The organism is Streptomyces sp. NPDC060002 (assembly GCF_042737245.1).
Taxonomy (GTDB): Bacteria; Actinomycetota; Actinomycetes; order Streptomycetales; family Streptomycetaceae; genus Streptomyces.
Window position 1 is genome coordinate 1 of the sequence record NZ_JBHWUW010000002.1, and the last position, 111,157, is coordinate 111,157.

The window sequence follows — 111,157 nt, forward strand, 5'->3', positions numbered from 1 at the left end:
TGGTCGGGGCAGGGGCAGCCCGCCGAGCGAGCTGCCCCTGCCCCCTCCTCGTCAGTCGCCTACGGTCTCTTCGATCTGCTCGGATCCGGCCACCGCGCCCGCCCACAGCCGAACGTCCGCGACACGGCCGGGCAGGTAGTGCCCCCATGCGTTGCCGGCGAAGTCCTTGCCGACCGCGAAGTCACCCGAGCCGATCTTGGCCGTGAACGCCTCGTCGTCGCCGTTCTGGACGGCCCCCAGGTAGAGACCGATCGTGCCGTCCTGGGCGTTGAAGACACCGGTCATCCTGACCATGCCGTCCACCATGGCGGCCTCGTCGGACGCGACCGCGCTGAACGTGCCGTTGGCGTTGAGCCGGCCGAAGCGCCAGAAGCCCACCGGAACGGTCTTCTCCTCCAGGGTCTCCTCGTCCAGCACGGTCTGCTTGTCCGTCAGTTCGTACCAGAAGCCCCAGGCCGACCCGTCGGCCGTCCGCTGTCCCACCACCTGGCCGGTGTAGCCGACGCTCTTGCCGACCAGCGCGGTGGCGTCCAGGGACGCCAGCGTCGTGACCGTGAACGACCCCGTGTCGTCCACCACAGGACCGGCCGTGGTGGCCGCGTCGTCCACCCCGTCCAGGACGATCGACTCACCGTTCAGCGAGGCCCCGCCGCCGAGGGTCAGCGACCGGCCGTAACCCGAGGTCGTGTCGGCGATCGTGGTGTCGACACCCCGGTCGGCCGACCAGTCGGCCACCAGTTCCACCCCGGCGTACCCCTGCGACGTCAGCGTCCGCGCGTCGTCCTCGATCTCCTCCGCGGACAGGGCCCGCTGCCACGCCGTGGGCTCGTCGATGCTGCCCTTGAAGTAGTCCACGTAGTTGTCCGCGTACAGCAGGCGGCCGATCTGGAACGCGCCGTCCGCGTGCCAGGCGGGCCCCGCGTCGACCGAGGCCTGCAGCTTGCCGTTCACATAGAGGTGGACCTTCTTGGCGACGGCGTCATGGACACCGGCCACATACGTCCACACTCCCTTGGGCGACGTGTTCGGCGCCGCCGCCTCGTGGAAGGCGCCGTCCGTGCCCAGCACGCGCATGCTCCACCGGCCGCCGTAGGAGATGATGAACGGGCTGTACTTCGCGGTGAACGGGCTCGTCGTCGCCGTGGACTGGCTGAGGACCGTGACGGTCTTCGTGGAGGCCGGGTCGACCCGTACCCAGGCGGCGACCGTGTACGACCCCGCCGTGTCCAGCACCGTGCCGGCCGTGACCGCATAACCGGTGCTGCCGTCGAGGGCCAGTCCCTTGTCCGTCACCGGCGTCGCCAGCGGCACGCCGGCGGCGTCACGCGTGATCAGCCCGCGACGGCCACGGTCGTCGCGGACCGCACCGCCGCTGAGGGTCGCGTTGTCCGCGCCGTCCCAGGTCGCGGAGTCCACCGCCGCTCCGTCGGCCTCGGCGAACTGCCACTGGCCGACCGGCTTCTCACCGTCGGCGACCACGAAGTCGACGACGGACTGCGCACCGTAGCGGCCGACGTTGTCCTTGGCCCGCACGTACAGGCGGTACGTGCCCGCCTTCGAGGGGGTGATGCCGACCGACACCGAAGCTCCCTTCTGGTCCGGCGACCACGCGGCCGTCGAGGAGAGCTTGTACTGGTAGGCGACGTTGGTGTCGCCGGTGGCGGCCGCGAACTTGAACGTGCCCTTCACCGCGGGCCCGCCGTGAGCGGTGCAGTCGTTGGCCGTGCACGCCGTGTAGGGGCTGCCGACGGTGATGCCGGGCGCCTTGGGCGCGCTGGAGTCCACCTTGAAGTAGCACCAGCCGGTGGTGGTGGCGTTCGACGGGCCGGCCAGATTGCTGGCACCGCCGTTGTAGTACGACCGCACCCAGGCCCGGTACCGGTAGAGCGTGCCGTCCGTGAGGGTGGACCAGGTCAGCGTCACCTTGGTGTTGTCGCCGACGTAGCCCGTCGACGGACGGACGTCGCCGTTGCCCGGCGTGGTGTCCACCCAGGTGCTGCCGCTCTTGCTGTCGAGGTCGTAGGCGATCCGCAGCTGGGCGTCCTTCTCGCCACCGGCCTTGGTCTGCGCGGTCGCGGCCAGCGCCGGGGTGGGGTCGGAGACGACCGCCGGGTCGCTCTCGGCGGTCTCGCAGACCGTGCCGGAACCGGTGACGATGCCGACGGCGCTCGGCTTGTCGGGCAGGCCGACGAAGTTCACGGCGAGCACGGCGTCGTTCTTGAACCGCTTCCACGCGGCGGTGTCCGACTCGTCGTGCGCCTTGATCTCCAGCGTCAGCCGGGAGAACTTGCCCGCCGCGAAGTTCGCCATCGTCGAGGTGAGGTTCTCGTTCGTCTCCTCCGCGTTGTCGTTGAACTCGATCGGCGCGTCCGGAGAGTCCGGGTCGCACAGCGAGCCACGCCCGGCCGAGACGTTCCGGTCCACCATCAGGTCCAGCTCCGCCGGCCGCGAGGACCACGTGGTCGCGGACGAGATGTTGTTCGTACGGACGAGGTCCACCCAGCGCGGGTCGCACTGGAACGCCCAGGGCTCGGTCACCCGGAACGTCGCGTCCAAAACCTTCTTGCCCTTCAGGCTCGCCGGCGAGAACTCGAAGTACAGCTTCTGCACATACCCAGGGCCGCAGTAATAGCCGTTCCAGGTACCGCACTTCCCGGCACCCTTGCCCTGGTCGTCATCGCCGTTGCCCCAGCCGTACGACTCGTAGCCGTCACTGCGCAACAACGTCCGCTCCGACTCACCCCAGGTCACCGTCGGGTCGATGAAGAGCGGGAACGCCGAGGCGTCGGTCTTCGTGAGCATCGCCGCGTCCGGCACGACCGACAGGGAGTCCTTGGTGACGGCCACGTCCATCCTGGCGACCTTGTCGCCCTGGCCAGGCTCCAGACCCGAACCGGACGGCGCCACCTCAGCAGGGTCGGCGGGCTCCACCGACTCCTCGGCGAGCGCCTGCGCCCGCACCGACTGAGGCTGAGCCCCGGCGGTCTCTGACGCCCCGGCGGTCTCTGCAGCCACGGCGGTCTCTGAAGCCTCCGGCGTCACGGCCGCCTTCGACGTCTCTGGCGTCTCTGGTGTCTCGGCCGCCTCTGGCGTCTCTGGCGTCTCTGACGTCGCGGCAGTCTCGCCGGCCGAGTCCCACATCCGCGCCGGCGGGGCCTTGAACACCGTGCGTCCACTGCCGTCGACGGCCACGAGATTGCCCGCCGCACCCTCGCGAACGTCCAGCCCCTGAGCCCTCAGCCCGAAGGTGAGCTTCTTCAACTCCTCGTTCGCCGCCGCCTCGGGCGTCTTCACCACGAACACCGGCTGGAAACTCTCCGGTGTGGCCGTCACCTGCAGGTCGACACCCGGCAGCACATCCGCGTACACGGCGCTCGGACCATCCAACCGCGGGGCCGGAAGCCTGCCCGGCCACTCCAGTTCCAGCGAGTTGCCCTGGTCCTCGATCCGCGCCAGCGGCGCCTTTTCGCCCCCCGCGGAGAACGCGATCGACACAGCGGCGGCCTTCGGCCCCACCGAACCATCGGAACGTCTCTCCAGAGTCGCGTCCGGCACCTGCCAGCCACCGCCCGCCCTGGCCACGCGCACAGGAACCACCGACTGCTCCAGCGTGAACGTGAACCCGTCGGGGTTGGCGTAGACCGTGGTCCGGTCCGTACGCTCCCCCGTCACCTCCACCCGCTGGCCGGACTCCTCGGCCTTTGCCAGCGCCTGCTGCCCCTCCGTCAGGGGCGCGGAATCCGCCTCCGGAGAAGCTGCCACAGCCTCCTGCGCGGGCAACGCCAGCATTCCCAGCAACACGGCCAACGCGGCCGTCGTCGCTCCCGTCCCCCTGCGTCTGCCGCGTCTACGACGTCCGAACGCGCCTGAACCACCCCGTGCCGAAAGCACTGAACTCCGCCCCCCAGAGTCAGAAGATCTCGAAAAAGTAAGCGAATTCAAACCCCTCTCTCACTCAGCGTCAAGGAACTATCGCTGTACGCAATGCCCACTTGACGCACTAAAGCCGGTCAACTGCCTCTTGGGAAATACGCCCTCGACGGATCGACGTCCGCGCAGAGCGTGAAATGAAAGGAGGATGAAAGAAAGAGGAAAGGGAACGACAGCCTCTAGCCGTTAACGGCCATCACCACGTAGAGGCCCGCGATGACCGCGAGCACGCAGACGACGGCCAGGACGATCAGCACGAGGCCGATCAGGCCAGTCGCGCCGACGATCGCCATCCACCCGGCGCGTTCCGCGCGTTCGGCCTGCTGGACCGCGTCGCGGTAACCGCTGTCGTCGTTCCAGTCGCGATCCGTCATGATCCCCCCGTGTCCACCCGCTGATTGTCCCACTGCGCCGGTCAAGCCTGGGCCCGAAGAGTGATCATCTCGGTGCCGGGTCCCTCTCAGGCACCGCGGGCTCGGCGGCCCTCGTCACCGCCGTCGCCGTGGCGAACCGCGCCCGCGGGCCCATGAGCAGGTACGACAGGCCGAAGCCGCCGCCCACCACGAGCGCGCCGCCGGCCGCGTCCAGCACCCAGTGGTTGCCGGTCGCCACGATCGCCGACACCGTGAAGAACGGGTGCAGCAGGCCCAGCGCCTTCATCCACCACTTCGGGGCGACGATCGCGATGACCAGCCCGCACCACAGGGACCAGCCGAAGTGCAGGGACGGCATCGCCGCGTACTGGTTCGTCAGCGCGGTCAGCGTCCCGTAGTCCGGCTCGGAGAAGTCCTGGACGCCGTGGACCGTGTCGATGACGCCCAGGTTCGGCATCAGGCGGGGCGGGGCCAGCGGGTAGAGCCAGAAGCCGACCAGGGCCAGCAGGGTCGCGAAGCCCAGCGAGGAGCGGGCCCAGCGGTAGTCGACCGGGCGGCGCCAGTACAGGAGGGCGAGGACCGACAGCGGCACCACGAAGTGGAAGGACTCGTAGTAGAAGTCGAAGAAGTCCCGCAGCCAACCGACCTTCACCACCGCTTGGTTGGCCCAGTGCTCGATGTCGATGTGCAGGAACCGCTCGATGTCGAGGATCTGCCGGCCGTGGTCCTCCGCGCGGGCCCGTCCGCCGGTGTTCGTGCCGCCGGTCGCCCCCAGCCGGACCTGCTGGTACGCCGCGTACGTCACGCGGATCAGCAGCAGCTCGAGAAGGAGGTTCGGGCGGGTCAGCACCCGCTTCGGGAAGGGAAGCAGCGGTACGTGCTTCCAGCGCGTGGGGACCGGCCGCGCGTACTCCGTCGGAATGGGCGTGCGGTAGTACGGGGACGTACGCGCCAGGAACGGGACGACCGTGGCCGCCGCGACCGCCGCGAGCAGCACCGCGTTGTCGCGCAGGGGGTACAGGGCCGCCATGTTCGGCAGCATCATCTTCGCCGGGAGGGTCATCACCAGGATCACCGCCACCGGCCACACATAGCGGTCGGAGGCGCGCTTGCCGACCTGCCCCACCACGGCCAGGAGGACCCACAGCAGCTGGTGCTGCCAGGTCGTGGGCGAGACGACGATCGCCGCGCAGCCCGTGAGGGCGACCGCCAGCAGCAGCTGACCGTCGCGGGCGTAGCGGACCGACCGGCGGACGCCCAGGGCGGCGACGGCCGCGCCGAGCGACAGGAACAGGCCGATTTCCAGCGGGCCGGAGAAGCCGAGGCGGAGCAGGGCGCCGTGCAGGGACTGGTTGGCGAGCGCGTCGGCCTCGCCGCCGAGACCGACGCCCGCCATGTGGTGCACCCAGTAGGTGTACGAGTCGTGCGGCATCGCCGCCCAGGCGAGCGCGGTGACCGCGGTGAACGAGGCGCCGGTGGCGGCCGCGGCGCGACGGCGGCCGGTGAACCACAGCAGCGCGGCGAAGAGCAGGACCGTGGGCTGGAGGGCCGCCGCCAGGCCGATCAGGGCGCCGGCCACCCGCCAGTCCCGTACGACGAAGCAGCCGAGCAGGACCAGCAGCACCGGGATGATGCTGGTCTGGCCGAGCCAGAGTGTGTTGCGCACCGGCAGCGACAGCATCAGCAGACTGATCGCGACGGGCGCGGCCAGCAGCGCCGTCCGTCTGCTGACCGGCTGGGGCAGCGCACGCGCCACGACCAGGCCCAGGGCGGCTACCAGCAGCAGCGTGCCGAAGGTCCAGCCCCAGCCCAGGGCCTGTTCGGCCGCCCGGGTGAGGGGTTTGAGGACGAGCCCGCCGAAGGGGGTGCCCGTGAAGCGCGTGGAGTCGTAGAGCGAGCCGTTGACGTGCAGCACGCCGTTCGGTCCGACCCAGGTCTCCAGGTCCGTCAGCCGTTCTCCGCGCGGGGTGCCGAGGACGACGGCCACCTGGCGCACGGCGAGTACCGCCGCCACCAGCCAGAGGCCGAGGCGGGCCACGCGCAGCCGCGTCCTCGCCGTGTCGGCCGCCGTAGACCCGAAGGCCTCCGCCGGCCGCCCGCTGTGCTCCGCATTCGCCACGCCTCGCCGGCCTCCCGCCGCGTCGTCCCACGCGTCCCGTGCACGAAGTGTCCTACCGAACCCTACGAGGCTCGAACCGCCCCCGGACAGAGACGCAGGCCACCCCCGCTTCACCTGACGTCCGCTCTCCTTTTGTCCGGAAGACGATAGTGGTCCCGGGGCCCGGCCGTTTCCACGCCGCTGGCATGCGAGACGGATACGGGACGGTCAGGGGGCGGGCGGGGGGCGGGATTTGGATCAGGCCGCGAACGGAACGGGGGCTTCAGCCGTACCGTCGTTGCCACCACAATGCGCGCTGGCGGGTACGGAGAGTGCTGGAGGGGATACGAGGCATGGTCGGTTTCCTGCGGGGACGGCAGGCGCGGCGGAAACGGATACGCGGGCGGATCACGGCCGTGCTGCTCGCTCTGCTGGCGATCCAGCTCGGTTCGCTCGTCGCACCGGCCTACGCCTGCGGCTGCGGCGCGCTGCTCCCGGCGGACCAGCGGCAGATCGTGGTCGGCCGGGAGGTCTCCGTCGTGCGCTGGGACGGCGCGCAGGAACAGATCGTGATGCGGCTGACGGTCGACGGGGACGCCGACCGGGCCGCCTGGATCATGCCCGTGCCGCACCGGGCGACGGTCGGACTCGGCGACCCGGAGCTGTTCGGCCAACTGGCCGCGGCCACGGCACCCGTGCACCGCACACGCCACCACTTCTGGCCGCAGGACGGCGACTGGCCGCTGACCACCGGCGGCGACACGGCGGGCCCACCGCTGCCCGGGGCGGGACCCGGCGTCGGCGTGATCGGACGCGAGCGGCTCGGCCCGTTCGACGTGGCCCGGCTCACCGCCACCGATCCGGGTGACCTAGACGAGTGGCTGCGCGCCAACGACTTCACCCTCCCGGGTCCCCTCGAGACCGCGCTACGGCCGTACGTCGACCGGCGCTGGGAGTACGTGGCGGTCCGGCTGACCCCCGAGAGCACGGGGACCGCGCTGCGCGGCGAGCTCGAGCCGCTGCACCTCACCTTCGCCGCCGACAGCCTCGTCTACCCGATGCGGCTGTCCCGGCTGGCGGCCACCCCGCAGTCGCTCGGCCTGTACGTCCTCGCCGCCCACCGCATGGAACCGGCCTCGCCGATCGGCGGCGAGCGGCCCCGGGTGACGTTCGCCGGGCCGCTCGGCAGGGCGAAGGGGCCACTGGCCGAGCTTGCGGAGGGCGCCCCGTTCCTGACGGCCGTCGCCCAGGAGTTCCCGCGGCCCTCGGAGATCTCCGGGGACATCGAGCTGCGCCGGGCGGCGACGGACACCGCGTACCGGCAGGTGATCTACGAGGACCGGCTGCTCGCGCTGGCCGGGATCCCGGTGTGGCTGCTGACGGTCGTCGGCGGACTGGCCGTCCTGAACACGGTCGCGGTCGTGGTGGGCATCCGCTGGGGCCGGGCCCGCCGGGCAACCCTGCCCCGCCCCCGACACGCGTCGGGCTTCCAGCCGACCCCCACCCCCGAAACCTGGGCGGCGCCGACGCCCGCGAGGCCAGGGGCGGCACCCGCGATGCCGGGCTCGGCCGTACGGGGGCCGGGGAAGCTGCCGGGGCCGGCGGCGGCGCCGAGAGCGGCAGGGGCGGAGGCAGCGCCAGGGGCGAAGGCGGTGGCAGCGCCAGGGGCGGCGCCGGCACCGGGGACGGGTGTCGCCGGCCTCACGGCATCGTCCGCGTCTGCCGGTGTGTCCTCGGCGCCCCCCGTGCCCCCACGGCCGCCGTCCCTCCCCCGCACTCCCCCTCGGCCCGCGCGGCCGCCCGTCACCGCTCCTCCCTCTCCTCGCACCCCTCCCCCTCCCGCCCACGCCCCCGCCCCCGCCTCCGCCCACGCCCCTGCTCCCGTGCCGCCGAAGCCGCCCGCGCCGCCCCGGACGCCGCCCGTGCCCTCCGCGCGCCCCACTCCGCCCGCTTCGCCCACTCCGCCCACGCCCCGTACCGCGCCTTCCGTGTCCTTCGCGCCTCCCGCCGCGCCCCCTGCGCCGAACGGCTGAAAGCCCCGGCCGGGGATCCGGGGAGCTCGACTTAGCATTCGGGACGAGACATACCGCCGGATATGTCAGGTACACGAGAGGCAGAGCGCATGAGCGAGTCGCAGGCCTGGGACGCCGTCGACGCCTACTTCACCGACCATCTCGCCCCGGACGACGAGGTGACGGCGGCCGCGCTGCGCGACAGCGAGGCCGCCGAACTGCCGCACGTCAACGTCACGGCGAACCAGGGCAAGCTGCTCCAGCTGCTCGCCGAGATCCAGGGGGCCCGGACGGTCCTGGAGATCGGCACGCTCGGCGGCTACAGCACGATCTGGCTGGCCCGCGCGCTCCCGGCCGACGGCCGGCTGATCTCGCTGGAGTACGACCCCCGGCACGCGGAGGTCGCCACCCGCAACATCGCCCGCGCGGGCCTCGACAAGCTGGTCGAGGTGCGGGTCGGGCCGGCCCTGGAGTCACTGCCGCTGCTGGCCGACGAGAACCCGCCGCCGTTCGACCTCGTCTTCATCGACGCCGACAAGGTCAACAACGCCCACTACCTGGAGTGGGCGCTGAGGCTCACGAGTGTGGGCAGTCTGATCGTCGTCGACAACGTCGTACGGGGCGGCCGGGTCGTGGAAGCGGACAGCGACGCGGGGGACGTGGTCGGCACCCGCGCCGCGATCGAACTGATCGGCTCGCACCCGAGGCTGAGCGGCACGGCCATCCAGACGGTGGGGGCGAAGGGCTACGACGGCTTCGCGCTGGCGCGCGTGCTGGCCTAGCCGCCCAGCCCTCCCCCGCTCCCCCGGAAGCTGTCACGCCTCGTGATAGAAGCCCACGTTGACGCTGCGCGGCCCGGTGCGATCGAGGACGATGATCTCGCCGGAGCCGCCGCGCGCCAGCGGCATGGTCCCGCCGTAGGCGAGCGGCTGCGCGTACTGGCCGCTCACCAGCCGCACCTCGGAGGACGGCTCGTCCTGCGAGCCGCGCAGCCACGAGACCTGCCAGGTGCCCTCGGGGCCGCACAGGAACTCCAGGTGCACCCGGGAGACGAACAGCCAGTCGTCAGGGGTCGCGAGGCGGCACACGGACTTGTCCCGGCCCACCCGGAGCACGGCACCCGGGTCGCTGGGCGAGTCGGCCATCAGCATGCCGGCCGTGGCGCCCTCTTCCGTCCCGGAGACGGTGGCCATGGTGAGTTCGAGCACGTGCGCTCCCCTTGAGGTGTCTTTGACATGCCTGTCGGCGTCCTGGGTCCTAAGTGTGCTTGTACAGCGGCCGCATGATAAATCGCCCGGCCCCACCGCGTCCGGCACAATGGACGCATGACCGAGCGAAAGCCACCGGGTGTCCCGTTCGAGTCCTGGGTCGACAGGCAGATCCGTGAGGCGGAGCGGCGCGGCGAGTTCGCCCAACTTCCGGGCGCGGGAAAGCCGTTGCCGGCGGGTGCGGACACCACGTACGACGAACTCTGGTGGATCAAGCGCAAGATGGCCCGCGAGGGCCTCTCGGTCCTGCCACCGACGCTCGCCCTGCGCAAGGAGGCGGAGGACGCGCTCGCGGCGGCCTACGCGGCGCCTTCGGAACGCCTCGTCCGGAAGATCATCACGGACGTCAACGTCAGACTGCGCGACATGATGTTCAAGCCGCCGCCCGGCCCCCCGCTGGGCATGAAGCCGTACGACGTCGAAGCGGTCGTACGGGAGTGGCGGGAGCGCCGGGCGACGGCAGGTGGGTCGGCCGCGAGGACCGAAGGGGCCGAGGGCTCAGAGGTGTAGCAGCCGCTCGGTCAGTTCGCGGTAGTCCCGCAGGGCCAGCCGGAGCTGTTCGGTGTCGGTGGCCGTCGCGGCCGTCTCGGAGCGGTCCTTGCCGCCCTCCGCCGACTGCCAGGACCCGCGCAGGGTACGGCGTCGCCGGTCCACGGCGTCCGTGAAGCGCGCGGCGAGGTCCTCCAGCACCTGGTCGGCCTCCGCGACCGCGTCGCGCGGGCCGTCGACGAACCCGACGACCGCGTGCCGCATGCGCGAGGCGATCCGGTCGCACTCGTCGTCCGGCAGGAGAGACTCGCCGTGACCGGCGTGACTGCCGTGCTCGGCGGCGGCCGTCGTCGGTTCGCGGCCCGTGACGGTGTCCACCGCGCCCGCGTCCCGGTGCCGGGGCGTCGCCCCTTCGCCGGAGGCGCTGAGCGGGCCCGCGTCCCGGCCTGCGCCGGCCGCGCGACCGCGGGCCGCTCCGCCCGCGCCGAGGTCGGAGCCGAACGGTGTCGGCTCGGCCACGGCTGCCGTCCCGCGCGGCTCCGCGGACGTCCGTCCCCTCTCCCCCGGCAGGACGGTCTCGCCCGGCAGAGCGGCCTCACCCGGCGGGACGGCCTCACCCCGCGGGACGGCCTCGCCGGTGCGCGCGCTCTCGCCGGTGCGTACGGCCTCACCGGGCCGTACGGTTTCGCCGGTGCGTGCCGCCTCGCCGGTGCGCGCGGCCTCGCCGGTGCGCGCGGCCTCGCCGGTGCGCGCGGCTTCCGCGAGCCTTACGGTCTCGGCGGCCCGTGCGGTGTCGCCGGACTTCTCCGCTCGGGCTCGGTCGGCAGCCGGCCGGCGGTTCTCCGGGTTCACGCCCGGGATCGCGTCCGGGTTCACACCCGTGTCCCGCGTCGTCTCACGCGTCGTGTTCGGTGTCGTGTTCGGTGTCAGGTCGGGCATGTCGGTCAGCTCTCCTTCGCCTGGTGCCGGTGGAAGCCCCGCGGCAGGTGGTGGGCGGAGCTGGAGCCGCCCTGGCTCACGCTCTCCTGCGTCCGACGGCGGCCGGCGTCATGGGGGGCGTCGCCGAGCAGGTCGTCGAAGAGGTCACGGGCCTCGACCATGGCGGCCCGCAGGTCCTCCGTGCCGGGTGCGCCCGACGTGCCGGTCGTGCCGGTCGTGCTCGCGTCGTGCGTGCCGACGCCGTTGGCGCGTACACGTGCGACACGGTGGACCCGTCGATAGCCGTGGACATGGTGCGCGTGGTGGACGGAGAGTGCGGCGAGCTGCTCCTCGTACTGGTCGCCGTCCGGGAAACCCCGGGCGCCGGCCACTTCGGCGAGCAGACGGTCGGCCTCGGTGACCGCCTGCTGGGGCGAGTCGACGAACCGCTCCTGCGCGGCCGCCCAGCGGGCCTCGAACCTCTCGCGCTCCGCGGGCTCCAGCGGGCGCTCGCGCAGCCCGCCGTGCCGCTCCACCAGGGCGTCGAGCTCGCGCTCGGCGGCCTTGACGTCCCCGTCGTGCCGGGCCACGGCACGGTCGTACTCGGGCCCGAAGCGACGCTTCAGACCGTGTCCGCCGTGCGAGCCGCGGGCCCGCACGGCCAGGACGGCCGCGACGACGACGATGGCCGCCACGATCACGATCAGAGCGATGATCACTCCTGTGGACATGCCTTGCCTTCCGATGTGTCGGCCCCACGGGCCGGTTCACAGGTCGGGTTGCCCGGACCGCCCCTCCCAAACGGCCTCCGCACCGCCCCTCCCGAACGGCCTCCGCACCGCCCCTCCCGAACGGCCCCGGGAAAATCCCGGGACGAGGTTGCCGGCGCATATTCGGTTGCCGGCCCGCCGGGTCGCCTTCGGACAATGTCGGTATGACGACGTCGCAGACCTGGACCATCACCGCCGAAGCCTTCGACGCCCCGGCCGCCCGCGCCCTCTGGCGGGCGTACTACACCGAGGTCAGCGACCGCTACTACCTGCTGCACGAAGGGCGCAGGACCGACCCGGTCGAGCTGGAGCGGGAGATCGCCGCCCACCCCGGCGCCGAACTCGCCCCGCCCGACGGGCGGTTGCTCGTGGGGCGGTACGGCGGTGAGCCGGCCGGCACCGCGGGCGTACGGCTACGGGGCGGCGGCACCGCCGAGCTCACCCGGGTGTTCGTCCGGGCGGAGCTGCGCGGCCGGGGCGGCGCGGCGCTCCTCGTCCGGGGCGCCGAGGACGCCGCCCGCGCGCTCGGCGCCACCCGGATGATCCTCGACACCCGCGGGGACCTCGTCGAGGCCCGTGCCCTGTACGCCCGGCTGGGCTACGCGGAGACCGAGCCGCACAACGCGGACCCGTACGCCGACCACTGGTTCGGCAAGTCGCTCGGCCAGGACCTCAGGTGAGCCGGTGGTCGGGCACCACCCGCCCGCCGTACGGCTGTTCCCGGTCCGAGCCGCACAGCTCGCTGTTCAGTTCCCTGACCAGCTGGACCAGGTCGGTGGGCCGGTCCGGGCCCCACCAGTCGCCGAGCAGCTCGGCAAGGGACTCCTCGCGGACCTCGGCGAGCCGGTCGGCGACCACGCGGCCCTCGTCGGTCAGCACCATGTCGAGGCCCTCGCGCACCGCGAGCCCGCCCCCCTCGACCTGACGGACGGCCTCGATGATCGTCGGCAGCGGGACGGTCGTGCGGTCGGCCAGCATCGCCGGTTCGACGCTGCCGCAGCGTTTGATCCGCAGCAGCAGCCAGCTCGATGCCGGAAGGAGGTCCTGGCCGGCCCGGGCGGTGATCTTCCGGTAGATCTCTCGGCGGCCCTCCCGGGTGCCGAGGACGGACAGCGCACGGCACACCTCGTCGTACGAGGACCGTTCCACCGGGTTGCTGGCGAGGGTCTCCGTCACGTCGGGCGCGGTGACCGAGCCGCGCAGCGGGTCCTCCTTGAGGAACCAGGCCAGGACGAAGCCGACGAGGGCGACGGGGGCGGCGTACAGGAAGACGTCGGTGATGGCGGACGCGTAGGCGTCCAGGGCCTGCGGCCGCAGAGTCGACGGCAGCTCGGCGATGCCGCGCGGGTCGGACTCGAGTCCGTCCACCGAGATCCCGGACGGGAGTTGCCCGCCCCGGAAGGCGTCCGTGAGCTTGTCGCCGAGGCGGCCGGAGAAGATCGTGCCGAAGATCGCGACGCCGAAGGAGGCGCCGATCGAGCGGAAGAAGGTCGCGCCGGAGGTGGCGACGCCGAGATCCTCGTACGCGACGGCGTTCTGCACGATCAGCACCAGCACCTGCATGACCAGGCCGAGGCCGAGACCGAACACGAAGAAGCAGGCGCTCATCGCTCCCGTGGAGCTGTGCTCGTCGAGCCGGTGCAGCAGGAGCAGGCCGAGCGTGGTGACGCCGGTTCCGGCGACCGGGAACACCTTCCAGCGGCCGGTGCGGCTGACGATCTGCCCGGAGGCGGTGGACGCCAGCAGCAGGCCCGCCACCATCGGCAGCATGTGCACGCCGGACAGGGTCGGCGAGACGCCCTGCACCACCTGGAGGAACGTCGGCAGGTAGGTCATCGCGCCGAACATCGCGAACCCGACGATGAAGCTGATCACCGCGGAGAGGGTGAAGGTGCGGATGCGGAACAGTTTCAGGGGGAGCACCGGTTCGGCCGCCCGCCGTTCCGCGGCCACGAACGCCACGATCAGGAGCACGCCCAGCACCGTCAGGCCGACGATCTGCGGCGAGGCCCAGTCCCAGGTGGTGCCGCCGAGCGACGCCACCAGGACCAGGCAGGTGGCGACCGCGGCGATGAGGAAGGTGCCGAGGTAGTCGATGACGTGCTTCGTCGACTTGCGCGGGATGTGCAGGACGGCCGCGATGACGGCGAGGGCGACGACGCCGACCGGCAGGTTGACGTAGAACACCCAACGCCAGCTCAGATGTTCGGTGAACAGGCCGCCCAGCAGCGGGCCGAGAACGCTCGTGGCGCCGAACACCGCGCCGAACAGACCCTGGTAGCGGCCGCGGTCGCGCGGCGGGACGAGGTCGCCGACGATCGCCATCGACAGCACCATCAGGCCGCCGCCGCCCAGTCCCTGGAGCCCGCGGAAGGCGATCAGCTGCGGCATGTTTTGCGCCATTCCGCACAGCGCCGAACCGATCAGGAAGATGACGATCGCGATCTGGAACAGCCTCTTGCGCCCGTACTGGTCACCGAGTTTGCCCCACAGCGGGGTCGCGGCCGTCGACGCCAGCAGATACGCGGTGACCACCCATGACAGGTGCTCCATACCACCGAGCTCGCTGACGATCGTGGGGAGGGCGGTCGACACGATCGTCTGGTCCAGGGCGGCGAGCAGCATGCCGAGCAGGAGGGCGCCGATGGAGACGAGAACGTTTCCGGACACGTGTTCCTCGCGCGGATCCGCCGCCCTGCTGTGCGCGTCCAAGACCATGGATGCCTCCCGAGGCTCTGGTGACCCTCTCCATCGTGATCGGTGTGACCCGTTATGGCCTCTTGAGTCCTCTTGCGTCCTGACGGAATACGACATTCCGGGGGTCGCGGGCGGCGGGGCGTGTGGAGGATCTGCATAATCTCTGGAGTTTGAATGGGGAGGGACGAACACGTGATCGATCCGACGGGGCACCAGGGGCGCTCGGGGCAGCAAGGGCTGCCGTGCCCGGAGTGCGGAGTGCTCCGCGCGCTCGACAACACCCCGTCCTGCGCCTGCGCCCGGCGCGCCTCCGATGCCCAGCGCGACACGCGCACGACGGAGGCGGCCGCCGCCGAGGACTTCGATCCGCTGCGAATACGGCCCTACGTCGAGCTGGGCACCGAGGCCGGGGGCGAGCCCGCAGGCACGTTCGGGGACGAGCCGGGGGCCACGTTCGGGGCCAGGGCCGCGGGCAACTTCGGGGCCGGGGCCGCAGGCAACTTCGGGGCCGGGGCCGCAGGCAACTTCGGGGCCGGGGCCGCAGGCAACTTCGGGGCCGGGGCCGCAGGCACCTTCGAGGCCCCGGCCGCAGGCACCTTCGAGGGCGAGCCCGGGGCCACCTTCGGGGCCAGGGCCGCGGGCAACTTCGGGGCCGGGGCCGCAGGCACCTTCGGGGGCGAGCCCGAGGCCACGTTCGGGGCCGGGGCCGCAGGCACCTTCGGGAGCGAGCCCGGGGCCACCTTCGAGGCCGGGGCCGCAGGCAACTTCGGGGCCGGGGCGAGCGGCTCCGCCGACGCGGCCGACGTGACCATGCCGCTGCCGACCGTGCCAGCCGCTCCCGCCGCTTCGGCCGTTCCGGCTGTTCCGGCCGACGCGACGATGCCCCTGCGCACCGTGCACCCCACGGGCCCGGCGCCGGACATGACGGCGGCGCTGCCCACTCCCCTGGCGTCGTCCGCCTCCGAGCCGAGCACGACCGATCTGAGCCTGTTCGAGGCGGCGGTCGTCGGCGTCGCACACCCCGACGACGAGGAACCGCACCGCCCGCGCCGTCGCCGCACGCTGCTGATCGCGACGACCGCGGCCGTCGTGGCCGTGGTGGCGGCGGCCGGGTTCGCCTCCGGACTGTTCACCTACGAGAAACCCACGCGGGACGGGGCCACTCCCGAGGATGTGCGGGCGGCCGTGCCGGACGCCTCGACCAGCGCCGCCTCGGCATCGGCGTCGCCGAGTCGCTCCGCGTCCCCGTCGGCCTCCGAGGCCTCGCCCTCGCCTTCCGAGAGCGAGAGTCCGTCGCCCTCCCCGTCGGAGTCGAGCGCCTCGCCCTCGGCGTCCCCGTCGGCCGAGGCCGGCCAGGCCACGCCGACCGCCCGCGCGACCGGCTCCCTGGCGCCCGGGAACGGGGCCGACAACGAGGACGACCCCACCGACGCGGTCGTCCTGCGGCGCGGCGACACGGGTGCCGAGGTGACCGAACTCCAGCTGCGGCTGCGCCAGCTGTTCCTCTACAACGGCGAGGCCGACGGCACGTTCACCGCCGAGGTCGAGGACGCCCTGCGCAACTACCAGTGGTCCCGGGGCACGACGGAGGACGGCATGGGTGTCTACGGGTCACTGACCCGCGCCCGCCTGGAATCGGAGACGACGGAACCGTAGCCCCCGCGGAACCCCAGCCCCAGCGCGCCGCACATAACGAGGATCCGCACCCCGGAGCCCCGGAGCCACCGCCCCCACCGCGCCCCACGCCAAGTGGATCCGCAGCCCCCACCGCGCCCCACGCCAAGTGGATCCGCAGCCCCCACCGCGCCTCACGCGCAGTGGATCCTTACCCCGGAGCCCCGGAGCCACCGCCCCCACCGCGCCCCACGCCAAGCGGATCCGCAGCCCCCACCGCGCCTCACGCGCAGTGGATCCGCACTCCGGGCTCGTCCGATTCCACCCGCACCTGTCGCAGATCGCGGACCAGCACGTCGGGTCCGTGCGCGGCCGCTCGCGGTCCCACTCCCACGACCCGCATCCCGGCGGCCCGGCCGGCGGCGATGCCCGCCCCGGAGTCCTCGAACACCACGCAGTCGGCCGGGGCGATCCCCAGCTCGGCCGCGCCCTTCAGAAAGCCCTCGGGGTCCGGCTTGCTCGCGCCCACCGACTCCGCGGTGACGCGCACGTCCGGGAGTGCCAGTCCGGCCGCGGCCATCCGGGCCGTCGACAGCGGGACGTCCGCCGAGGTGACCAGCGCGTGCGGGACGCCCGACAGGGAGGCGAGGAACTCCGGCGCGCCGGGCACCGGCACGACGCCGTCCATGTCGGCGGTCTCCTCCGCCAGCATCCGCGCGTTGTCCGCGTGGTTCAGGTGCACCGGCCGGCTGGGCAGCAGTACGGCCATCGAGGCGTACCCCTGCCGGCCGTGGACGACCTTCATGACCTCGTCGCCGTCGAGCCCGTGCGCGTCTGCCCAGCGCCGCCAGACCCGCTCCACGACGGCGTCGGAGTTCACGAGGGTGCCGTCCATGTCGAGCAGGAGGGCGCGGGCGGTCAGGACCGGCATCAGCAGCTCCAGGTGGGAAGAGACAAGGCGGCCCCGCCCGCCGGTCAGGGAAAACGGACGGGAGCCACTTTGTTTCCCTACGGTACAAAACATTCCGGGTCCACCGCCACCCCGGCCACGAAGTGCCGCAGAGGGTTCACCCGCCGTTCAGCTCAGCCGGTGATCGCCTCCCACAGGCTCCACACCCCGAGCGCCAGCATCAGCAGTGCCGCGATCTGCGTGATCAGCTTCAGCGGCACCCGCTTCATCAGCGCCTTTCCGCCGACGATGCCGAGTCCGGCCACCGACCACAGTGCCAGCACCGCACCCAGTCCGACGGAGAGCGGATCGTCATAGCGGGCGGCGAGGTTCGCCGTCATGATCTGGGTGAGATCGCCGAACTCGGCGACGAGGATCAGCATGAAGCCCGCGCCCGCGACCTTCCAGAAGGACTGGTTCTCCGGCCGCCGGACCTCTTCCTCGCCCTCGTCCTTCTTCAGCAGCAGCACCGCCGCGCCGCCCAGGAACAGCACACCGGTCAGCGCGTGCACGAGCTGCTGCGGGAGCAGGGTCAGCACACTGCCCGCCGCGACGGCCAGCACGACATGCAGCGTGAAGGCGGCGGCGACTCCGGCGAAGACGTAGGAGGCGCGGTAGCGGGTGCCGAGGACGAGACCGGCGAGCGCGGTCTTGTCCGGTAGTTCCGCCAGGAAGACGACGCCGAAGACGAGCGCCGTCACGGTGATGCTGATCAAGGTTCCTCAATCGGTCGGGGGCCGCCCCGCCGAGAGTCCTGAGCGTTCAGGAAAGAAGACACCTCGGCACGGCAGCACACATGTCATCCGTGCCGTGGGGCACGGATGTGCACTGCTTGCCGAAGGTCTCGCTGGCCGACCCTGTGACGGGTCCGCCTCCGGGCGCCGGCTCAGACGAGCTGAGCAGTATGTCGACGGTCCGGCGAAGAGCTACTCCCCTTCTGCGTTCCCCATTGTACGAGATCGTTCTGCCATAAACCTTGTCGTGTCATGTACGTGTCACTAGCTTCTAACCGGACGCACATCTCCCCGCAATGTGCGGCCGCGAGCATTCCCTCGCTCGCGCTCCAACACCCCGCCTCCCCCATGGAGTTCGCATGTCGAAGTTCTACGCGCGTGGACGGCTGAGCATAGTCGCCGCCCTCACCGGCCTCATAGCCTCGGTCGGGCTTCTCAACTCCCCGACCGCCTCCGCCGCGCTCCCCACCCCGGTGAGCGCCGCCACCGCCCGCACCTACCTCGCCTCGCTCACCGTGAAGACCGAGAGCCGCACCGGCTACGACCGCGACCTGTTCCCCACCTGGATCACCATCAGCGGCACGTGCAACACCCGTGAGTACATCCTCAAGCGGGACGGTACGAACGTCGTCACCAACTCCGCCTGCACCGCCACCAGCGGCAGCTGGTACTCCCCGTACGACGGCGCCACCTGGACCGCCGCCTCCGACCTCGACATCGACCACATGGTGCCGCTCGCCGAGGCCTGGGACTCCGGGGCCAGCGCCTGGACCACCGCCCAGCGCCAGGCCTTCGCCAACGACGTCACCCGCCCGCAGCTGATCGCCGTCACGGACAACGTGAACCAGTCCAAGAGCGACCAGGACCCCGCCGAGTGGATGCCGTCGGTCACCTCGTACCGCTGCACCTACGTCCGCGCCTGGGTGCAGGTGAAGTACTACTACAACCTCGCGGTCGACTCCGCCGAGAAGAGCGCGCTCACCAGCTACCTCGCGAGCTGCTGATCGACTCGTGACCGCAGGGATCTCGCCACTCCCCTCCGTCGTTCCGTACCGTACGGGGCGACGGAGGAGGGTGATCGCGTGGCCGAACTGCGGCTGGGACCACTACTGAGATACGCCGACGGCTCGACGGCGACCGTATGGGTCGAGGCGAGCCGCCCGTGCACCACCGAGGTGCGCTGCGCGGACGGCGCGGGCGGCACCGCCCACACCTTCCAGGTGGCGGGCCACCACTACGCCCTCGTCCAGGTGACGGGCCTGACGGCGGGCACGGCCACGGCGTACGAGGTGCTCCTCGACGGCGCCCGCGTGTGGCCGCTGCCCGACTCCGGCTTCCCGCCCTCGGAGATCCGCACCCCCGCCGCGGTCGGCGCCGACGCCGACGGCGACGGGGTCCGGGTGGCGTTCGGCTCCTGCCGCTGGGCGGCGCCCCCGGCCGGCGGGCACGACCCCGTGGGTCCCGACGCCCTCGACAGCCTGGCCGCGCGCCTCGCCGCCGATCCGGCGGCCGAACGGCCCGACGTACTGCTGCTCCTCGGCGACCAGGTGTACGCCGACGAGGTCTCCGACGCGACCAAGGAGCGCATCTCCGCCCGGCGCGGCCTCACCGACGCGCCGGGCGCCGAGGTCGCGGACTTCGAGGAGTACACCTGGCTCTACTACGAGTCCTGGCTCGACCCCGAGGTGCGCTGGCTGCTGTCCACCGTGCCCAGCTGCATGGTCTTCGACGACCATGACGTCATCGACGACTGGAACACCTCCGCCTCCTGGCTGGCCGACATGCGGGCCACCCCCTGGTGGCGCGAGCGGCTGCTGAGCGGCCTGATGTCGTACTGGGTGCACCAGCATCTCGGGAACCTCTCCCCGGCCGAGCTGGCCGCCGACCCGCTCTACGCCGCCGTCCGCGAGGCCTCCGACGGCACCGACGCGCTGCGCGCCTTCGCCTGCCGCGCCGACGCGGACCCGGCGTCCGTGCGGTGGAGCTACCGGCGCGACTTCGGGCGCGTGCGGCTGCTGATGGTCGACAGCAGGGCGGCGCGGGTCCTCGACGAGGACGGGCGCTCGATGCTCCACCCGGGCGAGTGGACCTGGCTGCGCGAGCAGACCCTCGACGGTCCCGGCTCCTACGACCACCTCCTGATCGGCACCTCGCTGCCCTGGCTGCTGCCGCATCTGGTGCACGACGCCGAGGAGTGGGACGCGGCGCTGTGCCGGGGCGAGCGCGGGGCGCGCTGGGCCCGTATCGGGGAGAAGGTGCGGCGGGGGGCGGATCTGGAGCACTGGGCGGCCTTCCCGCAGTCCTTCGCCGCGCTGGCGGAGCTGATCGCCGAGACGGGAACGGGGACGGGGGCGCCGGCGAGCGTGCTCGTGCTCTCCGGGGACGTGCACCACGCGTACGTGGCCGAGCCGTACTGGCACGAGGGCGACGGCCCCGACGCGCGGGTGCTCCAGCTCACCTGCTCCCCCGTGCACAACTCGGTCCCCCTGTCGATCCGGGTGGGCTTCCGCTTCGGCTGGAGCGCCGTCGCCCGGGCGCTCGGCCGGCGGCTGCGTCGGCACGGCCGCTGCCCCCGGTCACCCGTCGGCTGGCGCAAGAAGGGCGGGCCGTGGTTCGGCAACCAGCTCATGTTCCTCACCCTGCGCGGGCGTTCGGCCCGGCTGCGGCTGGAGCAGGCGCAGGGTGACGGGTCGTTGAGGACGGTGCGGGAGTCCGACCTGACTCCCTGAGGCGGAACAACCGGGGTGCCCGGGGTCCGCGTTGGCTTCCGTGACGGCCGACGGCATGATGAGGCGGACCGTCCGCTTCCACCGCGGTCTGGTGGACGGTCCGCTCCATAGCGCCCCACACGCCCGGGAGTCACCCTCTTGCCCCCCTCAGTGAACGCAGACCGAGCCGGCGTCGGCGAGCCCGCGCCGGACGCGAACGCGACACCGTCGGTCACCGTCTCCGTCGCCCTCGTCGGCGCCGGACCGCGCGGCACCAGCGTCCTGGAACGCCTCTGCGCCTCCGCCCCCGACCTCCTTCCGCCCGGGACGCGGCTGACGGTCCACGTCGTCGATCCCGCCCCGCCGGGACCGGGCCGCGTATGGCGCGCCGCCCAGTCGCGGGAGCTGCTGATGAACACCGTGGCCTCACAGGTGACCCTGTTCACCGACGACAGCGTGGACTGCGCGGGCCCGATCCGCCCGGGCCCGAGTCTGCACGCGTGGGCGGCCGGCGAGCTGGGCCCCGACGAGTACCCGACCCGCGCGCACTACGGCCGCTACCTGGAGTGGGTGTTCGCCCGGACCGTGCGCCGGGCCCCGCCGTCGGTGCGCGTCGAGACGCACGCGGCCCGCGCGGTACGGCTCGACGACGCCGCCGACGGCCGCCAGGTCCTCACCCTGGACGACGGCCGGATCCTGCTCGGCCTGTCCGCCGTCGTCCTCGCCCAGGGGCATCTGCCGGTGGTCGCCGACACCGCCCAGCGACGCCACACCGCCTACGCGCGACGGCACGGCCTGCGGCACGTCCCGCCCGCCAACCCGGCCGACGTCGACCTCTGCGCGCTCGCCCCCGGCGAACCGGTGCTGCTGCGCGGTCTGGGCCTGAACTTCTTCGACCACCTGGCCCTGCTGACCACCGGCCGGGGCGGCCGCTTCGTCCCCGTCCCCGCCCCCGCCCATGCCGGCGCCCATGCCGGCACCGGGCGGGCCGCCCTGCGCTATCTGCCCTCCGGTCACGAGCCGCGCCTGTACGCCGGCTCCCGGCGCGGCATCCCGTACCAGGCGCGTGGCGACAACGCCAAGGGGCCGTACGGCCGTCACCGCCCGCTCGTGCTGACCCCGGAGGTGATCGCTGGTTTCCGCGAGCGCGCGGACTCCGGCGAGGCGCCCGACTTCCTGGCCGAGATATGGCCGTTGGTGGCGAAGGAGGTGGAGACGGTCTACTACGCGGCCCTGCTGCGGGACCCGGCGCGGCCCGGCCTCGCGGAGGGCTGCACGGAGAGCTGCGCGGCAAGCTGCGCGGAGCGCTTCGTGCGGGAGTTCTCGGCCGTCCCGCACCGCCACGCCCAGGAGGCCGGGATACTCGACGGCTTCGGGATACCGCGGGCCGACCGCTGGAGCTGGGACCGGATCTCCCGGCCGTACACGGGACGGCGGTTCGCGCATCCGGGGCAGTGGCGGGACTGGCTGCTCGGGTATCTGCGCAGGGACGCGGAGGACGCCGCCCGGGGCAATGTGGACGGCCCCGCGAAGGCGGCCCTGGACGTCCTGCGCGACCTGCGCAACGAGCTGCGGCTGATCGTCGACCACGCCGGTCTGACCGGCGCCTCCCGCCGGGACCACCTGGACCGCTGGTACACCCCGCTGAACGCCTTCCTGTCCATCGGCCCGCCGCGCCGCCGCGTGGAGGAACTGGCCGCTCTGGTGGAGGCGGGGGTGGTGGAGGTGCTCGGCCCCCGGCTGGAGGTGCGGGAGGAGGACGGGGCCTGGCGGGCGCACGCGCCGGAGGTGCCGGGGTCGGCCGTCCGGGTGACGACGATCGTCGAGGCGCGGCTTCCGGAACCGGATCTGCGACGCACCGCCGACGACCTGCTGGCACGGCTGCTGAAGACCGGGCAGTGCCGTCCCCACACGGTGGACGGCTATGTGACCGGGGGCCTGGACGTGACCCCGCGTCCCTACCACCTGATTGACCGTCAAGGTCGGTCTCACACAAGGCGGTTGGCTTTCGGAGTGCCCACGGAAGGGGTGCACTGGGTCACCGCGGCGGGTGCCCGCCCAGGGGTGGATTCGGTCACACTTTCGGATGCGGACGCGGTGGCGAGAGCCGCTCTCCGCACGGCGATCCGGGAGGTCGAACCCCAGCCGGAACCCCCGGAACCCCTGACAGGACCCCGGTCGCAACCGCAACCGGAACACCGAACGGAACCTCGTACGGAACCCGGTCCGTGGCTAAAAGTTGAACTTGCAAGCATCGATTAGGTGCGCCTAACGTGTGTCGCTCATTCGGTACCGCCGCCCCCACCGACCGGTCCTTCCCCCATCCGGGACCGGCCAGACCGACACCGAAGGAGCACCCCCCACCATGTCCGCTCGCCTCAACACCGCACAGCCGTACGCGGTCGGCCTCTTCCGCATCGTCGTAGGCCTGCTCTTCGCCTGCCACGGCGCGGCCTCGCTCTTCGGCGTCCTCGGCGGCGCCGCGGGCACCGACGGCGGCACGCTCGACGCCGGCGCCTGGCCCGGCTGGTACGCCGCCGTGATCCAGCTGGTCTGCGGCAGCCTGGTGCTGCTCGGCCTCGGCACCCGGGCCGCCGCGTTCCTGGCCTCGGGCTCCATGGCGTACGCCTACTTCGACGTGCACCAGTCGAGCGCCCTGTGGCCGATCCAGAACGGCGGCGAGGCCTCCGCGATGTTCTGCTGGGCCTTCCTGCTGCTGGTGTTCACCGGTTCCGGCGCCCTCGGCCTGGACCGCCTGTTCGCCGGCCGCCCGGCCACCGAGCGGGAGTCCGCGGCGCGAAAGGCCACGGTTTCCGCCTGACCTCGTCGTGACGGCACCGTGATCCAGGCACCGTGATCCGCGGTCACCCGGGCTCTTCCGAGGCCCGGGTGACCGCGGATCAGCACGCGCGCCCCGGGTGAACGTGGTGTGCCGAACACACGAGCCCCCCGTGAATCCGCTGTCACACCCCAGGCGTACGCTGTATGGCTGGCATTGGCCGCACCTGCCGCTCCCCCGCGACACAGCGGCACGGTCGGCCGTCACGGGGGAGACACGGGGAGTCAGTGGTGTTCGAAAGTGTGGGGGCCTTGCTCGGCAGCCCATGGATCTACGCGGTGGTGGGCCTGTCGGTCCTCCTCGACGTGTTCCTGCCGGTACTGCCCAGCGGAGTGCTCGTCATCACGGCGGCCACGGCCGCGGCGGCGGGCTCGGGCGCGGCGACCGGCCAGGTCCCGCACGACGTACCGGACATCATGGTCCTGATCCTCTCCGCGACGACCGCCTCGGTGCTGGGCGACCTGGTGGCCTACCGGCTGGCCTGGCGCGGCGGCGAACGCCTGGACCGTGCGATCTCCCGCTCCCGTCGGCTGACCACCGCGCAGGAACGTCTCGGCGAGACGCTGGCCCGGGGCGGCGGCGCCCTCGTCGTGCTGGCCCGCTTCGCCCCCGCCGGCCGTTCCGTCGTCTCCCTCATCGCGGGCGCCGCCCATCGCCGCCCCCGCGAGTTCCTCCCTTGGTCCGCCCTGGCCGGCCTCTCCTGGGCGGGCTACAGCGCCGCCCTCGGCTACTTCGGCGCGCACTGGCTGGGCACGACATGGCTGGCGACCGGGGTGTCGCTGCTCGCGCTGTTCGGCGCGGGGGCCGGTGCGGCGTACGTCATGCGACGGCAGCCGGCGGCCTAGGACCCGACCGGCCGGGCGCTACGTGCGGGCTGCCTCGCCCCGGTGGGCCCCGCGCACCTCCAGCCCGTCCAGCAGTTCCGCCGTGGCCGCGGCGATGACCTCGACCGCTCGCTCGAACACCTCCCGGTTGTGCTCGGCCGGCGCCCGGAAGCCGGACACCTTACGGACGTACTGAAGGGCTGCGGCGCGCACATCGTCCTCCGTCGCCTTCTCGGGCAGGGCGGGGGGACGCAGCGTCTTGATGCTCCGGCACATGTCTCCCAGTCTCCCCCGGCACCCCGCCCTCGTGCCATGATCGCCTCCGAGGCGGCCACCGCACCCGCGGGGCCGACCGACGAGAGGGACAACAGCACATGACGAAGGACATACTCAGCGTCGCCGTTCTCGGCCCCGGCGGGGTGGGCGGCCTGCTCGCGGCCCTGCTCTCCCGCGCCGGCCACCGGGTGACCTGCCTGGCCGGCGAGGAGACGGCCGCGTCCCTGCGCACCGACGGCATCCGAGTCCGCAGCGCCCCGTTCGGCGACTTCACGGCCGATGTCGCGGCGGACACCGAGCTGCGCGCACCCGTCGACGCGGTGCTGATCACCGTCAAGCACACCGCCCTCGACGCGGCCCTGGCCCGGGTCCCGGCCTCGGCACTCGGCGCGGACACCCTCCTCGTGCCGTTCCTGAACGGCGTCGAGCACCCGGCGGTCCTGCGCGCCCGGTACCGCCCGGACCGCGTCGCCCCGGCCGTCGTCCGGGTCGAGTCGACCCGGGTCGCGCCGGGGGTGATCGAGCACGGGAGCGGCTTCGCGGAGATCGACCTGGCGGGCGACGCCGTGCCGCGCCCGCGCCTGGACGCGCTCGCGCGGGCGCTGGGGGCGGCCGGTCCGACCGTCAGCCTCGTGCCGGACGAGACGGCCGCTCTGTGGGCGAAGATGGCCTTCCTCGCGCCCTTCGCCCTGCTCACCACCCGGCACGGTCTGCCGCTGGGCGAGGTCCGCACCCGGCACCGTGAGGAACTGACCGCCCTGGTCGAGGAGACCGCCGCCGTCAGCCGTGCCTGCGGCGCCCCCGCCGATCCGGCCCGGGCGCTCGCCCGCTACGACTCCTTCGCCCCCGGCACGAAGTCCTCCATGCAGCGTGACGCCGAGGCCGGGCGGACCCTCGAACTCGACGCGATCGGCGGGGCGTTGCTGCGCGCGGCCGAGCGGCACGGGGTTCCGGTGCCGGTGGCCGCGCGCCTGGTACGGGAGTTGGCGGACGCTACCCGGTAGCGGTGGCGGGCCCGGTGCGCAGGTCGACGTACCAGTCGTTGGATCTGATCGGGTTCCCCTTCGGGTACTCGAAGTCGGCCTGCCCGCGCAGGATGAACCCGGCCTTGCGGCACACCCCGTTGGACGCGGCGTGGTCCACCTTGGGGAACGCGTGCAGGGCCGGGTGGCCGCCGTGTCCGGCCCGCTGCCGTACGACGTCGACGAGCGCCCGGGCGGCCGTCGCGGCGAGCCCTCTGCCCTGGAACTCGGGCAGGATCCCCCAGCCCGTCTCCCACACCCGCTCGCCCCGCCACTCGCGCTCCCAGTACCCGATCGAGCCGACGCTCTCCCCGCTGTCCGCGAGCGTGACCCGGTACATGCGCCCGGCGAACGGCTCGACATAGCGCCGGTGCCGGTCGGCGAGTTTCTCCTCGCTCTCCGGCCCGCCCAGATGCTCCGTCATCTCGGGGCTGTTGGCCCGCCGCAGCAGCCAGAAGTCGTCCTCCGCCCAGGGCACCAACCGCACCTGTTCCACTCTCACGGCCTGTTCGTCCATGCCCGTCACCCTAGGACGAGGGTCCGACACCGGCGGGGGCCCGCCGCCGTGCGACGCTGCGGGGAGGAACCAGTCAGCGCCCCCACCGAGCGTGGAGGTGGAGGGAGACCAGTGATCAGCCCCGCTCCGCACGGCCCGCGCTCCGCGCCCCCGGTACTCGCCTACGACGGGGACTGCGGCTTCTGCCAGACGTCCGTCGACCGCATCCGCGGCCTCGCCGCACCGACGCTGGAAGCGGTTCCGTGGCAGTTCCTGCCCGCGGAGTCGACCGCGCCGCATCTCGAACGGCTGGACCGGGAGGTGTTGCTGCTGCGCGGCGGCACGGTCCTCGCGGGCGGGGCCGACGCGCTGGCCCGCTGGCTCGGCACCTCGCCGTCCGCCGGGTACCGCACGCTCTCCGCCGTCCTGCGGCTGCCCGGCGTCCGGGGCTGCGCCCGCGTGGTCTACCGCTGGGTGTCGCGCAACCGCCACCGTCTGCCCGGCGCCACCCCGGCGTGCGCGGTCCCGCCGCGCGGCGAGTGAGCTCCCTCGTGCGCCGCCGCGTCCCGACGTGCGTCCTCACCCGCGCGGACCCGCCCGCCCTCGCCGAAGGTCACGCCGTGGACCGCTACGTCGAGGCCGGCTCGCTCACCGAGGTCGTCACGGGCACGGCGCCGACCCGGAGGGCACGGACCGGCCGGGCGTCGCGCTCCTCGAACGGAGCCGGACCGACACCTCGGACAACCGAGACACCTGAGACGCAATCGAACGCACGTTCACAGGAACACCCTCAAGGAGCTCGCCACTCAAATTCGAACAGGCGTACCATTGTCGCGTGGCTACGACCTATGACTTTCCCAGCGACCTGCGCGCCGGTCAGGAGGAGCTGCATCAGGTCAGGGCCGAGCTGTCGGCACTGCTGAAGCGACTTCCCTGGTCGGTCGAGCCCCTGGACGGCTTCAGTGACGACACGGGCTGGCGCAAGACCGAGCGCCCCGCGTCCCCCGGCTGGACGGCCGACGAGCAGGCCGAGGTGGAGAAGCTCCGGCAGCGGGAGCACGAGCTCGCGGTGTTCGTGACCTGCCACCGCTTCTGGGCAGAGGTCGCGGCCCCGGACCGGGTGGTCGCCCGCATGACCCTCAAACACACCCACGGGACCCCACCGGGGGACGACGACTAGAACCCGCCTGCGCCACCCGCACCCGGACCGCCCGCACCCGGGACCGGGGCCGTGGCCGCGACCGGGACCGGGTCCGCACCCGGGACGTGCGAAAGGGCCTCCGGATCTCTCCGGAGGCCCTTTCCCTCACCTGGTGGGCGCGGACGGTTTCGAACCGCCGACATCCTGCTTGTAAGGCAGGCGCTCTACCCCTGAGCTACGCACCCGGGACGAGTCGACAGCCTACATTGCCCGGGGCCGTGCCCCGCAAACCCGTATCCGGGGGTTAGCCCCACCCCGGATCCGGGAGCATGCCGGATCCTCCGAAGGCCGACGGCTCCCTAGTGTCGTCAGGGCAACGCCAAGCAGCCCAGGGGGAGATCACCATGGCACGTACGTCACTTTCGGCCCGCGCGGTCCTCGTCACCGGGGCCGTCGTGGCCCTGGCCGCCGGCACGACCGCCTGCGGCGCCTCCGCCGCCGACGACGAGCATCCCGATCACCGGTCCTTCGCCCTTCAGGGCCGCACGCTCACCATCGACTCCGACGACTCGGCGCTCGAGATCGTCGCGTCGGACACGGCCGAGGCGGGCAAGGTCGACGTCACCCGCTGGTTCCAGGGGTCGGTCACCATCGGCAAGGAGCCGAAGGTGACCTGGTCGATGAAGGACGACCGGCTGACGCTGCGGCTGCGCTGCTCCGGCCTGGTCGCCGACTGCGCCGCCAAGCACCGTATCGAGGTGCCCCGGGGCGTCGCCGTGAAGGTCGAGGACGACGACGGCAGCGTCCGGGCGCGGGGCTTCCGGGACGCGCTGAGCGTGCACGCCGAGGACGGCTCCGTGCGGGTCACCGACTCCAGCGGGCCGCTGGAGCTGCGCACCGAGGACGGTTCCGTCCGCGCCGAGGTCTCCTCGCGCACGGTGGACACCCGTACCGAGGACGGCTCGGTCCACCTCACCCTGGCCGCCGTACCGGACCGGGTGGAGTCCGTCAGCGAGGACGGCTCGGTGACGATCACGCTGCCCGAGGGGGCCTACCGGGTGACCACGAAGACCGACGACGGCGGGGTGGACGTGTCCGTGCCGCGCGACGAGTCCAGCGCACATGTGGTCAGCGCACACACCACCGACGGCAAAGTCACTGTCAGGAACGCGAACTAACCGACCCGTGTGTTCGTCCTTAACCGGTGGGAGAATGACACCGGGCAGGGCGGATCACAGCACGGGAGAGGGATGTGACGGCGACACCAGCGCAGCCGTACTCGCCGTTGGTGCCGCGCGCACAGCGCCGCCGTGCGCGCCGGGCACCGCATGCGCTCCGGGACACCCTCACCCTCGTCGCCCTCCCCCTCGTGGCCGTCCTCGCGCTGCCCGCCGCGTTCGCCGGCGGCGGCACGCGGCGCTGGTTCGGCGGGCGGGCGGAGGGACAGCGGGCCGAGGCCCAGGCCGCCAAGGACGCGGCGGCGGCCGCCTTCTACGAGTTGGACACCGCCCAGCGCGACCTGCGGATCTCGGTCGAGACGATCAGGGCCGTGGACGACACGCCGGCCGCCCGGCGCGCCGTGTCCGACTTCGAGGCCGTCGGCAGGCGGATCGACGAGGCCAGCCACCAGTACATCGACGCCGTCGACGCCCATGACCTCGACCGGGACGACCTGGAGGCCTCGGCGGCCGCCCAGGCGCGCACCGAGCTGACCCGTGCCAAGGACGAGCTGGGCCGCGTCAAGCAGGAGCTGGACCGGTTCGCCGACGGACTGGGCCCGCTGCTCGGCAAGGCCGAGACCCAGCTGGCCCGCCTCGCGCCCGCCGTGGAGCGGGGCCGGCAGGCGCTGCTGGCCGCCTCGAACGCGCTGGACGCCGTACGGGAGAGCGGGCTGCGGGCGGACGGTCTCGCGGCGCGGCTGGCGGCGCTGGCGCCCGAGCTGACGAAGCTGAACCAGGGTGCGGGACAGCACGGCGTGCCGCAGACGCTGGAACGGGCGGAGCGGGTGGCGCGCGAGGCCGAGGCGGTCCGGGTGGAGGCGGAGCGGCTGCCGGAGCGGGCCGCCGAGATCGACCACCGGCTCGTCTCGCTGCGTACCCGCGCCCAGGCGCTGACGACCCGCTCGGGGCAGGTGGAGCCGATCCTGAGCGAGCTGCGACGGCGGTTCTCGGCCGCCTGCTGGCAGGACCTCCAGCACGTCCCCGACCAGGCGGGGGAGAACGTCCGGCAGGCGGAGGCGAGACTCGAGGAGGCGCGCGGCGCGCGGGAGCAGCAGCGCTGGCCGGACGCCACCGCGCTGCTGTCGACGGTGCGCGCCCTGCTGAACAGCACGGACGAGGCGGTCTCGGCCGCCGGTGACCGGCTGACCAGGCTGAACGCCGTGCAGAAGGATCCGCAGGCGGAGATCGACCGGACCCGGTTCGCGATCCGGGACGCCCAGCGGCTGGCGATGGCGGGGCGCAACACCCCCGACCCCCGGCACGCGCGCCCGCTGGACGACTCGGTGGCCCGGCTGGAGCGGGCGATCGCCACTCTGGAGGGCCGGCACCCCGACTACTGGCACTTCCTGACCGAGACGGAGGCCGTCCGGCACGCGGTGGCGGACGTGGTGGCCGGGATCCGTGAGGAGCGCGGCACGGGGCACTGACATTGCCCCGGACGCCCGGCGGGCGGATATTGAAGGTACGTACGGCCTCCATCGGCGCATCCACCCTCAGGGAGGCGGAGATGGCCACACACGCACTGCACGGCAGGTCCAGGCGGCGGATCAGGTTCGACGAGCATCTGCCGGTCGACCACCGTCTGAACCTGGTCTACCGGATCGGCGCCGGGCTGATGGGCCTGGGTCTGATCGCCTTCGGGATCTTCGGCATCGTCCACAACATCGGCTTCTTCGACACCGGCGGGGACGAGGTGTGGAGCCTCAACACCAACGGATCGCTCAGCTGGCTGTCGGTCGCCGTCGGGCTGCTGCTGCTCGTGGGCATGGTGATCGGCGGGAACTTCGCGTCCACGCTGAACATGACCCTCGGCGTCCTGTTCGTCGTCAGCGGCTTCCTGAACATGGCCCTGCTGGAGACGGACTACAACTTCCTGGCCTTCAAGATCCAGAACTGCATGCTCAGCTTCGTGATCGGGATCCTGCTGCTCGTCTTCGGGATGTACGGCAGGGTGGGGTCCGCCCTGCCGCACGACAACCCGTACTGGCGGGCCCGCCATCCCGAGGAGTGACGGGCCGGCCGGATCAGGTGCGGTAGGCGTAGAAGTACGCGGTCGGGTACGACGAGACGAGGCTCGCCACCGACCTGCGCAGGGTGTTGTTCGAGTGGTAGGTCACGTACGGCACGCCGCCGCTCTTGGCGGTGACGATCATCGTGTGGTCCTTGGACCCGTCCCGGTCGAAGTCCATCTGGAGGACGTCGCCGACCTCGAGCTGGTAGACGTTGGCGAGCGCGGTGGTCCGCTTGGAGTTCTGGGCGAACCAGGACCACTCGTTGACGCCGACGAACGAGTCGGACTGGATGTCGGCGTTGCCGAACCACTTGGTGTAGTCGTACACGTAACCGGGGACGTGCTTCCAGCCGCCGGCCTTCAGGGACTGGCTGACGAAGTTGGTGCAGTCGCCGCCGGCGCCGTGGCCGTTGTAGTCCGGATAGTCCTTGTTGTAGACGTTCCAGTACTTCTCGGCGTAGGCCGCCATCGCCTTGTAGTCGAAGGCGGTGCCGGTCTTCGGGACGGCGACCGGATTGCGGGTGGTCGCGGCGCGCGCGGCGTTCGGCATGGTGTCGTCCGCCGTCGTGGCCGTCTTGACGGACACCGGCTTGGTGAGCGCGTTCACCGCGAGACCGCCCTGGTCGGTGTCGCGGATGTCCGTCAGCTGCCAGTTGCCCTGCCGGTCGGCCTTGAACGTCAGCTCGTGCCGGGCCTCGAAGCCGGTGCTCTTCGGCTCGTTGCCGCGGACCTTCGCGTAGGTCAGCGTCGTGCTCTCGGTGACCGCGGCCTTGGCGGTACGGCCGGTCACCCGCGTGGCGTTCAGGGTGACGGTGGTGCTGGCCTTGCTGTACTTCTCGCCGGCCTTCGCCAGCTTGTCCTTGCGGTCGCCCAGCGTGGACAGGGCGGCGTCCTCGGTGCGGGCCGTGCCGGAGGACAGCTTGACGTCACCGGAGAAACCGTCGGTCAGCGGCTTCGACCGGTCGCCCTGCCTGCCGGCGACCAGGGCGTCGGTGCGGTCGGTGAAGACCGCGTCCGCGAGCCGCTGGAAGGTGGCCTTGGTCGCGGAGTCGACCTTGGGGTCGTCGACGACGGCGGCACCGGCGGACCAGTTGGGCAGCAGAGCCACGCCGGCGACGACCGAGGTGGCGGCTGCCCCGAGTATCGCGACGCGGCGGCGGGTCGCCCGCAATTTCCTTGACTTCACTGATGTTTCCCCTCTTGCCCCGGCGGAGGGATGCCGGGAAGGGCATCTTTGCATGGCGTGTGCGGCCGTTGTGAAGAGGGGACTCGGTTGAGGTTTGGTTACTTCACGACGGTCGACCAGTCCGGATTCTGCGCCGGGTCCAGGGTGCGCAGCCGTTCGAGGGTCGCCGGCGTCTGCACGTCCATCCAGTCGGCCAACTCCTGGAAGGACACGCACTTGACGTCCTTCTTGGTGCACACGTTCTCGATGATCTGGTCGACGGACTTCATGTAGATGCCGCCGTTCCACTCCTCGAAGTGGTTGCCGATGAAGAGGGGGGCCCGGCTGCCGTAGTACACGCGGTTGAAGCCGGCCATGTAGGCGTCGACGGTCTCCTGCTCCCACGTCGGGTACTGGGCCGAGTCGCCGTCGACCTCGCCGTCGGACTGGTTGTAGAGGAAGTTGAAGTCCATGGACAGGCCCTGGTACTTGCCGCCGTCGTAGGGGAGCAGCTGCAGCGGGAAGTCCCAGAGGCCGTTCTTCTTGGCCGGCCAGATCTGGAAGTCACCGGTGGAGCTGGCGTCGTAGCGCCAGCCGTAGCTCTTGGCGGCCTTCAGCAGGTTCGCCTGGCCCTCCAGGCAGGGCGCGCGGCCACCGACGACCGCCTTCTTGAAGTCGAAGGGCAGCGGGTCGATGTCCTTGTATCCGGTGTTGGTCTTCCAGTTCTCCACGAAGGAGTAGAACTGGTCGATCTCGCTCTTCCACTCGTCGACGCTCCAGTCGGCGCCGCCCTTGGCGCCGCAGAAGTGGCCGTTGAAGTGGGTGCCGATCTCGTTCCCCTCCTTCCACGCCTCGCCGAGCTGCTCCAGCGTGGTGCGGATGTGTTCGTCGGTGGGGAAGCTGATGGCCGCCGTGCCCTTGGGGTGCTGGGGCGGGGAGTACAGGTCCTTCTTGCTCTTGGGCAGCAGGTAGATGCCGGTGAGGAAGAACGTCATGTGGGCGTTGTACTCCTCGGCCATCTTCCGGTAGTGCTCGAAGAGGCCGTCGTCGCCCATGAGCGCGCCGTCCCAGGAGAGGACCACGAACTGGGGCGGCTTCTCCCCGGGCTTGAGCGGTACCGCTTTCAACTGCCCCGTCTGCGGTCCGGTGTACGAGGTGGAGCCGTCCCCCAGGACGTGCGTCTTGCCGTCCCACTTCGGCTCCTTGGTGGCCCCCGCCGACGCCTTCTTGTTCTCCCCCGAGGACGCGGTCGGCGCGGTGTTCGTCGTGCTGTTCAGCACCAGGTAGCCGGCCACCAGTGAGGCGACGACGAGGAGCGCCGCCAGCGTCAGGAACCCCGGATGCGTGGTGGCGGGGTGGCGCGTTGCCGGAGCCTTGCGGCGGCGGCCCGACGGTGACTTCATGTGCGGATCATTCTCCGGATTTCGGGGATGCGGGTGCCCGTTTCGGTGGTCAGCCGAGCGGGCTCATGGCACCTGACCAGATGCCGTAGGGAACGCTGTCGTCGGTGGTGCCGGCGATGCCCTTCAGTGGAAGCGGTTGGAGACTCTTGCCGAGGTCGATGCGGTAGACGACGACCGCCGTGGACACGGCCTTGGCCGTGCCGACGTACCAGGCCGCGGTGTCGTCCTGGGTGGTGCCCGCCTTCCCGGCCACCTGCCCGAGCGAGCCGGCCCTGGCGGCCTGCTGCGAGGAGGGCACGTCGTCCGGGTGGGCGGTACGGAAGGAGTCCGCGAGCGCGGAGTTGACCTCCTCGGCCACGTCGGCGCCGAACGCCCGGTCGACGGCCGGGGTGTCCAGGACGACCTTGGTGCCGTTCTTGGTGATCAGGCGCACCGAGTACGGCTCGGTGTGTTTGCCGCCCGCGGCGAAGGTGGAGTAGCCGCTCGCCATCCGGATCGCGCTGGGCGTGGAGCTGCCCATGGACAGTGCGGGCACCTGCGCCCCGAGGCTGGAGGAGAGCAGCCCGGATTTCTCGGCGGTGGCGCGCACCGTGTCGAGCCCGGTGTCCATGCCGAGCTGCATGAACGGGGTGTTCACCGACAGCTCCATCGCCCGGTGCAGGGAGATCTGCCCGTACGACTCGCCGTCGTCGTTCTTCGCGGCCACCACCTTGCCGCTGCGGTCCCAGTACGGCCCCTCGGGCGTCGTCACCGGCACCTTGTCGTCGCCGTCGTACAGCGTCTCCCCGGTGACCGGTGTGGTGTCCCCGTCGCGGGTCTTGTGGACCCCGTTCTCCAGGCCGGCTGCGTACACGAACGGCAGGAACGCGCTGCCGGCCGAGACGGTGGTGGCGTTGGACTCGTTGTAGCCCTGCGTACGGTGGTCGGCGCCCCCGTAGACGGCGAGGATCCGCCCGTCGGAGGCCACCGAGGAGGCGCCGTAGTGGGCGGTCTTCGCGCCCTTGGGGTCGTCCTTCAGAGCGTCCTTGCGGGCCTTGGTGACGGCGTCGGTGAGCTGGGTCTCGCGCTTCTTGTCGAAGGTCGTGTAGATCTGGTAGCCGCCCAGGTCGAAGTCCTTGTCGGAGATCTTCCCGGCCTTCTTGGCGTACTGGGAGGCGAGTTCCACCAGGTAGTCGCTCTGCTCACCGGTGTCGTACAACGGGTTGGACTTGAGCGGCTCGGGGAACTTCGTGTACTTGGCGCGCTCGGCCTTCGACAGTTTGCCGATGTCGACCATCCGGTCCAGGGTCCACGACCAGCGCTCCACGGCCCGGGCGCGGTTGGCCGAGTTCAGGGTCGGGTCGTACAGGCCGGCGCCCTTGAGCAGGGAGGCGAGAAACGCGGCCTCGCTGGCGTTGAGTTCGCCGACGTCCTTGCCGTAGTAGGCCTGGGCGGCGCGCTGGATGCCGTAGGTGCCGCGGCCGAACCAGCTGGTGTTGAGGTAGCCCTCGAGGATGTCGTCCTTGCTCATCTGGTTGTCGAGCTTGAGGGCGATCATGGCCTCGGTGAACTTGCGGCTGACCGTCTGGTTCTGGTTCAGGTAGACGTTCTTGACGTACTGCTGGGTGATCGTGGAGCCGCCCTGGGTGTCGCCCTGGCCGATGGTGCGGAACAGGGCGCGGCTGATGCCCTTGAAGGAGATGCCGGGGTCGCTGTAGAAGCTGGCGTTCTCGGCGGCCAGCACCGCCCAGCGGACGTCCTCGGGGATGTCCTTCAGCGGCATCGCCTGCCGCTGCACCCAGCCGGTGCGGGCCATCGGCGTCCCGTCGGCCCAGAAGTACACGTTGTCCTGCTGGGTGGCGTAGGAGTTGATGTTGTCCGGGACGTCGGTGGCCGCGTAGGCGACGACCAGGAGCATGCTGCTCAGGCCTATGGACGTGAGGACGCCGCCGAGGCACTGCCGCCAGGAGGGTATCCAGCGCCGCCAGTCGGTACGGCCCGGGCGCGGGTACTGCGGGCGCAGCTTGCGGGCGTAGGGCGTGACACGAGCCACATACGGAGCCAGTACGGCAAGGAGCGGGGCAATCCGAGGACCAACAAACGAAGAAATCTGGGCAAAAAGTGAGGGGCGAGGGGCTTTTCGTCGGTTTTTCGACGAACGCGGCTTTTCTTCGTCGCCCTCCTCGGATATGTCCGGCATTGCCGGTATATCCGAGACCCGCAGTTGCATGGTCTCGTCCGGCCGAAAAGATGCAGGAAGCTTCAACTGCATGGTTTCATCCGGCTGTTGGGGCTTGTCCCCCGGCCCCGCCTCGCTCACGACGCGTCTCCCTCCGCACTCCGTATTACTCGCAGGCAGACGTACAGACTGACGAGGGCCTGACATGGTTGCCGTTGACGCGGCCGCAAACCTTGAACCCTCCCGACCATGGAGTTCAATGCGGCGCTCTCAAATTACCAGCGCTCTTCGCAAATTCTCCACAGAAGAAATCGACAGAAGTGAACAGAGGTGAAACCGCTGACACCACGTCCGAGCATAGGGGCTTAGTCTGACGCCATGCCTCGCTACGAGTACCGCTGCCGGACCTGCGGCGACACCTTCGAACTGAGCCGTCCGATGGCTCGGTCCGCGGACCCCGCCGACTGCCCCGCAGGTCACGACGACACCGTCAAGCTGCTCTCCACGGTGGCCGTGGGCGGCACGAAGTCCGCCCCCGCGCCCAAGGCGGGCGGCGGAGGCGGCGGCGGATGCTGCGGCGGCGGTTGCTGCGGCTGACCGCCGCCCGCCGACTTCTCAGGAACTCTTCAGGAACTCCCGCAGGATGCGCTCCCCGGCCAGCACGCCCCGCTCGGGCAGGGCGGTGATCGCCGGGGCCGTCCAGGCGGCTTCGGCCAGCTCGCCGTGCCCGGGACGCCAGCCCCGGTCGGCGGCCAGCAGCAGGTCGGCGTCGAGCAGCGAGTCGCCCGCCGCCAGTGTCAGTTCGGCGCCGGTGCGGCGGGCCACCTCACGCACGGCCGCGCTCTTGGTCAGCGGCTTCGGCACGGCGTAGATCTTGCGGCCCTGGAGCGACACGGTCCAGCCGCGGTCCTCCGCCCAGACCGCGAGCTCCTTCACCCACTCCTCGGGCAGCAGCTCGCGCTCCACGACGAGATAGGCGAACAGGTCCTCGGCGACCCGCTGCTTGCGCAGCCAGAACGGGTCCGCCGTCTTCGCCAGGTGCTCCTCCACCTCCGCGAGCGGCGCGCACTCGTCGGCCAGCCTGGCCAGCACGCGTCCGTGCCAGTCCTGATCGGTCACGCCGTCGACCAGCAGATGGCCGCCGTTCGCGCAGATCACGTACTTCGGCGCCGGGCCCGGCAGGTTGATGCGCTGGTACTGCTTGCGCGTCCGGGTGGTCGTCGGCACGAACACCGCCCGGTCACCCAGCTCGGTCAGCAGCTGCGCCGACGTCTCCGTCATGAACGACAGCGGCCTCGCCTCGTGCACCTCGACGCACAGCAGCCGCGGCGCCCGCGCGTCCGGCATGGTCAGCGCCAGGGCGGCCGCCGAGTAGATGAGCGTACGGTCGAGATCACTCGCCACCAGAACCGGCATCAGACCGTCACCGACTTGCCGTCGGCGCCGGTCGCGCCCCGGGTGAACTGCGGATGGATCAGCCCCACGCAGGTGTACGGCAGTTCGCCGACCTCCTCGACGGGCACCCCTCGCTGTCCGGCGAGCAGCCGTACGTGGTCCAGGTCGGCGCCCGCCCCGGCCCGCGCGAGGATCTTCCACGGCACCCGGCGCAGCAGCACCCGGGTGGTCTCGCCGACCCCGGGCTTGACCAGGTTCACATCGTGGATGCCGTACTCCTCGCTGATCCGCTCGACCGCCGCCCAGCCCTCCCAGCTCGGCGTGCGGTCACTGGCGAGCAGCTCCTTCACCGCGCCGCCGACCGCGTCCGCGACCTCGGGGAAGCGGGCGGCGATGGCGTCCAGGAAGGCCACCGAGACGTCCGTGCCGGCGAGCTCGCGGTAGAACTTCGCGCCGTGGAAGTCGTTCGGCCCGACCAGGTCGGCCCGCAGCACGGTCCGCGAGATGAGTCCCGAGACGGTCGAGTTGAGGCAGGCGGACGGGATGAGGAAGTCGTCACGGGTGCCGTACGTCCGCACGCACGAGCCCGGGTCGGCCAGCACCGCGATCTCCGCGTCGAAGCCGGCCGCGCCGCCGCCCGCCTCGAACTCCTCGATCGCCGCGGCCAGTTCCCGGGTGATCGCGCCCTTGCCGGTCCAGCCGTCGACGAAGACGACGTCCCGCGGATCGTGGTGGGCGGCCAGCCAGCGCAGCGCGTTGGCGTCGATGCCCCGGCCGCGCACGATCGACACGGCGTAGTGCGGCAGGTCGAGGCCGTGCCGGAACTGCGCCCAGCGGCGCATCAGCACACCGACCGGGGTGCCGGCCCGGGCGAGCGAGACGAGCACCGGCCGGGGGGACCGCTCGGCGATCACCGTCTCCGTGACCACGCCCACGGCCTGCGCGATACGCGCCGCCGACGTCTCCAGCGCCGCGTGGAACAGCTCCTGGTACTGCTCGCTGGGCTGGTACTCGACGGGCAGCGACTCGGCGTAGTGCGCGCCGCCGCTCTGGATGGCCTCCTCCCGCTCCTCGGTCGGCGCCTCCAGCGTCACGTCCGAGAGGTCCTGGAGCAGCCAGCCGACCTCCTCGGGCGGGTACGACGAGAAGGCGGGGCCGCGGAGGGGCTCGGGCAGCATGGCGGGTCTCTCTTCCGACAAGGCGGCTGCGTACAGCGGCTCGGGGACGTACGACGGCACGACCGCGAGGACGACGTGCGGGGTGTGCGCGGCGAGCTGGGACAGGAGACCGTCGGAGGCGTGCAGCTCCCGGGTGTCGGCCACGGAGTCCACGACGGCGACGACGGCGTCGAAGCCGCCACCCGCGACGTTATAGGCATAGCGCTCGCCGGGTCCGTCGGCCGGGTCGTCGTGCGCGGGGAAAACGATTCGGCTGCGTATCGCGTAGCCGGGGTCGTCGACCGCCAGGACGGGCGAGCGGGTGGTGGTCGAGTAGCGGACCTCGGCGGCCACCACCTGCTCCAGCTCACGGGCCAGCCTGAGCGGCGCGTACATCAGCTCTTCGAAACCGAGCACGAGGACGCGTTCGACGCCGTCGGGTATCGCCTCGGCGAGGCGGGCCGTCATGGCGGGGAGGGCGCCGTCCAGGCGGTTGCGGTGCTTCGGCGTGAATCCGTGCCGGCCGCCGTCGGGGAGGCCGCGGGGCCAGCAGAGGTTCACGCGGGACACGTGGCCGGGGGGCCGCGTCTGCCCGGTGCGGTCGTCTTCCGGGTGCGGGCCCGTTGTGGCTGGTCGCGCAGTTCCCCGCGCCCCTACGGGGTTGGCCCCTGAGCCGGCTTCGAGGGCAACGCCCTGTCCTGGGGGCGCGGGGAACTGCGCGACCGGCCCCGACGCGGCCGCGGACGACCGACCACCCGCTGCGGCACCTGCGGACTCGTAGCGGGCGACCAACTCCTGTCCCTTCTCCAGCACGCCCTCCGGGAGGAGAACCGTGCCGGAGGCGGCGGTGACCAGGTCCACGCGGGCGCCGATCTCGCGGGCGAAGTCGTCCAGACGGCCCGCGTCCGCGGCCGAGCGCATGTCGACGAGGGCGACGACGACGTAGCGCCGCCTCGGATAGCGCTCGTGCAGCGCCCGGACGGTGTTCAGGACCGTGTTGCCGGTCGAGAACTCGTCGTCGACCAGGACCAGCGGCCCGTCCCCGACCAGCAGCGCCGGATCCTCCGGCAGCAGCAGGTGCGAGGTCGCGTGCGAGTGGGACTCCTCGAAGCCGCCCGCCTGCGCGACCCCGGCGACCGGGCGGCGGGTGGAGTGCAGGTAGGGGGCGCTGCCGAGGCCGTCGGCGACGGAGTGGCCGAGGCCGGTGGCCGTCTCCGCGTAGCCCAGGACGACCGCCTCGGCCGCCTCCTGGGCGCCGAGCAGCTCACGCACCCGGCGGCCCAGGGCGAACCCGTGCCCGTGCACCACGGACGGCGACTGCGGGACGTGCTTGCCCAGGACGTTGGAGACCAGCAGATGCGCCCGCTTGGGGTTGCGGCGCAGGGCCAGCCCCAGCAGGCCCGTCAGCGTGTCGTCGCCGACGAGCTCGACCCCGAGCCGCTCGGCGACCCACGTCCCGGACCAGATCCCGTCGTCCCCGTTGTTCACTGCGTTGTTCATGCGTCCCTTGTGAGTGAGGTGGTTCTTCAGCCGGGTATGCCGGCGGCGAGCAGGTCGACGAAGCTGACGTCCTCGTGCGCGACACCGAAGACCTCGGCGCGGAGCATGGTGCGCTCGGCCCAGGCGCGGTGCGGCTTCACCTCGTTCATCTTGTTCGTGTACTGAGACCGCAGTACCCCCCCGCCGCCGCGTTCCGGCCGCAGGATGTCCGCCGCGTCGCTGTACTCCTCGTGGCTGACGACGGACAGCGCGTGCACGGCCGGCACGTGCGAGGGGTGGATGCAGGTCTTGCCCAGCAGACCGTTGGCGTGGTCCAGGGAGATCTCGCGCAGCAGTCCGTCCATCGCGTGCTCTATCAGTTTCTCGCGCAGCTCGACGGCCTGCCCCTCCAGGAAGGGGCTGTGCCGCAACATCGGCTTGAACATGCGCTCGGGGACCCGGAAGTACTCCCACACCGGCCCGGTCACCGTGAACCCGGTGCCGTCGGCCCGGCCCAGCATGTTCACCACGTCGGCGATCACGGAGGCGACGATCTGGACGTCGTAGGCGGTCATGTCGGGCGCTCTGCGCAGCCCGTACGAGGAGCAGAAGTCGGTGACGCCGAGACGCAGCGCGAGGACCCGGCTGCGGTACTTGTCGACGGCGCGGGCGATGCCCTCCAGGGCGTCCACCCGCGACTCGCGGTACATCAGCTCGGGCGTCTCCAGGACGGGCATGCCGAACAGCCGCCGCCCGCTCGCCGTCTCGGCGCCCGCCAGCGCCTCCAGGAAGGGGATGCCCCGCTCCTCGGTGAACTTCGGGAAGACGAACCCGCTCAGCAGCTCCACGGCGGCCCCGAGCCGCCGGACCAGGTCGGGGATCTGCTCGGGCGTCCGTACCCGGATGAAGAGCAGCGGCGGCTCGAACCCCTCCGCGTCCCCGCGCCCCGCCAGGTCGGCGAACTGCCGGACCAGGTTCTCCTCGCCGGCCTCGACGTCGTCGTCGCCGATGGAGTCCTCCAGGCACAGCACCATCGACACCACGCCGCGCCCGGTCTGCTTGACGATGTCGTCCGCCAGCCGGGGCCGGGTGGCCGGGCTGTACAGCGTGGCGCCCAGGGCCGCGGAGAGCAGCCTCGCCGGGGAGTCCGCGTCGAAGACGCACGGCTCCCGGTAGAACAAGCGCTGTCGCACCTCAGGGGCGAGGTGCCCGAAATGACGCATAAATCTCCCCCGTGGTGCGGGTAAGTCTGTGGATTCGGCATGAGGTGGCCGGTAATAGTACGTAGGGATCCATGTCAGAGGTTCCCACCCGGCATGAACTTCAGGTAACTCGCGGATGAGACTTGCCGTGTACCCCGCGTTGTCGTGAGCAGGCCCGAGAAGGCAGGATGACCGCATGACGCACGCGATGCTGAAGGGGTCGAACGTCCCGCTGAAAGCCACCACGGTACGCGCCGTGCTGCGCTGGACCCCCGGGCAGGGGGTCCCGGACGTCGACGCCTCGGCGCTGCTCCTCGGCCTCGACGGCCGTGTGCGCTCCGACGAGGACTTCGTTTTCTACAACCAGCCCCGGCACCCTTCCGGGAAGGTGTGGCGACTCGGCAAGAAACGTGTCGCCGAGGGCCTCACGGACACCATCCAGACAGATCTGTCCGGTGTCGAGTCCGGCGTCGGCCAGATTCTGCTGGTCGCTTCGGCGGACGGCGTGACGTTCGACCGCGTACGTTCCCTCACCATCGTGCTGTACGACGCGGCAGCCGACGACGAGCCGCTGGCCACATTCGACATCCGCCCCGAGACGGGCGAGGAGACGGCCCTGATCTGCGGCGAGCTGTACCGGCGCGGCGAGGGCTGGAAGTTCCGCGCCCTGGGCGAGGGTTACTCCAACGGCCTCAAGGGCCTGGCCACGGACTTCGGCATCTCGGTGGACGAGTCGGAGGAGGCCACGGCACCGGCCCCCGAGCCGGCCCTCCAGACGCCCAGCCTGTCCCAGCCCCTGCCGCCCGAGCAGCCGGCCTCGGCCGTCCCCCAGCAGCCGGCGTACGGCTACCCGGCCAGTCTCCCGACCTACGGCTACGGCTATCCGGACGGCTCCTTCCGGCTCCCCCCGCAGGGCCCCCAGTTCGTCGGACGGTGAGCCGCCGGGGACCGAAGGCCCGGGTGCTGTCCGGGCGCTACTTCTCGGCCTTCGTCTTGTAGCCCCGGCCCCACTGCAGCCCCCAGCCGTACAGGCGATCCAGCTCCGCCTGGAACCCGTACACGAACCGCACCTCACGCCGCACCATGAGCTCGTCCTTCACGTTCTCGATCATCACCACCGCGCAGGACCGGGCCTGCGGGTGCCGCTCGTCGAGGCCTATCTCGATCCGCGGCCCGTTGCTCGGGTACAGCGTGACGATCGCGTGCGTCCGGTCGAACGCCGGCGTCTGGTCGTAGATGTAGACGAAGACGAGCAGCCGCTTGATCTGCTCCCGGTGGTCGAGGTTGACGTACATCGTCTCGCCGGACGCCGATCCGAACCGGTCGTCCCCGCTCAGCTTCACGTAGGGCGCCGCGTTCACGTCGCCCAGCAGGCCCCCCAGCGGCTGCACGACCCCCTTCGTGCCGTCTGCCAGCTCGTACAGGCAGCCGAGGTCGAGGTCGACGTTCACCATGCTCTGGCTGTGTCCGATGACCTCCGGCGGCCGCAGCGCCTTGAAGGGGTGCCGCAGCAGGCTCTCCCGCTGCGGTCCGCCGATGTCGGACGTGCGCATCCGCCAGGTCAGGTTGACGCGCAGGTTGCCGGTCGCGGCGCCCTGCTTGGTCAGCGAGACCTGATGATGCCGCTTGGTGAGCTCTATCGCGTTGGTGGCCGCGTTGCCCGAGTCGAAGTCCGCCGCCCGGCTGCCCAGGAGCCCGTCGAAGATGCCCATTCCCGCCCCCACGTCCACTGATGAAAACCGGCGGGGCGGCCGGTGGAGGACTCGTCCTCACCGGCCGCCCCGCTCAGAGCGTTCCTCACTCCAAAGGTGATCACACCCCGGACGAGACCTCAGTCTTCTCGTCCGAGCCCTGGGCTTTTCCCTCGGCCGCCGCCAATGCGCGGTTGCGGCGGACGGAGGACCAGAAGGACCAGGCGATCAGGACCACGCCGACGAGGCCGGTGATGACCTCGTTGATCTGGTACTGGATGGTGACCATGAGGATCACGGCCAGCGCGCCGATCGCGTAGTGCGCGCCGTGCTCCAGGTAGACGTAGTCGTCGAGGGTCCCCTGACGGACCAGGTACACGGTGAGCGACCGGACGTACATGGCGCCGACGCCGAGGCCGAGGGCCATCAGGACGATGTCGTTGGTGATGGCGAAGGCGCCGATCACTCCGTCGAAGGAGAAGGACGCGTCGAGGACCTCGAGGTAGAGGAACATGAAGAACGCGGCCTGACCGGCCAGGACGACCGGCGGGCGCTGCTTGCCGCTGCGCGCGGCCTCTTCCTCCTCCTCGTGCTCGCGTTCTTCCTCTTCCTCGAGCTTGTCCTCGAAGTAGCCGGAGAGACCGCCGACGACCATGTACGTGATCAGACCGGCGATGCCGGAGATCAGGACCGTCTGCGCCTTGTCGACGTGTGCGCCGCCGTGCTGGTGGGCGTGGGTCGCGAAGGTGAAGGAGGTGATCAGCAGGACGATCAGCGCGATGCAGACCGACAGCATGTCGACCTTGCCGAGCTTGGCGAGCGGGCGCTCGATCCAGCGCAGCCACTGGATGTCGCGGTCCTCGAAGATGAAGTCCAGGAAGATCATCAGCAGGAACATGCCACCGAAGGCGGCGATCGACGGGTGAGCGTCGGTGACCAGCTGCTGGTACTGGTCCTTGTCGTTGAGCGCGAGGTCGACCGCGTCGATCGGACCGATCTTGGCACTGATGGCGACGATGACGACGGGAAAGACCAGCCGCATGCCGAAGACGGCGATCAGCACACCGATCGTGAGGAAGATCTTCTGCCAGAAGGCACTCATCTTCTTCAGGATTCCGGCGTTGACCACCGCGTTGTCGAACGACAGCGAGATCTCGAGGACGCAGAGGATCGCCACGATACCGAGGGCCTCCCACCCCCCGTAGAAGACCGCTGCGACCAGGCCGAGCGCGGTGACCGCGAACGACCAGCCGAAGGTTTTCAGAAGCACTGGCTACCCAATCGTGTCTGGGGGTCCCCCCAAGCGAAGCTCGGGGAGGGTTTCCCCCGCGCCGTACTCGGCTTTACGAAACGTTGACTCCGAAGTCTAGAGCGATGCCCCGCAGTCCCGACGCGTACCCCTGTCCCACGGCCCGGAACTTCCAATCACCCTGGTAGCGATAGAGCTCGCCGAAGATCATCGCGGTCTCCGTGCCGGCGTCCTCGCTCAGGTCGTAGCGGGCGAGTTCCTGGCCGTCGGCCTGGTTGACGACGCGGATGAACGCGTTGGAGACCTGGCCGAAGGTCTGACCCCGCTCGTCCGCCATGTGGATGGAGACCGGGAAGACGATCTTGTCGCACTGGGGCGGCACCTTGGCGAGGTCCACCAGCAGCGACTCGTCGTCGCCTTCACCCTCACCGGTGAGGTTGTCGCCGGTGTGCTCCACCGAGCCGTCCGGGCTCTTGAGCTGGTTGTAGAAGACGAACCACTCGTCCCCCATCACCCGGCCGCTGTTGCACAGCAGCGCGCTGGCGTCGAGGTCGAAGGGGGCCCCGGTGGTGGAGCGCGCGTCCCAGCCGAGTCCGATCATCACCTGCGTGAGGTTCGGCGCGGCCTTGGACAGGGAGACATTGCCTCCCTTGGCGAGCGTGACACCCATGATTGCTGGTCCTCCCCTAGGTGGTGCTCAGGTGCTTCCTCTTCGGTTGTCCTGCACGTCCGGCGCCGCCCGTAAACGGTGCGGCGCCGGACGGTCGGACCTTCGGACCCTGCGGGTGACTCAGACGTTGACGCCGAAGTCCTGCGCGATACCGCGCAGACCCGACGCGTAGCCCTGGCCGATGGCCCGGAACTTCCACTCCGCGCCGTGCCGGTACAGCTCGCCGAAGACCATGGCGGTCTCGGTCGACGCGTCCTCGCTCAGGTCGTAGCGGGCGATCTCGGCGCCGCCGGCCTGGTTCACGACGCGGATGAACGCGTTGCGGACCTGGCCGAAGGACTGCTGCCGGTTCTCCGCGTCGTAGATCGACACCGGGAAGACGATCTTCTCGATGTCGGCCGGGACCCCGGCGAGGTTGACCTTGATCGCCTCGTCGTCGCCCTCGCCCTCGCCGGTGGTGTTGTCACCGGTGTGCTCGACCGAGCCGTCGGGGCTCTTGAGGTTGTTGAAGAAGACGAAGTTGGCGTCGCTGCCGACCTTGCCGGAGCTGTCCAGCAGCAGCGCGCTGGCGTCCAGGTCGAAGTCGGTGCCGGTCGTGGTGCGGACGTCCCACCCCAGACCGACGATGACCGCGGTCAGGCCCGGGGCCTCCTTGGTCAGCGATACGTTGCCGCCCTTGCTGAGGCTGACTCCCACAAGTCCTCCATTGGTGTCCTGGGGCGGGGAGCCCCTGGTGCGTCGGATATCGGATCAACGAGTCGATCCTAGTAACGGGTTCCCGCCCCACGCAGGCCCTGGAGCGGAAGAATCAGAGGGTGTCGAGCGCGGCGACGCACTCACCGAGGTCGCGGGCGTCCGGCAGCGCGTTGACGACGGTCCAGCGCACCAGGCCCTCCTTGTCGATGACGAAGGTGCCGCGCACCGCGCAGCCCTTGTCCTCGGCGAAGACGCCGTAGGCGCGGCTGACCTCGCCGTGCGGCCAGAAGTCGCTCAGCAGCGGGTACTCCAGGCCCTCCTGCTCGGCGAAGACGCGCAGGGTGTGGATGGAGTCGTTGGAGACGGCGAGCACCTGGGTGTCGCGGTCGGCGAACTTCGGCAGGTTGTCGCGCACCTCGCACAGCTCACCGGTGCAGACGCCGGTGAAGGCGAAGGGGTAGAAGAGCAGGACGACGTTCTTGCTGCCCCGGAAGTCGGAGAGCTGCACGGTGCGACCGTGGTTGTCCTTGAGCTCGAAGTCGGGGGCCTTGTCGCCGACCTGGATCGCCATCGCGTGGATGTCCCTTCGGTGGGGCTGTCTGGGTGACTCCACCCTACGCAGCGGTCGCCGAAGGCCGCCGGACGGGCTGAGCACGAGGACCCAGCCCGTCCGGCGTCACTTCACATCACTTCTTCGGACGTCACTCCCTGGACGTCACTTCTTGGACTTCGCGGCCTTGGGCGTCACCAGCCGGCTGCCACTCCAGTCCTTGCCCACGCTGACGCTCTTGCTGGCCGACAGACCCGCAGTCGTCGAGGCTTCGGAGATGTCGCTCGGCTCCACGTATCCCGTACGGCCGGTCTTCGGCGTCAGGAGGAGGATCGACCCGCCTTCTTCGATGTACGTGGTGGCGTCCACCAGCGCATCCGTCAGGTCTCCGTCATCGTCGCGGAACCAGAGCACCACGGCGTCGGCGACGTCGTCGTAGTCCTCGTCCACCAGATCGCTGCCGATGACTTCCTCAATGGACTCGCGGAGCTCCTGGTCGACGTCGTCGTCGTAGCCGATCTCCTGGACCACCTGCTCGGGCTGGAAACCCAGCCTGACGGCAGGGCTGGTCCGCTCCTCCGCGTGGTCCGCGGTCGCGCTCACGGGTTGCCTCCTGATCATGATTCGGGAATAACTCAGCCACGCGCGTGCGCGAGGCATTGGCCGTAGTCCACACGGGCGGGGCGGATCGCGCAAGTACCCGGCGGTTCGGACCGCCGAAACGGTGACGATCCTGGCCGTGTCGACGCAACTCCAGGCACGCGATTCGGACGGATGGTGACGTACACCACACCCATCTGCCCTGTTTGCGTATTTGAGAACCATCCAAGGGTACGAGATTCGAACGAGTGCCGGTTACCTCGGGGTAGAGATGACGTTTGCGGCCCCTAGGTACACGATGGGGGGCGGTGCAGGCACGGGAGAGTCGGCGAGACACCCCCGCGAGGCGTCCGCGAGGCGCGAACGAGAAACACCGTCCCACACAGCCCTCTGACAGGTAAGGAACAGCGTGGCTTCCGGATCCGATCGCAACCCGATCATCATTGGCGGCCTTCCGAGTCAGGTTCCTGACTTCGACCCCGAGGAAACCCAGGAGTGGCTCGACTCCCTCGACGCCGCGATCGACGAGCGCGGCCGGGAGCGGGCCCGCTATCTGATGCTCCGGCTGATCGAACGGGCCCGCGAGAAGCGCGTGGCCGTGCCCGAGATGCGCAGCACGGACTACGTCAACACCATCCCCACCAGGGCCGAGCCCTTCTTCCCGGGCAACGAGGAGATCGAGCGCCGGATCCTCAACGCCACCCGCTGGAACGCGGCCGTGATGGTGTCCAGGGCCCAGCGGCCCGGCATCGGGGTCGGCGGCCACATCGCCACCTTCGCCTCCTCCGCGTCCCTCTACGACGTCGGCTTCAACCACTTCTTCCGCGGCAAGGACGAGGGCGACGGCGGCGACCAGGTCTTCTTCCAGGGCCACGCCTCCCCGGGCATCTACGCGCGCGCGTTCCTGCTCGACCGGCTGAGCGAGCACAACATGGACGCGTTCCGCCAGGAGAAGTCGAAGGCGCCGCACGGCCTGTCCTCGTATCCGCACCCGCGTCTGATGCCGGACTTCTGGGAGTTCCCGACCGTGTCGATGGGCCTCGGCCCGATCGGCGCGATCTACCAGGCGCGGATGAACCGCTACATGCACGCGCGCGGGATCGCCGACACGTCGAAGTCGCATGTGTGGGCGTTCCTCGGCGACGGCGAGATGGACGAGCCGGAGTCGCTCGGCCAGCTGACCATCGCCGCACGTGAGGGCCTGGACAACCTGACCTTCGTCGTCAACTGCAACCTCCAGCGCCTCGACGGCCCGGTGCGCGGCAACGGCAAGGTCATCCAGGAGCTGGAGTCGGTCTTCCGGGGCGCCGGCTGGAACGTGATCAAGCTGATCTGGGACCGCTCCTGGGACCCGCTGCTCGCGCAGGACCGTGACGGCACCCTCGTCAACCGGATGAACACGACGCCGGACGGCCAGTACCAGACCTACGCCACCGAGTCCGGCTCCTACATCCGCGACCACTTCTTCGGCGACGACCAGCGGCTGCGCGCGATGGTCGAGGGCATGACCGACGACCAGATCCTGCACCTGGGCCGTGGCGGTCACGACCACCGGAAGATCTACGCGGCGTTCAAGGCGGCCGTGGAGCACACCGGCCAGCCGACGGTCATCCTCGCCAAGACGGTCAAGGGCTGGACGCTGGGGCCGAACTTCGAGGGCCGCAACGCCACCCACCAGATGAAGAAGCTGACGGTCTCCGACCTCAAGGGCTTCCGCGACCGGCTGCACCTGCCGATCTCCGACAAGGAGCTGGAGGGCGGCCTCCCGCCGTACTTCCACCCCGGGCGGAACTCGGAGGAGATCCAGTACATGCACGACCGTCGCAAGGGTCTCGGCGGTTATGTCCCGACCCGGGTCGTGCGCTCGAAGCCGCTCGCGCTACCGGACGACAAGACGTACGCGAGTGTGAAGAAGGGCTCCGGCCAGCAGTCCATCGCGACGACCATGGCCTTTGTGCGACTCCTCAAGGACCTCATGCGGGACAAGGAGCTCGGCAAGCGCTTCGTGCTGATCGCGCCCGACGAGTACCGCACGTTCGGCATGGACTCCTTCTTCCCGAGTGCGAAGATCTACAATCCGCTCGGCCAGCAGTACGAGGCGGTGGACCGGGATCTGCTGCTCGCCTACAAGGAGTCGCCGACCGGGCAGATGCTGCACGACGGCATCTCGGAGGCCGGCTGCACGGCGTCCCTGATCGCGGCGGGCTCGGCGTACGCCACCCATGGCGAGCCGCTGATCCCGGTCTACGTCTTCTACTCGATGTTCGGTTTCCAGCGGACCGGCGACCAGTTCTGGCAGATGTCGGACCAGCTGGCGCGCGGTTTCGTCCTGGGTGCGACCGCCGGCCGTACGACCCTGACCGGTGAGGGACTCCAGCACGCGGACGGCCACTCGCAGCTGCTCGCCTCCACGAACCCGGGCTGTGTCGCCTACGACCCGGCGTTCGGTTTCGAGATCGCGCACATCGTGCGGGACGGTCTGCGCAGGATGTACGGCGGTTCCGACGAGCATCCGCACGGCGAGGACGTCTTCTACTACCTGACCGTCTACAACGAGCCGATCCAGCACCCGGCCGAGCCGGACGACGTGGACGTCGAGGGCATCCTCAAGGGCGTCCACCGCTTCAGCAAGGGCACCTCGGGGGCGATCCCGGCGCAGATCCTCGCGTCCGGTGTGGCCGTCCCCTGGGCGGTCGAGGCGCAGAAGATCCTCGCCGAGGAGTGGAACGTCAAGGCGGACGTCTGGTCCGCGACCTCCTGGAACGAGCTGCGGCGCGAGGCCGTCGAGGTCGAGCGGCACAACCTGCTGCACCCGGAGGAGGAGCAGCGGGTGCCGTACGTGACGCGGAAGCTGACCGGGGCCGAGGGGCCGTTCGTGGCCGTCTCGGACTGGATGCGGTCGGTGCCGGACCAGATCGCGCGCTGGGTGCCGGGCAGCTACCAGTCGCTGGGCGCGGACGGTTTCGGCTTCGCGGACACCCGGGGAGCGGCTCGCCGCTTCTTCCACATCGACGCCCAGTCGATCGTCGTGGGGGTGCTCACGGAGCTGGCGAAGGAGGGCAAGGTCGACCGGTCGCTGCTGAAGCAGGCCGTCGACCGGTACCAGCTGCTGGACGTGTCGGCGGCGGACCCGGGCGCGGCGGGCGGCGACGCGTAGTCGCTCCGCTGGGAGGCCGGTGAGTATCCGCGGGTCGTCGGGGTCTGGTCGCGCAGTTCCCCGGCGCCCCTGACGGGGCTCACCGGCCCCTCGTTTTCATACGATGCGGGCATGCAGGAGAAAACGGCACAGGACCGGTGGGAGCTCTGGACCCAGCGGCCGTTGCTGGCCCTCGCCGTGGTGTTCGCCGTCGCCTACGCCGTGCCGATCGTGGACACCTCGGCCGACCACACCCTGACCACCGCCTGCACCGCGGTGGAGTGGGTGGTGTGGGGGGCGTTCGCCGCGGACTACGTGGTCCGGCTGGCGCTGACGCCCGACCGGCGGCGGTTCGTGCGGACGCACTGGCTGGACCTGTGCGCGGTGGTGCTGCCGCTGGCACAGCAGCTCAAGCTGCTGCGGCTGGTCTCGACGCTGCTGCTGGTCGGGCGGCGGGCGCGGATGGCCTCGCAGATCCGGATGACCACGTATGTCGTGGGGGCGGTCGTCGGGCTGCTGATGTTCGGGTCCCTCGCCGTGCTGTCGGTCGAGCGGGAGTCGCCGGACGGGAACATCCGCACGCTGGGTGACGCGCTGTGGTGGTCGTTCACGACGATGACGACCGTGGGGTACGGGGACCACGCGCCGACCACCGGGCTGGGGCGGATCATCGCCGTCGGGCTGATGCTCTCCGGGATCGCGCTGCTCGGTGTCGTGACCGCGAACATCGCCGCGTGGTTCATCGCCCGGTTCGACAAGGACGACGTCGAGGAGCGCGCCCAGACGGAGGCGATCCTGGCCCTGACGCGAGAGGTACGCGCCCTGCGGGCGGAGGTGGCCGCGCTGCGGGACGGGCCCGAGGGGGCATTGCGGGACGGGCCGGACGGAACGCTGCGCCCCGGACCCCCGCCCGTGCCGACCCACCAGCCGGCCCGGTAGGCCGACGGGCGACGGTCGGCGCTACCGTCGGACGAGAAGGCCGGAATCCCCGGGCTTCAGCCCGAGGAGCAAGTCAGAGCAGCCCGTTGCCCGTGCCCGCCGCTCCCGCCAGCCAGATGATCGCCAGCAGGGTGTCGATCGCGCCGAGGGCGACGGCGACCAGGGCAGGTACCGGACGGGAACCCGCCCAGCTGCGGCCCATGGCCAGCCAGCCGCAGACGATCGCCGCCGGGCCGAGGATGATCCCCAGCGCGAAGAATCCGGCGATCGCACAGACGACGCCGACGATGCCCAGCGTCGCGCGATCCGGCCCGGTCCGTGACCCCATGCGGCCACGTGAGCGGGGGTACCTGCGCGTGCCGTTTCCGAAGCCGGCCATCGAACAACTCCCTGGATTCCGGGGATGTGTTGTTCCTCGGGTACCCGCGACACGCGGAACATTCCCCGCGGTTGCCGGGCAGTCGGCGCGCTGTCCCCCTCCGGCAGCGCGCCGCGGCCCTGGCCGCCCTCCCATCCGGAGGGCTTGACCCACTGTGACCTGTGGCGCGCCCCGGACGCGAGGAACCTTTAGCGTCGTCACCCAGATAGGGGAAACCTGTTGAAGTTCCGTCAGATGTGACCCACGCCCGCGCCCGCCTCCGCGTTCTCGCCCCGTTTGGTGAGCAGCGCGACGAACACGGCGACGACCGCCACCCCGGCGGCGACCAGGGAGGCGAGGCTCATCCCGGAGATGAACGTGTCGTGGGCGACGTCCGTGATCTTCGCGGCGATCGCTTCGGGGGTGCCCTTCGCCACCGGCGCCACGCCGACCTGAACCGCCTCGGAGGCCTGGTCGAGCTGGGCGGGGGTGAGCTCGGGCAGGCCCGCGCCGGTCCAGTTGGCGGGCAGGTCACCGTCGACCTTGGAGGCCATCACGGCACCCAGGACGGCGGTACCGAGGCTGCCGCCGATCTGCATGGCCGCCTGCTGGAGACCGCCCGCGACGCCGGACAGCTCCATGGGGGCGTTGCCGACGATGACCTCCGTCGCGCCGACCATGACCGGGGCGAGGCCGAAGCCCAGCAGGGCGAACCAGATCGACATGAGGCCGCTGCCGGTGTCCGTCTCCAGCGTGGACATGCCGTACATGGCGATCGCGGTGGCGGCCATACCGCCCGCCAGCGGGATCCGCGGGCCCAGCTTGGTGATCGCCGCGCCCGCGAGCGGGGAGCCGACGATCATCATGCCGGTCAGCGGGAGAAGGTGCAGGCCCGCGTCGATCGGGCTCATGCCGTGCACGTTCTGGAGGTAGAACGTCACGAAGAACAGGCCGCCCATGAAGGCGATCGCCATCAGGACCATGAGGACCACACCCGCCGACAGCGGGACCGAGCGGAACAGCGCCAGCGGGATGAGCGGCTCCTCGACCTTCGTCTCCCAGAAGGCGAAGGCCGCGAAGAGCACGGCGGAGCCGACGAGGAACGCCCAGGTCAGGCCGTCGGCCCAGCCCCAGGTCGGCGCCTTGATCAGGGCCCAGACCAGGCAGAACATCGCGCCCGAGAGGAAGGCGATGCCGAGCAGGTCGAAGGAGCGGGGGGCGTTCTCGGCGCGGTGGTCGAGCAGGATCACCACGCCGAGGACGAGGGCGAGGGCGCCGACCGGCACGTTGATGAAGAACACCGACTGCCAGTTGACGTGCTCGACGAGGACGCCGCCGAGGATCGGGCCGCCGGCGGTGGACGCGCCGATGACCATGCCCCACAGGCCGATGGCCATGTTGAGCTTCTCGGCCGGGAAGGTCGCGCGCAGCAGACCGAGCGCGGCCGGCATCAGCAGGGCGCCGAACAGGCCCTGGAGGACGCGGAAGGTGACGACCAGCGCGATGCTGTCGGAGAGGCCGATCGCGCCGGAGGCGGCCGCGAAGCCGACGACGCCTATCAGGAACGTCTGACGGTGGCCGAAGCGGTCACCGAGCTTGCCCGCGGTGATCAGGGAGACCGCGAGGGCGAGGAAGTAGGCGTTGGTGATCCACTGGACCTCGGCGAAGGTGGCGCCCAGGTCGCTGGCGATGGCCGGGTTGGCGATGGCCACGATGGTGCCGTCGAGGGCCACCATCATGACGCCGACGGCGACGGTGATGAGGGTGAACCAAGGGTGGCCGCGCAGCCCCTTGGTGAGCGGGCCGTCCGGCGGGTCCGCCGGTCCCTTGCCGCCCGGTCCCGTCGCGTCGATGGTCGTCTGACTGGTCATGCGTTCGAGATTAGTGACAGCCGCTGACAATTGACAAACGAGTTCATAAGTCGGTAACTGACACATCATGGAAACTCTGCGTGAGCGCAAGAAGCAGCGCACCCGGGACGCGCTGCTGCGCGCCGCGGTGGAACTGTTCACCTCGCGGGGATACGAGCGGACCACGGTCGACGAGATCGCCGCCGCCGTCGACGTCTCGCAGCGCACGTTCTTCCGCTACTTCACGGGCAAGGACGAGGCCGCGCTCGCCCTGGTGGAGATGACGGTGGAGCGGTTCGTCGAGGCGGTGCGCGAACGCCCGCCGCACGAGCCGCCGATGGAGGCGCTGCGCCAGGCGGTGCTGGACGGCTGGCACTCGATCAACGAGGTCGTCGAGTCCGTCGTACCCGTGGAGCTGTATCTGCGCATGTACCGGGTGATCGAGTCGACGCCGGTACTGCTCGCCGCGCATCTGCGGCGCTCGGCGGAGGTGGAGGAGGACCTCGCGCGGGTGATCGCCGAGCGCGAGGGGCTCGACGTGGACGCCGATCCGCGACCGCGGCTGGCGGTGGCCGTGTTCAGCGGCGTGATGCGGGTGACGGAACGGCAGTGGACCACGGGCGCGGACTTCAGCCTGGACGGGATCCGCGTGCTGACGTCCCTCTATCTCGACGGGGTGTCTCCCGCCCTGCTGGGAGACTGGCGCGAGGCCTGAGGACGTGGACGCCTGACGGACGGGAACATCTGACGGCCATAGGCCGTAAAGAGCCTTATGACCCATGCCATGCTCACTGAAACGTGATCCCCGTCACTTGGGTCACCCGAGACCCTCCCGTTCTCCTAGTGTGTCCTTTCAGTGACTTCCTTCGGCACCTCCCCGCAACTCAACGTCTGGCGCGCACTGGCCGCCCTGGCCGTGGTGTTCGTGATGCTGGCGACCACCGGCTGGACGGCCCTGCGCCACCAGCGGGAGACCACCGCCCTGCAGACCTCGCGCTCGGAGTGGGAGCACGGTCGGCTGGCCGGGCACCGGTTGCCGGACCCCGGCTCCGCCCCCGCCCGGCTCGCCCGCTTCTTCGCCTCGCTGACCGCCCCGCAGCGGACCGTGCTCGCGCACGACTATCCGCTCGCGGTGGGCAACATGAACGGCGCCCCCGCCGAGCTGCGCTACCTCGCCAACCGGGTGGCACTGCTCCAGCAGGTGCGGCTCGAGCGCACCCGTACGCACGACAGCCGGCTCACGCCCTCGGGGCAGCGGCTGGCCGGCCGGCGCATGCACCGCTACGAGTCGATGAGCACCGCCGGCCGGCAGATCCTCGCCTTCGATCCGGAGGGTTCCGGCCGGGTCGCCGAGGTGTTCGGCAGCCTGGACAAGGCCGAGCGGATCTCCGTCGTCGTCCCCGGCGTCGACACCGACCTGCTCACCTTCCAGCGCACGAACCGCAAGTACTCGGCGCCGGCCGGCATGGCCGAGGCCCTGTACGCGGCCGAGCGCGAGGCGAGCCCCTCGACGCGTACGGCCGTGATCGCCTGGGCCGACTACACCTCCCCCGACGGCCTCGGCATCGACTCGGCCACCGCGATGCGCGCCGAGAGCGGCGCCGTCCGGCTGAACGCCCTGCTGACGGCCCTGCCGGGCAGTGCGCCCGTCTCGATGTTCTGCCACAGCTACGGCTCGGTGGTGTGCGGGGTCGCCGCGCACACGATGCCGGACCGGGTGGCCGACATCGCGGTGGCCGGCAGCCCCGGGATGCGGGTGGAGAACGCGGCCCAGTTGGACACCGACGCCCGGGTGTGGGCGATGCGGGACGCCGACGACTGGGTGCAGGACGTGCCGCACCTGGAGGTCGGCGGCCTCGGGCACGGCGAGGACCCGATGGCGCGGGAGTTCGGCGCGCGGGTGCTGTCGGCGCGGGAGGCCAAGGGCCACGGCGGCTACTTCGAACCGGGTACGGACAGCCTGCGCAACTTCGCCGAGATCGGCACCGGCGCGTACCGCTCGGTGGAGTGCGCCCACGATGATGCCGCCTGCACGGTGGGTTTGTCCGATACGACTGAGGCCGGACGCGCGTAGAGACGCAGGAATTGCGGGGCGCGCGGGGAGGGGACGAAGAATGGGTGTCCCGCATACGATGAGCCGCATGGGTGACGTACTGGCCGGAATTCATGCCGCCTGGGAGTTCGATTCCGACTCCGTCCTCATCCGCTACCAGCGGGGGCTGCGCACGCCCAAGCTGCTGTCGGCACTGGGCGAGCGCCGGATTCCCCTGGCGGCCATCGGCCGGGTGACGCTGACCGCCGGCAAGCGTGGGACGGTCGTGCTCCAGGCGGAGCCGAGGCCGGGAGCCGATCCGTTGATGGAGGCGGCCGCGGGACAGCTCAAGGAAGGGTGCGACCCGTACCGGCTGGTGCTGCCCGCCGAACGGGAGACGCTCGCCGAGTACTACGCCGACGAGCTGCGGTCGCGGTTGACCGACTCCGGGCCGGCGGAACGGTTCCTGGTGGACGCGCCCGAGGCGCCGCTGTCGTTCAAGGCGTACGACGGCAAGGCCTCGTTCGACGGGCGCACCGTGCGGTTCCGGTGGTTCTGGACGGGGGCGTCGTCGGCGAAGTGGAAGGCCGGCGACCAGAGTTTCGCGGTGTCCGCGCTGAGCGGGGTCGAGTGGCGCTCGCCCGAGGTGTTCGAGGGCCATCTGCGGCTGCTGCGCGGCGAGGCCGCTCCGGCCCAGGCGGACCAGGATCCGGCGGCCGTCGTCTTCGGGCTGGGGTACGGGCCGGTGCACGAGTCACTGCCGTTCGCGGCGGCGGTCCTCGCGGCGGTCCGCGGACGCGGATCCGCGTTTGCGGTCCAGGCGGCGGCTGTCCCGGCCGCGGCCGTGCCGCGCCGGGACCCCGCCGACATCGCCGAGCGGATCCGGCACCTCGGGGAGCTGCACCTGGCCGGACTGGTCACCGACGAGGAGTTCTCCACGAAGAAGGCCGAATTGCTGGCCGAGCTCTAAGGCGGGCCAGAGGTGCTGCGGACCCCGGCTCTCACTCGCGTCCGGCGGACGTGAACCTCATGTCCGGGTAACGGTCGCCTGCCACCTTGCCCGCGATGGGCTCCAGCAACGCCAGTTCCGCAGGCGTCAGTTCGATGGTCGTCGCCGCCGCGTTCTCCTCGACCCGGGTGGGCCTGCGGGTGCCCGGGATCGGGACCACCGACAGGCCGTGGACCTGGGACTGCTGCTGGACCCAGGCCAGGGCGATCTGGCCGGGCGTCGCCCCGTGGGCCTCGGCTATCGCGCGGACCGGGTCCAGGAGTGCCCCGTTGGCCGTGGCGTTGTCGCCGGTGAAGCGGGGCTGCTGACGGCGGAAGTCGTCGGCGGTGAGGTCCTGGTCGGCGTCGGCGAAGGAGCCGGTGAGGAATCCCCGGCCGAGCGGGGAGTACGCGACCAGGGTCACGCCCAGCTCGCGGGCCGCCGGGACCACCTGGGCCTCGATGTCGCGGCTGAACAGCGACCACTCCGACTGCACCGCGGCGATGGGATGGACCTCCTGGGCCGCGCGCAGTTCGGCGGCCGTCACCTCGCTCAGGCCCAACTGCTTGACCTTGCCCTCGCGCACCAGCTCGGCCATCACACCGACGGTGTCCTCGATCGGCACGTTCACATCGCGCCGGTGCATGTAGTAGAGGTCGATGACGTCGACGTCCAGCCGCGTCAGGCTCGCCTCGACGGACTGACGGATGTAGGGCGCGTCGTTGCGGATGATCCGCCGGGTCGGGTCGTCCGGCGGGACCGCCAGGGCGAACTTGGTCGCGATCACGACCTCGTCGCGGTGGGCCTTGAAGAACGGGGAGAGGAACTTCTCGTTCTCGCCCGCGCCGTACGCGTCGGCCGTGTCGAACATCGTGACGCCCAGCTCCAGGGCGCGTTCCAGGGTGGCCTCGGACTCCTTGGCGTCCGGGGGGCCGTAGGCGAAGCTCATGCCCATGCAGCCGAGGCCCTGGACGCCGATCTCGGGGCCCTGCCCGCCGAGTCGTGCCGTCGGGATCCTGTGGTCGGTCATCGGGCGGTCCCTTCCGTTTCGTGGTACTGGACACCGGTGGCGTCCGCGTAGAACGTGATCTTCCGGTCGAGCACGGCGAGGGTGTCCTGGAGTTCGGCGATCCGGGCCCGGACGTCCCGCCGGGTCGCCTCCAACAGCTCGTACCGCTCGCGGAACGTGCTCTCGCCCTCCCGCACCAGCTCGGCGTACCGCACCATGTCGGCGACCGGCATGCCGGTCAGCCGCAGCTTCCCGACGAGGTCGAGCCAGTCCAGGTCACGGTTGCTGTAGCGGCGCTGGCCGGTGTGCGAGCGGTCGATGTGGGACATCAGCCCGATCCGCTCGTACCAGCGCAGGGTGTGGGCGGTGAGGCCGGTGAAGGCGACGACCTCGCTGATCGTGTAGCTGTCCTTCCCGTCCGGACGGGGGTGCCGCGGGGGTGGCGCGGAGCAGACGTCCGGGGGGTTCGGGGTTTGCTCGATGGTCACGGGCGTGGTCTGCAACACCGTCATGACCTCCACGCTATGGCCTTGGAGTGCGCTCCAAGCAAGCGGAAACGGTAAGAAAACCGGGGGACGCGGCCAGATCACGCTGGTTAGCGTGCGGGACATGAGTCTTGTACGCCGTGCCCTGCCCGAGGACGCCGCCGAAGTACTGCGGCTGCGCCAGGTGATGATCGACTCGACGTTCTCGGTGGACGCCTCCACCGGCTGGCATGCCGAGTCGCTGCCCACGCTGCGGGAGCGGCTGTCCGAGCCGGACGGGGACTTCGCGGCCTTCGTCGTGGATCACCCGGAACGGCCGGGGACGCTGGCCGCCCTGGTCGTCGGGACGATCGAGTACCGGATCGGCCGGGCCGGCAACCCGCGGGGGATCATCGGTTTCGTCTTCAGTGTCGCCACCGACCCGGACGCGCGCCGCCGCGGGTACGCGCGCGCCGGCATGGACGCGCTGCTGGACTGGTTCCGGGCGCGGGGCGCCGTACATGTCCACCTCACCGCCTCCGCCGACGCCGCCCCCCTCTACGCCTCCCTGGGCTTCAGGCCCAAGCCGGACCCGTTGCTGGAGCTGCTGCTGTGAGCCGCGCGGGCCGGACGGCATAGGGTCGACGGCATGTCGTTGAAGAGCCTCGCGTCGATCGAGAGCTGGCCGGTCTCCTCCGCCTCGGCGGGTGTCGTACGGGCCGACGGTACGGTCCTGGGGACCCATGGCCCGGCCGACCGGCGTTTCCCGCTGGCCTCGGTCACCAAGCCGCTCGCCGCGTACGCCGCCCTCGTCGCGTACGAGGAGGGGGCGATCGAGCTGGACGAACCGGCCGGGCCGCCCGGGGCCACGGTCCGCCACCTCCTCGCGCACACCTCCGGGCTGGCCTTCGACGAGCACCGGGTGACGGCGCCTCCCGGGGAGCGGCGGCTGTACTCCAACGCCGGGTTCGAGCAGCTCGGCGACCATCTGGCGAAGGCGACGGAGATCCCGTTCGCGGAGTATCTGCGGCAGGCGGTGCTGGAGCCGCTGGGCATGACCGGCACCTCCCTGGAGGGCTCTCCGGCGAAGGACGGCGTCTCGACGGTCGAGGACCTGCTGCGGTTCGCCGCGGAGGTGCAGGCGCCCCGGCTGCTGGATCCGCGGACGGTGGCGGCGGCGACGACCGTGCAGTACCCGGGGACGAAGGGCGTGCTGCCGGGGTACGGGCACCAGAACCCCAACGACTGGGGGCTCGGCTTCGAGATCCGCGACTCCAAGTCACCGCACTGGACGGGGAGTTCCTCCTCGCCGCGCACCTTCGGGCACTTCGGTCAGTCCGGTACGTTCCTGTGGGTCGATCCGGAGGCGGGCGTCGCCGGGGCCGCTCTCACCGACCGGGCGTTCGGGCCGTGGGCGGTGGAGGCGTGGCCCGCGTTCACGGACGCGGTGCTGGCGGAGGTGCGGGGCTGAGGGTTCCCGCCCCCGGACCTGGGGCTGCCGCCGCCGGACCCCCGCTGTCGGCCTGAACGGCCTCGTCCTCAGACGCCGGACGGGCCGAAGATCCACGCCAGCAGTTCGGCGCCCGTCACCCCTTCCGCCTCCAGGTCCTTCGCGTCCGTGATGCGGGCCGCGTCGCCCCGGCCCAACCGCTCGCCGTCCAGCAGGACTTCGCCGCGTACGACGTGGACGTAGACGTGCGGCGCGTCCGGCACCGCCGTGCGCTCTCCCGCGCCCAGTCGCCGTACGTACAGCATCGCTCCCGCCTCGGGGACGGCGTACGGGGTGGAGTCGGCGATGCCGCGGACCGTCTCGTAGGACGGGTCGCCGCCGGGGCCGAAGGGGGCCAGCCACATCTGGACGAAGGCCAGGGGCACGTCGGCGTCGTTGCGTTCCACGTGCCGCACGCCGCCCGCGGAGCTGAGCCGCTGCACGTCCCCGGGCCGGACCACGCTCTCGTGGCCGGCCGAGTCACGGTGGGTGAGCTCGCCCTCGACGACCCAGGTCACGATCTCGGTGTGGCTGTGGGGGTGTTCGTCGAAGCCGGCGCCGGGCGCGAGGCGCTCCTCGTTGCAGGCGATCAGCGGGCCGAAGCGGAGGTTGCCGGGGTCGTAGTGGGAGCCGAAGGAGAAAGCGTGCCGGGTGTCGATCCCGGCGGCCGGGTCCCCGCCTCGGTAGCGCTCGTCGGCGCGCCGTACGTCCATCACGCGTCAACGGTAGACCCGCCCCCGCCCGGGCGACGACCGTGGGACGACCGCGCGCCGCCCCCGCCCGCGACCCGGCGGCGCACGCCCCCGTCCCGATAAGGCAGTCTTGTCCCGTGCCCGAACCCGAAACCAGTCACCCCGATCCCGCGGCGCACGCCGTCCACCCCCACCCCGCGACGCTGAAGCGGCTGGAGAAGTCCTCCGGAAGTCTCGCCGCCCAGGCCATCGCGCGGATGGACGAGACACTGTCGTGGTACCGGGCGATGCCCCCGGAGAACCGTTCCTGGATCGGGCTGGTCGCCCAGGCGGGCATCGCCGCCTTCACCGAGTGGTTCCGGCATCCTGACGCCCCGCAGGCCATCTCCACGGATGTGTTCGGGACCGCGCCGCGTGAGCTGACCCGGGCCATCACGCTGCGCCAGACCGTCGAGATGGTGCGCACCACCATCGAGGTCATGGAGTCCGCGATCGACGAGGTCGCGGCCCCCGGTGACGAGAACGTGCTGCGCGAGGCGCTCCTCGTGTACGCCCGGGAGATCGCCTTCGCCACCGCCCAGGTCTACGCCCAGGCCGCCGAGGCACGCGGCGCCTGGGACGCCCGGCTTGAGTCGCTCGTCGTGAACGCCGTGCTGAGCGGTGAGGCCGACGAGGGGGCGGTGAGCCGGGCCGCCGCCCTGGGATGGAACGCGCCCGAACATGTGTGTGTGGTCCTCGGGACCGCGCCCGACGGCGACTCCGAGCTGACCGTCGAGGCGATCCGGCGGGCCGCGCGACACGCCAAGCTCCAGGTCCTCACCGGGGTGCTCGGCTCCCGGCTGGTAGTGATCGCCGGTGGCAGCGACAACCCGCTCGCCGTCGCCAGGTCGCTGATCGGACCGTTCGCCGCGGGATCCGTGGTGGCCGGTCCCGTCGTACCCGACCTGCTCGCCGCGACCCGGTCCGCACAGGCCGCCGCGGCCGGACTCAAGGCCGGTTCCGCATGGCAGGACGCCCCCCGGCCGGTGCTGGCGGACGATCTGCTGCCGGAGCGCGCGATCGCCGGTGATCCCGGTGCGCGTGAGCAGTTGGTGGAGGAGATCTACAGACCGCTCGAAGAGGCCGGGTCCGCGCTCCTGGAGACGCTCGCCGTCTATCTCGAACAGGCGTCCAGCCTCGAAGGGGCCGCGCGGATGCTCTTCGTCCATCCGAACACCGTGCGGTACCGGCTTCGACGTGTGACAGACGTCACCGGTTGGTCACCCTCGGATGTACGCTCCGCGTTCACGCTCCGGATCGCGCTGATCCTGGGGCGCCTGGTCGACGGCGATCCTCAGACCTAGGCTTTTGTCGGGGCTCCACAAAACCCCCTGCCGTTCTTCGTCCCTGTCCCCACGGGCGGCTTTGGCCGTCCACAAGAGAGAGTGTGAGAGTGCTCGTACTCGTCGCTCCCGGCCAGGGCGCCCAGACGCCCGGCTTCCTGACCCCCTGGCTCGAACTCCCCGGTGCCGCCGCCCGCGTCGCCGCGTGGTCGGACGCCATCGGCCTGGACCTCGCCCACTACGGCACCCACGCCGACGCGGACGAGATCCGTGACACCTCGGTGGCCCAGCCGCTGCTGGTGGCCGCCGGAATCCTGTCCGCCGCGGCGCTCGGCGACATCGCGCCCGGCGCCGTCGCCGGCCACAGCGTCGGCGAGATCACCGCCGCCACCTTCGCCGGAGTTCTCGACGACACCGCCGCGCTGACCCTCGTACGCAAGCGTGGCCTGGCCATGGCCGACGCCGCCGCGATCACCGAGACCGGCATGTCCGCGCTGCTCGGCGGCGACCCCGAGGTCTCCGTCGCGCACCTGGAGAAGCTGGGGCTCACCCCGGCGAACATCAACGGCGCGGGCCAGATCGTCGCCGCGGGCACGCTGGAGCAGCTCGCCGCGCTGAACGAGGACAAGCCCGAGGGCGTCCGCAAGGTCGTCCCGCTGAAGGTGGCCGGCGCCTTCCACACGCGCCACATGGCCCCCGCGGTCGAGACCCTCGCCAAGGCCGCCGTGGAGCTCACGCCGGCCGACCCGAAGATCCGTTACGTCTCCAACCGGGACGGGCGGTCCGTCGCCACCGGCGCCGAGATCCTGGAGCGGCTGGTCGGCCAGGTCGCCAACCCGGTCCGCTGGGACCTGTGCATGGAGACCTTCAAGGAGCTCGGCGCGACCGCGCTGATCGAGGTCTCCCCCGGCGGCACGCTGGTCGGCCTCGCCAAGCGCGCCCTGCCCGGTGTGAAGACGCTGGCGCTGAAGACCCCCGACGACCTCGACGCCGCTCGCGAGCTCATCGCCGAGCACGGCGTCGCCTGAGGAGCCCTGATGGCGAAGATCAAGCCCAGCAAGGGCTCCCCGTACGCACGCATCCTCGGAGTCGGCGGCTACCGGCCCATCCGGGTCGTCCCCAACGAGGTGATCCTCGAGACGATCGACTCGTCCGACGAGTGGATCCGCTCGCGCTCCGGCATCGAGACCCGGCACTGGGCGAACGACGAGGAGACCGTCGCCGCCATGTCCGTCGAGGCGTCCGGCAAGGCCATCGCCGACGCCGGGATCACCGCCCAGCAGATCGGCGCGGTGGTCGTGTCGACCGTCTCGCACTTCAAGCAGACGCCGGCCGTCGCCACCGAGATCGCCGACAAGCTCGGCACGAACAAGGCCGCCGCCTTCGACATCTCGGCCGGCTGCGCGGGCTTCGGCTACGGCCTCACCCTCGCCAAGGGCATGGTGGTGGAAGGTTCCGCCGAGTACGTGCTCGTGATCGGCGTCGAGCGGCTGTCCGACCTGACCGACCTGGAGGACCGTGCGACGGCCTTCCTGTTCGGCGACGGCGCGGGCGCGGTCGTGGTCGGCCCGTCCAAGGAGCCGGCGATCGGCCCGACGGTCTGGGGCTCCGAGGGCGACAAGTCGGAGACCATCAAGCAGACCGTGCCGTGGACGGACTACCGCGACGGCGAGGTCGCCAAGTTCCCCGCGATCACGCAGGAGGGCCAGGCGGTCTTCCGCTGGGCCGTCTTCGAGATGGCGAAGGTCGCCAAGGAGGCGCTGGAGGCCGCCGGCATCACCGCCGACGAACTCGACGTCTTCATCCCGCACCAGGCCAACGAGCGGATCATCGACTCGATGGTGAAGACTCTCAAGCTGCCCCAGTCCGTCATGGTCGCCCGTGACGTGCGCACCACCGGCAACACCTCGGCCGCCTCGATCCCGCTCGCCATGGAGCGGCTTCTGGCGACCGGCGAGGCGAAGAGCGGCGACACCGCGCTCGTCATCGGATTCGGGGCGGGTCTCGTCTACGCCGCCACTGTCGTTACCCTCCCCTAGGCACTCCGTGCCGGATCATCCGGTCCGGTGCGGGAGACACCCCATGCCACACCCTCTGGAATATCAAAGAAGGAGCGCCAAATGGCCGCCACTCAGGAAGAGATCGTCGCCGGTCTCGCCGACATCGTGAACGAGATCGCCGGCATCCCGGTTGAGGACGTCCAGCTGGACAAGTCCTTCACCGACGACCTGGACGTCGACTCGCTGTCCATGGTCGAGGTCGTCGTCGCCGCCGAGGAGCGCTTCGAGGTCAAGATCCCGGACGAGGACGTCAAGAACCTCAAGACCGTCGGCGACGCGACGAGCTACATCCTCAAGAACCAGGCCTGATCCATCGGTCCCCTGGGCTGAACTGCCCCGCCACCCGGCGGTGGCGCCGCTGAATCCTCGTAACGTTGGAGAAAGAATCCGTGAGCCCGACCAATCGCACCGTGGTCGTCACCGGTATCGGCGCAACCACACCGCTGGGTGGCGACGCAGCCTCTACCTGGGAGGGCCTGGTCGCCGGTAAGTCCGGTGTCAAGGTCCTGGAGCAGGACTGGGCGGCCCAGCAGGCCGTCCGTATCGCGGCCCCGGTCGCGGTGGAACCCCTCGAGGTCATCCCGCGGCCGCAGGCCCGCAAGCTGGACCGCTCGGCGCAGTTCGCGCTGATCGCGGCCCAGGAAGCCTGGAAGGACGCCGGTTTCTCCGGCAAGGCCGGTGAGGACGGCAGCGAGGGCGATGTCGACCCCGACCGGCTCGGCGCGGTCATCGCCTCCGGCATCGGCGGCGTGACCACCCTGCTCGACCAGTACGACGTGCTGAAGGAGAAGGGCGTCCGCCGCGTCTCCCCGCACACCGTGCCCATGCTGATGCCGAACAGCCCCTCCGCCAACGTGGGGCTGCTCGTGGGCGCCCGCGCGGGCGTGCACACGCCGGTCTCGGCGTGCGCGTCGGGCGCGGAGGCCATCGGCTACGCCATCGAGATGATCCGTACGGGCCGCGCCGACATCGTGGTCGCCGGCGGTACGGAGGCGGCGATCCACCCGCTGCCCATCGCCGCGTTCGGCAACATGATGGCGATGTCCAAGAACAACGACGACCCGCAGGGCGCCTCGCGTCCCTACGACGTCGCCCGCGACGGTTTCGTCATGGGCGAGGGCGCCGGCGTGATCGTCCTGGAGTCCGCCGAGCACGCCGCGCAGCGCGGGGCCCGGGTGTACGCGGAGGCGGTCGGCCAGGGCATCTCCTCCGACGCCCACGACATCGTGCAGCCGGAGCCCGAGGGCCGCGGTATCGCGCACGCCCTGCAGAACCTGCTGGACAGCACCGACCTGAACCCGGCGGAGATCGTGCACGTCAACGCGCACGCCACCTCGACGCCGGCCGGTGACGTGGCCGAACTGAAGGCGCTGCGCAAGGTGTTCGGTGACGACGCCGACCACATGGCGATCTCCGCGACCAAGTCGATGACCGGTCATCTGCTCGGTGGCGCGGGCGGCGTGGAGTCCGTCGCGACGGTCCTCGCGCTGTACAACCGGATCGCTCCGCCGACCATCAACGTCGAGAACCTCGACCCCGAGGCCGAGGCCAACGCGGACATCGTGCGGGGCGAGGCGCGCAAGCTGCCCGTCGAGGGCCGTATCGCCGCCCTGAACGACTCGTTCGGGTTCGGCGGGCACAACGTGGTGCTGGCGTTCCGCACGGTCTGAGAAGCGCCGCTGTCGGTCTGAACGGCGATGGCCCGGCCCCCTCGGTGGGGTCGGGCCATCGCCGTCTCGTGATCTGTCGTCAGCCGGCTGCGAGTGTCAGCCGGCTGCGAGCCGGTGGGGGCTGATCACGCAGTTCCCCGCGCCCCTGAAAGCCCTACACCACCTGGTGCAGCCAGCGCACCGGGGCGCCCTCGCCCGCGTATCTGAACGGTTCCAGCTCGTCGTCCCACGGCTTGCCGAGCAGCTTGGAGAGCTCGGCCTCCAGGTCCGTCTCGCCGCGCTGGCTGCGCAGCAGGGCGGCGCGCAGCCGGTCCTCGGGGATGAGGATGTCGCCGTGGATGCCGGTGACGGCGTGGAAGATGCCCAGGTCGGGCGTGCAGCTGTAGCGCTCGCCCTCGGCGGTGGCGCAGGGCTCGGCGGTGACCTCGAAGCGCAGCAGGTGCCAGCCGCGCAGTGCGGAGGCCAGCTTGGACGCCGTGCCGGCCTCGGCCTTCCAGGAGAACTCCGAGCGCCAGGTGCCGGGCGCGGCGGGCTGCCGGATCCAGTCGAGGTTGACGCGCGTGCCGAGCACCCCGGCGACGGCCCACTCGACGTGTGGGCACAGCGCGCGCGGCGCGGAGTGCACGTACAGAACTCCACGTGTCGTCACCGGGACCTCCGGGCAGAGCGGGACAGTCTTGCAGGCCGGCATGGCTGCGGTGGCAGGCAGCCGCGTTGATGGCGAGGCTACCGTGCGGCGGCGCAAGGAGTGTGACGTACCGTCGGTCCCAGTGCCGTGAAACCTCCGCCATTCACTCGGCAGGACGCCTGTACGGGCGTGAGGCGTTCCATCTTGTGGGTGTGATTCGCCGGGAACTCCCGCGCGTTGTCATAGGGGGGCGTTGTTCGAGGAGCGAGGGGAACACGAGCGGATGCGGAAACGGAACCGGCACGCGCGGGCCGTGCTCGCGGGCACGACGGCGGCCGTCCTGGGCCTGGCCGGCTGTGACGCACTGGGGGGCGGCGATGCCGAGGGGTCCTCGGGCACCCGGGCCCGGCAGACGAAGCCGTCGCCGTCGCCGACCCCGTTGTGGGACTCCAGCCCGTCCTCGGTGGCGGCGGTGGGCGACTCCATCACCCGCGGCTTCGACGCGTGTACCGTGCTCGCGGACTGCCCCGAGGTGTCCTGGGCGACCGGCGACAGCGCCGAGGTGAACAGTCTCGCCGTCCGGCTGCTGGGCGCCGCCAAGGCGGCCACGCGCAGTTGGAACTACGCGGCGACCGGGGCCCGGATGGCGGACCTGCCGGCCCAGATGACCCAGGCGGCGGCCGAGAAACCGCAGTTGGTGACGGTGATGGCGGGGGCGAACGACGCGTGCCGGGAGTCGACGGCGGCGATGACGTCGGTGGCCGACTTCCGGACGGAGTTCCAGGACGCGCTGAGCACGCTGCGCCGGGCGCTGCCGAAGACGCAGGTGTACGTGACGAGCGTGCCGAACCTGAAGCGGCTGTGGTCGCAGGGGCGGACGAACGTGCTGGGCAAGCAGGTGTGGAAGCTGGGCCTGTGCCCGTCGATGCTGGGCGACGCGGACGCGCTGGACGCGGCGGCGACCACGCGGCGGGAGACCGTGCAGAAGCGGGTGGAGGACTACAACTCGGTGCTGTCGGAGGTCTGCGCGAAGGACCTGCGGTGCCGGTTCGACGGCGGGGCGGTGTACGACTTCAGGTTCGGTACCGACCAGTTGAGCCACTGGGACTGGTTCCACCCGAGCAAGAACGGGCAGGCGCACCTCGCTGAGCTGGCCTATCGGGGGGTCACCGCGAAGGCCTCGTGATTTAGGGTTTCGCTCATGAGCGAACACTTCGGAACACTTTCCGACGGCACTGAGGTGCACCGCTGGACTCTGGAGCGGGCGGGCACGCGGGTGCGGGTCCTTTCGTACGGCGGGATCGTGCAGTCCGTCGAGGTCCCGGACCGGGACGGGCGCGCGGCGAACGTGGTGCTGGGGTTCGCGGACCTGGAGGGCTATCTCGCACACCCGGAGCCCTTCCTCGGCGCGCTGATCGGGCGGTACGCCAACCGGATCGCGCACGCCCGCTTCCCGCTGGACGGCGTGACGTACGCGCTGGAGCCGAACAACGCTCCGAACTCGCTGCACGGCGGCCCGCACGGCTTCGACAAGCGGGTGTGGGACGTCGTGCCGGTCGAGCACGGGCTGCGGCTCAGCCGGGTCGCCCCGCACGGCGAGGAGGGCTTCCCGGGCCGCCTGGAGGTGACGGCGACGTACACGCTCGACGCGTCGGGGGCGCTGCGGTTCGTGTACGAGGCGGTCACGGACGCGCCGACGGTGGTGAACCTGACCAACCACAGCTACTTCAACCTGGGCGGTCCGGGGAGCGGCGGCGCGGGCGGCCACGAACTGCGGCTGGCCGCCTCCCGGTACACGCCGGTGGACGCGGACCTGATCCCGACGGGTGAGCTCGCGCAGGTGGCGGACGGCCGCTTCGACTTCCGTTCGGCCCGCAAGGTCGGCGCCGGCTACGACCACAACTTCGTGCTCGACAAGGGCGTCACGGACACCTCGGTCGAGGTGGCCGAGCTGCACGATCCGGCGTCCGGGCGGGTGCTGACGGTGGCGACCACCGAGCCGGGGCTCCAGCTGTACACCGCCGACCACCTGGGCGAGCCCTTCGAGCCCGGCGAGGGCATCGCGCTGGAGACCCAGCACTTCCCCGACTCGCCGAACCGCCCGGAGTTCCCGAGCACCGTGCTGCGGCCGGGGTCCGCGTACCGGTCGGAGACGGTGTACGGCTTCTCGGTCCGGTAGGGGCGGGGCGGCCGGCGAGGCACGCGACCGAAAAGCCGCCGAAGAGCCGCCGAAAGGATGTTGCCCCGGTCCAGGGGTCAGGTCCCGGACCGGGGCTGTCAGTGGGGCGACGGGCGCCGGTTCACACGTTAATCGTCGCGGTGATCCTGCGGTCCGCGATCGAGCGGCCTACCTGGATTTCGTACGAACCTTTCACAAAGGACCACCGGTGGTCCGCCTCGTCCCACACCTCGAAGGCACGGTCCGGGATCTCCACGGTGACCTCGGCGCTCTCCCCGGGGCCCGCCTCGACGCCGGCGAAGCCGGCCAGCCAGCGGACCGGGCGTTCGGGGGCCGGGGCCGTCCCGGTGGGGGCGAGGTAGAGCTGCACGACCTCGCGCCCCGGCCGCGCGCCGCTGTTGCGGATCCGCACGGTGACCGTGGAGCCCGTGATGTCGACCGACTCGTACGTCCAGTCGGTGTAGCGGTGCACGGACACTTCCATCCTGCCCTCGGCGGCCTGCGAGCGAATCAGAAACGCGCCTGCGGCTGCCGGACGAGGAGGGAATCCGGCCGGCCGGCCGAAGCCGCGGGCACCGCCGCCACCACCTCCACCTCGATCAGCGCCTCGGGGCGGAACAGCCGGGACACCTCGAAGGTCATGCTGGTCGGCGGGGTACCGGTGAGGAACTCCCCGCGTACGGCGCCGTATTCGGCGAGCCGGCCGATGTCGGTGAGATACGTACGGATGTTGATGACGTCCGCCAGGCCCGCCCCGTGCGCCCTCAGCAGGGCGTCGATCGCCTCGAAGACGCCCCGGCTCTGCTCGGCGAGTGTGGCGCCCTCGGCGATCTGCCCGGAGAGGAACAACAGGGCGCTGCCGTCCGCCTGTTGGACGCGGGCGACCTGGGAGTAGTAGGGGCTCAGGGGCTGGGGCGCGCCGGTGGGGTTGTCGAGGGTGATCTCCATGTCCCGACGCTAGGACGGGACTTGCGATGCGACAAGCGAATGTCCAGCATGGTCGGCATGCCGGATCCGCATCGTATGGCTCTGCCCGAACTCTCCACTGTCTGGCTGCGGGCGTTTCTGGAGGTCGTCCGCCACGGCTCGTTCACCGTCGCCGCGCGGACCCTGGGGTGGACGCAGTCCGCGGTGTCCCGGCAGATCTCCTCGCTGGAGGCGGCCCTGGGCGGGGGCCCGCTCTTCGACCGGCTGCCCCGAGGGGTGCGGTTGACGGAGGCCGGGCGGGCGCTGGTGCCGTACGCGGAGTCCGTCGCCGAGGCCCTGCACGGTGCCCGGCGCGAGCTGGCGGCGCTGCGGGAGGGCGCCCACGGGCGGCTGCGGTTCGGGGCGTTCGCGACGGCGGACGCGGCGCTGGTGCCGCGCGCCCTGGCCGCGTTCCGGGACCGCTGCCCGGGTGTGCGCGTCACGCGGGAGGAGGGGCTCACCCCGGCCCTGCTGGAGCGGCTGGGCACCGGGCACCTCGACCTGGCGGTGGTGTCCACGACGGGCCGCGCGGCGCTGGAGCCGTACGCGCTGCGTCACCTCCTGGACGAGTCCCTGTACGTCGCCGTCCCGGCCGGGCACCCCCTCTCCGGTCGCGGTGGACCGGTGCGGCTGGGCGAACTCGCCGACGCCGACTGGGTGTCCGGCTCCGCCCGGCCCGACGGCACCCTCCTCGACGCGGCACTGCGGGAGGGCTTCCGGCCGCGAGTGGCGCACGTCGTCGCCGAGTGGACCGCCAAGCAGGGCTATGTCGCCGCGGGCCTCGGCGTCGCGCTGGTCCCGGCGCTCGCCGCCTCGTCCGTACGGCCGGACGTCGTGCTGCTGCCGGTGCGCGACGAGGACGCCCCTGCGCGGGCGGTGTACGCGGCGACGGAACGGGGGCGGTCGCTCACTCCGGCGGCGGAGGTGTTCGTCACCGCACTGCGGGAGGCGGCGACGGCGATGCGACGGCGAGCAACTCGGTCATGAGGTGGCGTTCTCCTCCTTCGGGGTGCCGGCCCCGTCGCCCTCGGCGATCTCCTCGCCGAGCAGATCACGGGCCAGCAGGGTGGCGCCCGCGACCGCGCCCGGCATCAGGAACACCGCGACGACCGGCACCAGGAAGGCCAGCCCCAGGGGGGTGCCGAAGCCCCAGATCAGGGTCTTGCGGGAGCGGAGCAGGGCGAGCCGGGCCCGCAGGTCGACGCCCCTGCGCTGGAGGGCGACGGAGGCGAGTTCCTGGGTAAGGAAGAAGCCGGTGACGAAGAAGCCGATCACCGGGACCACCGTCTGCCCGACGACCGGGATGAACCCGAGGGCGAACAGCAGCACGGCCCACAGCAGCGCGCGGCAGAGGATGCGCAGGCTGTCGCGGCCGGAGATCCACAGTTCGCGCCAGAGCGGCAGCCCGGACTCGGGGGCCGTGCCGTCGGGCGAGACGTCCCGGTCGACCTTCTCGGAGAGGCTCTCGTAGAAGGGCTGCCCGATGAGCAGGGTGACCGCGGTGAAGGTGAGGACGGCGAGCAGCAGACCGAGGGCGAACAGCACGGCGACGAGGAAGCCGCGGAACAGTCCGCGCCAGGGGCTCGTCCAGTCGTCGGCGAACGGCGTCGACCACCCGACGAAGTCCTCGCCCCACACCGCGAGGGCCACCAGGGCCGCCGCGTAGAGGACAAGGGTGATCAGGCCGGGAACGAGCCCGAACCCGTACTGCTTGCCGTGCCGGGCCACCCACCGCTGGCCCTTCAGGAGGTACGTGAACCCCACCCCAAGATCGCGCATGGCCGAACTCTATCGGTCGTGCACATTTCACGGCCGGGGGCCGTGCGCCCCGCGCCCCCGCGCCTGCGGCGGCCCTCGTAGGCCATCCGGGGCATCGGTGACACCAACACCTGCCCGATGCAGTTGAGTCGAACAGGTACGCCTCGCCGTACCGATCTACAGAGGCAACGGTCTCGGCAGGTCCGGAGAGGTATTCCGGTGCGATGGCGTGGCACGGGGAGAGGCCGAGCTTGACGGACTTGTCGGCACACGCGAGCAGTGGGCTGGTTGAGGAGAGCGGATGACTCGATTGACTGGGACTGAGACTGGGACGACGAGGGCGGTCCACGGCACGGTCGCCGACGGATTCGAAGCGGTGCGGGAGGCGTTCGCCGCGTTCGTCGCGGAGGAGAAGCCCGACTACGAGGGCCAGTTGTGCGCCCATGTGCACGGTCGGCGGGTGGTCGACCTGTGGGTGCCCGGCGACGGCGCCGGCCCCGACTCGCTCTACGGCGTCTACTCGTCGACCAAGGGCGCCGCCCACCTGGTCGTCGCCCTCCTCGTCCAGGAGGGCACCCTGGAACTGGACCGCAAAGTCACCTACTACTGGCCGGAGTTCGCGGCCGAGGGCAAGGGCGCTCTGACCCTGCGCGAGCTGCTCGCGCACCGGGCCGGGGTGATCGGCACGGACAGCGGGTTCTCGCCGCAGGAACTGGCCGACGACCGGCAGATCGCCGAACGCCTGGCCGACCAGCGGCCGTTCTGGCGGCCGGGCACCGCCTTCGGCTACCACGGGCTGGTCATCGGGGCGCTCACCGGCGAGGTCGTACGGCGGGCCACCGGCCGTACGCTCCAGGAGGTGTACGAGGAGCGGGTGCGCGTCCCGTACGGGCTGGACTTCTTCCTGGGGCTGCCCGCGGCGCACGAGCCGCGGTTCCGCACCGCGCGGCCGATGGCGCCCACCGCCGAGCAGCGGGCGCTGCTGGACTCCCTGCCGGGCGGGCCGCACACGCTCGCCGCCATCGCCTTCAACCGGCACGCCGCCGAGCCGACCAACCTGGAACTCCTGCCGAACGACCCCCTGATCCGGTCCAAGGGACCGGCCTCGGTGGGCGGGGTGGCCTCGGCGCGCGGGCTGGCCGGGCTGTACGCGGCGGCGATCAGCGAGGTCGGCGGGAAGGCGCCGCTGCTCAAGGAGGACACGGCGGCGGAGTTCGGGCAGCTGCACTCGGTGGGCTACGACGTGGTGGCGCGCTCGCACAAGTCGTACGGGCTGGGCTTCCAGGCGACCGCCGACGCCTGGCACCCGTTCCTCGGCGCCGGGGCGTTCGGGCACAGCGGGGCGGGCGGCTGCCAGGCCTTCGCGGATCCGCGCAGCGGGCTCGCCTACGGCTACACACGCCGCCGGTTCGCCTTCCCGGGCGGCTCCGCCCCGGAGAACGACCACCTGGCAGCGGCGGTACACGGAGCGGCCCTGGCCACCGGCTGAACAGCCCGCCCCGCCGTCCCGCCCCGGCGGGGCGGGACGGCGGGGCGGCGGGGCGGGGCAGACCGCCGGCGGTGTCACAAACCGGAGGTCAGAGCTTGACGATCATCTTTCCGGTGTTGTCGCCGCGCAGCACCCCGAGGAACGCCTCCAGGTTGTTCTCGATGCCCTCGACGACCGTCTCGCGGTACTTCAGCTCGCCGGAACGGACCCAGCCGCCGACCTCCTGGACGAACTCCGGCTGCAGGTCGTAGTGGTCGCCGACCAGGAAGCCCTCGATGCGGCCGCGGGTCGCGATGAGGCGGGCGAGGTTCTTCGGGCCGGGGGCCGGCTCGGTGTTGTTGTAGACGGAGATCATGCCGCAGATCACGATGCGGCCCTTCTCGTTGAGCGAGCCGATGGCCGCTTCGAGGTGGTCGCCGCCGACGTTGTCGAAGTAGACGTCGACGCCGCCGGGAGCGGCCTCGCGGAGCTGCGCGGCCACGGATCCGTTCTTGTAGTTGAAGGCGGCGTCGAAGCCGTACTCCTCGACGAGCAGCTTGACCTTCTCGTCGGAGCCGGCCGAGCCGATGACCCGGGAGGCGCCCTTCAGCCTGGCGATCTGACCGACCTGGCTGCCGACGGCGCCGGCCGCGCCCGACACGAAGACGGAGTCGCCCTCCTTGAAGGAGCCGGTGCGCAGCAGACCCGCGTAGGCGGTGAGACCGGTCATCCCGAGGACGCCGAGGTAGGTGGAGAGGGGCGCGGCCTCGGGGTCGACCTTGACGGCCTGCCTGGCGTCGAAGGTGGCGTACTCGCGCCAGCCGCCGAAGTGCAGGACGTGATCGCCGACGGAGACGCCCTCGGCGGTGGAGGCGACGACCTCGCCGACCGCCCCGCCCTGCATGGCCTTGCCCAGCTCGAAGGGGGCCACGTACGACTTGGCCGCGCTCATCCGGCCGCGCATGTACGGGTCGACGGAGACGTACGCGTTGCGGACCAGCACCTCACCCGGGCCGGGCTGCCGGATCTCCGCGTCGGCCAGCTCGAAGTCATCGGGCTTCGGCCAGCCGACGGGACGGCTGAGCAGACGCCATTCGCGGCTGGTGGTGGGGAGGGCCGACTCGGTCATGGGGGGCTGCCTTTCCTGCGCTCGCAAATGCTTCACTACCTGAAACAACCATGCTCCTGAATATTTCAGGATGTCAAGTAACGGGGTACCCTGCATCCATGCCCACCCCACATCCGGCTCCTCTCCCCGATGCCCTGACCATGGAGGTCGTCGGCCTGATCGGCGAGGTCGTGGCCCGCTACTACGAGGACTACGAGGAAGCCGCGGCAGGTCACGCCCTCACCGGTGCGCAAGCCCGGCTGCTGAGCCTGCTCTCGCTGGAGCCGCTGCCGATGCGGAAGCTGGCGCGGAAACTGAAGTGTGAGCCGTCCAACGTGACGGGCATCGTCGACCGGCTGGAGTCCCGCGGTCTGGTCGAGCGGCGTCCCGATCCGGCCGACCGCCGGGTGAAGCTGGCGGCGGCCACGGCCGAGGGCCGGAAGATCGCCAAGGGACTGCGCGAGTCGCTGCGGTTCGCGCGGGAGCCGCTGGCGGGACTGGCGGAGGAGGAGCGGGTGGTGCTGCGGGGGCTGCTGCGGCGGATGCTGGGCCCGGAGGACGGCCTGACCTGACGGCGGACGCCCCCGGCCCGACGACGAGTGACCGGCCCCGTCTCGGCCGCCGAGCCCCGCTCATCCCCCGGGGGCCCGACTCATCCACCCAGGCCCGCCTCAGTCGTCCAGGCCCGCCTCAGTCGTCCAGGCCCGCCTCAGCCGCCCGGACCCGTCTCAGCTGCCCAGGCCCGCCTCAGCCGCCCAGGCCCGCCTCAGTCGTCCGGTCCCGACCCGTCGCCCGGGCCCGTCTCAGCTGCCGAGGCCCCGTTTCATCCCCCGGGGGCCCGACTCAGCCGCTCAGGCCCGCCTCAGTCGTCCGGTCCCGACTCAGCCGCCCCTCCCCCCGACTCATCCACCCAGGCCCGCCTCAGCCGCCCAGGCCCGCCTCAGTCGTCCGAGTCCGACTTCCCGCTCGTACGGTCCGTGCGGTTCGCTCCGCGGACCAGTTCGCCTGCCGCGAGGGTCACGACCGCCACGGCACGCGTCCAGCGCGGGCCGCCTCGCGCCGCCCACCAGACACAGGCACAGCCGCCGAGGACGAACACCAGGATCCCCGTCAGGGCGAGCACGATCATGCTCCTCCCGCTCCTTCCCCCGTGAACTCGTACTGCAGTTCGTACAGATGGCCCGCCTTCACCATCACGGTGGCCTCGACGGGCCGGTCGCCGTCGCTGTGGATCACGCGCAGGGTGCGCAGGACCGGCATGCCGCCGGTGAGGCGGAGGGCCTGGTACTGGGCCTGGGTGGGGACCCGGGCGGAGACCCGGTCCGTGCTGCGGCGGGGCGGGTGGCCGAGCTCGGTCAGCAGGGCGGGAGTGCCGCCCCTGATCCTGCGCCGCTCGGCCAGCGGCGTACCCCGGGCGATGTCCAGCGGGTAGTAGGACTCGACGAGTTCGGCCGGCTCGTCGTCGACGAGAAGTATCTGGCCGCGGAGCAGCGCGATGCCGTCCGCCGGGAGGCCGAGGGCGGCGCGGACGTCGGCGGGCGGGCGGCTCTCGGCCACGTCGAGAAGCTTTATGCGGGCGTGTGTGCCGTGCTTGGCCGCCTCGGCGAGCCAGCGGTAGGGCGCTCCGGGGCTGCCCGGCCTCATGAGCGTGGCGGGCCGGACGGTGCGCTGGCGGTGCTCGCGGACGGTGACGGCGGCGCCCGCCCGGCCGACCACCAGGCGTTCCTCCTTGAGGAGCCGCAGGGCCTTCTGGACCGTGGCGCTCGACGCCTCGAAGCGTTCCTTGAGCTGGGCGGTGGTGGGCAGGTTGGCGCCGGGCGCGAGCTCTCCGGTCATGATGTCGTCGCGCAGATCGGCCGCGATCCGCTCGTGCAGGGAACGGCGGTCGACGGCTTCCGGGTCTGCCTTGGGCACGGTCATCCGATCCTGATCTGGTAGCGCAGCCTCTGCCGTAGGGCAGGCATCACCATACGGTCGACCTGGATCGGCCGGTCTGCGTGGTCCAGCGTGAGCCGGACGAGCCGCAGGACCGGTTCCTCGGGGGCGGTCCGCAGGGCCCGGCGCTCCCCCTCGTCCGGGATCCCGGCCGCCACGTCCTCCCGCACGAGGGCGCCGACGTGACCGAGCTCGGCGAGCAGGGTGAGGGCTCCGCCGGGGATCTTGGCGGTCCCGGCGAGACGGGTGCCCGCGGCTATGGCCGTCGGGTAGTACGTGTCGGTGAGCTCGCTGGGCTCCTCGTCGAGGAGGATCAGCCGCCGGCGTACGACGACCGGTTCGCCCTCGGGGACGCCGAGCAGCGCCGCCACGTCGGCGGGGGCGGGCACCTCACCGGCGTACAGGATGCGCTGGGTGCCGCGCCGCCCCTGTGCCGCGGCCTCGGCCGCCCAGGCGTCGCCCCGCCCGGTGCCCCGTGGCGTCAGATACGGCAACGATGTGCTGATCCATCCGCTCGCACCCACGACCCCTCCTGTACGGCCGACCGTTCTTTCGACCCTGCCGCCCTACACGGTAGGCGACCTGGCTCATCCGCCGACCGCCACCCTCAGCCACCCTCAACCCCCCTTCACTCCCTTGTTACCTTTCGCGAATAACAGTAAGGTTTCGCCGCAGGACGCCCCAGAACCACCGGAGGTGCCCCCCGTGCCCCTGTCACGGCAACGTCGTTTCCCCCGCTCGCGCGCCTCCGTGCGGGCCGCCCGGGTCTTCGTCCACCAGGTACTGAGCGACTGGGACCGCGTCGACCGGCTGGACGACATAGAGCTGTGCGTGTCGGAACTCGCCACGAACGCCCTGCTGCACGGGGTGCCCCCCGGCCGGCAGTACTGCGTGACCCTCACCCTCGACGGCCCCCTGGTCCGCCTCGCCGTGCGCGACACCGGTGACCGTCCCGTGCCCGCGTGCCCGCCGGCCCCCGACGCCTGCTCGGGCCGGGGCCTGCACCTGGCCCGCGAACTGGCGGACGACCTGGGCATCACCGAACACCCCGTCGGCAAGACGGTGTGGGTGACCTTCAAGACGGAGTACCGGCCCGGCACACCCTGACGACGGCTCCCGGCCCCCGGGCCGGGAGCGTCGCATCGGCTCAGGTCTTCTTGCGGGTCGTCATGAAGCGCTGGACCAGGATGAACGCGCACAGCAGCACACCGGTGGCGATCTTCGTCCACCAGGAGCTGAGCGTGCCCTCGAACTGGATGATGCTCTTGATCAGGCCCAGCACCAGCACACCGAACAGGGTGCCCAGCACATATCCGGAGCCGCCCGTCAGCAGCGTGCCGCCGATGACCACCGCGGCGATCGCGTCGAGTTCCATACCGGTCGCGTGCAGCGGGTCGCCGGACTGGATGTACAGGGTGAAGAGCAGTCCGGCCAGCGCCGAGCAGAATCCGCTCACGGTGTACACGGCGATCTTCGTGCCGCCCTGCGGGAGGCCCATCAGCATGGCCGACTGCTCGTTGCCGCCGATGGCGTACACCCGGCGCCCGAAGCGGGTGTAGTGCAGGACGTAGAACGCCACGGCGAGGACGACCAGCGAGACGATCGCGCCGATCGACAGGAAGCCCATCCCCAGCGACACCTGCGCCTGGGCCATGCTGCTCACCGAGGAGTCGCTGATGGAGATCGACTCCTTGCTGATGACCAGGCACAGGCCGCGGAAGAGGAAGAGGCCGGCGAGGGTCACGATGAAGGGCTGGATCTCGAAGTTGTGGATCACGTAGCCCATCAGGAAACCGCCGAGCGCGCCCACGCCCAGCGCCATGGGGATCACCAGCAGCAGCGGCAGCCCCTGGCGCTCCACCAGCCAGGCCGTGAACATCGTCGTGAAGCCGATCATCGAGCCCACGGACAGGTCGATGCCGCCGGACAGGATGACGAAGGTGACACCGACCGCGGCGACCAGCAGATAGCCGTTGTCGATGAACAGGTTCAGGAAGACCTGCGGTTCGCCGAACCCGTAGTTCTGGTACCGGCTCAGGCCCACGCCGTACATCAGCAGGAAGAGCAGGGCCGTCACCGCGACGGGCAGCCGCCGGTCGCCGAGCAGGCGCGCGGCCTTGGACGGGGTACGGCTGTCGGAGGCCGTGGGGCTCTGGGTGGTCGCGCTCATCACGACACCTCCATCTTGGGGGCGGCCTCGGACGCCGCGGCGGGGTCCGCCGGGGCCGCGGCCTGCTTGCCGCTTCCCTTCGCGCCGGGTCCGGAGCCGAACCTGGCGCCGAACACCTTGGCGCGGAACTTCGGGGACTGGAGCAGGCAGACGACGATGACGACGGCGGCCTTGAAGACCAGGTTGGTCTGGGTCGGCACGCCGATGGTGTAGATCGTGGTGGTCAGGGTCTGGATGACGAGGGCGCCGACCACCGTGCCGCCGACGGAGAACCGGCCGCCCAGGAGCGAGGTGCCGCCGATCACCACGGCGAGGATCGCGTCGAGTTCGATCCACAGGCCGGCGTTGTTGCCGTCGGCGGCCGAGGTGTTGGAGCTGATCATCAGGCCGGCGATGCCCGCGCAGAGCGCGCAGAACGCGTACACCATGATCTTGATGCGCCGGGACCTGATGCCCACCAGGCGGCTGGCCTCGGCGTTGCCGCCGACCGCCTCGACCAGCAGGCCGAGTGCCGTGCGGCGGGTCAGCACCACGGTGACGGCCACGACCGCGGCCACCACGAAGATCGAGAACGGCAGGGTCAGCCAGTAGCCGCCGCCGATCAGCTTGTACGGCTCGCTGTTGATGGTGATGATCTGGCCGTCGGTGATCAGCTGGGCGACACCGCGCCCGGCGACCATGATGATCAGGGTGGCGATGATCGGCTGGATGCCCATCCTGGCGACCAGGAAGCCGTTCCACAGACCGCAGACGACCGCGGCCAGCAGGCCCAGGCCCATGGCGAGCAGCACCCCGGACAGGGCGCCCTGGTCGGACCGGTCGCTGATGTACGAGCAGGCCAGTGCCCCGGTGATGGCGACCACGGCGCCGACGGAGAGGTCGATGCCGCCGGTGGCGATGACCAGGGTCATGCCGACCGCCACCAGGATGAGGGGCGAACCGAACAGCACGATCGAGACGAGGCTGCCGTAGAGGTGGCCGTCGGCCATCCGGACGGAGAAGAAGTCGGGGGTGAAGGGCACGTTGACGAGCAGCAGCAGGACCAGGACCGCTACCGGCCAGAACAGGTGGTGGTGGGTCAGCGCCCGCCACCGGGAAGAGGTGGTCGACGAGGTGGTCACTGGTGCTCTCCGCTCGCGATGGTCTCCAGGATCCGGCTCGTGGTGATCTCGGGTCCGTTGGTGATCTGCGCGACCAGCCGGCGGTCGCGCAGCACTCCGATGGTGTGACTGAGCCGGAGGACCTCCTCCAGCTCGGCCGCGATGTACAGCACCGACATGCCGTCCTCGGAGAGCGATACGACGAGCTTCTGGATCTCCGCCTTGGCTCCGATGTCGATGCCACGCGTCGGCTCGTCCAGGATCAGCAGCTTCGGCTGGGTGATCAGCCAGCGGGCCAGCAGCACCTTCTGCTGGTTGCCGCCGCTGAGCTGGCCGACCCTGGCCTCGGGGTTGGCGGGGCGGATGTCCAGCGCCTTGATGTACTTGGCGACGAGTTCGTCGCGCTGGGCGACCGGGATGGGCCGGGTCCAGCCGCGCGCGGCCTGCAGGGCCAGGATGATGTTCTCCCGCACCGTCAGGTCGGGCACCAGCCCCTCGCTCTTGCGGTTCTCGGAGCAGAAGGCGACCCCGGCGCCGATCGCGTCGTTCGGGGCGCTCATCGAGACCTGCCTGCCGCCGATGGACACCTTGCCGGCGTCCGGCTGGTCGGCGCCGAAGAGCAGCCGGGCGAGTTCGGTCCGGCCCGATCCGAGCAGGCCGGCGAGCCCGATCACCTCGCCCTTCCTGATCTCCATGTCGAACGGGGCGATGCCGCCGGTCCGGCCGAGGCCGTCCGCCACGAGCAGCGTCTCGCCCGCGTCGGAGTGCAACTGGTGTTCGTGGAGCTCGTCCAGCTGGCCCATGGCCTTGCCGAGCATGAGCTGGACGAGGCCGACCTGGTCGAGGTCGCTCACCATGTGCTCACCGACGAGGGTGCCGTTGCGCAGTACGGTCATCCGGTCGCAGACCTCGTAGATCTGGTCCAGGAAGTGCGAGACGAACAGGATCGCGACGCCCTCGTCCCTCAACCGCCGCATCAGCGCGAAGAGTTGGAGGACCTCGTCCCGGTCGAGGCTGGAGGTCGGCTCGTCGAGGATCAGCACCTTGGTGCCCGGCCCCTCGCCGCCGCCCGCGCCGTCGCCGGTGCCCAACGACCGGACGATCGCGACCAGTTGCTGGACGGCCAGCGGGTACGAGGACAGGGGGGCGGTGACGTCGATGTCGAGTCCGAGCCGGTCCACCAACTCCGCCGCCCGCCGGCGCAGTTGCTTCCACTGGATGCGGCCCATCCGGGTCGGTTCCCGCCCGATGAAGATGTTCTCCGCCACCGACAGGTTGGGGCAGAGGTTGACCTCCTGGTAGACGGTGCTGATCCCGGCCTGCTGGGCCTCCAGCGGGCTGGCGATCCGCACGGCCCTGCCGTCCAGCGTGATCGTCCCGCCGTCGAGGGAGTAGACCCCCGTGAGCACCTTGATGAGGGTGGACTTGCCCGCGCCGTTCTCGCCCATCAGCGCGTGGATCTCGCCGGGGAAGAGCCGGAAGTCGACGTCCGACAGAGCCCGTACCCCCGGAAACTCCTTGACTATGCCCGTCATTTCCAGGACGGGCCGTGGCTCTGCCATGGCAGCGCTCCTCGTGAGTTCTGTTCAGGCCCGCAGGGAGCCCCGGGACCGACGGATCGGTCGGCCGGAGGCTCCCTGCCGGTGGGTGCGGTCGGTCAGTACTTGCGGCTCGGGAGCGCGGCCGCGGCCTGGTCCTGCATGAAGTCGCCCTCCTTGGTCTTGATCCAGCGCTCGACCGTCTCGCCGTCCTTGACCTTCTTGACGACGTCCATCAGCTGCGGGCCGAGGAGCGGGTTGCACTCGACGATGGCGTTGATCTTGCCCTCGGACATGGCCACGAAGCCGTCCTTCACGCCGTCGATCGAGACGATCAGGATGTCCTTGCCGGGCTTCTTGCCGGCCGCCTCGATGGACTGGATGGCGCCGATGGCCATGTCGTCGTTGTGCGCGAAGAGGACGTTGATGTCCGGGTTGGACGTGAGGAAGGCCGCCATGACCTGCTTGCCGCCGGCGCGGGTGAAGTCACCGGTCTGGCTGACGACGACCTTCCAGTCGCTCGCGTGGTCGGCGTCCATGACCTCCTTGAAGCCCTTGGCGCGCTCGATCGCCGGGGCGGCGCCGGTGGTGCCCTCCAGCTGGGCGATCTTCACCGCGCCCTTGAGCCCGGCCTTCGCGATGACCTTCTCGAGGATCTTGGCGGCGCGGCGGCCCTCGTCGGTGAAGTCGGAGCCGACCAGCGTCACGTACAGGGACTCGTCGGAGGTCTCGACGGAGCGGTCGGTGAGGACCACCGGGATCTTCTTGGCCTTGGCCTCCTTCAGCACCGCGTCCCAGCCGGTGACGACCACCGGCGAGAAGGCGATGACGTCCACTCCCTGGGTGATGTAGCTGCGGATCGCGGAGATCTGGTTCTCCTGCTTCTGCTGGGCGTCGGAGAACTTGAGGGTGTAGCCCGCCTCCTTGGCCGCCGCCTTCACCGAGTCCGTGTTGGCGCTGCGCCAGCCGCTCTCCGAGCCGACCTGGGAGAAGCCGAGGGTGATCGCCTTGCCGCCGTCCCCGGAGGAGCTGCCGGACGCGTTGTCGTCCTCCTTGGCGCAGGCCGCCAGGCCGCCCGCCGCCGCCACGCCGACCGCCGCGGTGAGGAAGTTTCTTCTGCTGAGCATGTTCTTCTCCTTTGAAGAGCCGGCCCGGGGATGGACCTGCTGGTACTCGAGGAACCGGCCGCGCCGCGTCCAGCCTGTCGATCACTGTTCGGCATTTCGGCCACACTGCTGGTCAGGGGTCCGACGGGGTCCGTCAGAGGGGTGCGCCCTCCGGTTGAGCGGCGCTCGGGAAAGTGCTTGCGCGTACGACGAGTTGGGGTTCGATCGCGATCCGGGGCGTGGCGGCGGCCGGCCGGCCCTCGATCTGCTCCAGGAGCAGCGCGATGCCTCGCTGGCCCACCGTGGAGAAGTCCTGCCGGACGGTGGTGAGCGGCGGAGCGAAGAACTCCGACTCCGGGATGTCGTCGAAGCCGACCACCGCGACGTCCTGCGGAGTCCGGACGCCCGCCTCCCGCAGGGCCCGCAACACCCCCAGCGCCATCTGGTCGTTGGCGACGAAGACGGCGGTCAGTCCGCGGCCCACCCAGCCGGCCAGTTCCTGGCCCGCGCGGTAGCCCGACAGCGGACTCCAGTCCCCCCGCAGCAGCATGGGCGGCTCGACGCCCGCCGCTTCGAGGGTCGCCCGCCAGCCGGCGGCCCGGTCGGCCGCCTCCTGCCAGTCCTCGGGTCCGGCGAGGTGCCAGACCGTGCGGTGACCGGCGGCCAGCAGGTGACCGGTCGCCAGCCGCGCCCCCAGGTGCTGGTCCACACCGACGCGGGGGATGTCCATGCCCGGCTCGCCGCCCACGACCACCACCGGGAAGGGATGGCGCAGTTCGGCCAGAGCGTCCACCGCCGACCGCTGCGGGGCGATGGCGACCACTCCCTCCACCCCGCCCTCGCTGAGGTGGTCCAGGGCCTCGGAGAGCTTCTCCATGGTCAGTTCGCGCAGACTGACCGTCGAGACGAGGTAACCCTCGGCGCGTGCCGCCTCCTCGAGCGCGAACAGCGTGCTGGCCGGCCCGTAGAGGGTGGTGTCGGAGGCGACCACGCCGAGCGTCCGGGTGCGCCGGGTGGCCAGGGCCCGGGCGGAGAAGTTGCGGCGGTAGCCCATCTCCTCGATCGCCCGCAGCACCCTGGCCCGGGTCTCGTCCCGCACGTTGGGGTGCTCCCCCAGCACGCGGGACACGGTCTGGTGGGACACGCCGGCCACCCGCGCCACGTCGGCCATGGTGGGCGGCCGGAGCCGGGTGTGTGTCACGGCCGCACCTCCTTGGCGCTCGTCTGCCGACAACTGCGGTAAGTCCTGCGGGGTGGGCGGATGGTTCCGCGCCGCCGGCTTCACTCCGGGACCCCGGTGGGCCCGACGACACCGGCGGGAAAGGCTGGTTGGGACGTTGCGGACACGACCGCTCGTACCTCCCCGTGCTGACGTCGTCGCCGACTGGTGAATGCGGAGGTCATTGTGAGCGCTAACAATTCACGGCGGTCAAGGGGGTTGCACGGGAACGTCGTCACGGTTCCATAACGCGCATGGCGGGGACGGCACATCGGCCCAGGTCACAGGCCGCAAGGCCGGTCGAGGCCGCACACCGGGCGGCGGCCCGACGACAGGCCGCGCGGCCGGAACATGCCCAACCCGCTTCACCACACATCGATTTCGGTCAAACCAGGGCGTCCGGCGCGCGGCCGTGGACGGCCCACATGAGTACCGCTCAGCGGGATCGGGTGCTGAGCGGCCCACTCCGGCGGAGCTCTACGAGCACCACCACAGGAAGCGCGTGCACGTCTGCGAGGGCGACGGGTCCGGGGACGCGTCCGGCGCCGAGGGGTCGGCGGTCGGGGTGGAGTCCGAGCCCGAGTCCGAGTCGGCCGGGGTCGATCCGGAGCTCGACCCGGAGGAGTCGGGGAGGGTGGCCGACTGGGCCTCCTTGTCCGGGCTCGGCCCGGCCGACTCGCCCTTCGCGGACTCCGACGCCGACGGGGAGGCGGAGGCGCTCGGGGAGGCCGAGGCCTTGTCCCCGCCTGTGCCGGTCCTGTCGTCCAGGGGCCGCGCCGACGGGCTCGGCCCCGACGAAGACCCGTCGACCTCGGACGCCTCTCCCCCGGCCGCCGCCGGGTTCCCGGGCGAGGTGAACCCCGGTGCGTCCACGCCGAGTTCGGCCAGGCTCAGGCCGCCGGCCGCGAGCGCGAAGCCGACGGAGATCAGTACGATGCGTTTGCGGCGTCGGCGGTGGGCCGAGGCCTTGCGGTCGCGGCGACTCGCGTCCGGCGCGGTGGCCGCGCCCTGGGGGCCGCGGCGGCCACCCCGGCCCTGCTCGCGGCGGCGCGCGGCCCGGCCCTGCGGCTCGCCGCTCTCGGCTCCGTGATCGTCGTGACCGTCCCGAGTCTCGCGGTCGTCCCGGTCGCCGTGAGCGTCCGCGTCGCCGTGAGCGCCGTGATCGTCCATGTCGCCGGGCGCCCGGTGCGCCGAGGTGTTCTGCGCGTAGGACTCCGGCCCGGGTGTGCCGGGCGGATACGCGCGTAGCTGTGGAGCAGGCGCGCCGCACCCCGGGCAGGCGAGGGCGCCGTTGAGGTGCCGTCGGCACGGGTGGCAGTAGTCCATGACGCGGGAAGACTAAGTTCCCGGACAGGCGCGTTCCCGGGTTCGCCTGTGAAAGTTGTGTGGGAACCGGCCATACCGGCGCGACAGTCCGAGTGACCTGGCCCACACCGGGACGGGCCGACTTTCGAAAGGAGTATCGAAACTATCGAAACCGTTACCTGTTCGACCCATTGACACTCGCCTCGCGCAATCCTTACTGTCTGCCCAGCATTTCGAACATGTGACGAAATCTCGAACAGCCGAAGGGTTAATTTCCGTGCGCATCACCGGAATCAGCACGCACGTGGTCGGGACGCCGTGGCGCAACCTGACCTACGTCCTGGTGCACACCGACGAGGGCATCACGGGTGTCGGAGAGACCCGCATGCTGGGTCACACCGACGCGCTGCTCGGCTACCTGAAAGAGGCCGAGGCCAACCACATTCTCGGTTCCGACCCATTCGCTGTCGAGGACCTCGTGCGCCGGATGAAGTACGGCGACTACGGGCGGGCCGGCGAGATCGTGATGTCGGGCATCGCCGTCGTCGAGATGGCCTGCTGGGACATCAAGGGCAAGGCCCTCGGCGTGCCCGTCTGGCAGCTCCTCGGCGGCAAGGTCACCGACAAGGTCAAGGCCTACGCCAACGGCTGGTACACCACCGAGCGGACCCCGGAGGCCTACCACAAGGCGGCCCAGGGGGTCATGGAGCGCGGCTACAAGGCGCTCAAGATCGACCCCTTCGGCACCGGGCACTTCGAGCTGGACCACCAGCAGACCCTGTACGCGGTCTCCCTCATCGAGGCCGTGCGCGACGCGATCGGGCCGGACGCCGAGCTGATGCTGGAGATGCACGGCCGCTTCTCCCCCGCCACCGCCGTGCGGCTCGCGAACGAACTCGCGCCCTTCAAGCCCGCGTGGCTGGAGGAGCCGTGCCCGCCCGAGAACCTGAAGGCTCTCGAGAAGGTCGCCGCCAAGGTCGACATCCCCGTCGCCACCGGTGAGCGCATCCACGACCGGGTCGAGTTCCGTGAGCTCTTCGAGAGCCAGGCCGTGGACATCATCCAGCCGGACGTCGGCCACATCGGCGGTATCTGGGAGACCAGGAAGCTGGCCGCCACCGCCGAGGCGCACTACGTGCTCGTCGCCCCGCACAACGTCGGCGGTCCGGTCCTCACCGCGGCCTCGCTCCAGGTCGGGTTCAGCTCCCCGAACTTCAAGATCCTCGAGCACTTCAACGACTTCGCCGACTCGGAGATCAAGAAGGTCGTCAAGGGGGCTCCCCAGGTCGTCGACGGCTACTTCGAGCTGTCCCACGCGCCCGGTCTCGGCGTCGAGCTCGACGTGGACGCCGCCGCCGAGTTCCCGCAGCAGCAGGCCCGTTTCGACCTCTGGGCCGAGGGCTGGGAACAGCGCAAGCCGAAGGGCAGCGCCAAGTGAGCACAGCCGTCGTCGTCGAGGCGCCGGGCGAGCACCGGCTCGTCCCGCACGAGCCGCGGCTGCCGGAACCCGGCGAGGCGCTCGTCCGCGTCCACGCCACCGGTATCTGCGGCAGCGACCGCGAGGTGTACCAGGGCAACCGGCCCGAGGGGTACGTCCGCTACCCGCTGACCCCCGGCCACGAGTGGTCCGGGACGGTCGAGGCGGTCGGCGCCGGGGTCCCCGAGTCGCTCGTCGGCCGCAAGGTCGTCGGTGAGGGCTTCCGCAACTGCCAGGTCTGCGACCGCTGCCACGCGGGCGAGACAACGTTGTGCACCGACGGGTACGAGGAGACCGGCTTCACCCAGCCGGGGGCCATGGCCGCCACCCTCACCCTCCCGGCCCGGCTGCTGCACGTCCTGCCGGACGACGCCGACCTCACCGCCGCCGCTCTGCTGGAGCCCGCCGCCTGTATCGCGGCCGCCGCGATCAAGGCGCACGCGCTGCCGGGCGAGAAGGTGGCCGTCGTCGGCACCGGGACGCTGGGCATGTTCGCCGTTCAGTTCCTGAAGGCGGGATCGCCCTCCGAGCTGTTGGTCGTGGGCACCCGGAACGACCGGGAGGGCCTCTCCCGGCAGTTCGGGGCGAGCGACTTCCGGACCAGGGACCAGGAGCTCCCGGACGACTTCGACGTCGTCATCGAGACCGCCGGGTCCGCGTCCGCCGCGCGGACCGCCGCCTCGCTGCTCCGGCGCGGTGGCCGGCTGGTCCTCACCGGGATCCCGGCGCCGGGCGCCGACGGGCTCGACCCGACGGACCTGGTCGTACGGCAGCTGGAGGTGCACACCGTCTTCGGGGCGCCGCCGGACGCCTGGTCGCACACCGTCCGGGTGTTCGGGGCCGGGCTGCTCGATCCGCTGCCGCTGGTCACGCACGAACTGCCGCTCGCCGAGTTCGCCGCGGCCATCGACCTGGTGGGATCAGGCGATCCGAAGGTGGGCAAGGTGCTGCTCAAGCCGTAACCCCTGAGCCGTACGCCGGTGCGGGGGCTACCTGACCGCCCCCGCACCGGCGTACACCCACACCATGTACGACCTGAGCCGCGAACCTTGACCGAAATATCGAACACGAAGGACGGCATGTGACCACCGACGCTTCCGCCACGGCAGCCCGTCGACCTGGTGAGCAGGCGCTCACCGCGCTCGGCCTGGGTGCGCCCGCCCTCGACCCCGCCGACGCCTCCGCCCACACCTTTCCGGGCGGCGGCCGCTGGCGCACCGAGGTCCCTTCGTGCGAGGGTCCCGAAGCGCTGGCCGTCATCCTCAAGGAAGCCTCGCGTCTCGACGTGCCGATCCACCGGATCAGCCAGGGCAGCGGCGTGTGGATGCTGACCGACGCCGAGATCACCGAGATGGTCGACGCCACCGGCGAGCGTGACATCGAGCTCTGCCTGTTCACCGGGCCGCGCGGCACCTGGGACATCGGCGGCTCGACCCGGACCGACTCCCGGGGCGGCGGGCTGCGCGCCCGCGGTCACGACGCCGTCGCCGGGTGCGTCGAGGACGCCGTCCGGGCGACGGAACTGGGCGTCAAGTGCCTGCTCGTCGCCGACGAGGGCGTGCTGTGGACGCTGCACCGCGCCCGTGCGGCCGGCATCATCCCGGCCGACACCACGCTGAAGGTGTCGGCGCTCATCGGCCCCGTCAACCCGGCTGCCTACGCGGTGTACGAGCAGCTCGGCGCCGACTCGGTCAACGTGCCCAGTGACCTCACCCTGGACCACCTCACCGAGATCCGCCGGGTGTCCGGCGCCCCCATGGACATGTACATCGAGGCCCCCGACGATCTCGGCGGCTACATCCGGATGTACGAGGTCGCCGAGCTGATCCGGCGCGGCGCACCGCTGTATCTGAAGTTCGGCCTGTCCAAGGCCCCGGGGATCTACCCGTACGGCCATCACATGCGGGATCTGGCGCTCTCCACCGCCCGGGAACGGGTGCGGCGTGGACGGCTCGCCCTCGACCTGCTCGCCCGTCACGGCGCGGACGGCGACATGGCTCCGATCGGCTCGCGGCTGCCGGGTGAACTCAAGCGGTTTGACATCCAGTCATAACGTTCCGGAAACCCCGCTTCACAGAAGCCGACACAGGCGCGCAGAATCCCACACACCGCTTCTCTACTTCTTCACTTCTTCCGGCGTCGCTCCGGGAGCGTCCTTCGCACCGCGATACCGACCCCTGCACACACATCAAGGATGATGATCATGCGCAACCGTAGAGTCTCCCTCGCCGCCATAGCCGGAGCCGCCTCCCTCGCCCTGACCCTGTCCGCCTGCGGCCAGAGCGGCGACGGCGGCAGCAAGGACGACAGTTCGGACAGCGCCAAGGGCGGGACGATCGGTATCGCGATGCCGACCAAGTCCTCCGAGCGCTGGATCTCCGACGGCGCCAACGTCGTCAAGGACCTCGAGGCCAAGGGCTACAAGACCAAGCTGGTCTACGGCGAGGACGACCCCGACCAGCAGGTCTCCCAGATCGAGAACCTGATCACGCAGGGCGTCAAGGCGCTGATCGTCGCGGCCATCGACAACAAGTCGCTGAACAACGTCCTGCAGCAGGCCGCCGACGCCAAGATCCCGGTCATCTCCTACGACCGGCTGATCCTCGGCACGAAGAACGTCGACTACTACGCGTCCTTCGACAACAGCAAGGTCGGCGAGCTCCAGGCCAACTACATCGTCGACAAGCTCGGCCTGAAGTCCGGCAAGGGCCCGTTCAACATCGAGCTGTTCGCCGGCTCCAACGACGACAACAACACCAAGTACTTCTTCAACGGCGCGATGAGCGTGCTCCAGCCGTACATCGACAGCAAGAAGCTCGTCGTCCAGTCCGGCCAGACCGGCCTCACCCAGGTCACCACCCTGCGCTGGGACGGCGCCACCGCCCAGAAGCGCATGGACGACATCCTCACCAAGTCGTACGGCAGCAAGAAGGTCGACGCGGTCCTCTCGCCGTACGACGGCATCTCCATCGGCATCCTGTCGGCGCTGAAGTCGGACGACTACGGCTCCGCGAGCAAGCCGCTGCCGGTCCTCACCGGCCAGGACGCCGAGCTGGCCTCGGTGAAGTCGATCATCGCGGGCGGCCAGACCCAGACCGTCTACAAGGACCTCCGTGAGCTGGCCAAGGTCGCCACGACCATGGTCGACGACGTCCTCAACGACAAGAAGCCCGAGACGAACGACACCAAGACGTACGACAACGGCACCAAGGTCGTCCCCGCCTACCTGCTCCAGCCGGTGAGCGTGGACAAGACCAACTACGAGAAGGTCCTCGTCGAGGGCGGCTACTACACGGCCGACCAGCTCAAGTAAGCGTCGACCCTCAAGGATTGGAAGGCACGACCATGGCGGGACCCGTCCTGGAAATGCGCTCGATCGTCAAGACCTTTCCCGGTGTGAAAGCGCTGTCGGACGTCACTCTGACCGTCCGCCAGGGCGAGGTCCATGCCATCTGCGGTGAGAACGGCGCCGGAAAGTCCACCTTGATGAAGGTGCTCTCCGGCGTCCATCCGCACGGCACGTACGAGGGCGAGATCCTGTTCGAGGGAGACACCGTCTCCTTCAAGGACATCCGGGCCAGCGAGCAGCGCGGCATCGTCATCATCCACCAGGAGCTGGCGCTGGTGCCGTACCTCTCCCTCGCGGAGAACATCTTCCTCGGCAACGAGCACGCCACGCGTGGGCTGATCAACTGGAACGACACCCTGCGGCACGCCTCCGAGCTGCTGCGCCGGGTCGGTCTGAGCGATCACCCCGAGACCCGCGTCGCCGACATCGGCGTCGGCAAGCAGCAGCTCGTGGAGATCGCGAAGGCGCTCTCCAAGAAGGTGAAGCTGCTCATCCTGGATGAGCCGACCGCGGCCCTCAACGACGAGGACAGCGACAAACTCCTGGATCTCATCCTGGAGTTGAAGAAGCAGGGCATCACCGCGATCATCATCTCCCACAAGCTCAACGAGATCCGCAAGGTCGCGGACTCGGTGACGATCATTCGCGACGGGCAGTCCATCGAGACGCTCGACGTGAAGTCGGCGGAGACGACCGAGGACCGGATCATCAGCGGCATGGTCGGCCGCGACCTCGACAACCGCTTCCCCGAGCGCACCGCGCACGAGGCGGAGTCGGGCGCGGCTCCGGCCCTGGAGATCCGCAACTGGACCGTGCACCACCCGATCGACCAGCAGCGCAAGGTCGTCGACGACGTGTCGATCCAGGTGCGGCGCGGGGAGATCGTCGGCATCGCGGGCCTGATGGGCGCCGGCCGCACCGAGCTCGCGATGAGCGTCTTCGGACGCTCCTACGGCCGGCACGCGGGCGGCACCGTCCTCAAGGACGGCAAGGAGATCCGTACGAAGACCGTCGCGGAGGCGGTCGGCCACGGGATCGCCTATGTCACGGAGGACCGCAAGCACTACGGCCTCAACCTCATCGACACGATCAACCGCAACATCTCGCTGACCGCGCTGGACAAGGTGGCCAAGCGGGGGATCGTCGACGAGCACGAGGAGCGGCAGGTCTCCGAGGGCTACCGCAAGTCCATGAACATCAAGGCGCCGACCGTCTTCGAGCCGGTGGGCAAGCTGTCCGGCGGCAACCAGCAGAAGGTCGTCCTCAGCAAGTGGATCTTCGCGGGTCCGGACGTGCTGATCCTGGACGAGCCCACGCGCGGTATCGACGTCGGCGCCAAGTACGAGATCTACACGGTCATCGACCAGTTGGCCGCCCAGGGCAAGGCGGTCGTCTTCATCTCCTCCGAGCTGCCCGAACTGCTCGGTATGTGCGACCGCATCTACACCATGGCCGCCGGGCGCCTCACGGGCGAGGTCCCGCGGGCCGAGGCCACGCAGGAAGTGCTGATGCGTCAGATGACGAAGGACAAAGAGGTAACGCGATGAGCACCGACGTGACCAAGAGCCCGGCCGCCGCGCCGCCCGGCAAGAGCGGCGGTTCCGCGACCGGCGGCGGCCTGCTCCAGCTGGTGGTGGACGGCCTGCGCCGCAACATGCGCCAGTACGGCATGCTGATCGCGCTCGGCCTGATCGTCGCGCTCTTCGCGGTCTGGACCGACGGCGACCTGCTGCTGCCGCGCAACGTCTCCAACCTGGTGCTCCAGAACAGCTATGTGCTGATCCTCGCGATCGGCATGATGCTGGTGATCATCGCGGGCCACATCGACCTGTCGGTCGGCTCGCTGACGGCGTTCATCGGCGCCTTCGCGGCCGTACTGACGGTCCAGCACGACATCTCGTGGCCCGTCGCGGTGGTGCTGTGCCTGATCGTGGGCGCGATCGCGGGCTCGGTGCAGGGCTTCTTCATCGCGTATCTCGGCATACCGTCGTTCATCGTCACCCTCGCCGGCATGCTGATCTTCCGCGGCATGACGGAGATCTTCCTGGAGGGCCAGACCCTCGGCCCGTTCCCCGACGGTCTGCAGAAGATGGGCAACGGCTTCCTCCCGGAGGTCGGCCCGACCACGAACTACCACAACATCACGCTGCTGCTGGGCCTCGCGGTGATCGTCATGGTGGTGCTCCAGGAGGTGCGCGACCGCAAGCGCCAGCAGGAGTTCTCGCTGGACGTCGTGCCGCGCAACCTGTTCCTGCTCAAGATCGTCGCCATCGTCGCCGCGGTGCTCACCGTCACGATGCTGCTCGCCAGCTACAAGGGCGCGCCGATCATCCTGCTGGTCCTGGGCGCGCTGGTGGTCGGCTACGGCTACGTGATGCGCAACGCCGTCTTCGGCCGTCACATCTACGCGATCGGCGGCAACCTGCCGGCCGCGAAGCTGTCCGGCGTCAAGGACAAGAAGGTCACCTTCCTCGTCTTCCTGAACATGGGCGCGCTCGCGGCCCTGGCGGGTCTGGTGGTCGCGGCCCGGCTGAACGCGGCCGGTCCCAAGGCGGGTCTGAACTTCGAACTCGAGGCGATCGCCTCGGCGTTCATCGGTGGTGCGTCCATGAGCGGCGGTGTCGGCACCGTCCTCGGCGCGATCATCGGTGGTCTCGTCCTCGGTGTGCTGAACAACGGCATGAACCTGCTCGGCGTCGGCAGCGACTGGCAGCAGGTCATCAAGGGCCTGGCGCTGCTCGCCGCGGTCGGTTTCGACGTCTGGAACAAGCGCAAGTCCGGTTCGTGACCGGTTCCCGGGTCAGGACGGGTTCCCGGCCGGGGACAGGTTCGTAGCCCAGGACAGGAAGGGCCCCGCCGGCGACGGCGGGGCCCTTTCCGCTGAGCCCCGGGCGCCACGGTCACGACCGCTTCACAGGCGACCCACAACCTCTTACCGATTCCTCAGCGATTGAACAGCGCCACTCAAACCTTCGTATGTAAGGGCGGCCCGCGCTCCCCCGCGCGGGCCACCCAATGACGACGGGCCCGGTCGTCCCCGCCGGGCCCGCCCCATACGGAGGTTCCATGGCCGACAACGTCTCCTCGTTGTTCCGCAACACCGCGGCGCACAGCCCGTCGATGGCGGCGCTGACGCGGGAGGGCGGCGAGGGTGTCGGCCCGGTGGACTTCTGTATCCCCTGCAACCCCTACTTCCCCACCCCGGCCATGATGGACACCATGGCCGCGCGACTGCGGGACATCATCACGTTCTACCCGAGCGGCGCCGACACGATCACGGCCGAACTGTGCAACCTGCTCCAGCTCCCGCCGCAGGCAGTGGCGATGGGCAACGGCTCGACCGAGCTGATCACCTGGATCGACCATCTGCTGGTCCGTGAGTCCCTCGCCGTCCCCGTCCCCACCTTCGGCCGCTGGACCGACCAGCCCATGGAGACCGGCAAGCGGGTCGACATGTTCCCGCTCCAGGAGTCCAGCGGCTTCGCCCTGGACCTCGCGCAGTACGCCGAGTTCATCCGGACCCGCGGCACCAAGGTCGCCGTCATCTGCAACCCGAACAACCCCGACGGCGGCTTCCTGCACAAGCACGCGCTCGTGCAGTTCATGGACGCGATGGCCGACCTGGACCTCATCGTCATCGACGAGTCGTTCCTGGAGTTCGCGGACGCGGAGCAGGAACCGAGCGTCGTGCAGGAGGCGATGATCCGGCCGAACGTCATCGTGCTGCGCAGCCTCGGCAAGAACTTCGGTCTGCACGGCATCCGGTTCGGTTACATGGTCTCCAACCCGTCGCTCGCCGGCCGGGTCCGCTCGATGCTCCCGAAGTGGAACCTCAACGCCTTCGCCGAGTACGTGGTGTTCATGCTGAAGGAGCACGGCCCCGAGTACGCGCAGAGCCTGATGCAGGTGCGCCGGGACCGGCTCGACATGGCGAGCCAGCTCAGCGCGCTGCCCGGGCTGACCGTCTACCCCTCCCAGGGGAACTTCCTCTTCGTGCGCCTTCCCGTCGGCGCCGAGGGCACCGTGGTCCGCGACCGGCTGCTCGCCGAGCACCGCATCCTGGTCCGCGAGTGCGGCAACAAGATCGGTTCGTCCAGCCGCTTCCTGCGGCTCGTGGTGCGCCCCCAGGTGGACGTTCGTCGCCTGGTGTCCGGCCTGGAACAGGTGCTCTACGGGACCAGGAGGGGAGCCGCCGTGCCCGAGCTGAGCAACGGGAACAGCTACAGCTCGGGCATGCCGGCGGTGGACCGGCTGGTCACCAACGGGGCCGGCATACCGGGCCTTGCCGCTCAGGCCATGGGTGTCGGTATGCCGGGGATGGTCGCGGCCGCCCCTCCGATGCCGATGCCCGTCCCCGCGATGGCCCCGGCGATGGCGCAGGCCACGCCGTCCGACGGCCTCGGGATGCCGCTGCCGGCCGCGGCACAGATCTTCCCCCAGCAGGTGCCCGCGCCGGCCCCGATGCCGGCTCCCGCCCCCGTCCCGGCCGCGGCTCCGCCGATGGCACCGGCGGCCGCGATGGCACCGGCCGCCATGGCCCCCCCTGCCATGAACCCCCCTGCCATGGCGCCCGCCGCGATGGCCCCCGCCGCGATGGCGCCCGCCATGGCTCCGGCCGCCGCCCCGCCGATGGGCCCGACCCCGCCCGGCGTCCCGGCCCGTGGCGGCCTCACGGCCGCCCAGGTCCGCGGCACCAACGGCCTGTCCCCCGCCGCGGCGACAGGCTGGCCGAACGCGCAGAGCTGGCCGAACGCGGCGGGCATGGGCCAGGCGGGATAGCGCACCCACGATGACGCCCCGTCAGGCCGAAGGCCTCACGGGGCGTCGCTCACGGCGGGTCGTCCGGTCGCCGGGCGGGCGGCGGCGCGGCCGACGGGTCAGTAGGCGACCGGCCAACCGCTGTTCCAGTTCAGGAGGTTGATGCCGAGCTTGGGTGTGCCGTTGTCGTTGCCGTCGTAGTAGTGGTAGACGATCAGGTCGCCGTCGGTGTCGTGCAGGATCGACTGGCCGCCGGGGCCGATGACGCTGCCGTGCGACTCCAGGACGGGCGTGCCGCCGTTGTTCGTCATCGCGACGCCGCTCTTGTCGTAGTACGGCCCGGTGACGGCGGTGGCGCGGCCGACCTTGACCTTGTAGGTGGAGCTGGTGCCGGCGCAGCAGGTGTCGTAGGAGGCGAAGAGGTAGTAGTAGCCGTTCCGCTTGACGACGTACGGCGCCTCGACGGCCTTGGTCCCGGTGGGGCGGGAGGCGATCGAGCGCCGGGCGGTGTCGGACGCCAGCTGCTTGCCGGTGGACGGATCGAGCCGGATCATCTTGATCCCCGTCCACCAACTGCCGAACGAGAGCCACCACTTGCCGTCGTCGTCCACGAAGAGGTTCGGGTCGATGGCGTTGTAGTCGCTGGACGCGGTAGAGGTGTAGACGGTGCCGTAGTCGGTCCAGGAGCCGGGGAGTCCGGTGCTCGAACCGGCCATTCCGATCGCGGACTTGCTGGATCCGAAGGTGGAGACGGCGTAGTACATCAGGTACTTGCCGCCCTGGTACGAGATGTCGGGCGCCCAGGCCTCGGTGGTGCCGTAGGAGGACCACCAGCCCGGCCGGGCGGAGAAGGCGTCGCCGCCCGCGCTGAACGCGACGCGGTCGGTGGAGGTGCGGTAGGACAGGCCGCCGCCGGTGGCGTAGAGGAGGTAGCGGCCGGCCGAGGTGCGGATCATCGTCGGGTCGTGCACGACCGTGGAGCCGGTGACCGTACCGGGGTTGGGGTACGCGGAGGCGGTGGACGGGGTCAGGGCGACCAGGACCGCCGCGGGGACGGCGAGCAGTGCGGCCCTTCGGGACCCGCGGGGCGTGCGGGAGGAACCGGGCGTGCGGGGCATGTGGGAGGAGCTGGGCGTGCGGGGCGTGCGGGAGGAGCTGGGCGTGCGGAAGATGCGGCTCATGCGGACGCTCCTTCAGTGGGGGTTTTGCCGTTCGTGATACCGAACAACAGTCGCGTCGTCGGACGGGACCGTAGAATCGAACCCCTTGCGCGTCAATGACCCGCGCGCGCACCCGAAAGTCTTCGAGAACCGGTGCGCCGCCGCGCGACAGCCGGGCGACACCGGACTCTTGTGTCGACACTTGCCCTGCAAGTAACTTGACGGCGTCTCACTTTGCCGAACTGACAGCCTTCCGACAGAAACTGTTTCTACGGTGTCGTGTTCATGACAGACACCTCAGATGCGCGCCCCTCTGTCGCGCGCCGTACCGTACTCGTCGCCTCGGGCGCGACCGCAGCGGCCCTGGCCGTAGGCGCCGCTGCCACGCCCGAGGCCCCCACCGCCGACGCGGCCGACACCGCCCCCGTCGCCGCCGCCGCCGTCTGCACCCTCACGAAGGAGATGACCGAAGGCCCCTATTACCTCGACGGACAGTACGTCCGCGCCGACGTCACCGAAGGCAAGGCGGGCATCCCGCTGAAGCTGACCCTCACGGTCGTCGACGACGACACCTGCGTGCCCCTGTCCAACGCCCTCGTGGAGATCTGGCACTCCGACGCCCTCGGCGAGTACTCCGGCTTCGTCGGCAACAACGGCCACAGCGAACCGGACGACGGCACCTTCCTGCGCGGCGGCGTCCTCACCAACTCCAGCGGCGTCGCGGCGATCACCACGATCTACCCCGGCTGGTACCGGGGCCGCTGCGTCCACATCCACGTCAAGGTCCACAAGAACGTCACCCTGACCTCGAACGGATCCTTCACCGGCGGCCAGGAGCTCCACACCGGCCAGCTCTTCTTCAACGAGACGATCACCACGGCCGTCGCGAGGATCTCCCCGTACTCGACCAACACGGTCACCCGCACCACCCTCGCCCAGGACTCCATCTACGACGAGGGAGGCGCCGCCTCGGGCCTCCTGACCCTGACGGCCCTGGGCAGCTCGACGTCCTCCGGGTACGCGGGCACGCTGACGCTCGGGGTCGAGAACTGACCTCGGCGACGCACCGTACGACCCGGACCGCATGACCCTCCTCTGATCGACTGGGCGTCACCGCAGCCGCGGTGGCGTCCAGTCGGCGTGCCGGAGGGGCCGCCGCAGGGTCGCTCCGGAGGGCGCCAGCCGCAGGACGCCGTTGCGGAGGGCCACGGCGAGGGGGTGGGTCAGCCCGTGCCCCATCCGGCCGGCCTGGCGGGCGGCGCGGGCCACGGACCGGCCGCGCCGCCGACGGACCGCGTCGTAGCGACGCAGCGCGGCGAGCGGATCGCGATGCCTGACGCCCGGCGGCGCGGTGAGCACCGCATGCCATTCGGCCCGTCCGTCGACGAACCGGATGTGGCCGAACCCGGTGCCCCTGCCCCAGGTCAGCTCGAGGTCGTGGAGCGGGTCGTGGAACGGGCGCTCGGTGACGGCCCGCAGGACCGTCGAACCGCTGTAGACGGCTCCGGGGTGCCGGGGGAACAGCTCGGCCCGCCGCCGACTGTCGAGACCGTCGGCGGCGACGACGAGATCGGCGTCGCGGCCCGCACCGCCGACGTCGGCCACCTCCACTCCGGTCCTCACCCGGCCGTCGGGCAGCGCCTCGCGCAGGACGCGGTGCAGGTCGGCGCGGAGGACGCCGACGACGGGTGTCCCGAGCCGGCGTTCCAGGGCCGCGCCGTCCATCCGGGACAGCACGCGGCCGTCGGGGGTGAGGGTGCCGCCCGTGTACACCGGCCGCACGGTGGCCCGTATCGCCTCGCCGACGCCGAGCGCGTCGAGCGCCCGCACCCCGTTGGCGTGCAGCAAGATTCCCGCGCCCACGTCGGCGAAGGCGGGGGCGCGTTCGAGGACCGTCACATCCCAGCCGATCCGGCGCAGCCCGATCGCGGCGGCCGGCCCGCCGATTCCTCCGCCGACGACCACCGCGCCGCGATGCGATCCATGCCCCACGCTCCCGCCGCCCGCCGCCCGCCGCCCGCCGCCGTGGCGAGCCTCCATGCTCGTCTAGGGCCTGTTGTGGAAGTGCTGGTCGCAGCCAAGAGTCATTTCATCCACGAAAGAGTGATTTTGCTGGTTTATGGCGTGGTTTGGATGCTCACGCCGAGACGATAACCGTGTTCGGTGTGATCGGCCGCTACACCAAGGAGTCGTCGAAGCATGTCCAAGCCTGTTGTCAGTATCTGGGGCACCCCTCCGGGGGCTCAGCCCGCGGCCGCGGAAGCGGCCCCCTGGGACACCGAGTGGGAGCTCCGCAACGGAACCGCCTGGGTCTTCCACCGCTCATCCGGCCAGACGGCCGTCCGGCGGCCCGTGATCCTCGCCGACGGCTTCGCCATGGGAGGGAGCAACGGCTACGAGCTGTTCGACGGCCTGGAGAACGGGGAGTACCCGTTCATCTCCACGCTGCGTGAGAACGGCTTCGACGTCATCCTCCTGGGCTTCAACGAACGCTCCGCATCCATTCTCGACAACGCCGACGTCGCGATCGAGTGCATCCGCAGGACGGTCGCCGACCGCGAAGGCGACGCCAGGCTGACGGTGGGCGGCTTCAGCATGGGAGGAATGGTCACCCGCTACGCCCTGGCCAAGATGGAAACGCAGGAGGAGGACCACGAGACCTCCACCTACCTCTCCTACGACACCCCGCACTGCGGGGCGTGGCTGCCCCTCGGAGTCCAGGCATTCGCCCACTTCGTGAAGAAACACTGGGGTGAGACCAACCCGCTCCTCAGGCTCTACTCCGACCTGGTCAACAGCCCGGCCGCACGCCAGATGCTCCGCTGGCACATCGAATCCGGCACCGAGGTCACCCTCGACGTCGCAGCCGGCCAGGACCGGAAACGGACCGACTTCCTGGAAGCACTCCACCGGGTTGGCGACTGGCCCCAGCGCCCCCGCCTGCTCGGTGTCGCCAACGGAACGGGCACCGGCGCCGGGAACAGCATCCCCGCCGACGACATCGCGATGGGCGCCGTCGGACCGAAGGTGAACGCCCAGCTGCGCACCCAGGGCCCCGGAAAACAGACCGTCGCCCAGATCGCGAAGGCACGCCAGGCCGCCGTTTCGATCAACACCATCGGCTTCCCCGAACTCGACGGCGCTCCCGGCGGCCTGTTCCCCAAGGCCCCGCTCCTGGAAGACGCCGCCAACTTCGGCATGGCCGCCATGCTGGCCGCGGTGATCAACGGGCAGAAGGGGAATCTCACCCACAACACCTCCACCTTCGTCCCCACCATCAGCGCCGTGGCATCGGCCGACATCGACGACCACACCGCCCTCTACACCAAGGTCGACCGCGAGAGCAGCGACCTCCACGACTTCCTCTGCGCCACCACCAACGAAGGCCACACCGTCATGACCCCGGAACTCGGCCAGTGGATCCTGGCCCAGCTCCAGGAAGCGTAAAGACCGGCGAGGACGTCTTCGGCGGCCTGGCTGTAACGCCGAACGCCAGCCGCTGACACGCCCCCGACGACGGCCTCGCCCCAAAGCACCACAAGGGCGAGGCCGTCGTCCCGTGCTACGGCCTACGGCCTGTTGTGAAGGTGCTGGTCACCGCCATTCGTTGATAGCTGCGACCAGTACGGTCGCTTCGTAGCGGACGGCAAGCTTGTCGTACCTCGTGGCGACGGCCCGGTGGCGCTTGAGTCGGTCGATCCCGCACTCGACCGCGTGCCGCTGCTTGTGGTCATCCTTGTCGAGCTTCGGCGGCCGCCCGCCACGCGAACCGAGCCCCAGCCGGTTTCGGACCCGGTCCGCAGGCACCGGAATCGTGGCCTTGATCCCACGTCTACGCAGGTAGGAGCGATTGCCGCGGGAGTCGTACGCCTTATCGGCCCGCACCCGGCCCGGCAGCTTGCGCGGCTTGCCCAAACCGATCCGGGGAACCCGGATCGCTTCCAGGACGGGCACGAACTGCGGGGAGTCCCCCCGCTGTCCGGCCGTGATCACGACAGCCAAGGGCTTCTGACCCTGCTCCACCGCAAGGCGGATCTTGCTCGTCAGACCACCCCGGGAGCGTCCGAGTCCGTGGTCGGCCGGCTCGACAAAGACCCCGCCAGGCGGCTCCTTCTGGAGATCCACCTTTTCGCAGGATGCGGACCTTGATGATCCGGCCTTCGGCGCGGGTCGGGGTGCGGCGCGGGCTCGTGTGCGGGCGGGAGGACAGATCCCGCATCCAGGACTCGCCGAGTCGCCGGTAGCGGTCGGCCCACCGCTGGCGGTGGCGGGCGAGACCTGGAAGCGTTCGGCGGCACGGCGAAGAGTCCACAGAACACCTAGGAGACCGGCAGACCCTTCGCGAGGATCAGCCAGTTGGGCACGTCGACCTCCGCCCGTACCGTCTTGCCCGGCGGCGGCTCCCGGTCCACCACCTCCCAGCGGGCGGCGAGCGCGTCGACGAGGAGCAGACCCCGGCCGGCCTCGTCGAGGGGGCGCGGTTCGGGTACGGCGCCGGGTCCGGGCGGACGCGGCCCACTGCGCGTGTCGGTGACCTCGATGCGGACGCTCCCGGGCGGGAAGGAAAGCCGCAGCTCGAAGTCCCGCCCGGGCACCCGCCCGTGGGTGACGGCGTTGGCGGCCAGCTCACCGACGATCACCGCGACCGCGTCGGAGACCTCCGCGCCGTACGGGATGCCCCAGGCGTGGAGCTGGTGCAGCGCGAGGCGCCTCGCCAGGCGGGCGCCGCGCGGGGTCGCACTGAGGCGCTGGGTGAACACACGTACGGTGAGCAGGGGTTGGGGGGAGGGGCGTGCAGTCATGGGGCAAATGTGACGGGTCCCTCCGGGGGCTCACCAGGTCGGAGCCGCGTACGCTCGCGCAGCGTACGCGATTACGGACTGGACAGTACCGATCACCCGGCGTGACCATGGGTGCGGGAGGTGGCCATGGTGGTCGACGGTGAGCCGGAGTCGTCGGACAGTATGCGAACGTTCGGGGCGGTGGTCCAGGCGTTGCGCGTGCATCACGGGCTGAGCAGGGAGGACTTCGGCAGCCGGGTGGGCTTCTCCAAACACACGGTGGCCTCCGTGGAGCTGGGCAGGCGTATGCCGGACGAGGACTTCGTCGAGGCGGCGGAGGGGGCCCTCGGGAACACGGGCGCGCTGCGGAGCGCGGCGGGCTTCCTGGAACGGCAGCCGGGACTGGCGTCCTGGTTCCGGCGGTGGGCGGGGCTGGAGAAGACGGCGATCACGCTCTACACGTACGAGTGCCGGATGATTCCGGGGTTGCTGCAGACGGAGGCGTATGCGCGAGCGCTGTTCACCGAGCAACTTCCTCCGCTGGACGACGAGGAAATCGAGGCCAAGTGGGCTGCGCGAGCGGAGCGTCAGCGGTTGCTGCGGGAGCGGCCGAACACGGCCTTCAGCTTCATCGTCGAAGAGCACGTGCTTCGACGCCGCACTGGCGGGGCAGAGCTCACGCACGAGGCAATTGAAGTCCTGTTGGAGATCGCCAAGTTGCGGAACGTTGAGATCCAGATCATGCCGGTGATCCAGGAGTCGCATGCGGGACTCGCTGGCCCGGTACAGCTGCTGGAGACGCCGAAGAACAAGTGGTTCGCCTACTGCGAAGGGCAGCGTGGCGGCCTGCTCGTCTCTGACCCGAAAGAGATCAGCCTCCTGCACATGCGCTATGCCAGGATGCGTTCACAGGCTCTCACTCCCAAAGACTCCAGGAGCCTGTTGCGGCAGATGCGAGGAGACCTATGAGCACGCCCGAACTGGCCTGGTTCAAAAGCAGTTACAGCAGCGGCGGCGACGGCGACTGCGTCGAGGTCGCGCTCGACTGGCACAAGTCCAGCTACAGCAGCAGCGGGGACGGCGACTGCATCGAAGTCGCCACCTGCCCCTCCCAGGTCCACGTCCGTGACTCCAAAGCCAAGGACGGCCCCGCGCTCGCTCTCTCCCCCACCGCGTGGGCCGAGTTCGTGGCCCACGCGGCGAGGTGACCCTGGGGTCGAGAGGCGAGCCGCCTACTTAGCCGGGCACTGCTGCCAGGCCATGTGGTAGATCGTGCTGAGGTCGCCGTCGGTCGAGTCCATGGTCATGAAGCTGACCTTGCTCGGCGCCGACGTGCCCGCGTTGACCCGGAGCTCGGTGTTGATGTTGAAGTTGCGCTGAACTCCACAGGGCGCCCAGACCAGTTGGGCCCAGTCCGTGCTGTCGGTCGCCTGCCAGCTGTCGTTGTAGGAGCCGGTGAAGTTGTGGTTCTTGAACACCGTCTGCGACGAGCCCTGGAAGTAGTACGAGGCCCGCTGTACGGCGGTCGCGCCGGACTGGAGCGAGGCGTAGCCGCGGTAGTCCGCCTTGGCGATGGCGTACGTGAAGCCCGAGGGGACGTGGACGATCAGGTTGAGCTGGCAGTTCTTGCGGAACGCCGTGGGGTTGGAGCTTCCGCCGACCTGGGCGAGGTAGTCGCTGTAGGTCACGGTGAAGGCGGTGTTGTCCTCGGAGACGGCGACGGCCGCCGTACCGGCGGGACAGCCGGAGCCGTTCACCGTGGCGACGTCGATGACGATCTTGTCCGGAGGCGGGTTGTCGAACACGGGGGACGAATTGTGCGCGGGTATCGCCGCGGTGATGAGTGCGGCGACCGCACCGCCCAGGAGCAGCCCACTTGCCATGGTCTCTGTCCTTCGTTCGGATCGGTGGGGGGTGGATGCGCGTCCGGTTCCGCACGGCAACCCTGTGAAGGATCAATGGAGTTGCTGTGAAGAACCGGGGCGATCGCATCGTAGGGAGAGTGGTGGGGCGCGCCCAGACAGAACTCCGGCCATTCACCACGGCCCGTTCACACCCGGTCGCTCCGGGTCAGGGAACCAGGGGGCGTTCCTCCGATTCGGTCCGGACGGGCCGCACCTCGAAGAGCGTCCGCCTGCCCCGGCTGCCGCCGCCCGCCGCTGACCGTCATCTGTCGGCATCCGTCGGCACGATGCCCGAACTCGCGTGGAAACAGAGGTAGTTGACCGTTGCATCCCCAGGTCCCGCACAGCCCGGCATAAAGGATTTCCTCAGATACGCCCCTAACTTCACTCGACATGACGGGAAACAACGAGCACCACGACGACACCATCGACTCCGACGACGACCAGCAGCCCGGTAAGCACCGGCTGGACAAGTCCATGAAGCGGCGCCGCGTCCTGATCGGCGGCACCGCGGTCGCCGCGGCCGGCGGCCTCGCCGTCGCCGGGTTCGCATCGGCCGACACCACGAGCGGTGAGACGGCGTCGTCCGCCGAGGCCGAGGCCTCTACCGGCACCTCCACCGCCAGTGGCGTCTGCACCCTCAACGCCGAGGTCACCGAAGGCCCCTACTCCCTCGACGGCGCCCTCGTCCGCGAGGACATCAGGGAGGACAAGGAGGGCTTCGAGGTCCAGTACACCTTCACCGTCGTCGACCAGGCCGACGACTGTGCGCCGCTCGCCGACGCCCTGGTCGAGATCTGGCACTGCGACGCCCTGGGCGAGTACTCCGGCTTCGTCGGCGGCAACGGCCACCAGGAGGAGGACAACGGCACCTTCCTGCGCGGCGGACAGCTGACCGACGCGAACGGGCAGGCGAGCATCACCTCGATCTGGCCCGGCCACTACGTCTCCCGGGCCGTGCACGTCCATATGCGGGTGCACACCGAGGTGACGCTCACCGACGACTCGTACACCGGCGGCGAGGTCATCCACACCGGTCAGCTCTTCTTCGACCCCGACATCAACGAGGAGGTCCAGGCCACCTCGCCGTACTCCGCGAACACCACCAAGGAGACGACCCTCGCCAACGACAGCATCTACGACGACGGGGGCGCCTCCTCCGGCCTGCTCACGCTGACCGCCCTCGGCTCCAGCGTGTCCGACGGCTACAAGGCGACGATCACCGTCGGCGTCGACTCCGCCTGACCACACCGGGACGGGCCGTCGCTCCTCGGCGGGGGAGCGACGGCCCGTCACCGTGTCGAGTACTACAGGCCCTACGGGTACTACAGGCCCATGGGTACTACAGGGGTCCTACGGGTACTACGGGTTCTCCCAGGCCGCCGGTTCCGCGGCCAGCGCCCGGACCGGATCCGGCAGGGCGTCCGCCGCGATGTCGGCGATCGTGACGCCCTCCAGGATCCGCCGCACGTTCGCCCGCAGGGCGATCCAGAGCGGGAGCAGGGGCTGTGCCGAGCCCGTGTACGTCAGGCCGGTCGGGCGTTCGCCGCGTACGGAGACGATCGGGCCGTCCACCGCCCTGATCACGTCCGCGACCGTGATCGCCGCCGGGTCGCGGGCCAGCCGGTACCCGCCGCCCCCGCCGCGCCGGCTGTCGACGATCCCGCCGCGCCGCAGGTCGCCGAGGATCCCCTCGAGGAACTTGTGCGGAATGTCCTGCACGGCGGCGATCGACTCGGCCTTGACCGGGTCGCCGCCGTCCTGCCGTACGGCGAGCTCCAGTACCGCCCGTACCGCGTAGTCCGCCCGTGCCGAGATCCTCATGAGCCCATTGTGACGCCAGACATCGGAAGGGATCGCCGGCCGGTCGCGGCCGACCGACCGGCGATCACCCTCGTACGCGAGGCCGCACGCGGCTCCGCCCGGCCGCTTCCGGTCACGCCAGCCTGATCACGTTCCACGACAGCGGCTCCAGCGTCGCCGTCAGTCCGCCGTCCGTCAGCGCCGTGCCCTCGGCCGGGTGCGGGGCGACCCGCTCGGGGTCGTCGAGGGTGTTGCGGGCGTCCGGGTCGGCGTCCGCGAGCACGCTGTGTTCGACGACCGAGGTCAGATCGAGGCCGCTCAGCCCGATGTGGAGGGGCAGTGCCTCGGTCCGGCTGCGGTTGACGGCGAACACGGTGACCGTGCCGTCGTCGGCGCGGACGGCGGTGGCGTGCAGGAGGTCCGCCTCGCCGTACTTGGCCGTCACATACGTCGGCGAGTCCACCCGCACGTCGAGGACCGTGCCCCGGCCGTGCTTCGACGCCTGCGCGAACGGGAAGAACGTCGTCTGCCGCCAGGCCGGGCCGCCCGGCTCGGTGAGGATCGGCGCGATGACGTTGACGAGCTGGGCCAGACAGGCGACCGTCACCCGGTCTGCGTGCCGCAGCAGCGCGATGAGGAGCGAGCCGAAGACGACGGCGTCCATGACGCTGTAGTTGTCCTCCAGCAGGCGGGGCGCCTCCGGCCAGTCGCGCGGGTCGGCGGTGCGGGCGTGCTCCTCCCACCGGGAGAGGTACCAGACGTTCCACTCGTCGAAGGAGAGGTTGATCTTCTTCTTCGACTTGAGCTTCGCGCCCACGTGGTCGCAGGTGGCGACGACGTTCTCGATGAACGACTCCATGTCCACCGCCGAGGCGAGGAAGGAGTCGAAGTCGCCGTCGTGCGGCTCGTAGTAGGCGTGCAGGGAGATGTGGTCGACCAGGTCGTAGGTCTCCGCCAGGACCTTCGCCTCCCAGTCGGCGAACGTCGGCATCGACTGACTGGAGCTGCCGCAGGCGACGAGTTCCACCGTCGGGTCGATCTGGCGCATCGCGCGGGCCGTCTCGGCGGCGAGGCGGCCGTACTCCTCGGCCGTCTTGTGGCCGGTCTGCCAGGGTCCGTCCATCTCGTTGCCCAGGCACCAGAGCCGGATGCCGAAGGGGTCCTTGTCGCCGTGCGCGATGCGCTGCTCCGCGAGGGCCGTGCCGGACGGGTGGTTGGCGTACTCCTGGAGCTCCAGGGCCTCGGCCACGCCTCGGGTGCCGAGGTTGACCGCCATCATCGGTTCGGCCTGCGGGCCGATCTTCCGCAGGAAGGCGATGTACTCGGAGAGACCGAAGCGGTTGGTCTCCGTCGAGCGCCAGGCCAGGTCGAGGCGGCGCGGGCGGTCCTCGGCGGGGCCGACCGAGTCCTCCCACTTGTAGCCCGAGACGAAGTTGCCGCCCGGGTAGCGGACGGCGGTGACGCCGAGTTCGCGGACCAGGTCCAGGACGTCGGTCCGCAGTCCCGCCTCGTCGGCGGACGGATGGCCGGGCTCGAAGACGCCGGTGTAGACGCAGCGGCCGAGGTGTTCCACGAAGCTGCCGAAGAGACGGGGGTTGACTTCGCCGACGGTGAAGGCGGGGTCGAGGGTGAGACGTGCGGTGCGCATGTACGCCTTTCGAGGATCGGGGAGGGGGTGCTTGTCCGTTGGCCGCTACGGGTGGGTGGGTGGCCGGTCGTGCGGTTCCCCGCGTCCCGGGGAACCGATGTCTACTGGCCCGCCAGACCCGTGTGGGCCACGCCCCGCACGATCTGGCTCTGGAAGAAGACGAACACGACGATCAGCGGGAGGCCGGCCAGCAGGCCGCCGGCCATGAGCTGGGGCCAGACGATGCCGAAGGCGTTCTGCACGGTGGCGATGCCGTTCGGCATGGTCATCAGGTCGGGGTTGTTGGTCACCATGTAGGGCCACAGGAAGTTGTTCCAGGACGCGATGAAGGTGAAGATGCCGACCGCCGACAGGGAGGGCTTCGACAGGGGCAGCACGATCGTGAAGAAGATCCGCCAGCGGCCCGCGCCGTCGATGAAGGCCGCCTCTTCCAGCTCCTTCGGCAGTGACTGGAAGAACTTGTAGAGGATGTAGACCATCGCCGCCGGCGCGCACTGCGGAAGGATCATGCCCCAGTAGGTGTCCACCATGCCGAGCGACTGGACCGTGGTGAAGAGCGGGACGCCGATGATCGCCGGGGAGAACATCAGGCCCGCCATCGTCAGCGCCATCAGCGCCGACTTGCCCCGGAACTCCGTGCGCGCGAAGCCGTATCCCGCGAGGGAGGCGACCGCGAGGACGATGAAGGTGACGCAGACGGACACGACGACCGAGTTCACGAACCAGTTGGGGATGTTGCCGGCCTCGATCACCGCCCTCCAGGACTCCCCGGTGAAGTCCTGCGGGATCCAGTGCGGGGAGGTCACCGACTCGGTGGGGGTCTTCAGGGACGTCGACAGCGCCCAGGCGAGCGGGGCCAGCCAGACCAGGGAGAGGGCCGCCGCCACCAGCGTGAGGGCGATCTGGGCCGGGGTCCAGGAACCGCGCGGCTTGCGGGACGAGCGAGTGGTGGACGTCGGGGGCGTCGGGGGCGTCGGAAGCGTGGTCATCGGACGGCGACCTCCTCGCGGTTGCGCAGCAGCCACATCCGCCCGAGGGCGACGGCCGCGACGATGATGAAGAGGATGAAGGAGATCGCGGAGGCGTAGCCCACGCGGTAGCTGGTGAAGCCCTGTTCGAGGGTGTACTGCACGAAGGTGCGGGTCGATTCCTCCGGGCCGGGTCCGAACTGGTACATCACCACGGCCTGGTCGAAGACCTGGAGCGAGGCGAGGATCTGGAGGGCGAAGACCAGGCCGGTGATGTTGCGCAGGTTCGGCACGGTGATGTGCAGCATCCGCTGGAACGCGTTGGCCCCGTCCAGCTCGGCTGCCTCGTAGAGGTGGTGGGGGATGTTCTGGAGGGCGGCCAGGTAGAGGAGGAAGGAGAAGCCGACCGTCCACCACAGGGTCGCGACGACGACCGCGAGCATCGCCGTGGACTTCTGGGTGAGCCACGGGGTGTCCAGGCCCAGGACGTGGTTGACCATGCCGTTGGTGGGCTGGAACAGCCACCACCACAGGTTGCCGATGACCGCGGAGGGCAGCAGGAAGGGCGCGAAGAAGCACAGCCGCCACAGCCACTTGAAGTGCACGGTGTGGTGGGCGATCAGCGCCATCAGCAGGGCCGCGACGACGATCACCGGGACCACGTAGAGCGTGAACTGCACGCTGTGCCAGAGGGAGTCCCAGACCAGGTCGTCCTTCAGGGCCTCGCGGTAGTTGTCGAGGCCGACGAAGCCGGTGTGGTCGCCGGAGATGTTGGCGTCGGTGAAGCTGAGGTAGAGGCCGCGGACGACCGGCAGCACGACGAACAGTCCGTAGAGGACGAAGAACGGGGCCACGAACCAGCCGCCGTGCTGGAAGCGGCGGCCCCAGCGGGCGCGGGCGGAGTCGGCGGCGACCGCGGTGCGCGGCGGCAGCGTCCCGGCGTGCGCGAGCGCGCTCATGCGCCGGCTCCCTTCAGCTCCTGGGCTGCCGTACGGCCGTCCATCGGGTTCTTCATCGCCAGCAGCTGCGCCAGCGCGGACTTCATCCGGCGGGCCGCCGCGTCCGGTGTGGCGGAGCCCAGGTTGGAGGAGGCCACGATCGGGCCGACGCGCTGCGCGAGGACGCCGGTGGAGCCGGCGAACCAGATGTGGGGTTCGTTGGCCTGGTGGTCCATGGCGGGGCGTGAGTACTCGCTCTGGGGGGCCAGTTCCAGATAGGCGGGATCCTTGAAGGTGGGCAGATAGGCCGGGACGTGGCCGCCGTTGGCCCAGGTGGTGGCGTGGGTGACCATGTAGGCGGCGAGCCGGTAGGCGCCCTCGTTCGCGTCCCCGCCGCGGTCGGCCTGGTGGGGCAGGACGAAGGAGTGCGACTCGGCGTGGGTGGCCGGGGTGCCGAAGACCGGGGGCAGCGGCTGAGCGCCGTACTCGACCTTCTCGCCGTTGAAGTACGGCACCGACCAGTTGCCCTCCCAGGTGAACGGCGAACCGGCGAGGAAGGCCTCGCCGTCCGCCTCACCGACGGTGACGTAGCCGTCGGTGACGTGTTTGCGGAGGAACTCCAGGACCTGGGTGGCCTTGTCGGTGTCGAAGGTGACGGTCGTGTGGTCGTCGTCGAAGTAGGTGCCGCCGAGCTGCTGGTAGAAGGCGACGAAGAACCACCAGCAGAAGTTCTGGTCGTTGGCGTGCAGGCCGAGCGTCTGCTGCCCCTTCTTCAGCTGCCCCTTGGCCGCCTTCAGGATGTCGAACCACTCGTCGGCGGAGCCGGCGGCGGGGAGGCGGCCGGCGGTGTCGAGGAGACCCGCCTTCTCGCAGACGTCCTTGCGGTAGAAGTTCAGCTGGACGTGGATGTCCAGCGGCAGGGCGTACAACTCGCCGTCTACGATGCCGCGTTGCCACAGCACCGGGTTGAAGTCGGCCTCGCGTACGCCGTACTTGGCGAGGAGGTCCACGTCCCAGGGGTCCAGGAGGCGGCCGGGCGCGAAGCCGGGGATGCGGCCCTGGTGCATGACCCCCAGGTCGGGGGCGCGGTTGCCGGCGGCGGCCATGGCGAGCTTGGTGTAGTAGGGGCCGCCCCAGGCGAGGGTGGAGTCCTTCACGGCGATGTCCGGGTGCCCGTCGCGGAAGGCGTCCACCATCGCTACCTGATTGGCGCCGTCGCCGCCCTGGAAGAGGTTCCAGTAGCGGACCCGGGTGTGTGCCCCGGCGGCGAGCGCGTCGGCCCCCGTGCCGAGGGCGGCGAAGCCGAGACTGCCCGCCACTGTCAACCCGCCTGCGGCGGCGAGAAGTTGCCTGCGATTCAGGCCAGGTTGTCCCATACCTTGCCCCTGCCGTTCGTTTGGTTCGACATTTCGAATTCCGCTCGTAACTTCGAACGGGACCGTAAAATTGATGCGCCTGCACGTCAATGGTTTCGACGGGATCTATGACAGCGCTTTCTATCAGTGGCTCCCGGTGCCCCCGTGAAAACTTCCCGTGACGTGGGCACAACCGGCCGCGTAGGCTCGAACGGGCTGCCGTACGGCGGTTGAGAAGGGGGAGTGGATGGACATCGCGGGCGCGCGCGGGAGGGCGGCCCGGATCGGCTCGGCGCTGCGGCGCGCGAGGACCGGACCGGCCATGCGCGAGCTGACCGGCGATCTCTCCGCCGCGCTACGGGCCCGCCCCGGCCGGCCGGCCGGTGTGCGGGACGTGTGCCGGGCGCTGTGCGAGGAGATGTCCGCGCGGCGCGGCGGACGGCCCGTCGAGGTGCGGTTCGAGCGGTTCCCCGACGAGATCGAGGTGACCGGACTGTGGGTGGAGTTCCAGGACTTCGACCTGGTCATCGTCGAGGAGCGGGCCGAGGACGTACAACAACTGGTCATCCTCGGACATGAGTTGTGGCATCTGCACGCCGGACACCGGCACCACCACGGCGTCGGCACGGCCGCCGCTGCACGCGCGTTCGCCGGCCGGCCCGGCTGGCGGGACGCGGCCATCTCCGTCGCCGCCCGTGACGGTTCCCGCCAACGGGACGAGGCCGAGGCCGACGACTTCGGCCACCGTCTGGCCTCCGCCCTCCGGCCCCTTGTCTCCGGCGAGGGCACCAGCGCGCCCCTCGATCCCCTGCAGCGGGCGTTCGGCTACCGCGGACGCGGAGGAACCCAGTGATCCATGCCCCCGGTTCCCCCGACCTGGCCCTCGACCCCGCCGGGCTCCTGGACGAGTTCTACATCTCGTTCTGGATCCCCGCCGCGATCCTCACCACCGCTCTTGTGATCAAGCTGCCCACCATCATCAGACTGTGGCGGGACCCGCTGCTGCGCGCGGTCGGCGGGCTGCTGTTGCTCGCCTGCTTCGTATTCGTGTCTGCGGCGCCTGCCACGATCGCCTGGACCAACCGGGTCACGGGCGTGCCGAACATCGCGGCCCCGTTGGTCTACTCCCTGCTCACCGCGTTCTGCGGCTCCTGTCTGCTGCTGCTCATCGCCTGGCGCAACGGTCTGTCTGACCGCACGGCGGCCACCCGCCGCGCCATGCGCTGGGTCCTGTGCCTGTACTCGGGCGTGGTCGTCGCGCTGTGGGTGCTGTTCGCCCTCGCGGACGCGCCGGTCGAGCGGCTCCGGGACCTGGACACGTACTACGCCTCGACACCCTTCATGCGTGAGGCGATCCTGTCCTACCTGCTGGCGCACACCGTGGCCGTCCTGATCACTTCACGGCTGATCTGGAACTGGGTCCGCACCGACGGGCTCGACGCCTGGCTGCGCTGGGGGCTGAAGTCGCTCGGCGTCGGCTACGTGATCAACCTGATCTTCGACGCCGCCAAACTCACCGCCGTGGTAGCCCGCTGGACCGGCCACGACCTGGACTGGCTGAGCACCCAACTGGCCCCGCCCGTGGCCTGTCTGTCCGCGATCCTGATCGCGGTGGGATTCATCCTCCCGCACGCCGGCCAGTACCTGCACGAAAGCTGGCGCGTCCAGCTCGCCCACCACGAACTGCGGCCCCTGTACACGCTGGTGCGGACCGTCAACGGCGGCGGCATCCCCTTCGTCCTGCACACCACGCCCGAACTGCGCCTGATCCGGCGGGAGACCTTTATCCGCGACGCTCTCCTCCCGCTGGCCCGCCGCATCGACGAGGAGCAGCAGCGACGGTCGTACGAGGCCGCTCTCGCCCTGGGATTCGAGCCCGGCCACGCGAAGGCGCTCGCCGCCGCCCTGGCCGTCCAGGACGCGGCCGACGCCAAGCGTCGCGCGCCGGACGGCGATGCCATTGGCAATCCCGACATCACGGACCTGCTCCAGGAGATCGCTGCCGTGTCACGGGCTCTCCACCACCCCGACGACATGGCGGCGGTCCGTAGGTACGCGACCGCGCCCCCACCAGGCGGCCCGGGCCCGTCCGTCGACGACCGCGGCAGTGACGACAGCAGCACCGATGACCACAGCAGAGAGCGTGCCCGTCCATGAGCCAACGCCCCACCACCGCCGTCGTCCTCGGCGGCTCCCTTGCCGGCATGCTCGCCGCCGCCACCCTGGCCTCGGTCGCCGACCGGGTCACCGTGGTCGAGCGCGACGAGCTGCCCACGGGCCCGCACCCGCGAAAGGGGCTGCCCCAGGCGAGGCACGTCCACCAGCTGTGGTCGGGCGGGGCGCGGGCCGTGGAGGAGCTGCTGCCGGGCGTCACGGGGCGGCTGCGGGAGGCCGGGGCCCACCGGCTGCCCGTCACCACGGACATGGTCGTGCTGTCGCCGAAGGGCTGGTACCGGCGCTGGGCCGAGTCGCACTTCATGCTGCTGTCCGGCCGTGACCTGCTGGACGCGACGATACGGGCGCACGTCCTGGCCGATGACCGCGTCGAGTTGACCGACCGGACCGAGGTGCTCGGGCTGGACGGCACCGGCACCGCCGTCACCGGGGTCCGCGTCCGGACCCACGACGGCGCCGAGCGCACCCTCGCCGCCGATCTGGTGGTCGACGCCACGGGGCGCGGCTCCCGTGCCGCCCAGTGGCTGACGGACCTGGGGCTGCCCGCCCCCGAGCGGCGCGAGGTCGACGCGGGACTGGCCTACGCGAGCCGCCTCTACCTCGCGCCCGAGGCGGCCCGCGACGGCTTCCCGGTCGTCAACGTGATGGCGGACCCGCGCACGGGCGAGCCCGGCCGGGCAGGCGTCCTGCTCCCGATCGAGGACGGGCGGTGGCTGGTAACCCTGATCGGCACGCGCGGTGGCGAACCGTCATCCGACGCCGCCGACTTCGACCGGTACGCCCGCGAGGAACTGCGACATCCGCTCGTCGCCGACCTGATCGCCCGCGCCGAGCCGCTCTCCGACGTGGCGTTCACCCGCACCACGGCCAACCGCCGTGCCTTCTACGAGAAGATGCCGGCCTGGCCGGAGAACTTCGCGGTCCTCGGCGACGCGCTCGCCGCGTACAACCCGGTGTACGGGCACGGCATGTCGGTCGCGGCCCAGGGCGCGACGGCCCTTCGGGACGTCGTACGACGGCACGGCTGGGGTTCGCCGGGGCTGTCCCGGCGCATCCAGAAGGCAGTGGCCCGGCCGGTCGCGGCGGCGTGGGACCTCGCGGTCGGGCAGGACGTGTTCTTCCCGGGCGCGACGGAGAACGGCCCCACCCGACGGGACCGGCTCGTCGCCGCGTATGTGGACCGGCTGACCTTCACGGCCACCGGAAACGGGCGAGTCGCCAGAACCGTGACGGACGTGATGTCACTGGAGCGAAGAGCCGAGGTGCTGCTGGCACCGAGCATGCTGCTGTCGGCGGCGCTGGGCCCGCTCAAGCCACCGCTGAGCGGGCCGCCGCTGACACCGGAGGAACGGAAAGCCGCCGAACTGGAGTAGTCAGCCCGCGAAGGCCGGTGGGGCCAGGCCCTTTCCGGCTCCCGGCACGACCAGCAGCGATCCGGCCACCGGGTGCGGTGACTCCAGGCCCACCCGGGCGGTGGTGATGTACAGGTCGGTCAGGTCGGTCCCGCCGAACGCGCAGGCCGTGACCCTCGGGGTCGGCAGGGTGAGCACCCGGTCCAGTTCGCCCGCCGGGGTGTAGCGGCGTACCGCTCCCCCGTCCCACAGCGCCACCCACACGCAGCCGTCGGCGTCGACGGTGAGACCGTCGGGGAAGCCGGCGCCGTCCTCGATCTCGACGAGGGTGCGGCGGTCGCTCACCCGGCCGTCCGCCGAGTACGCGAAGACGTCGACCCGGCGCGTCGGCGAGTCGATGTAGTACATCAGCGTCCCGTCCGGGCTCCAGCCCGTGCCGTTGCTGACCGCGACGTCGTCGAGGACCGGCTCGGCCGAGCCGTCGCCGGTGAACCGGGACAGGGTGCCGCCGCCCGGGGCCTCGTCGTAGCGCATGGTGCCGGCCCAGAGGGAGCCGTCGGGTGCGACGGCGGCGTCGTTGGCGCGGCGGCCGGGGACCGGCTCGTGGTGCAGCCAGCTGAAGCCGTCGTCCGGGTCGAGCAGGCCCACGCCGTCCCGGAGGTTGAGGACCAGGCCGCCCCCGGCGCGGGGCTTGGCCGCGCCCACGTGCTGGTCGGTCACCCGGACCGTGCGGCGGCCGGTCGCCGGGTCGTAGCCGTGCAGGCGGGAGCCGAGTATGTCGAGCCAGAGCAGCCGGCCGGCGGCCGCATCCCAGGTCGGCCCCTCGCCGAGGGTCGCCTCGGCCCGCACGGCCACCTCGTACGACGTCGTCATGCCACTCTCCGGTAGCCCAGCAGCTCGGACAGCTCGGCGGCGCCCTTCGCGGCGAGCTCCTCCAGTTCGACGCGGCGCTCGTCGCTCCAGCGGATCATCGGCACGGAGATGGACAGGGCGGCGACGACCTGGCCCGTGCGGTCGCGCACCGGCGCCGCCACACAGCTGACGTCCGGGTTGGACTCGCGGCTCTCGACCGCGACGCCCCGCTCCCGGATCTCCGCCAGGGCCTCGCGCAGGGCGCCGGGCTCGGTGATGCTGTTCGGGGTCATCCGGATGAGGTCGGCGTCGTCGGGGATGCGTGCGCTGAGTTCCGGCTCGG

Annotated in this window: 104 protein-coding genes, 1 tRNA gene and 2 pseudogenes (1 of these 107 cut by a window edge); 51 read left to right on the forward strand and 56 right to left on the reverse strand. The window is 70.8% G+C overall.

What is annotated here, in order from left to right:
• Window positions 1-51: 51 nt before the first annotated feature.
• From ACFWBD_RS02485 to ACFWBD_RS02495, 3 genes are all read right to left on the reverse strand, one after another.
• Window positions 52-3,789: a LamG-like jellyroll fold domain-containing protein gene (locus ACFWBD_RS02485; protein WP_385662247.1), complete on the reverse strand. Its 3,738-nt coding sequence runs from the start codon at window positions 3,787-3,789 to the stop codon at window positions 52-54.
• A gap of 320 nt (window positions 3,790-4,109) precedes the next feature.
• Window positions 4,110-4,304, reverse strand: a complete 195-nt coding sequence (locus ACFWBD_RS02490) for a hypothetical protein (protein WP_385661549.1) — start codon at window positions 4,302-4,304, stop codon at window positions 4,110-4,112.
• Between the two features lie 64 nt (window positions 4,305-4,368).
• Window positions 4,369-6,423, reverse strand: a complete 2,055-nt coding sequence (locus tag ACFWBD_RS02495) for a bifunctional glycosyltransferase 87/phosphatase PAP2 family protein (protein WP_385661551.1) — start codon at window positions 6,421-6,423, stop codon at window positions 4,369-4,371.
• Between the two features lie 332 nt (window positions 6,424-6,755).
• Between ACFWBD_RS02495 and ACFWBD_RS02500 the strand changes: the two genes are divergently transcribed.
• Complete coding sequence (locus ACFWBD_RS02500; protein ID WP_385661554.1) at window positions 6,756-8,435, forward strand: DUF2330 domain-containing protein; 1,680 nt, start codon at window positions 6,756-6,758, stop codon at window positions 8,433-8,435.
• Between the two features lie 89 nt (window positions 8,436-8,524).
• Window positions 8,525-9,196, forward strand: a complete 672-nt coding sequence (locus ACFWBD_RS02505) for an O-methyltransferase (protein WP_385661557.1) — start codon at window positions 8,525-8,527, stop codon at window positions 9,194-9,196.
• Between the two features lie 33 nt (window positions 9,197-9,229).
• Here the strand turns inward: ACFWBD_RS02505 and ACFWBD_RS02510 are convergent, their stop codons facing one another.
• Complete coding sequence (locus ACFWBD_RS02510) at window positions 9,230-9,622, reverse strand: hypothetical protein (protein ID WP_020126876.1); 393 nt, start codon at window positions 9,620-9,622, stop codon at window positions 9,230-9,232.
• Between the two features lie 117 nt (window positions 9,623-9,739).
• Between ACFWBD_RS02510 and ACFWBD_RS02515 the strand changes: the two genes are divergently transcribed.
• Window positions 9,740-10,192, forward strand: coding sequence for a DUF1992 domain-containing protein (locus ACFWBD_RS02515; protein WP_385661559.1), 453 nt, complete (start codon window positions 9,740-9,742; stop codon window positions 10,190-10,192).
• Here the strand turns inward: ACFWBD_RS02515 and ACFWBD_RS02520 are convergent.
• Together ACFWBD_RS02520 and ACFWBD_RS02525 are read right to left on the reverse strand one after the other, a co-directional pair.
• Window positions 10,181-11,110: a hypothetical protein gene (locus tag ACFWBD_RS02520; RefSeq protein WP_385661562.1), complete on the reverse strand. Its 930-nt coding sequence runs from the start codon at window positions 11,108-11,110 to the stop codon at window positions 10,181-10,183. The genes ACFWBD_RS02515 and ACFWBD_RS02520 overlap by 12 nt on opposite strands.
• 5 nt (window positions 11,111-11,115) lie before the next feature.
• Entirely contained in the window at window positions 11,116-11,820 is a 705-nt protein-coding gene (locus ACFWBD_RS02525; RefSeq protein ID WP_385661564.1) for a hypothetical protein, read from the reverse strand.
• A gap of 203 nt (window positions 11,821-12,023) precedes the next feature.
• Between ACFWBD_RS02525 and ACFWBD_RS02530 the strand changes: the two genes are divergently transcribed.
• Window positions 12,024-12,539 (forward strand): GNAT family N-acetyltransferase, encoded by a 516-nt coding sequence (locus ACFWBD_RS02530; RefSeq protein ID WP_385661567.1) that lies wholly within the window; start codon window positions 12,024-12,026, stop codon window positions 12,537-12,539.
• On the opposite strand, the gene ACFWBD_RS02535 is transcribed toward ACFWBD_RS02530, so the two are convergent.
• Window positions 12,532-14,577 carry a DHA2 family efflux MFS transporter permease subunit gene (locus tag ACFWBD_RS02535; protein ID WP_385661570.1) on the reverse strand — a complete coding sequence of 682 codons (2,046 nt, stop codon included), beginning with the start codon at window positions 14,575-14,577 and terminating at the stop codon, window positions 12,532-12,534. The two genes, ACFWBD_RS02530 and ACFWBD_RS02535, sit on opposite strands and share 8 nt — an antisense overlap.
• Before the next feature lie 171 nt (window positions 14,578-14,748).
• On the opposite strand from ACFWBD_RS02535, the gene ACFWBD_RS02540 reads away from it, so the two are divergent.
• Complete coding sequence (locus ACFWBD_RS02540) at window positions 14,749-16,212, forward strand: peptidoglycan-binding protein (protein WP_385661572.1); 1,464 nt, start codon at window positions 14,749-14,751, stop codon at window positions 16,210-16,212.
• A gap of 241 nt (window positions 16,213-16,453) precedes the next feature.
• On the opposite strand, the gene ACFWBD_RS02545 is transcribed toward ACFWBD_RS02540, so the two are convergent.
• Window positions 16,454-17,101 (reverse strand): HAD-IA family hydrolase, encoded by a 648-nt coding sequence (locus ACFWBD_RS02545; protein ID WP_385661575.1) that lies wholly within the window; start codon window positions 17,099-17,101, stop codon window positions 16,454-16,456.
• Window positions 17,102-17,253: 152 nt separating this feature from the next.
• Window positions 17,254-17,835 (reverse strand): TMEM165/GDT1 family protein, encoded by a 582-nt coding sequence (locus ACFWBD_RS02550; RefSeq protein ID WP_385661576.1) that lies wholly within the window; start codon window positions 17,833-17,835, stop codon window positions 17,254-17,256.
• Between the two features lie 377 nt (window positions 17,836-18,212).
• Here ACFWBD_RS02550 and ACFWBD_RS02555 point away from each other — a divergent pair, with 377 nt between their 5' ends.
• The 5 genes from ACFWBD_RS02555 (at window position 18,213) to ACFWBD_RS02575 (ending at window position 24,245) form a co-directional block, all read left to right on the forward strand.
• Entirely contained in the window at window positions 18,213-18,857 is a 645-nt protein-coding gene (locus ACFWBD_RS02555; RefSeq protein ID WP_355708353.1) for an HNH endonuclease family protein, read from the forward strand.
• Window positions 18,858-18,935: 78 nt separating this feature from the next.
• Entirely contained in the window at window positions 18,936-20,582 is a 1,647-nt protein-coding gene (locus ACFWBD_RS02560) for an alkaline phosphatase D family protein (protein WP_385661579.1), read from the forward strand.
• Window positions 20,583-20,732: 150 nt separating this feature from the next.
• Entirely contained in the window at window positions 20,733-22,823 is a 2,091-nt protein-coding gene (locus ACFWBD_RS02565; protein ID WP_385661582.1) for an FAD/NAD(P)-binding protein, read from the forward strand.
• Window positions 22,824-22,926: 103 nt separating this feature from the next.
• Complete coding sequence (locus tag ACFWBD_RS02570; RefSeq protein ID WP_385661583.1) at window positions 22,927-23,382, forward strand: DoxX family protein; 456 nt, start codon at window positions 22,927-22,929, stop codon at window positions 23,380-23,382.
• 248 nt (window positions 23,383-23,630) lie between these two features.
• Window positions 23,631-24,245 (forward strand): DedA family protein, encoded by a 615-nt coding sequence (locus tag ACFWBD_RS02575; RefSeq protein WP_385661586.1) that lies wholly within the window; start codon window positions 23,631-23,633, stop codon window positions 24,243-24,245.
• A gap of 18 nt (window positions 24,246-24,263) precedes the next feature.
• On the opposite strand, the gene ACFWBD_RS02580 is transcribed toward ACFWBD_RS02575, so the two are convergent.
• Window positions 24,264-24,500 (reverse strand): DUF2277 domain-containing protein, encoded by a 237-nt coding sequence (locus tag ACFWBD_RS02580; protein WP_351753275.1) that lies wholly within the window; start codon window positions 24,498-24,500, stop codon window positions 24,264-24,266.
• Window positions 24,501-24,598: 98 nt separating this feature from the next.
• Between ACFWBD_RS02580 and ACFWBD_RS02585 the strand changes: the two genes are divergently transcribed.
• Window positions 24,599-25,504, forward strand: coding sequence for a ketopantoate reductase family protein (locus tag ACFWBD_RS02585; RefSeq protein WP_385661590.1), 906 nt, complete (start codon window positions 24,599-24,601; stop codon window positions 25,502-25,504).
• Here ACFWBD_RS02585 and ACFWBD_RS02590 read toward each other — a convergent pair.
• Window positions 25,494-26,039 (reverse strand): GNAT family N-acetyltransferase, encoded by a 546-nt coding sequence (locus tag ACFWBD_RS02590; protein WP_385661592.1) that lies wholly within the window; start codon window positions 26,037-26,039, stop codon window positions 25,494-25,496. The genes ACFWBD_RS02585 and ACFWBD_RS02590 overlap by 11 nt on opposite strands.
• A 111-nt stretch (window positions 26,040-26,150) precedes the next feature.
• Here ACFWBD_RS02590 and ACFWBD_RS02595 point away from each other — a divergent pair, with 111 nt between their 5' ends.
• A complete protein-coding gene (locus ACFWBD_RS02595; protein ID WP_385661594.1) occupies window positions 26,151-26,561 on the forward strand; it encodes a thiol-disulfide oxidoreductase DCC family protein in 411 nt (136 codons plus the stop codon).
• Between the two features lie 292 nt (window positions 26,562-26,853).
• On the forward strand, window positions 26,854-27,198 hold the full coding sequence (locus tag ACFWBD_RS02600; protein ID WP_385661596.1) for a hypothetical protein: 345 nt from the start codon (window positions 26,854-26,856) through the stop codon (window positions 27,196-27,198).
• Between the two features lie 131 nt (window positions 27,199-27,329).
• On the opposite strand, the gene ACFWBD_RS02605 is transcribed toward ACFWBD_RS02600, so the two are convergent.
• Window positions 27,330-27,404 (reverse strand) — tRNA-Val (locus ACFWBD_RS02605).
• A 159-nt stretch (window positions 27,405-27,563) separates the two neighbouring features.
• Here ACFWBD_RS02605 and ACFWBD_RS02610 point away from each other — a divergent pair.
• The 3 genes from ACFWBD_RS02610 to ACFWBD_RS02620 all read left to right on the forward strand — a co-directional run bounded on the left by ACFWBD_RS02610 (window position 27,564) and on the right by ACFWBD_RS02620 (window position 30,390).
• Window positions 27,564-28,337: a DUF4097 family beta strand repeat-containing protein gene (locus tag ACFWBD_RS02610; RefSeq protein WP_385661599.1), complete on the forward strand. Its 774-nt coding sequence runs from the start codon at window positions 27,564-27,566 to the stop codon at window positions 28,335-28,337.
• 74 nt (window positions 28,338-28,411) lie between these two features.
• Complete coding sequence (locus ACFWBD_RS02615; RefSeq protein WP_385661602.1) at window positions 28,412-29,806, forward strand: hypothetical protein; 1,395 nt, start codon at window positions 28,412-28,414, stop codon at window positions 29,804-29,806.
• Between the two features lie 80 nt (window positions 29,807-29,886).
• On the forward strand, window positions 29,887-30,390 hold the full coding sequence (locus tag ACFWBD_RS02620; RefSeq protein ID WP_385661605.1) for a DUF4383 domain-containing protein: 504 nt from the start codon (window positions 29,887-29,889) through the stop codon (window positions 30,388-30,390).
• 13 nt (window positions 30,391-30,403) lie between these two features.
• Here the strand turns inward: ACFWBD_RS02620 and ACFWBD_RS02625 are convergent, their stop codons facing one another.
• From ACFWBD_RS02625 to ACFWBD_RS02635, 3 genes are all read right to left on the reverse strand, one after another.
• Window positions 30,404-31,576, reverse strand: a complete 1,173-nt coding sequence (locus ACFWBD_RS02625) for an amidase domain-containing protein (protein ID WP_385661607.1) — start codon at window positions 31,574-31,576, stop codon at window positions 30,404-30,406.
• A gap of 98 nt (window positions 31,577-31,674) precedes the next feature.
• Entirely contained in the window at window positions 31,675-32,958 is a 1,284-nt protein-coding gene (locus ACFWBD_RS02630) for a hypothetical protein (protein WP_385661609.1), read from the reverse strand.
• A 49-nt stretch (window positions 32,959-33,007) separates the two neighbouring features.
• Window positions 33,008-35,209: a transglycosylase domain-containing protein gene (locus ACFWBD_RS02635; RefSeq protein ID WP_385661612.1), complete on the reverse strand. Its 2,202-nt coding sequence runs from the start codon at window positions 35,207-35,209 to the stop codon at window positions 33,008-33,010.
• 285 nt (window positions 35,210-35,494) lie between these two features.
• On the opposite strand from ACFWBD_RS02635, the gene ACFWBD_RS02640 reads away from it, so the two are divergent.
• A complete protein-coding gene (locus tag ACFWBD_RS02640; RefSeq protein WP_020126904.1) occupies window positions 35,495-35,713 on the forward strand; it encodes a zinc ribbon domain-containing protein in 219 nt (72 codons plus the stop codon).
• An 18-nt stretch (window positions 35,714-35,731) separates the two neighbouring features.
• Here the strand turns inward: ACFWBD_RS02640 and ACFWBD_RS02645 are convergent, their stop codons facing one another.
• Genes ACFWBD_RS02645 through ACFWBD_RS02655 form a run of 3 tightly spaced genes read right to left on the reverse strand, consistent with a single transcriptional unit; the run spans window position 35,732 to window position 40,370 of the window.
• On the reverse strand, window positions 35,732-36,532 hold the full coding sequence (locus ACFWBD_RS02645) for an HAD family hydrolase (protein WP_385661615.1): 801 nt from the start codon (window positions 36,530-36,532) through the stop codon (window positions 35,732-35,734).
• The gene (locus ACFWBD_RS02650) at window positions 36,532-39,168 is read right to left on the reverse strand and encodes a phosphoribosyltransferase (protein ID WP_385661617.1); all 2,637 of its coding nucleotides are present in this window, start codon (window positions 39,166-39,168) and stop codon (window positions 36,532-36,534) included. Before ACFWBD_RS02650 ends, ACFWBD_RS02645 begins: the two co-directional genes overlap by 1 nt.
• Window positions 39,169-39,194: 26 nt before the next feature.
• Entirely contained in the window at window positions 39,195-40,370 is a 1,176-nt protein-coding gene (locus ACFWBD_RS02655; protein ID WP_385661619.1) for an HpcH/HpaI aldolase/citrate lyase family protein, read from the reverse strand.
• 175 nt (window positions 40,371-40,545) lie between these two features.
• On the opposite strand from ACFWBD_RS02655, the gene ACFWBD_RS02660 reads away from it, so the two are divergent.
• Window positions 40,546-41,286, forward strand: coding sequence for a TerD family protein (locus tag ACFWBD_RS02660; RefSeq protein WP_385661621.1), 741 nt, complete (start codon window positions 40,546-40,548; stop codon window positions 41,284-41,286).
• Between the two features lie 37 nt (window positions 41,287-41,323).
• Here ACFWBD_RS02660 and ACFWBD_RS02665 read toward each other — a convergent pair whose 3' ends face one another.
• The 6 genes from ACFWBD_RS02665 to ACFWBD_RS02690 all read right to left on the reverse strand — a co-directional run bounded on the left by ACFWBD_RS02665 (window position 41,324) and on the right by ACFWBD_RS02690 (window position 45,808).
• On the reverse strand, window positions 41,324-42,061 hold the full coding sequence (locus ACFWBD_RS02665; protein WP_385661623.1) for a Tellurium resistance: 738 nt from the start codon (window positions 42,059-42,061) through the stop codon (window positions 41,324-41,326).
• A 100-nt stretch (window positions 42,062-42,161) separates the two neighbouring features.
• On the reverse strand, window positions 42,162-43,310 hold the full coding sequence (locus tag ACFWBD_RS02670; RefSeq protein ID WP_385661626.1) for a DUF475 domain-containing protein: 1,149 nt from the start codon (window positions 43,308-43,310) through the stop codon (window positions 42,162-42,164).
• A gap of 73 nt (window positions 43,311-43,383) precedes the next feature.
• Window positions 43,384-43,959, reverse strand: coding sequence for a TerD family protein (locus ACFWBD_RS02675; RefSeq protein WP_385661628.1), 576 nt, complete (start codon window positions 43,957-43,959; stop codon window positions 43,384-43,386).
• A gap of 120 nt (window positions 43,960-44,079) precedes the next feature.
• Window positions 44,080-44,655: a calcium homeostasis/redox stress adaptation protein gene (locus ACFWBD_RS02680; RefSeq protein WP_020126913.1), complete on the reverse strand. Its 576-nt coding sequence runs from the start codon at window positions 44,653-44,655 to the stop codon at window positions 44,080-44,082.
• Between the two features lie 112 nt (window positions 44,656-44,767).
• Complete coding sequence (locus ACFWBD_RS02685; RefSeq protein ID WP_385661631.1) at window positions 44,768-45,226, reverse strand: peroxiredoxin; 459 nt, start codon at window positions 45,224-45,226, stop codon at window positions 44,768-44,770.
• A gap of 144 nt (window positions 45,227-45,370) precedes the next feature.
• A complete protein-coding gene (locus tag ACFWBD_RS02690) occupies window positions 45,371-45,808 on the reverse strand; it encodes a DUF3052 domain-containing protein (protein WP_020126915.1) in 438 nt (145 codons plus the stop codon).
• Window positions 45,809-46,214: 406 nt separating this feature from the next.
• Between ACFWBD_RS02690 and aceE the strand changes: the two genes are divergently transcribed.
• A complete protein-coding gene (gene aceE, locus ACFWBD_RS02695; protein ID WP_385661634.1) occupies window positions 46,215-48,962 on the forward strand; it encodes a pyruvate dehydrogenase (acetyl-transferring), homodimeric type in 2,748 nt (915 codons plus the stop codon).
• Between the two features lie 111 nt (window positions 48,963-49,073).
• On the forward strand, window positions 49,074-49,880 hold the full coding sequence (locus ACFWBD_RS02700) for a potassium channel family protein (protein ID WP_385661637.1): 807 nt from the start codon (window positions 49,074-49,076) through the stop codon (window positions 49,878-49,880).
• Between the two features lie 73 nt (window positions 49,881-49,953).
• Here the strand turns inward: ACFWBD_RS02700 and ACFWBD_RS02705 are convergent, their stop codons facing one another.
• Both ACFWBD_RS02705 and ACFWBD_RS02710 read right to left on the reverse strand, forming a co-directional pair.
• A complete protein-coding gene (locus tag ACFWBD_RS02705) occupies window positions 49,954-50,259 on the reverse strand; it encodes a small hydrophobic protein (protein ID WP_385661639.1) in 306 nt (101 codons plus the stop codon).
• Window positions 50,260-50,489: 230 nt separating this feature from the next.
• A complete protein-coding gene (locus tag ACFWBD_RS02710; protein ID WP_385661642.1) occupies window positions 50,490-52,109 on the reverse strand; it encodes an MFS transporter in 1,620 nt (539 codons plus the stop codon).
• 67 nt (window positions 52,110-52,176) lie between these two features.
• Between ACFWBD_RS02710 and ACFWBD_RS02715 the strand changes: the two genes are divergently transcribed.
• The 3 genes from ACFWBD_RS02715 to ACFWBD_RS02725 all read left to right on the forward strand — a co-directional run bounded on the left by ACFWBD_RS02715 (window position 52,177) and on the right by ACFWBD_RS02725 (window position 55,090).
• Window positions 52,177-52,803, forward strand: a complete 627-nt coding sequence (locus ACFWBD_RS02715) for a TetR family transcriptional regulator (protein ID WP_385661645.1) — start codon at window positions 52,177-52,179, stop codon at window positions 52,801-52,803.
• Between the two features lie 141 nt (window positions 52,804-52,944).
• Window positions 52,945-54,162, forward strand: a complete 1,218-nt coding sequence (locus tag ACFWBD_RS02720; RefSeq protein WP_385661649.1) for an alpha/beta hydrolase — start codon at window positions 52,945-52,947, stop codon at window positions 54,160-54,162.
• 58 nt (window positions 54,163-54,220) lie between these two features.
• Entirely contained in the window at window positions 54,221-55,090 is an 870-nt protein-coding gene (locus ACFWBD_RS02725) for a DUF4429 domain-containing protein (RefSeq protein ID WP_385662249.1), read from the forward strand.
• Window positions 55,091-55,121: 31 nt separating this feature from the next.
• Here ACFWBD_RS02725 and ACFWBD_RS02730 read toward each other — a convergent pair whose 3' ends face one another.
• Both ACFWBD_RS02730 and ACFWBD_RS02735 read right to left on the reverse strand, forming a co-directional pair.
• On the reverse strand, window positions 55,122-56,138 hold the full coding sequence (locus ACFWBD_RS02730; protein WP_385661652.1) for an aldo/keto reductase: 1,017 nt from the start codon (window positions 56,136-56,138) through the stop codon (window positions 55,122-55,124).
• Window positions 56,135-56,629, reverse strand: a complete 495-nt coding sequence (locus ACFWBD_RS02735; protein ID WP_385661655.1) for a MerR family transcriptional regulator — start codon at window positions 56,627-56,629, stop codon at window positions 56,135-56,137. The genes ACFWBD_RS02730 and ACFWBD_RS02735 overlap by 4 nt, the downstream gene beginning before the upstream one ends.
• Window positions 56,630-56,726: 97 nt before the next feature.
• On the opposite strand from ACFWBD_RS02735, the gene ACFWBD_RS02740 reads away from it, so the two are divergent.
• Both ACFWBD_RS02740 and ACFWBD_RS02745 read left to right on the forward strand, forming a co-directional pair.
• Window positions 56,727-57,197, forward strand: a complete 471-nt coding sequence (locus ACFWBD_RS02740) for a GNAT family N-acetyltransferase (protein WP_385661658.1) — start codon at window positions 56,727-56,729, stop codon at window positions 57,195-57,197.
• Window positions 57,198-57,230: 33 nt separating this feature from the next.
• Window positions 57,231-58,052: a serine hydrolase domain-containing protein gene (locus tag ACFWBD_RS02745; protein WP_385661660.1), complete on the forward strand. Its 822-nt coding sequence runs from the start codon at window positions 57,231-57,233 to the stop codon at window positions 58,050-58,052.
• Between the two features lie 68 nt (window positions 58,053-58,120).
• Here the strand turns inward: ACFWBD_RS02745 and ACFWBD_RS02750 are convergent, their stop codons facing one another.
• On the reverse strand, window positions 58,121-58,783 hold the full coding sequence (locus tag ACFWBD_RS02750; RefSeq protein WP_385662252.1) for a pirin family protein: 663 nt from the start codon (window positions 58,781-58,783) through the stop codon (window positions 58,121-58,123).
• Window positions 58,784-58,899: 116 nt separating this feature from the next.
• On the opposite strand from ACFWBD_RS02750, the gene ACFWBD_RS02755 reads away from it, so the two are divergent.
• From ACFWBD_RS02755 to fabF, 5 genes are all read left to right on the forward strand, one after another.
• On the forward strand, window positions 58,900-60,105 hold the full coding sequence (locus tag ACFWBD_RS02755) for a CdaR family transcriptional regulator (RefSeq protein ID WP_054238122.1): 1,206 nt from the start codon (window positions 58,900-58,902) through the stop codon (window positions 60,103-60,105).
• An 89-nt stretch (window positions 60,106-60,194) separates the two neighbouring features.
• Window positions 60,195-61,112 carry an ACP S-malonyltransferase gene (locus ACFWBD_RS02760; protein ID WP_385661663.1) on the forward strand — a complete coding sequence of 306 codons (918 nt, stop codon included), beginning with the start codon at window positions 60,195-60,197 and terminating at the stop codon, window positions 61,110-61,112.
• A 9-nt stretch (window positions 61,113-61,121) separates the two neighbouring features.
• On the forward strand, window positions 61,122-62,123 hold the full coding sequence (locus tag ACFWBD_RS02765) for a ketoacyl-ACP synthase III (protein WP_385661665.1): 1,002 nt from the start codon (window positions 61,122-61,124) through the stop codon (window positions 62,121-62,123).
• 81 nt (window positions 62,124-62,204) lie between these two features.
• Window positions 62,205-62,453, forward strand: coding sequence for an acyl carrier protein (locus tag ACFWBD_RS02770; RefSeq protein WP_351753355.1), 249 nt, complete (start codon window positions 62,205-62,207; stop codon window positions 62,451-62,453).
• Between the two features lie 80 nt (window positions 62,454-62,533).
• Window positions 62,534-63,814, forward strand: a complete 1,281-nt coding sequence (gene fabF / locus ACFWBD_RS02775) for a beta-ketoacyl-ACP synthase II (RefSeq protein WP_385661668.1) — start codon at window positions 62,534-62,536, stop codon at window positions 63,812-63,814.
• A 154-nt stretch (window positions 63,815-63,968) separates the two neighbouring features.
• On the opposite strand, the gene ACFWBD_RS02780 is transcribed toward fabF, so the two are convergent.
• On the reverse strand, window positions 63,969-64,463 hold the full coding sequence (locus tag ACFWBD_RS02780; RefSeq protein WP_385661671.1) for a DUF3145 domain-containing protein: 495 nt from the start codon (window positions 64,461-64,463) through the stop codon (window positions 63,969-63,971).
• 262 nt (window positions 64,464-64,725) lie between these two features.
• On the opposite strand from ACFWBD_RS02780, the gene ACFWBD_RS02785 reads away from it, so the two are divergent.
• Both ACFWBD_RS02785 and ACFWBD_RS02790 read left to right on the forward strand, forming a co-directional pair.
• Window positions 64,726-65,628, forward strand: coding sequence for an SGNH/GDSL hydrolase family protein (locus ACFWBD_RS02785; protein WP_385661674.1), 903 nt, complete (start codon window positions 64,726-64,728; stop codon window positions 65,626-65,628).
• A 15-nt stretch (window positions 65,629-65,643) separates the two neighbouring features.
• Window positions 65,644-66,621: an aldose epimerase family protein gene (locus ACFWBD_RS02790; RefSeq protein WP_385661676.1), complete on the forward strand. Its 978-nt coding sequence runs from the start codon at window positions 65,644-65,646 to the stop codon at window positions 66,619-66,621.
• A gap of 121 nt (window positions 66,622-66,742) precedes the next feature.
• Here the strand turns inward: ACFWBD_RS02790 and ACFWBD_RS02795 are convergent.
• Window positions 66,743-67,084: pseudogene (locus ACFWBD_RS02795) on the reverse strand (fibronectin type III-like domain-contianing protein); the annotation flags it as partial.
• A 47-nt stretch (window positions 67,085-67,131) separates the two neighbouring features.
• Window positions 67,132-67,569: a RidA family protein gene (locus ACFWBD_RS02800; protein ID WP_385661679.1), complete on the reverse strand. Its 438-nt coding sequence runs from the start codon at window positions 67,567-67,569 to the stop codon at window positions 67,132-67,134.
• Between the two features lie 48 nt (window positions 67,570-67,617).
• Here ACFWBD_RS02800 and ACFWBD_RS02805 point away from each other — a divergent pair, with 48 nt between their 5' ends.
• Window positions 67,618-68,574, forward strand: a complete 957-nt coding sequence (locus tag ACFWBD_RS02805) for a LysR family transcriptional regulator (protein ID WP_385662255.1) — start codon at window positions 67,618-67,620, stop codon at window positions 68,572-68,574.
• Here ACFWBD_RS02805 and ACFWBD_RS02810 read toward each other — a convergent pair.
• Window positions 68,569-69,366, reverse strand: coding sequence for an EI24 domain-containing protein (locus ACFWBD_RS02810; RefSeq protein WP_385661681.1), 798 nt, complete (start codon window positions 69,364-69,366; stop codon window positions 68,569-68,571). The genes ACFWBD_RS02805 and ACFWBD_RS02810 overlap by 6 nt on opposite strands.
• 280 nt (window positions 69,367-69,646) lie before the next feature.
• Between ACFWBD_RS02810 and ACFWBD_RS02815 the strand changes: the two genes are divergently transcribed.
• On the forward strand, window positions 69,647-70,834 hold the full coding sequence (locus ACFWBD_RS02815; protein ID WP_385661684.1) for a serine hydrolase domain-containing protein: 1,188 nt from the start codon (window positions 69,647-69,649) through the stop codon (window positions 70,832-70,834).
• 88 nt (window positions 70,835-70,922) lie between these two features.
• Here the strand turns inward: ACFWBD_RS02815 and ACFWBD_RS02820 are convergent, their stop codons facing one another.
• Window positions 70,923-71,942, reverse strand: a complete 1,020-nt coding sequence (locus tag ACFWBD_RS02820; protein WP_385661686.1) for an NADP-dependent oxidoreductase — start codon at window positions 71,940-71,942, stop codon at window positions 70,923-70,925.
• 98 nt (window positions 71,943-72,040) lie between these two features.
• On the opposite strand from ACFWBD_RS02820, the gene ACFWBD_RS02825 reads away from it, so the two are divergent.
• Window positions 72,041-72,493: a MarR family winged helix-turn-helix transcriptional regulator gene (locus ACFWBD_RS02825; protein WP_385661689.1), complete on the forward strand. Its 453-nt coding sequence runs from the start codon at window positions 72,041-72,043 to the stop codon at window positions 72,491-72,493.
• Between the two features lie 368 nt (window positions 72,494-72,861).
• Here ACFWBD_RS02825 and ACFWBD_RS02830 read toward each other — a convergent pair whose 3' ends face one another.
• Genes ACFWBD_RS02830 through ACFWBD_RS02840 form a run of 3 tightly spaced genes read right to left on the reverse strand, consistent with a single transcriptional unit; the run spans window position 72,862 to window position 74,380 of the window.
• Window positions 72,862-73,050, reverse strand: coding sequence for a hypothetical protein (locus ACFWBD_RS02830; RefSeq protein WP_385661691.1), 189 nt, complete (start codon window positions 73,048-73,050; stop codon window positions 72,862-72,864).
• Window positions 73,047-73,841, reverse strand: a complete 795-nt coding sequence (locus tag ACFWBD_RS02835; protein WP_385661694.1) for a GntR family transcriptional regulator — start codon at window positions 73,839-73,841, stop codon at window positions 73,047-73,049. Before ACFWBD_RS02835 ends, ACFWBD_RS02830 begins: the two co-directional genes overlap by 4 nt.
• Window positions 73,838-74,380: a GntR family transcriptional regulator gene (locus ACFWBD_RS02840; protein ID WP_385661697.1), complete on the reverse strand. Its 543-nt coding sequence runs from the start codon at window positions 74,378-74,380 to the stop codon at window positions 73,838-73,840. The genes ACFWBD_RS02835 and ACFWBD_RS02840 overlap by 4 nt, the downstream gene beginning before the upstream one ends.
• A gap of 181 nt (window positions 74,381-74,561) precedes the next feature.
• Between ACFWBD_RS02840 and ACFWBD_RS02845 the strand changes: the two genes are divergently transcribed.
• Window positions 74,562-74,963, forward strand: a complete 402-nt coding sequence (locus tag ACFWBD_RS02845; RefSeq protein WP_385661699.1) for an ATP-binding protein — start codon at window positions 74,562-74,564, stop codon at window positions 74,961-74,963.
• A 40-nt stretch (window positions 74,964-75,003) separates the two neighbouring features.
• On the opposite strand, the gene yjfF is transcribed toward ACFWBD_RS02845, so the two are convergent.
• The 6 genes from yjfF to ACFWBD_RS02875 form a co-directional block, all read right to left on the reverse strand.
• Entirely contained in the window at window positions 75,004-76,026 is a 1,023-nt protein-coding gene (gene yjfF / locus ACFWBD_RS02850; RefSeq protein WP_385661702.1) for a galactofuranose ABC transporter, permease protein YjfF, read from the reverse strand.
• Complete coding sequence (locus tag ACFWBD_RS02855; protein ID WP_385661705.1) at window positions 76,026-77,147, reverse strand: ABC transporter permease; 1,122 nt, start codon at window positions 77,145-77,147, stop codon at window positions 76,026-76,028. Before ACFWBD_RS02855 ends, yjfF begins: the two co-directional genes overlap by 1 nt.
• Window positions 77,144-78,688: a sugar ABC transporter ATP-binding protein gene (locus ACFWBD_RS02860; RefSeq protein ID WP_385661708.1), complete on the reverse strand. Its 1,545-nt coding sequence runs from the start codon at window positions 78,686-78,688 to the stop codon at window positions 77,144-77,146. The genes ACFWBD_RS02855 and ACFWBD_RS02860 overlap by 4 nt, the downstream gene beginning before the upstream one ends.
• A gap of 95 nt (window positions 78,689-78,783) precedes the next feature.
• The gene (locus ACFWBD_RS02865; RefSeq protein ID WP_385661711.1) at window positions 78,784-79,791 is read right to left on the reverse strand and encodes an ABC transporter substrate-binding protein; all 1,008 of its coding nucleotides are present in this window, start codon (window positions 79,789-79,791) and stop codon (window positions 78,784-78,786) included.
• A gap of 133 nt (window positions 79,792-79,924) precedes the next feature.
• On the reverse strand, window positions 79,925-80,971 hold the full coding sequence (locus tag ACFWBD_RS02870; RefSeq protein WP_385661713.1) for a LacI family DNA-binding transcriptional regulator: 1,047 nt from the start codon (window positions 80,969-80,971) through the stop codon (window positions 79,925-79,927).
• Between the two features lie 495 nt (window positions 80,972-81,466).
• A complete protein-coding gene (locus ACFWBD_RS02875; protein WP_385661716.1) occupies window positions 81,467-82,315 on the reverse strand; it encodes a hypothetical protein in 849 nt (282 codons plus the stop codon).
• A gap of 256 nt (window positions 82,316-82,571) precedes the next feature.
• Here ACFWBD_RS02875 and ACFWBD_RS02880 point away from each other — a divergent pair, with 256 nt between their 5' ends.
• The 7 genes from ACFWBD_RS02880 to ACFWBD_RS02910 all read left to right on the forward strand — a co-directional run bounded on the left by ACFWBD_RS02880 (window position 82,572) and on the right by ACFWBD_RS02910 (window position 91,899).
• Complete coding sequence (locus ACFWBD_RS02880; RefSeq protein WP_385661719.1) at window positions 82,572-83,732, forward strand: mandelate racemase/muconate lactonizing enzyme family protein; 1,161 nt, start codon at window positions 82,572-82,574, stop codon at window positions 83,730-83,732.
• Window positions 83,729-84,733: a zinc-binding dehydrogenase gene (locus tag ACFWBD_RS02885; RefSeq protein ID WP_385661722.1), complete on the forward strand. Its 1,005-nt coding sequence runs from the start codon at window positions 83,729-83,731 to the stop codon at window positions 84,731-84,733. Before ACFWBD_RS02880 ends, ACFWBD_RS02885 begins: the two co-directional genes overlap by 4 nt.
• A 119-nt stretch (window positions 84,734-84,852) precedes the next feature.
• Window positions 84,853-85,824 carry a hypothetical protein gene (locus tag ACFWBD_RS02890; RefSeq protein ID WP_385661725.1) on the forward strand — a complete coding sequence of 324 codons (972 nt, stop codon included), beginning with the start codon at window positions 84,853-84,855 and terminating at the stop codon, window positions 85,822-85,824.
• A gap of 150 nt (window positions 85,825-85,974) precedes the next feature.
• The gene (gene chvE, locus ACFWBD_RS02895; RefSeq protein WP_385661727.1) at window positions 85,975-87,084 is read left to right on the forward strand and encodes a multiple monosaccharide ABC transporter substrate-binding protein; all 1,110 of its coding nucleotides are present in this window, start codon (window positions 85,975-85,977) and stop codon (window positions 87,082-87,084) included.
• Between the two features lie 32 nt (window positions 87,085-87,116).
• On the forward strand, window positions 87,117-88,667 hold the full coding sequence (gene mmsA, locus ACFWBD_RS02900) for a multiple monosaccharide ABC transporter ATP-binding protein (protein ID WP_385661729.1): 1,551 nt from the start codon (window positions 87,117-87,119) through the stop codon (window positions 88,665-88,667).
• Window positions 88,664-89,908, forward strand: a complete 1,245-nt coding sequence (gene mmsB, locus ACFWBD_RS02905; protein WP_385661730.1) for a multiple monosaccharide ABC transporter permease — start codon at window positions 88,664-88,666, stop codon at window positions 89,906-89,908. Before mmsA ends, mmsB begins: the two co-directional genes overlap by 4 nt.
• A 278-nt stretch (window positions 89,909-90,186) precedes the next feature.
• Window positions 90,187-91,899: a pyridoxal phosphate-dependent aminotransferase gene (locus tag ACFWBD_RS02910; protein ID WP_385661732.1), complete on the forward strand. Its 1,713-nt coding sequence runs from the start codon at window positions 90,187-90,189 to the stop codon at window positions 91,897-91,899.
• 98 nt (window positions 91,900-91,997) lie between these two features.
• Here the strand turns inward: ACFWBD_RS02910 and ACFWBD_RS02915 are convergent, their stop codons facing one another.
• Entirely contained in the window at window positions 91,998-92,996 is a 999-nt protein-coding gene (locus ACFWBD_RS02915; RefSeq protein ID WP_385662258.1) for an arabinan endo-1,5-alpha-L-arabinosidase, read from the reverse strand.
• 327 nt (window positions 92,997-93,323) lie between these two features.
• Here ACFWBD_RS02915 and ACFWBD_RS02920 point away from each other — a divergent pair, with 327 nt between their 5' ends.
• Window positions 93,324-94,091: an intradiol ring-cleavage dioxygenase gene (locus ACFWBD_RS02920; protein ID WP_385661735.1), complete on the forward strand. Its 768-nt coding sequence runs from the start codon at window positions 93,324-93,326 to the stop codon at window positions 94,089-94,091.
• Window positions 94,092-94,148: 57 nt separating this feature from the next.
• Here the strand turns inward: ACFWBD_RS02920 and ACFWBD_RS02925 are convergent, their stop codons facing one another.
• Window positions 94,149-95,003: an FAD-dependent oxidoreductase gene (locus ACFWBD_RS02925; protein WP_385662260.1), complete on the reverse strand. Its 855-nt coding sequence runs from the start codon at window positions 95,001-95,003 to the stop codon at window positions 94,149-94,151.
• 234 nt (window positions 95,004-95,237) lie between these two features.
• On the opposite strand from ACFWBD_RS02925, the gene ACFWBD_RS02930 reads away from it, so the two are divergent.
• Window positions 95,238-96,485, forward strand: coding sequence for an esterase/lipase family protein (locus ACFWBD_RS02930; RefSeq protein WP_385661738.1), 1,248 nt, complete (start codon window positions 95,238-95,240; stop codon window positions 96,483-96,485).
• Between the two features lie 147 nt (window positions 96,486-96,632).
• Here ACFWBD_RS02930 and ACFWBD_RS02935 read toward each other — a convergent pair whose 3' ends face one another.
• From ACFWBD_RS02935 to ACFWBD_RS02945, 3 genes and pseudogenes are all read right to left on the reverse strand, one after another.
• Complete coding sequence (locus ACFWBD_RS02935) at window positions 96,633-97,163, reverse strand: IS5 family transposase (RefSeq protein WP_385661740.1); 531 nt, start codon at window positions 97,161-97,163, stop codon at window positions 96,633-96,635.
• A pseudogene (locus tag ACFWBD_RS02940) lies at window positions 97,159-97,349 on the reverse strand (leucine zipper domain-containing protein); the annotation flags it as partial. The pseudogene ACFWBD_RS02940 and the gene ACFWBD_RS02935, both read right to left, overlap by 5 nt.
• A gap of 8 nt (window positions 97,350-97,357) precedes the next feature.
• Window positions 97,358-97,840: an ATP-binding protein gene (locus ACFWBD_RS02945; RefSeq protein WP_385661743.1), complete on the reverse strand. Its 483-nt coding sequence runs from the start codon at window positions 97,838-97,840 to the stop codon at window positions 97,358-97,360.
• Window positions 97,841-97,966: 126 nt separating this feature from the next.
• Between ACFWBD_RS02945 and ACFWBD_RS02950 the strand changes: the two genes are divergently transcribed.
• Entirely contained in the window at window positions 97,967-98,788 is an 822-nt protein-coding gene (locus ACFWBD_RS02950; protein WP_385661745.1) for a helix-turn-helix domain-containing protein, read from the forward strand.
• A complete protein-coding gene (locus tag ACFWBD_RS02955) occupies window positions 98,785-99,027 on the forward strand; it encodes a DUF397 domain-containing protein (protein WP_385661747.1) in 243 nt (80 codons plus the stop codon). Before ACFWBD_RS02950 ends, ACFWBD_RS02955 begins: the two co-directional genes overlap by 4 nt.
• A gap of 24 nt (window positions 99,028-99,051) precedes the next feature.
• Here the strand turns inward: ACFWBD_RS02955 and ACFWBD_RS02960 are convergent, their stop codons facing one another.
• Window positions 99,052-99,702 (reverse strand): DUF4360 domain-containing protein, encoded by a 651-nt coding sequence (locus ACFWBD_RS02960; protein ID WP_385661750.1) that lies wholly within the window; start codon window positions 99,700-99,702, stop codon window positions 99,052-99,054.
• 414 nt (window positions 99,703-100,116) lie between these two features.
• Here ACFWBD_RS02960 and ACFWBD_RS02965 point away from each other — a divergent pair, with 414 nt between their 5' ends.
• On the forward strand, window positions 100,117-100,968 hold the full coding sequence (locus ACFWBD_RS02965) for an intradiol ring-cleavage dioxygenase (protein WP_385661753.1): 852 nt from the start codon (window positions 100,117-100,119) through the stop codon (window positions 100,966-100,968).
• A gap of 117 nt (window positions 100,969-101,085) precedes the next feature.
• On the opposite strand, the gene ACFWBD_RS02970 is transcribed toward ACFWBD_RS02965, so the two are convergent.
• The 5 genes from ACFWBD_RS02970 to ACFWBD_RS02990 all read right to left on the reverse strand — a co-directional run bounded on the left by ACFWBD_RS02970 (window position 101,086) and on the right by ACFWBD_RS02990 (window position 106,456).
• On the reverse strand, window positions 101,086-101,547 hold the full coding sequence (locus ACFWBD_RS02970; protein ID WP_385661756.1) for an RrF2 family transcriptional regulator: 462 nt from the start codon (window positions 101,545-101,547) through the stop codon (window positions 101,086-101,088).
• 112 nt (window positions 101,548-101,659) lie between these two features.
• Window positions 101,660-103,174 (reverse strand): alpha-N-arabinofuranosidase, encoded by a 1,515-nt coding sequence (locus tag ACFWBD_RS02975; RefSeq protein WP_385661759.1) that lies wholly within the window; start codon window positions 103,172-103,174, stop codon window positions 101,660-101,662.
• 101 nt (window positions 103,175-103,275) lie between these two features.
• Window positions 103,276-104,163, reverse strand: a complete 888-nt coding sequence (locus ACFWBD_RS02980; RefSeq protein ID WP_385661761.1) for a carbohydrate ABC transporter permease — start codon at window positions 104,161-104,163, stop codon at window positions 103,276-103,278.
• A complete protein-coding gene (locus tag ACFWBD_RS02985; RefSeq protein ID WP_385661764.1) occupies window positions 104,160-105,101 on the reverse strand; it encodes a carbohydrate ABC transporter permease in 942 nt (313 codons plus the stop codon). The genes ACFWBD_RS02980 and ACFWBD_RS02985 overlap by 4 nt, the downstream gene beginning before the upstream one ends.
• Window positions 105,098-106,456, reverse strand: coding sequence for an extracellular solute-binding protein (locus ACFWBD_RS02990; protein ID WP_385661767.1), 1,359 nt, complete (start codon window positions 106,454-106,456; stop codon window positions 105,098-105,100). Before ACFWBD_RS02990 ends, ACFWBD_RS02985 begins: the two co-directional genes overlap by 4 nt.
• Before the next feature lie 226 nt (window positions 106,457-106,682).
• On the opposite strand from ACFWBD_RS02990, the gene ACFWBD_RS02995 reads away from it, so the two are divergent.
• The 3 genes from ACFWBD_RS02995 to ACFWBD_RS03005 are packed head-to-tail and all read left to right on the forward strand — an operon-like array spanning window position 106,683 to window position 109,983.
• Window positions 106,683-107,288, forward strand: coding sequence for a toxin-antitoxin system, toxin component family protein (locus tag ACFWBD_RS02995; RefSeq protein WP_385661770.1), 606 nt, complete (start codon window positions 106,683-106,685; stop codon window positions 107,286-107,288).
• Window positions 107,285-108,592 carry an MAB_1171c family putative transporter gene (locus ACFWBD_RS03000; protein ID WP_385661772.1) on the forward strand — a complete coding sequence of 436 codons (1,308 nt, stop codon included), beginning with the start codon at window positions 107,285-107,287 and terminating at the stop codon, window positions 108,590-108,592. The genes ACFWBD_RS02995 and ACFWBD_RS03000 overlap by 4 nt, the downstream gene beginning before the upstream one ends.
• Complete coding sequence (locus ACFWBD_RS03005) at window positions 108,589-109,983, forward strand: FAD-dependent oxidoreductase (protein WP_385661775.1); 1,395 nt, start codon at window positions 108,589-108,591, stop codon at window positions 109,981-109,983. Before ACFWBD_RS03000 ends, ACFWBD_RS03005 begins: the two co-directional genes overlap by 4 nt.
• On the opposite strand, the gene ACFWBD_RS03010 is transcribed toward ACFWBD_RS03005, so the two are convergent.
• Both ACFWBD_RS03010 and ACFWBD_RS03015 read right to left on the reverse strand, forming a co-directional pair.
• Window positions 109,984-110,835 carry an SMP-30/gluconolactonase/LRE family protein gene (locus ACFWBD_RS03010; RefSeq protein ID WP_385661777.1) on the reverse strand — a complete coding sequence of 284 codons (852 nt, stop codon included), beginning with the start codon at window positions 110,833-110,835 and terminating at the stop codon, window positions 109,984-109,986.
• On the reverse strand, window positions 110,832-111,157 hold the final stretch of the coding sequence (locus ACFWBD_RS03015) for an IclR family transcriptional regulator (RefSeq protein ID WP_385661780.1). It continues 448 nt past the right edge of the window; the window shows 326 of its 774 coding nt (coding positions 449-774); its start codon lies beyond the right edge, outside the window; its stop codon occupies window positions 110,832-110,834. The genes ACFWBD_RS03010 and ACFWBD_RS03015 overlap by 4 nt, the downstream gene beginning before the upstream one ends.

What these genes read in the sequence shown, in the direction of transcription:
- chvE (WP_385661727.1), top strand. Translation starts at nt 85,975, where the DNA reads ATGCGCAACCGTAGAGTCTCCCTCGCCGCCATAGCCGGAGCCGCCTCC.
- ACFWBD_RS02650 (WP_385661617.1), bottom strand. Translation starts at nt 39,168, where the DNA reads ATGAACAACGCAGTGAACAACGGGGACGACGGGATCTGGTCCGGGACG.
- ACFWBD_RS02645 (WP_385661615.1), bottom strand. Translation starts at nt 36,532, where the DNA reads ATGCCGGTTCTGGTGGCGAGTGATCTCGACCGTACGCTCATCTACTCG.
- ACFWBD_RS03005 (WP_385661775.1), top strand. Translation starts at nt 108,589, where the DNA reads ATGAGCCAACGCCCCACCACCGCCGTCGTCCTCGGCGGCTCCCTTGCC.
- ACFWBD_RS02820 (WP_385661686.1), bottom strand. Translation starts at nt 71,942, where the DNA reads ATGACCGAGTCGGCCCTCCCCACCACCAGCCGCGAATGGCGTCTGCTC.
- ACFWBD_RS02975 (WP_385661759.1), bottom strand. Translation starts at nt 103,174, where the DNA reads ATGCGCACCGCACGTCTCACCCTCGACCCCGCCTTCACCGTCGGCGAA.
- ACFWBD_RS02700 (WP_385661637.1), top strand. Translation starts at nt 49,074, where the DNA reads ATGCAGGAGAAAACGGCACAGGACCGGTGGGAGCTCTGGACCCAGCGG.
- ACFWBD_RS02515 (WP_385661559.1), top strand. Translation starts at nt 9,740, where the DNA reads ATGACCGAGCGAAAGCCACCGGGTGTCCCGTTCGAGTCCTGGGTCGAC.
- ACFWBD_RS02770 (WP_351753355.1), top strand. Translation starts at nt 62,205, where the DNA reads ATGGCCGCCACTCAGGAAGAGATCGTCGCCGGTCTCGCCGACATCGTG.
- ACFWBD_RS02500 (WP_385661554.1), top strand. Translation starts at nt 6,756, where the DNA reads ATGGTCGGTTTCCTGCGGGGACGGCAGGCGCGGCGGAAACGGATACGC.
- ACFWBD_RS02745 (WP_385661660.1), top strand. Translation starts at nt 57,231, where the DNA reads ATGTCGTTGAAGAGCCTCGCGTCGATCGAGAGCTGGCCGGTCTCCTCC.
- ACFWBD_RS02725 (WP_385662249.1), top strand. Translation starts at nt 54,221, where the DNA reads ATGAGCCGCATGGGTGACGTACTGGCCGGAATTCATGCCGCCTGGGAG.
- ACFWBD_RS02525 (WP_385661564.1), bottom strand. Translation starts at nt 11,820, where the DNA reads ATGTCCACAGGAGTGATCATCGCTCTGATCGTGATCGTGGCGGCCATC.
- yjfF (WP_385661702.1), bottom strand. Translation starts at nt 76,026, where the DNA reads ATGAGCGCGACCACCCAGAGCCCCACGGCCTCCGACAGCCGTACCCCG.
- ACFWBD_RS02665 (WP_385661623.1), bottom strand. Translation starts at nt 42,061, where the DNA reads ATGGGCATCTTCGACGGGCTCCTGGGCAGCCGGGCGGCGGACTTCGAC.
- ACFWBD_RS02675 (WP_385661628.1), bottom strand. Translation starts at nt 43,959, where the DNA reads ATGGGTGTCACGCTCGCCAAGGGAGGCAATGTCTCCCTGTCCAAGGCC.
- ACFWBD_RS02640 (WP_020126904.1), top strand. Translation starts at nt 35,495, where the DNA reads ATGCCTCGCTACGAGTACCGCTGCCGGACCTGCGGCGACACCTTCGAA.
- ACFWBD_RS02860 (WP_385661708.1), bottom strand. Translation starts at nt 78,688, where the DNA reads ATGGCAGAGCCACGGCCCGTCCTGGAAATGACGGGCATAGTCAAGGAG.
- ACFWBD_RS02955 (WP_385661747.1), top strand. Translation starts at nt 98,785, where the DNA reads ATGAGCACGCCCGAACTGGCCTGGTTCAAAAGCAGTTACAGCAGCGGC.
- ACFWBD_RS02660 (WP_385661621.1), top strand. Translation starts at nt 40,546, where the DNA reads ATGACGCACGCGATGCTGAAGGGGTCGAACGTCCCGCTGAAAGCCACC.
- ACFWBD_RS02570 (WP_385661583.1), top strand. Translation starts at nt 22,927, where the DNA reads ATGTCCGCTCGCCTCAACACCGCACAGCCGTACGCGGTCGGCCTCTTC.
- ACFWBD_RS02710 (WP_385661642.1), bottom strand. Translation starts at nt 52,109, where the DNA reads ATGACCAGTCAGACGACCATCGACGCGACGGGACCGGGCGGCAAGGGA.
- ACFWBD_RS02990 (WP_385661767.1), bottom strand. Translation starts at nt 106,456, where the DNA reads ATGGGACAACCTGGCCTGAATCGCAGGCAACTTCTCGCCGCCGCAGGC.
- ACFWBD_RS02685 (WP_385661631.1), bottom strand. Translation starts at nt 45,226, where the DNA reads ATGGCGATCCAGGTCGGCGACAAGGCCCCCGACTTCGAGCTCAAGGAC.
- ACFWBD_RS02985 (WP_385661764.1), bottom strand. Translation starts at nt 105,101, where the DNA reads ATGAGCGCGCTCGCGCACGCCGGGACGCTGCCGCCGCGCACCGCGGTC.
- ACFWBD_RS02995 (WP_385661770.1), top strand. Translation starts at nt 106,683, where the DNA reads ATGGACATCGCGGGCGCGCGCGGGAGGGCGGCCCGGATCGGCTCGGCG.
- ACFWBD_RS02765 (WP_385661665.1), top strand. Translation starts at nt 61,122, where the DNA reads ATGGCGAAGATCAAGCCCAGCAAGGGCTCCCCGTACGCACGCATCCTC.
- ACFWBD_RS02535 (WP_385661570.1), bottom strand. Translation starts at nt 14,577, where the DNA reads ATGGTCTTGGACGCGCACAGCAGGGCGGCGGATCCGCGCGAGGAACAC.
- mmsB (WP_385661730.1), top strand. Translation starts at nt 88,664, where the DNA reads ATGAGCACCGACGTGACCAAGAGCCCGGCCGCCGCGCCGCCCGGCAAG.
- ACFWBD_RS02730 (WP_385661652.1), bottom strand. Translation starts at nt 56,138, where the DNA reads ATGACCGACCACAGGATCCCGACGGCACGACTCGGCGGGCAGGGCCCC.
- ACFWBD_RS02810 (WP_385661681.1), bottom strand. Translation starts at nt 69,366, where the DNA reads ATGCGCGATCTTGGGGTGGGGTTCACGTACCTCCTGAAGGGCCAGCGG.
- ACFWBD_RS02485 (WP_385662247.1), bottom strand. Translation starts at nt 3,789, where the DNA reads ATGCTGGCGTTGCCCGCGCAGGAGGCTGTGGCAGCTTCTCCGGAGGCG.
- ACFWBD_RS02875 (WP_385661716.1), bottom strand. Translation starts at nt 82,315, where the DNA reads ATGGACTACTGCCACCCGTGCCGACGGCACCTCAACGGCGCCCTCGCC.
- ACFWBD_RS02530 (WP_385661567.1), top strand. Translation starts at nt 12,024, where the DNA reads ATGACGACGTCGCAGACCTGGACCATCACCGCCGAAGCCTTCGACGCC.
- ACFWBD_RS02805 (WP_385662255.1), top strand. Translation starts at nt 67,618, where the DNA reads ATGGTCGGCATGCCGGATCCGCATCGTATGGCTCTGCCCGAACTCTCC.
- ACFWBD_RS02655 (WP_385661619.1), bottom strand. Translation starts at nt 40,370, where the DNA reads ATGCGTCATTTCGGGCACCTCGCCCCTGAGGTGCGACAGCGCTTGTTC.
- ACFWBD_RS02590 (WP_385661592.1), bottom strand. Translation starts at nt 26,039, where the DNA reads ATGGACGAACAGGCCGTGAGAGTGGAACAGGTGCGGTTGGTGCCCTGG.
- ACFWBD_RS02865 (WP_385661711.1), bottom strand. Translation starts at nt 79,791, where the DNA reads ATGCTCAGCAGAAGAAACTTCCTCACCGCGGCGGTCGGCGTGGCGGCG.
- ACFWBD_RS02585 (WP_385661590.1), top strand. Translation starts at nt 24,599, where the DNA reads ATGACGAAGGACATACTCAGCGTCGCCGTTCTCGGCCCCGGCGGGGTG.
- ACFWBD_RS02545 (WP_385661575.1), bottom strand. Translation starts at nt 17,101, where the DNA reads ATGCCGGTCCTGACCGCCCGCGCCCTCCTGCTCGACATGGACGGCACC.
- ACFWBD_RS02815 (WP_385661684.1), top strand. Translation starts at nt 69,647, where the DNA reads ATGACTCGATTGACTGGGACTGAGACTGGGACGACGAGGGCGGTCCAC.
- ACFWBD_RS02735 (WP_385661655.1), bottom strand. Translation starts at nt 56,629, where the DNA reads ATGACGGTGTTGCAGACCACGCCCGTGACCATCGAGCAAACCCCGAAC.
- ACFWBD_RS02555 (WP_355708353.1), top strand. Translation starts at nt 18,213, where the DNA reads ATGTCGAAGTTCTACGCGCGTGGACGGCTGAGCATAGTCGCCGCCCTC.
- ACFWBD_RS02945 (WP_385661743.1), bottom strand. Translation starts at nt 97,840, where the DNA reads ATGACTGCACGCCCCTCCCCCCAACCCCTGCTCACCGTACGTGTGTTC.
- ACFWBD_RS02910 (WP_385661732.1), top strand. Translation starts at nt 90,187, where the DNA reads ATGGCCGACAACGTCTCCTCGTTGTTCCGCAACACCGCGGCGCACAGC.
- ACFWBD_RS02825 (WP_385661689.1), top strand. Translation starts at nt 72,041, where the DNA reads ATGCCCACCCCACATCCGGCTCCTCTCCCCGATGCCCTGACCATGGAG.
- ACFWBD_RS02750 (WP_385662252.1), bottom strand. Translation starts at nt 58,783, where the DNA reads ATGGACGTACGGCGCGCCGACGAGCGCTACCGAGGCGGGGACCCGGCC.
- ACFWBD_RS02635 (WP_385661612.1), bottom strand. Translation starts at nt 35,209, where the DNA reads ATGCAGTTGAAGCTTCCTGCATCTTTTCGGCCGGACGAGACCATGCAA.
- ACFWBD_RS02930 (WP_385661738.1), top strand. Translation starts at nt 95,238, where the DNA reads ATGTCCAAGCCTGTTGTCAGTATCTGGGGCACCCCTCCGGGGGCTCAG.
- ACFWBD_RS02915 (WP_385662258.1), bottom strand. Translation starts at nt 92,996, where the DNA reads ATGCCCCGCACGCCCGGTTCCTCCCGCACGCCCCGCGGGTCCCGAAGG.
- ACFWBD_RS02785 (WP_385661674.1), top strand. Translation starts at nt 64,726, where the DNA reads ATGCGGAAACGGAACCGGCACGCGCGGGCCGTGCTCGCGGGCACGACG.
- ACFWBD_RS02520 (WP_385661562.1), bottom strand. Translation starts at nt 11,110, where the DNA reads ATGCCCGACCTGACACCGAACACGACACCGAACACGACGCGTGAGACG.
- ACFWBD_RS03010 (WP_385661777.1), bottom strand. Translation starts at nt 110,835, where the DNA reads ATGACGACGTCGTACGAGGTGGCCGTGCGGGCCGAGGCGACCCTCGGC.
- ACFWBD_RS02610 (WP_385661599.1), top strand. Translation starts at nt 27,564, where the DNA reads ATGGCACGTACGTCACTTTCGGCCCGCGCGGTCCTCGTCACCGGGGCC.
- ACFWBD_RS02620 (WP_385661605.1), top strand. Translation starts at nt 29,887, where the DNA reads ATGGCCACACACGCACTGCACGGCAGGTCCAGGCGGCGGATCAGGTTC.
- ACFWBD_RS02505 (WP_385661557.1), top strand. Translation starts at nt 8,525, where the DNA reads ATGAGCGAGTCGCAGGCCTGGGACGCCGTCGACGCCTACTTCACCGAC.
- ACFWBD_RS02740 (WP_385661658.1), top strand. Translation starts at nt 56,727, where the DNA reads ATGAGTCTTGTACGCCGTGCCCTGCCCGAGGACGCCGCCGAAGTACTG.
- ACFWBD_RS02790 (WP_385661676.1), top strand. Translation starts at nt 65,644, where the DNA reads ATGAGCGAACACTTCGGAACACTTTCCGACGGCACTGAGGTGCACCGC.
- ACFWBD_RS02490 (WP_385661549.1), bottom strand. Translation starts at nt 4,304, where the DNA reads ATGACGGATCGCGACTGGAACGACGACAGCGGTTACCGCGACGCGGTC.
- mmsA (WP_385661729.1), top strand. Translation starts at nt 87,117, where the DNA reads ATGGCGGGACCCGTCCTGGAAATGCGCTCGATCGTCAAGACCTTTCCC.
- ACFWBD_RS02965 (WP_385661753.1), top strand. Translation starts at nt 100,117, where the DNA reads ATGACGGGAAACAACGAGCACCACGACGACACCATCGACTCCGACGAC.
- ACFWBD_RS02920 (WP_385661735.1), top strand. Translation starts at nt 93,324, where the DNA reads ATGACAGACACCTCAGATGCGCGCCCCTCTGTCGCGCGCCGTACCGTA.
- ACFWBD_RS02630 (WP_385661609.1), bottom strand. Translation starts at nt 32,958, where the DNA reads ATGAAGTCACCGTCGGGCCGCCGCCGCAAGGCTCCGGCAACGCGCCAC.
- ACFWBD_RS02835 (WP_385661694.1), bottom strand. Translation starts at nt 73,841, where the DNA reads ATGACCGTGCCCAAGGCAGACCCGGAAGCCGTCGACCGCCGTTCCCTG.
- ACFWBD_RS02830 (WP_385661691.1), bottom strand. Translation starts at nt 73,050, where the DNA reads ATGATCGTGCTCGCCCTGACGGGGATCCTGGTGTTCGTCCTCGGCGGC.
- ACFWBD_RS02715 (WP_385661645.1), top strand. Translation starts at nt 52,177, where the DNA reads ATGGAAACTCTGCGTGAGCGCAAGAAGCAGCGCACCCGGGACGCGCTG.
- ACFWBD_RS02970 (WP_385661756.1), bottom strand. Translation starts at nt 101,547, where the DNA reads ATGAGGATCTCGGCACGGGCGGACTACGCGGTACGGGCGGTACTGGAG.
- ACFWBD_RS02800 (WP_385661679.1), bottom strand. Translation starts at nt 67,569, where the DNA reads ATGGAGATCACCCTCGACAACCCCACCGGCGCGCCCCAGCCCCTGAGC.
- ACFWBD_RS02980 (WP_385661761.1), bottom strand. Translation starts at nt 104,163, where the DNA reads ATGACCACGCTTCCGACGCCCCCGACGCCCCCGACGTCCACCACTCGC.
- ACFWBD_RS02580 (WP_351753275.1), bottom strand. Translation starts at nt 24,500, where the DNA reads ATGTGCCGGAGCATCAAGACGCTGCGTCCCCCCGCCCTGCCCGAGAAG.
- ACFWBD_RS02960 (WP_385661750.1), bottom strand. Translation starts at nt 99,702, where the DNA reads ATGGCAAGTGGGCTGCTCCTGGGCGGTGCGGTCGCCGCACTCATCACC.
- ACFWBD_RS02950 (WP_385661745.1), top strand. Translation starts at nt 97,967, where the DNA reads ATGGTGGTCGACGGTGAGCCGGAGTCGTCGGACAGTATGCGAACGTTC.
- ACFWBD_RS02705 (WP_385661639.1), bottom strand. Translation starts at nt 50,259, where the DNA reads ATGGCCGGCTTCGGAAACGGCACGCGCAGGTACCCCCGCTCACGTGGC.